112 protein-coding genes and 1 tRNA gene (2 of these 113 cut by a window edge) are annotated in these 109,994 nt (G+C 62.0%); 39 read left to right on the top strand and 74 right to left on the bottom strand.

Annotated features, from left to right (window positions below):
• Nucleotides 1-88: the beginning of a helix-turn-helix domain-containing protein gene (locus ASD07_RS27160; protein WP_055938047.1), read on the bottom strand. The gene continues 410 nt to the left of window position 1, outside the view; the window shows 88 of its 498 coding nt (coding positions 1-88); the start codon lies at nt 86-88; its stop codon lies beyond the left edge, outside the window.
• Between the two features lie 249 nt (nt 89-337).
• Here ASD07_RS27160 and ASD07_RS27155 point away from each other — a divergent pair, with 249 nt between their 5' ends.
• Nucleotides 338-1,105 (top strand): response regulator, encoded by a 768-nt coding sequence (locus ASD07_RS27155; protein ID WP_055938044.1) that lies wholly within the window; start codon nt 338-340, stop codon nt 1,103-1,105.
• Here the strand turns inward: ASD07_RS27155 and ASD07_RS27150 are convergent.
• The gene (locus tag ASD07_RS27150; protein ID WP_055938040.1) at nt 1,089-3,650 is read right to left on the bottom strand and encodes a TonB-dependent siderophore receptor; all 2,562 of its coding nucleotides are present in this window, start codon (nt 3,648-3,650) and stop codon (nt 1,089-1,091) included. The genes ASD07_RS27155 and ASD07_RS27150 overlap by 17 nt on opposite strands.
• A gap of 333 nt (nt 3,651-3,983) precedes the next feature.
• Between ASD07_RS27150 and ASD07_RS27145 the strand changes: the two genes are divergently transcribed.
• Genes ASD07_RS27145 through ASD07_RS27130 form a run of 4 tightly spaced genes read left to right on the top strand, consistent with a single transcriptional unit; the run spans nt 3,984 to nt 6,663 of the window.
• Nucleotides 3,984-4,367, top strand: a complete 384-nt coding sequence (locus ASD07_RS27145; RefSeq protein WP_055938037.1) for a BlaI/MecI/CopY family transcriptional regulator — start codon at nt 3,984-3,986, stop codon at nt 4,365-4,367.
• The gene (locus ASD07_RS27140) at nt 4,360-5,604 is read left to right on the top strand and encodes a M56 family metallopeptidase (RefSeq protein ID WP_055938034.1); all 1,245 of its coding nucleotides are present in this window, start codon (nt 4,360-4,362) and stop codon (nt 5,602-5,604) included. The genes ASD07_RS27145 and ASD07_RS27140 overlap by 8 nt, the downstream gene beginning before the upstream one ends.
• 13 nt (nt 5,605-5,617) lie before the next feature.
• Nucleotides 5,618-5,953: an energy transducer TonB gene (locus ASD07_RS27135; RefSeq protein ID WP_055938032.1), complete on the top strand. Its 336-nt coding sequence runs from the start codon at nt 5,618-5,620 to the stop codon at nt 5,951-5,953.
• On the top strand, nt 5,950-6,663 hold the full coding sequence (locus tag ASD07_RS27130; protein ID WP_055938029.1) for an SIMPL domain-containing protein: 714 nt from the start codon (nt 5,950-5,952) through the stop codon (nt 6,661-6,663). The genes ASD07_RS27135 and ASD07_RS27130 overlap by 4 nt, the downstream gene beginning before the upstream one ends.
• Before the next feature lie 7 nt (nt 6,664-6,670).
• Here the strand turns inward: ASD07_RS27130 and pnuC are convergent, their stop codons facing one another.
• Together pnuC and ASD07_RS27120 are read right to left on the bottom strand one after the other, a co-directional pair.
• Nucleotides 6,671-7,234, bottom strand: coding sequence for a nicotinamide riboside transporter PnuC (pnuC, locus tag ASD07_RS27125; protein WP_055938027.1), 564 nt, complete (start codon nt 7,232-7,234; stop codon nt 6,671-6,673).
• A 69-nt stretch (nt 7,235-7,303) separates the two neighbouring features.
• Entirely contained in the window at nt 7,304-8,797 is a 1,494-nt protein-coding gene (locus ASD07_RS27120) for a tetratricopeptide repeat protein (RefSeq protein ID WP_055938025.1), read from the bottom strand.
• Between the two features lie 204 nt (nt 8,798-9,001).
• Here ASD07_RS27120 and ASD07_RS27115 point away from each other — a divergent pair, with 204 nt between their 5' ends.
• Nucleotides 9,002-9,754 (top strand): ABC transporter substrate-binding protein, encoded by a 753-nt coding sequence (locus ASD07_RS27115; RefSeq protein ID WP_055938553.1) that lies wholly within the window; start codon nt 9,002-9,004, stop codon nt 9,752-9,754.
• Here ASD07_RS27115 and ASD07_RS27110 read toward each other — a convergent pair whose 3' ends face one another.
• Nucleotides 9,755-10,705, bottom strand: a complete 951-nt coding sequence (locus tag ASD07_RS27110; RefSeq protein WP_055938022.1) for an MBL fold metallo-hydrolase — start codon at nt 10,703-10,705, stop codon at nt 9,755-9,757.
• A gap of 101 nt (nt 10,706-10,806) precedes the next feature.
• On the opposite strand from ASD07_RS27110, the gene ASD07_RS27105 reads away from it, so the two are divergent.
• A complete protein-coding gene (locus ASD07_RS27105; protein WP_055938018.1) occupies nt 10,807-11,715 on the top strand; it encodes a LysR family transcriptional regulator in 909 nt (302 codons plus the stop codon).
• Here the strand turns inward: ASD07_RS27105 and ASD07_RS27100 are convergent.
• The 4 genes from ASD07_RS27100 to ASD07_RS27090 form a co-directional block, all read right to left on the bottom strand.
• On the bottom strand, nt 11,657-12,577 hold the full coding sequence (locus ASD07_RS27100) for an alpha/beta hydrolase (RefSeq protein WP_055938016.1): 921 nt from the start codon (nt 12,575-12,577) through the stop codon (nt 11,657-11,659). The two genes, ASD07_RS27105 and ASD07_RS27100, sit on opposite strands and share 59 nt — an antisense overlap.
• A gap of 77 nt (nt 12,578-12,654) precedes the next feature.
• Nucleotides 12,655-12,783: a hypothetical protein gene (locus ASD07_RS32120; protein ID WP_255357045.1), complete on the bottom strand. Its 129-nt coding sequence runs from the start codon at nt 12,781-12,783 to the stop codon at nt 12,655-12,657.
• A complete protein-coding gene (locus ASD07_RS27095; RefSeq protein ID WP_055938013.1) occupies nt 12,780-13,157 on the bottom strand; it encodes a PH domain-containing protein in 378 nt (125 codons plus the stop codon). The genes ASD07_RS32120 and ASD07_RS27095 overlap by 4 nt, the downstream gene beginning before the upstream one ends.
• 42 nt (nt 13,158-13,199) lie before the next feature.
• Nucleotides 13,200-14,180 carry a lipin/Ned1/Smp2 family protein gene (locus ASD07_RS27090; RefSeq protein ID WP_055938010.1) on the bottom strand — a complete coding sequence of 327 codons (981 nt, stop codon included), beginning with the start codon at nt 14,178-14,180 and terminating at the stop codon, nt 13,200-13,202.
• A 159-nt stretch (nt 14,181-14,339) separates the two neighbouring features.
• On the opposite strand from ASD07_RS27090, the gene ASD07_RS27085 reads away from it, so the two are divergent.
• Complete coding sequence (locus ASD07_RS27085) at nt 14,340-16,475, top strand: ricin-type beta-trefoil lectin domain protein (protein ID WP_055938009.1); 2,136 nt, start codon at nt 14,340-14,342, stop codon at nt 16,473-16,475.
• A 20-nt stretch (nt 16,476-16,495) separates the two neighbouring features.
• On the opposite strand, the gene ASD07_RS27080 is transcribed toward ASD07_RS27085, so the two are convergent.
• The 4 genes from ASD07_RS27080 to ASD07_RS27065 all read right to left on the bottom strand — a co-directional run bounded on the left by ASD07_RS27080 (nt 16,496) and on the right by ASD07_RS27065 (nt 22,064).
• Nucleotides 16,496-18,523, bottom strand: a complete 2,028-nt coding sequence (locus ASD07_RS27080; protein WP_057247202.1) for a bifunctional diguanylate cyclase/phosphodiesterase — start codon at nt 18,521-18,523, stop codon at nt 16,496-16,498.
• A gap of 122 nt (nt 18,524-18,645) precedes the next feature.
• The gene (locus tag ASD07_RS27075; RefSeq protein WP_055938001.1) at nt 18,646-20,727 is read right to left on the bottom strand and encodes a bifunctional diguanylate cyclase/phosphodiesterase; all 2,082 of its coding nucleotides are present in this window, start codon (nt 20,725-20,727) and stop codon (nt 18,646-18,648) included.
• Between the two features lie 9 nt (nt 20,728-20,736).
• A complete protein-coding gene (locus ASD07_RS27070; RefSeq protein ID WP_055937997.1) occupies nt 20,737-21,648 on the bottom strand; it encodes a DUF2145 domain-containing protein in 912 nt (303 codons plus the stop codon).
• A complete protein-coding gene (locus ASD07_RS27065) occupies nt 21,615-22,064 on the bottom strand; it encodes a hypothetical protein (RefSeq protein ID WP_055937995.1) in 450 nt (149 codons plus the stop codon). Before ASD07_RS27065 ends, ASD07_RS27070 begins: the two co-directional genes overlap by 34 nt.
• A gap of 115 nt (nt 22,065-22,179) precedes the next feature.
• Between ASD07_RS27065 and ASD07_RS27060 the strand changes: the two genes are divergently transcribed.
• Nucleotides 22,180-23,289 (top strand): hypothetical protein, encoded by a 1,110-nt coding sequence (locus ASD07_RS27060; RefSeq protein ID WP_055937992.1) that lies wholly within the window; start codon nt 22,180-22,182, stop codon nt 23,287-23,289.
• Entirely contained in the window at nt 23,240-23,914 is a 675-nt protein-coding gene (locus ASD07_RS27055) for a hypothetical protein (RefSeq protein WP_156398192.1), read from the top strand. The genes ASD07_RS27060 and ASD07_RS27055 overlap by 50 nt, the downstream gene beginning before the upstream one ends.
• A 33-nt stretch (nt 23,915-23,947) precedes the next feature.
• On the opposite strand, the gene ASD07_RS27050 is transcribed toward ASD07_RS27055, so the two are convergent.
• On the bottom strand, nt 23,948-24,853 hold the full coding sequence (locus ASD07_RS27050) for a LysR family transcriptional regulator (RefSeq protein WP_055937987.1): 906 nt from the start codon (nt 24,851-24,853) through the stop codon (nt 23,948-23,950).
• A gap of 110 nt (nt 24,854-24,963) precedes the next feature.
• Here ASD07_RS27050 and ASD07_RS27045 point away from each other — a divergent pair, with 110 nt between their 5' ends.
• Complete coding sequence (locus ASD07_RS27045) at nt 24,964-25,674, top strand: SDR family oxidoreductase (protein WP_055937984.1); 711 nt, start codon at nt 24,964-24,966, stop codon at nt 25,672-25,674.
• Nucleotides 25,675-25,681: 7 nt separating this feature from the next.
• Nucleotides 25,682-26,464 carry a metallophosphoesterase gene (locus ASD07_RS27040; protein WP_055937982.1) on the top strand — a complete coding sequence of 261 codons (783 nt, stop codon included), beginning with the start codon at nt 25,682-25,684 and terminating at the stop codon, nt 26,462-26,464.
• Nucleotides 26,465-26,473: 9 nt separating this feature from the next.
• Here ASD07_RS27040 and ASD07_RS27035 read toward each other — a convergent pair whose 3' ends face one another.
• The 11 genes from ASD07_RS27035 to ASD07_RS26985 form a co-directional block, all read right to left on the bottom strand.
• On the bottom strand, nt 26,474-27,343 hold the full coding sequence (locus tag ASD07_RS27035; protein ID WP_082507587.1) for a CPBP family intramembrane glutamic endopeptidase: 870 nt from the start codon (nt 27,341-27,343) through the stop codon (nt 26,474-26,476).
• Nucleotides 27,344-27,351: 8 nt separating this feature from the next.
• A complete protein-coding gene (locus tag ASD07_RS27030) occupies nt 27,352-28,128 on the bottom strand; it encodes an enoyl-CoA hydratase (protein ID WP_055937976.1) in 777 nt (258 codons plus the stop codon).
• A 142-nt stretch (nt 28,129-28,270) separates the two neighbouring features.
• Nucleotides 28,271-29,467, bottom strand: coding sequence for an acetyl-CoA C-acyltransferase (locus tag ASD07_RS27025; RefSeq protein ID WP_055937972.1), 1,197 nt, complete (start codon nt 29,465-29,467; stop codon nt 28,271-28,273).
• A 27-nt stretch (nt 29,468-29,494) separates the two neighbouring features.
• Nucleotides 29,495-29,992: a YiiD C-terminal domain-containing protein gene (locus ASD07_RS27020; protein ID WP_229207304.1), complete on the bottom strand. Its 498-nt coding sequence runs from the start codon at nt 29,990-29,992 to the stop codon at nt 29,495-29,497.
• 6 nt (nt 29,993-29,998) lie between these two features.
• Nucleotides 29,999-32,395 (bottom strand): 3-hydroxyacyl-CoA dehydrogenase/enoyl-CoA hydratase family protein, encoded by a 2,397-nt coding sequence (locus tag ASD07_RS27015; protein WP_055937964.1) that lies wholly within the window; start codon nt 32,393-32,395, stop codon nt 29,999-30,001.
• Nucleotides 32,396-32,408: 13 nt separating this feature from the next.
• On the bottom strand, nt 32,409-34,199 hold the full coding sequence (locus ASD07_RS27010; RefSeq protein ID WP_055937961.1) for an acyl-CoA dehydrogenase C-terminal domain-containing protein: 1,791 nt from the start codon (nt 34,197-34,199) through the stop codon (nt 32,409-32,411).
• Nucleotides 34,200-34,255: 56 nt separating this feature from the next.
• Nucleotides 34,256-34,846 (bottom strand): TetR/AcrR family transcriptional regulator, encoded by a 591-nt coding sequence (locus ASD07_RS27005; protein WP_055937958.1) that lies wholly within the window; start codon nt 34,844-34,846, stop codon nt 34,256-34,258.
• Between the two features lie 237 nt (nt 34,847-35,083).
• Nucleotides 35,084-36,064, bottom strand: a complete 981-nt coding sequence (locus ASD07_RS27000; protein WP_156398191.1) for a hypothetical protein — start codon at nt 36,062-36,064, stop codon at nt 35,084-35,086.
• Between the two features lie 93 nt (nt 36,065-36,157).
• Nucleotides 36,158-36,538 (bottom strand): RNA-binding S4 domain-containing protein, encoded by a 381-nt coding sequence (locus ASD07_RS26995; RefSeq protein ID WP_055937954.1) that lies wholly within the window; start codon nt 36,536-36,538, stop codon nt 36,158-36,160.
• Complete coding sequence (gene clsB / locus ASD07_RS26990; RefSeq protein ID WP_055937951.1) at nt 36,535-37,698, bottom strand: cardiolipin synthase ClsB; 1,164 nt, start codon at nt 37,696-37,698, stop codon at nt 36,535-36,537. The genes ASD07_RS26995 and clsB overlap by 4 nt, the downstream gene beginning before the upstream one ends.
• Before the next feature lie 3 nt (nt 37,699-37,701).
• Complete coding sequence (locus ASD07_RS26985; protein WP_055937948.1) at nt 37,702-38,514, bottom strand: endonuclease/exonuclease/phosphatase family protein; 813 nt, start codon at nt 38,512-38,514, stop codon at nt 37,702-37,704.
• A gap of 74 nt (nt 38,515-38,588) precedes the next feature.
• On the opposite strand from ASD07_RS26985, the gene ASD07_RS26980 reads away from it, so the two are divergent.
• Nucleotides 38,589-39,302, top strand: a complete 714-nt coding sequence (locus tag ASD07_RS26980) for a penicillin-insensitive murein endopeptidase (RefSeq protein WP_229207303.1) — start codon at nt 38,589-38,591, stop codon at nt 39,300-39,302.
• Here ASD07_RS26980 and ASD07_RS26975 read toward each other — a convergent pair.
• From ASD07_RS26975 to ubiE, 12 genes are all read right to left on the bottom strand, one after another.
• Complete coding sequence (locus tag ASD07_RS26975) at nt 39,295-40,200, bottom strand: DUF3667 domain-containing protein (protein WP_162246603.1); 906 nt, start codon at nt 40,198-40,200, stop codon at nt 39,295-39,297. The two genes, ASD07_RS26980 and ASD07_RS26975, sit on opposite strands and share 8 nt — an antisense overlap.
• A 33-nt stretch (nt 40,201-40,233) precedes the next feature.
• Nucleotides 40,234-41,922 carry an ATP-binding protein gene (locus tag ASD07_RS26970; protein ID WP_307145424.1) on the bottom strand — a complete coding sequence of 563 codons (1,689 nt, stop codon included), beginning with the start codon at nt 41,920-41,922 and terminating at the stop codon, nt 40,234-40,236.
• The gene (locus ASD07_RS26965; protein ID WP_055937938.1) at nt 41,919-43,208 is read right to left on the bottom strand and encodes an HD domain-containing phosphohydrolase; all 1,290 of its coding nucleotides are present in this window, start codon (nt 43,206-43,208) and stop codon (nt 41,919-41,921) included. The genes ASD07_RS26970 and ASD07_RS26965 overlap by 4 nt, the downstream gene beginning before the upstream one ends.
• A gap of 79 nt (nt 43,209-43,287) precedes the next feature.
• Entirely contained in the window at nt 43,288-43,737 is a 450-nt protein-coding gene (nudB, locus tag ASD07_RS26960) for a dihydroneopterin triphosphate diphosphatase (protein WP_055937934.1), read from the bottom strand.
• A gap of 40 nt (nt 43,738-43,777) precedes the next feature.
• Nucleotides 43,778-45,577 carry an aspartate--tRNA ligase gene (aspS, locus tag ASD07_RS26955; RefSeq protein WP_055938547.1) on the bottom strand — a complete coding sequence of 600 codons (1,800 nt, stop codon included), beginning with the start codon at nt 45,575-45,577 and terminating at the stop codon, nt 43,778-43,780.
• A gap of 32 nt (nt 45,578-45,609) precedes the next feature.
• Complete coding sequence (locus tag ASD07_RS26950; RefSeq protein ID WP_055937932.1) at nt 45,610-46,188, bottom strand: DUF502 domain-containing protein; 579 nt, start codon at nt 46,186-46,188, stop codon at nt 45,610-45,612.
• A gap of 21 nt (nt 46,189-46,209) precedes the next feature.
• The gene (locus ASD07_RS26945; RefSeq protein WP_055937929.1) at nt 46,210-46,491 is read right to left on the bottom strand and encodes an FmdB family zinc ribbon protein; all 282 of its coding nucleotides are present in this window, start codon (nt 46,489-46,491) and stop codon (nt 46,210-46,212) included.
• Nucleotides 46,492-46,524: 33 nt separating this feature from the next.
• Entirely contained in the window at nt 46,525-47,163 is a 639-nt protein-coding gene (locus ASD07_RS26940) for a methyltransferase (RefSeq protein WP_055937926.1), read from the bottom strand.
• Nucleotides 47,147-48,706: a ubiquinone biosynthesis regulatory protein kinase UbiB gene (gene ubiB, locus ASD07_RS26935; protein ID WP_055937923.1), complete on the bottom strand. Its 1,560-nt coding sequence runs from the start codon at nt 48,704-48,706 to the stop codon at nt 47,147-47,149. Before ubiB ends, ASD07_RS26940 begins: the two co-directional genes overlap by 17 nt.
• Nucleotides 48,703-49,311, bottom strand: a complete 609-nt coding sequence (locus ASD07_RS26930; RefSeq protein ID WP_229207302.1) for an SCP2 domain-containing protein — start codon at nt 49,309-49,311, stop codon at nt 48,703-48,705. The genes ubiB and ASD07_RS26930 overlap by 4 nt, the downstream gene beginning before the upstream one ends.
• Before the next feature lie 77 nt (nt 49,312-49,388).
• Nucleotides 49,389-50,330 carry a Tim44 domain-containing protein gene (locus ASD07_RS26925; RefSeq protein WP_055937917.1) on the bottom strand — a complete coding sequence of 314 codons (942 nt, stop codon included), beginning with the start codon at nt 50,328-50,330 and terminating at the stop codon, nt 49,389-49,391.
• An 11-nt stretch (nt 50,331-50,341) separates the two neighbouring features.
• Entirely contained in the window at nt 50,342-51,076 is a 735-nt protein-coding gene (gene ubiE / locus ASD07_RS26920; protein WP_055937912.1) for a bifunctional demethylmenaquinone methyltransferase/2-methoxy-6-polyprenyl-1,4-benzoquinol methylase UbiE, read from the bottom strand.
• Between the two features lie 58 nt (nt 51,077-51,134).
• On the opposite strand from ubiE, the gene ASD07_RS26915 reads away from it, so the two are divergent.
• Nucleotides 51,135-51,458 (top strand): hypothetical protein, encoded by a 324-nt coding sequence (locus ASD07_RS26915; RefSeq protein ID WP_156398190.1) that lies wholly within the window; start codon nt 51,135-51,137, stop codon nt 51,456-51,458.
• 187 nt (nt 51,459-51,645) lie between these two features.
• Here the strand turns inward: ASD07_RS26915 and ASD07_RS26910 are convergent, their stop codons facing one another.
• The 4 genes from ASD07_RS26910 to ASD07_RS26895 all read right to left on the bottom strand — a co-directional run bounded on the left by ASD07_RS26910 (nt 51,646) and on the right by ASD07_RS26895 (nt 57,203).
• Nucleotides 51,646-52,065, bottom strand: coding sequence for a gamma-butyrobetaine hydroxylase-like domain-containing protein (locus tag ASD07_RS26910; protein WP_055937909.1), 420 nt, complete (start codon nt 52,063-52,065; stop codon nt 51,646-51,648).
• A complete protein-coding gene (locus tag ASD07_RS26905; protein ID WP_055937906.1) occupies nt 52,062-52,496 on the bottom strand; it encodes an HIT family protein in 435 nt (144 codons plus the stop codon). Before ASD07_RS26905 ends, ASD07_RS26910 begins: the two co-directional genes overlap by 4 nt.
• Nucleotides 52,493-56,500: an FAD/FMN-binding oxidoreductase gene (locus tag ASD07_RS26900; protein WP_055937903.1), complete on the bottom strand. Its 4,008-nt coding sequence runs from the start codon at nt 56,498-56,500 to the stop codon at nt 52,493-52,495. The genes ASD07_RS26905 and ASD07_RS26900 overlap by 4 nt, the downstream gene beginning before the upstream one ends.
• A 208-nt stretch (nt 56,501-56,708) precedes the next feature.
• The gene (locus tag ASD07_RS26895; RefSeq protein ID WP_055937899.1) at nt 56,709-57,203 is read right to left on the bottom strand and encodes a YqaA family protein; all 495 of its coding nucleotides are present in this window, start codon (nt 57,201-57,203) and stop codon (nt 56,709-56,711) included.
• A gap of 138 nt (nt 57,204-57,341) precedes the next feature.
• Between ASD07_RS26895 and ilvA the strand changes: the two genes are divergently transcribed.
• From ilvA to rapZ, 5 genes are all read left to right on the top strand, one after another.
• Nucleotides 57,342-58,874 carry a threonine ammonia-lyase, biosynthetic gene (ilvA, locus tag ASD07_RS26890; protein WP_055937896.1) on the top strand — a complete coding sequence of 511 codons (1,533 nt, stop codon included), beginning with the start codon at nt 57,342-57,344 and terminating at the stop codon, nt 58,872-58,874.
• A gap of 55 nt (nt 58,875-58,929) precedes the next feature.
• The gene (gene queF, locus ASD07_RS26885; protein ID WP_055937894.1) at nt 58,930-59,763 is read left to right on the top strand and encodes an NADPH-dependent 7-cyano-7-deazaguanine reductase QueF; all 834 of its coding nucleotides are present in this window, start codon (nt 58,930-58,932) and stop codon (nt 59,761-59,763) included.
• A 95-nt stretch (nt 59,764-59,858) separates the two neighbouring features.
• The gene (locus ASD07_RS26880) at nt 59,859-60,341 is read left to right on the top strand and encodes a PTS sugar transporter subunit IIA (protein ID WP_055937891.1); all 483 of its coding nucleotides are present in this window, start codon (nt 59,859-59,861) and stop codon (nt 60,339-60,341) included.
• Between the two features lie 3 nt (nt 60,342-60,344).
• Nucleotides 60,345-61,280, top strand: coding sequence for an HPr(Ser) kinase/phosphatase (hprK, locus tag ASD07_RS26875; protein WP_028101576.1), 936 nt, complete (start codon nt 60,345-60,347; stop codon nt 61,278-61,280).
• Between the two features lie 26 nt (nt 61,281-61,306).
• On the top strand, nt 61,307-62,170 hold the full coding sequence (gene rapZ / locus ASD07_RS26870; RefSeq protein ID WP_055937887.1) for an RNase adapter RapZ: 864 nt from the start codon (nt 61,307-61,309) through the stop codon (nt 62,168-62,170).
• Nucleotides 62,171-62,176: 6 nt separating this feature from the next.
• Here rapZ and ASD07_RS26865 read toward each other — a convergent pair whose 3' ends face one another.
• Nucleotides 62,177-62,620 carry an arsinothricin resistance N-acetyltransferase ArsN1 family B gene (locus tag ASD07_RS26865; protein ID WP_373922105.1) on the bottom strand — a complete coding sequence of 148 codons (444 nt, stop codon included), beginning with the start codon at nt 62,618-62,620 and terminating at the stop codon, nt 62,177-62,179.
• 129 nt (nt 62,621-62,749) lie between these two features.
• Entirely contained in the window at nt 62,750-63,124 is a 375-nt protein-coding gene (locus tag ASD07_RS26860; protein ID WP_055937881.1) for a VOC family protein, read from the bottom strand.
• A 116-nt stretch (nt 63,125-63,240) separates the two neighbouring features.
• On the opposite strand from ASD07_RS26860, the gene ASD07_RS26855 reads away from it, so the two are divergent.
• From ASD07_RS26855 to ASD07_RS26830, 6 genes are all read left to right on the top strand, one after another.
• Nucleotides 63,241-63,567: a hypothetical protein gene (locus ASD07_RS26855; protein WP_055937878.1), complete on the top strand. Its 327-nt coding sequence runs from the start codon at nt 63,241-63,243 to the stop codon at nt 63,565-63,567.
• A 26-nt stretch (nt 63,568-63,593) separates the two neighbouring features.
• Nucleotides 63,594-63,893 (top strand): hypothetical protein, encoded by a 300-nt coding sequence (locus ASD07_RS26850; RefSeq protein ID WP_156398189.1) that lies wholly within the window; start codon nt 63,594-63,596, stop codon nt 63,891-63,893.
• Nucleotides 63,890-64,618 carry a hypothetical protein gene (locus tag ASD07_RS26845; protein WP_055937871.1) on the top strand — a complete coding sequence of 243 codons (729 nt, stop codon included), beginning with the start codon at nt 63,890-63,892 and terminating at the stop codon, nt 64,616-64,618. The genes ASD07_RS26850 and ASD07_RS26845 overlap by 4 nt, the downstream gene beginning before the upstream one ends.
• A 46-nt stretch (nt 64,619-64,664) precedes the next feature.
• Nucleotides 64,665-64,994 carry a hypothetical protein gene (locus ASD07_RS26840; RefSeq protein WP_055937868.1) on the top strand — a complete coding sequence of 110 codons (330 nt, stop codon included), beginning with the start codon at nt 64,665-64,667 and terminating at the stop codon, nt 64,992-64,994.
• Between the two features lie 162 nt (nt 64,995-65,156).
• Nucleotides 65,157-65,717, top strand: coding sequence for a metal-dependent hydrolase (locus ASD07_RS26835; protein WP_055937864.1), 561 nt, complete (start codon nt 65,157-65,159; stop codon nt 65,715-65,717).
• An 83-nt stretch (nt 65,718-65,800) separates the two neighbouring features.
• Nucleotides 65,801-66,511, top strand: a complete 711-nt coding sequence (locus ASD07_RS26830; RefSeq protein ID WP_055937861.1) for a hypothetical protein — start codon at nt 65,801-65,803, stop codon at nt 66,509-66,511.
• Nucleotides 66,512-66,609: 98 nt separating this feature from the next.
• Here the strand turns inward: ASD07_RS26830 and ASD07_RS31195 are convergent, their stop codons facing one another.
• The 10 genes from ASD07_RS31195 to ASD07_RS26785 all read right to left on the bottom strand — a co-directional run bounded on the left by ASD07_RS31195 (nt 66,610) and on the right by ASD07_RS26785 (nt 74,014).
• Nucleotides 66,610-66,852, bottom strand: coding sequence for a hypothetical protein (locus tag ASD07_RS31195; protein ID WP_156398188.1), 243 nt, complete (start codon nt 66,850-66,852; stop codon nt 66,610-66,612).
• A 98-nt stretch (nt 66,853-66,950) separates the two neighbouring features.
• Nucleotides 66,951-67,412 (bottom strand): Lrp/AsnC family transcriptional regulator, encoded by a 462-nt coding sequence (locus ASD07_RS26825; RefSeq protein ID WP_055937858.1) that lies wholly within the window; start codon nt 67,410-67,412, stop codon nt 66,951-66,953.
• Complete coding sequence (locus ASD07_RS26820; RefSeq protein ID WP_055937855.1) at nt 67,409-68,494, bottom strand: enoyl-CoA hydratase/isomerase family protein; 1,086 nt, start codon at nt 68,492-68,494, stop codon at nt 67,409-67,411. Before ASD07_RS26820 ends, ASD07_RS26825 begins: the two co-directional genes overlap by 4 nt.
• 75 nt (nt 68,495-68,569) lie before the next feature.
• Nucleotides 68,570-68,929, bottom strand: a complete 360-nt coding sequence (hpf, locus tag ASD07_RS26815; RefSeq protein ID WP_055937852.1) for a ribosome hibernation-promoting factor, HPF/YfiA family — start codon at nt 68,927-68,929, stop codon at nt 68,570-68,572.
• A gap of 72 nt (nt 68,930-69,001) precedes the next feature.
• Complete coding sequence (locus tag ASD07_RS26810; RefSeq protein WP_055937849.1) at nt 69,002-70,501, bottom strand: RNA polymerase factor sigma-54; 1,500 nt, start codon at nt 70,499-70,501, stop codon at nt 69,002-69,004.
• 8 nt (nt 70,502-70,509) lie between these two features.
• Complete coding sequence (gene lptB / locus ASD07_RS26805) at nt 70,510-71,265, bottom strand: LPS export ABC transporter ATP-binding protein (RefSeq protein WP_055937847.1); 756 nt, start codon at nt 71,263-71,265, stop codon at nt 70,510-70,512.
• A 2-nt stretch (nt 71,266-71,267) separates the two neighbouring features.
• Complete coding sequence (gene lptA / locus ASD07_RS26800) at nt 71,268-71,855, bottom strand: lipopolysaccharide transport periplasmic protein LptA (protein WP_055937844.1); 588 nt, start codon at nt 71,853-71,855, stop codon at nt 71,268-71,270.
• Nucleotides 71,856-71,868: 13 nt separating this feature from the next.
• Complete coding sequence (lptC, locus tag ASD07_RS26795) at nt 71,869-72,468, bottom strand: LPS export ABC transporter periplasmic protein LptC (protein WP_055937841.1); 600 nt, start codon at nt 72,466-72,468, stop codon at nt 71,869-71,871.
• An 11-nt stretch (nt 72,469-72,479) separates the two neighbouring features.
• Nucleotides 72,480-73,016 (bottom strand): HAD family hydrolase, encoded by a 537-nt coding sequence (locus tag ASD07_RS26790; RefSeq protein ID WP_055937838.1) that lies wholly within the window; start codon nt 73,014-73,016, stop codon nt 72,480-72,482.
• Nucleotides 73,016-74,014, bottom strand: a complete 999-nt coding sequence (locus tag ASD07_RS26785; RefSeq protein WP_200953862.1) for an SIS domain-containing protein — start codon at nt 74,012-74,014, stop codon at nt 73,016-73,018. The genes ASD07_RS26790 and ASD07_RS26785 overlap by 1 nt, the downstream gene beginning before the upstream one ends.
• 82 nt (nt 74,015-74,096) lie before the next feature.
• Here ASD07_RS26785 and ASD07_RS26780 point away from each other — a divergent pair, with 82 nt between their 5' ends.
• Nucleotides 74,097-76,076: a cation:proton antiporter gene (locus ASD07_RS26780; RefSeq protein WP_055937832.1), complete on the top strand. Its 1,980-nt coding sequence runs from the start codon at nt 74,097-74,099 to the stop codon at nt 76,074-76,076.
• Between the two features lie 16 nt (nt 76,077-76,092).
• Here ASD07_RS26780 and ASD07_RS26775 read toward each other — a convergent pair whose 3' ends face one another.
• Genes ASD07_RS26775 through ASD07_RS26755 form a run of 5 tightly spaced genes read right to left on the bottom strand, consistent with a single transcriptional unit; the run spans nt 76,093 to nt 83,101 of the window.
• On the bottom strand, nt 76,093-77,232 hold the full coding sequence (locus ASD07_RS26775) for a diguanylate cyclase (RefSeq protein WP_055938544.1): 1,140 nt from the start codon (nt 77,230-77,232) through the stop codon (nt 76,093-76,095).
• A gap of 20 nt (nt 77,233-77,252) precedes the next feature.
• Nucleotides 77,253-78,104, bottom strand: coding sequence for an MOSC domain-containing protein (locus tag ASD07_RS26770; protein WP_055937829.1), 852 nt, complete (start codon nt 78,102-78,104; stop codon nt 77,253-77,255).
• 58 nt (nt 78,105-78,162) lie between these two features.
• Nucleotides 78,163-79,572 carry an NYN domain-containing protein gene (locus tag ASD07_RS26765; protein ID WP_055937826.1) on the bottom strand — a complete coding sequence of 470 codons (1,410 nt, stop codon included), beginning with the start codon at nt 79,570-79,572 and terminating at the stop codon, nt 78,163-78,165.
• A gap of 11 nt (nt 79,573-79,583) precedes the next feature.
• Nucleotides 79,584-81,071 carry a hypothetical protein gene (locus ASD07_RS26760; RefSeq protein WP_055937823.1) on the bottom strand — a complete coding sequence of 496 codons (1,488 nt, stop codon included), beginning with the start codon at nt 81,069-81,071 and terminating at the stop codon, nt 79,584-79,586.
• Nucleotides 81,068-83,101 carry a hypothetical protein gene (locus ASD07_RS26755; protein ID WP_055937820.1) on the bottom strand — a complete coding sequence of 678 codons (2,034 nt, stop codon included), beginning with the start codon at nt 83,099-83,101 and terminating at the stop codon, nt 81,068-81,070. Before ASD07_RS26755 ends, ASD07_RS26760 begins: the two co-directional genes overlap by 4 nt.
• Nucleotides 83,102-83,148: 47 nt before the next feature.
• Between ASD07_RS26755 and ASD07_RS26750 the strand changes: the two genes are divergently transcribed.
• Together ASD07_RS26750 and ASD07_RS26745 are read left to right on the top strand one after the other, a co-directional pair.
• Nucleotides 83,149-83,631 (top strand): nuclear transport factor 2 family protein, encoded by a 483-nt coding sequence (locus ASD07_RS26750; protein ID WP_229207301.1) that lies wholly within the window; start codon nt 83,149-83,151, stop codon nt 83,629-83,631.
• Nucleotides 83,632-83,837: 206 nt separating this feature from the next.
• Nucleotides 83,838-84,392, top strand: coding sequence for a hypothetical protein (locus ASD07_RS26745; RefSeq protein ID WP_055937817.1), 555 nt, complete (start codon nt 83,838-83,840; stop codon nt 84,390-84,392).
• A gap of 45 nt (nt 84,393-84,437) precedes the next feature.
• Here the strand turns inward: ASD07_RS26745 and ychF are convergent, their stop codons facing one another.
• Entirely contained in the window at nt 84,438-85,529 is a 1,092-nt protein-coding gene (gene ychF, locus ASD07_RS26740; protein WP_055937814.1) for a redox-regulated ATPase YchF, read from the bottom strand.
• A gap of 70 nt (nt 85,530-85,599) precedes the next feature.
• Between ychF and ASD07_RS26735 the strand changes: the two genes are divergently transcribed.
• From ASD07_RS26735 to ASD07_RS26725, 3 genes are all read left to right on the top strand, one after another.
• Nucleotides 85,600-86,139 carry a DinB family protein gene (locus ASD07_RS26735; RefSeq protein ID WP_055937811.1) on the top strand — a complete coding sequence of 180 codons (540 nt, stop codon included), beginning with the start codon at nt 85,600-85,602 and terminating at the stop codon, nt 86,137-86,139.
• Between the two features lie 113 nt (nt 86,140-86,252).
• A complete protein-coding gene (locus ASD07_RS26730; RefSeq protein WP_055937808.1) occupies nt 86,253-89,504 on the top strand; it encodes a DUF2339 domain-containing protein in 3,252 nt (1,083 codons plus the stop codon).
• The gene (locus ASD07_RS26725; RefSeq protein WP_055937805.1) at nt 89,501-90,895 is read left to right on the top strand and encodes a DUF3999 family protein; all 1,395 of its coding nucleotides are present in this window, start codon (nt 89,501-89,503) and stop codon (nt 90,893-90,895) included. The genes ASD07_RS26730 and ASD07_RS26725 overlap by 4 nt, the downstream gene beginning before the upstream one ends.
• On the opposite strand, the gene pth is transcribed toward ASD07_RS26725, so the two are convergent.
• The 3 genes from pth to ASD07_RS26710 all read right to left on the bottom strand — a co-directional run bounded on the left by pth (nt 90,892) and on the right by ASD07_RS26710 (nt 92,379).
• A complete protein-coding gene (pth, locus tag ASD07_RS26720) occupies nt 90,892-91,476 on the bottom strand; it encodes an aminoacyl-tRNA hydrolase (RefSeq protein WP_055937802.1) in 585 nt (194 codons plus the stop codon). The two genes, ASD07_RS26725 and pth, sit on opposite strands and share 4 nt — an antisense overlap.
• Nucleotides 91,477-91,521: 45 nt before the next feature.
• On the bottom strand, nt 91,522-91,800 hold the full coding sequence (locus tag ASD07_RS26715) for a hypothetical protein (protein WP_055937799.1): 279 nt from the start codon (nt 91,798-91,800) through the stop codon (nt 91,522-91,524).
• 270 nt (nt 91,801-92,070) lie between these two features.
• Nucleotides 92,071-92,379: a DUF1272 domain-containing protein gene (locus ASD07_RS26710; RefSeq protein ID WP_055937796.1), complete on the bottom strand. Its 309-nt coding sequence runs from the start codon at nt 92,377-92,379 to the stop codon at nt 92,071-92,073.
• Nucleotides 92,380-92,500: 121 nt separating this feature from the next.
• On the opposite strand from ASD07_RS26710, the gene ASD07_RS31190 reads away from it, so the two are divergent.
• From ASD07_RS31190 to ASD07_RS26690, 5 genes are read left to right on the top strand one after another with little or no spacing between them, the layout of a single operon-like run.
• The gene (locus tag ASD07_RS31190; RefSeq protein WP_156398187.1) at nt 92,501-92,653 is read left to right on the top strand and encodes a hypothetical protein; all 153 of its coding nucleotides are present in this window, start codon (nt 92,501-92,503) and stop codon (nt 92,651-92,653) included.
• 5 nt (nt 92,654-92,658) lie between these two features.
• Nucleotides 92,659-92,961 (top strand): winged helix-turn-helix domain-containing protein, encoded by a 303-nt coding sequence (locus ASD07_RS26705; RefSeq protein ID WP_055937793.1) that lies wholly within the window; start codon nt 92,659-92,661, stop codon nt 92,959-92,961.
• Between the two features lie 4 nt (nt 92,962-92,965).
• On the top strand, nt 92,966-93,223 hold the full coding sequence (locus ASD07_RS26700) for a hypothetical protein (RefSeq protein ID WP_055937789.1): 258 nt from the start codon (nt 92,966-92,968) through the stop codon (nt 93,221-93,223).
• Nucleotides 93,223-93,663 carry a hypothetical protein gene (locus ASD07_RS26695; RefSeq protein WP_055937786.1) on the top strand — a complete coding sequence of 147 codons (441 nt, stop codon included), beginning with the start codon at nt 93,223-93,225 and terminating at the stop codon, nt 93,661-93,663. The genes ASD07_RS26700 and ASD07_RS26695 overlap by 1 nt, the downstream gene beginning before the upstream one ends.
• 2 nt (nt 93,664-93,665) lie before the next feature.
• Nucleotides 93,666-94,502: an N-acetylmuramoyl-L-alanine amidase-like domain-containing protein gene (locus tag ASD07_RS26690; RefSeq protein WP_055937784.1), complete on the top strand. Its 837-nt coding sequence runs from the start codon at nt 93,666-93,668 to the stop codon at nt 94,500-94,502.
• A gap of 50 nt (nt 94,503-94,552) precedes the next feature.
• Here the strand turns inward: ASD07_RS26690 and ASD07_RS26685 are convergent, their stop codons facing one another.
• The 6 genes from ASD07_RS26685 to ASD07_RS26660 all read right to left on the bottom strand — a co-directional run bounded on the left by ASD07_RS26685 (nt 94,553) and on the right by ASD07_RS26660 (nt 99,728).
• On the bottom strand, nt 94,553-95,146 hold the full coding sequence (locus ASD07_RS26685) for a 50S ribosomal protein L25/general stress protein Ctc (RefSeq protein WP_055937782.1): 594 nt from the start codon (nt 95,144-95,146) through the stop codon (nt 94,553-94,555).
• Nucleotides 95,147-95,257: 111 nt separating this feature from the next.
• Nucleotides 95,258-96,208 (bottom strand): ribose-phosphate pyrophosphokinase, encoded by a 951-nt coding sequence (locus ASD07_RS26680; RefSeq protein ID WP_055937779.1) that lies wholly within the window; start codon nt 96,206-96,208, stop codon nt 95,258-95,260.
• A 109-nt stretch (nt 96,209-96,317) separates the two neighbouring features.
• Nucleotides 96,318-96,394: transfer RNA gene (locus tag ASD07_RS26675), tRNA-Gln, on the bottom strand.
• A 78-nt stretch (nt 96,395-96,472) separates the two neighbouring features.
• On the bottom strand, nt 96,473-97,351 hold the full coding sequence (ispE, locus tag ASD07_RS26670; protein WP_055937776.1) for a 4-(cytidine 5'-diphospho)-2-C-methyl-D-erythritol kinase: 879 nt from the start codon (nt 97,349-97,351) through the stop codon (nt 96,473-96,475).
• Between the two features lie 2 nt (nt 97,352-97,353).
• Nucleotides 97,354-97,947, bottom strand: coding sequence for an outer membrane lipoprotein LolB (locus ASD07_RS26665; RefSeq protein ID WP_055937773.1), 594 nt, complete (start codon nt 97,945-97,947; stop codon nt 97,354-97,356).
• Nucleotides 97,947-99,728 (bottom strand): tetratricopeptide repeat protein, encoded by a 1,782-nt coding sequence (locus ASD07_RS26660; RefSeq protein WP_055937770.1) that lies wholly within the window; start codon nt 99,726-99,728, stop codon nt 97,947-97,949. The genes ASD07_RS26665 and ASD07_RS26660 overlap by 1 nt, the downstream gene beginning before the upstream one ends.
• Nucleotides 99,729-99,791: 63 nt before the next feature.
• On the opposite strand from ASD07_RS26660, the gene mutM reads away from it, so the two are divergent.
• Genes mutM through mutY form a run of 3 tightly spaced genes read left to right on the top strand, consistent with a single transcriptional unit; the run spans nt 99,792 to nt 103,659 of the window.
• Nucleotides 99,792-100,625 (top strand): bifunctional DNA-formamidopyrimidine glycosylase/DNA-(apurinic or apyrimidinic site) lyase, encoded by an 834-nt coding sequence (mutM, locus tag ASD07_RS26655; protein ID WP_055937766.1) that lies wholly within the window; start codon nt 99,792-99,794, stop codon nt 100,623-100,625.
• A 10-nt stretch (nt 100,626-100,635) separates the two neighbouring features.
• Complete coding sequence (locus ASD07_RS31185; protein ID WP_055937764.1) at nt 100,636-102,564, top strand: dynamin family protein; 1,929 nt, start codon at nt 100,636-100,638, stop codon at nt 102,562-102,564.
• On the top strand, nt 102,565-103,659 hold the full coding sequence (mutY, locus tag ASD07_RS31180) for an A/G-specific adenine glycosylase (RefSeq protein ID WP_055937762.1): 1,095 nt from the start codon (nt 102,565-102,567) through the stop codon (nt 103,657-103,659).
• 6 nt (nt 103,660-103,665) lie between these two features.
• Here the strand turns inward: mutY and ASD07_RS26640 are convergent, their stop codons facing one another.
• From ASD07_RS26640 to ASD07_RS26615, 6 genes are all read right to left on the bottom strand, one after another.
• The gene (locus tag ASD07_RS26640) at nt 103,666-104,295 is read right to left on the bottom strand and encodes a TMEM175 family protein (protein WP_055937757.1); all 630 of its coding nucleotides are present in this window, start codon (nt 104,293-104,295) and stop codon (nt 103,666-103,668) included.
• Between the two features lie 59 nt (nt 104,296-104,354).
• Entirely contained in the window at nt 104,355-105,485 is a 1,131-nt protein-coding gene (locus tag ASD07_RS26635; protein ID WP_055937754.1) for a deoxyguanosinetriphosphate triphosphohydrolase, read from the bottom strand.
• Between the two features lies 1 nt (nt 105,486).
• The gene (gene aroKB, locus ASD07_RS26630) at nt 105,487-107,106 is read right to left on the bottom strand and encodes a bifunctional shikimate kinase/3-dehydroquinate synthase AroKB (protein ID WP_055937752.1); all 1,620 of its coding nucleotides are present in this window, start codon (nt 107,104-107,106) and stop codon (nt 105,487-105,489) included.
• A gap of 92 nt (nt 107,107-107,198) precedes the next feature.
• On the bottom strand, nt 107,199-107,660 hold the full coding sequence (locus ASD07_RS26625; protein ID WP_055937749.1) for an Ig-like domain-containing protein: 462 nt from the start codon (nt 107,658-107,660) through the stop codon (nt 107,199-107,201).
• Between the two features lie 36 nt (nt 107,661-107,696).
• Nucleotides 107,697-109,862: a type IV pilus secretin PilQ gene (gene pilQ, locus ASD07_RS26620; protein ID WP_055937745.1), complete on the bottom strand. Its 2,166-nt coding sequence runs from the start codon at nt 109,860-109,862 to the stop codon at nt 107,697-107,699.
• Nucleotides 109,859-109,994 carry the 3' portion of a pilus assembly protein PilP gene (locus ASD07_RS26615; RefSeq protein ID WP_055937742.1) on the bottom strand. It continues 392 nt past the right edge of the window, so only the last 136 of its 528 coding nucleotides appear in the window; its start codon lies off the right edge, out of view; its stop codon occupies nt 109,859-109,861. Before ASD07_RS26615 ends, pilQ begins: the two co-directional genes overlap by 4 nt.

The raw sequence follows: 109,994 nt of genomic DNA, 5'->3' as shown, positions 1-109,994 counted from the left end.
GCAGAATCAAGATGCTCCACCACTCGCCTACCTTGCCCAGGCTACGTGCGATCGGGCATGGCATTTGGCCAAAGTCGGTATGTTTCATGTTGCCTCCTAGTCAGTTGGTTTAATTTAACCAGTTGAATGCTTCAGACTCAATTGAACCGCGAAAACACCCCTAAAAGACTCACCAAAAATCACTCTTGCAAGGAACGTGGCTATCTTCTTTCCATTCGGCGTTGTTGCGGCGCACTTTACTTTTGCCAGAGGAGAGAACGCCTTTGCACCATGTGAAATGCGCAACATTCTTTTAAACATGGGCATAATAAGCAACACTGCCCGACCCTGGAAAACCATGTACCTGACCAGCGATGCACAAGTGCGCAATATTTTGATCGTGGATGATTCCGCGTTCGAACAGCGCATGCTCGTCGACTTGTTAAGCGAAATGCCCTACCGCGTATCGGTAGCTTTCAATGGCGAACAGGGATATCAGTTGGCGCTGTCCGGCCAGCCTGACCTGATCCTGCTGGACGTGCGGATGCCGAATATGGACGGCTACACCTGTTGCCGGCTATTAAAAGCCAATCCGGCGACGCGTGATATCCCGATTATTTTCCTGAGCGGCACCGAAGCGGTGGAAGACCGCATCATGGGCCTTCAGCTGGGCGGCGTCGACTTTGTCAGCAAGCCATTTACGCCGGGGGAACTGGCGGCACGCATCCACGTGCACCTGAATTTGATGAAGCGGCCCCCGGTGGCGGCCGCCGAAGCCGAACCGATCGACACCGACTCGGTGATCGTCAACGCAGCCAAGCGCCTGATCTACGACAACCTGGCTGCCCTGCCCGGCCTGGCGGAAATTGCCGCCAGCGTGGGCACCTACCGTGAAAAACTGAATCAGTTGTTCCGCACCCACACCGGCATGACCGTGTTTGCCTACATCCGCGAAGCACGCATCCAGCGCGGCATGCATCTGCTGCGCGATACCGACATGGACGTGCAGGATATCGCGCTGCTGCTGGGCTTTGCCAATGCCGGCAATTTCGCAACCGCCTTCCGCGAACGGATGGGCACCACTCCCAGCAGCTACCGCGCCACGATCATCAAAACTTGTGATTGAGTTTGACTGACGCGAAGCGGCCACGCGGGTCGCCTTGCGTATAGTCGAAGAAGTTGAACGAGCTATCCCAGGAAGGCTTGCGGTCAAAGGCATTGGCCAGCAGCAGGCTGACGCTGGTGGCTGCGCTGATCTTGTAGCCGACGTTGAAGTCCACGGTTGCAAATGGTTTCACACGCTCGCCAGGGCGGGTGGTCTGCTCGTAGCCGCCAACATAATTCCATGCGGCGTTGGTGCTCCACTGGCCCAGCTCCCAGCTAGCGCTGGTGGTGCCGCGCCATTTCGGGATGGAACCGAAGTAATTGGTGCCGGCGCCGTTGGTCAGCGCCTCCCCGTTCGACAGCGGTTGCTCGTATTTGAACACGCGGCTCAATTGCGCATTCAGGGTCACGTTGCCGTAGGCATTCTTCGGCAGCTTGTAGCGCAGGTCGACGTCGATGCCGCTCACTACGCGCTCGCCCTGGTTGGAATATTGGCGGTATAGGGTCAGGATCCGGCCCTGGGCATCACGCACCACTTTCTCAGGGTGGGTGCTTTCGTTGGCCAGGATGGTGTCCGTGCTTTCGGTGTCGATCACGCCGTTGGTGCGGATATGGTAGAAGTCCACGCCCACGCTGCTATTGGCCGATGGCGACACCACAAAGCCCAGGTTCACGTTCTTCGAGCGTTCAGGCGAAAGCTCGGTATTGGCGACGGTGATGTTGGTCACGCCGCGCGCCTGGCTTGGCGTGATCGGGTCCAGCTTGTCGATCACCGAACCGTAGCTGACCGAAGTAGAATTGGTGATCTCCGGCAGCGACGGTGCGCGGAAGCCGCGCGACACGGTGCCGCGCAGCAGCAGCCATGGGGCGGCCTGGTAGCGCACACTGGCTTTCGGCGAGAAGGCGGAGCCGAAGTCGCTGTACTTGTCGGCACGGCCGGCCAGGTTGACGGTCAGGTCTTTCAGCACTGGCACGTTGAATTCTGCGAAGGCCGCGGTCACTTCGCGCTTGCCCTTGATGATATTGATCGCGGGACGCAGCTCGGTACCCGACAGCACCGCCGTCGAGGTATTGGAGTTCATTTCTTCCTGGCGCCATTGGCCGCCAAGAGCGAAGCCCAGTGCACCGGCCGGCAGTTCCAGCAGCTCCCTCGATGCGCTGAAATCGGCCACCGTCAGTTTCGATTCAGCCGGACGCAGGGTCGACAGGCGCAGGCGATTGCGCACCGCTTCACTGTTCTTCGACTGGTCGGCGAAGTTGTAGCTGCCGTCTGCCAGCACTTTTTCAAACTCGTAGCGGTTGACGAAGTTGTCGACCGTTTCTTTCAGCTTGCTGCCGGAACGGGCGATGGAGGCGTCATATTCCCAGCCGTTCCTGCTGCCCTTGATGCCGGTCAGCACGCGATAGAAATCCACCTTGTCTTGCTTCAGGCGCGGGCCCAGGTCGAACAGGGTGGCAGTGAATGGCAGCGCGGTCGGGCCTGGATTGTTCGGGTGGCCGGCTGGCAGGGCCACTGGAATGTTATCCAGCGCCTGCCTGCTGTTGTTCCATGCGCGCAGCCCGCTGCCAACGGTCAAAGGCGCGCCAAAAGTCTGCTCCGCCCAGGAATAGCCGTACAGGCCTTCGGCATAGGCTTCGGTGTTTGCATCCAGTTTCAGGGTGCCGCGCAAGGAAGTGTGCACGCGCTCCACGCCCGGGACCAGGGTGCGGAATTCGGCCGGATTGTAGGCCAGCACCTGGCCGGATTTGCCCGGCGTGATGTCGCCGTAATTCTGCACCTGCAGCGGGCCCTGCACGCCGCCCAGTTGTTTGGTCGCATCGGCAGTGCCATAGTAATTGGTCGGAGTCCATGCCAGGGTGCCGTTGGCATAACCGCGGAAGTCGCTGCCGCGCAGGTATGAGACGTCGGTTTGCTGCAGCTTGTCGCGCTTCAGCGCGTCGAGCGAGAACACCACGCTCCAGCCATTTTCATCAAGGCTGCCAAAGCCGGTCTGCAGCGACGCGCTGCGTTCCAGCTGGCCGGTGCCCTCGGTGGAAGAACCCAATTGCGCGCTGACTTCAGTGCCCTTGAATTCCTTGTACAGGATGATGTTGACCACACCCGCCACCGCATCCGAACCGTAGACGGAGGAAGCGCCATCCTTCAGCACTTCGATGCGCTGCACAGCGGCCATCGGCAGCGAGTTAAGGTCGACGAAGACTTCCTGCAGGTCTTGCGCAGTGGCGTAGGAAGACACGCGCTTGCCGTTCACCAGGATCAGGGTGTTCTTCTGGCCAAGGCCGCGCAGCGAAAGGCCCGCAGTGCCGGCTGAGAAGCTGCCGGTGTACTGCTCGTTGTAGCTGTTGCCGCTATTGGCGGAAATCGTACGCAGGATATCGGCCACGGTGGTCTTGCCGGTGGCGGCCAGTTCCTTGGCGGTCAGCACCTGCACGGCGCTCGCGCCTTCTTTCTGGGAGGTGCGGATATTCGAACCTGTCACGACGACTCGCGCCAGTTCTTCCTGTGCATACGACAGTTGCGGGAAAGCGGCAGCAATGGCCAGGGTGATGCTGAGGGGCTTGATCATGTTCTTCCTTTTGGGTATGCGGGGGCCTGCCTGCCTCGTGGGCGGGAATGGCTAAACGGTTTGTTGCGAGGGGTTTGAGTGGGTGCGCTTAGCAGCGGCACATGCACTGCGCCATGCAGAGCAGGTAGACGGTGTGGCGGAGGAGTGAGGCTGGCGTTTTCATGAGGCAACTATAACGGCGGCCTTTCATTTCTGAAACTAATTAAAACTCAGACCTATATGCAATTTAGATCTATAGACATCGTTGTCTACATTACGCCACAGTGAAGACCACAAAGTATACAACTCTGTCTAGAAAGACTATTCTAGTCAAAACCTTACCAGGAAATAAATATGCCCTCCCTTCCTAAACCCACTCCAGCCGAGCTGGAACTGCTGCAGGCGCTCTGGCCATTGGGGCCTGCCACCGCGAAACAGGTACACGAGGCCATGCTGGCCGGGAAGCCCGACCTGGCTTACGGCGCGGTGCTGCGCCTGATGCAGATCATGCATGGCAAAGGCTTGCTGATTCGCGACGAGAGCCAGCGCTCCCACATTTACGCCGCAGCCGTGGCGCGCGAGGCGATGCAGGGCAATATGCTGCAGGACCTGCTGCAGCGCGCCTTCGCCGGTTCCGCCAAGGCACTGGTACTGGCAGCCCTGAATAGCGGCATCTCGAAGAAGGAACGCGACGAGATTGAAGCGCTGCTGAAGCAAGGGGACAAGCCGAATGAATGACATCATCCATGCCGCAGGCTGGGCCCTGATTCACTTTTTGTGGCAGGGCGCGCTGCTCGGCCTGGCCGCGGCCGCCCTGCTTTGGCTGATGCGCGGCGCCCGCCCCGGTGCGCGCTATGCCATGGCCTGCGCAGCAATGCTGGCCTGCCTGCTGTGGCCAGCGTACGAATTCGCCGGCGCCCTGCAAGCCACACCCCGTTCGCTGCAAACCCTGGTGCTGGCGGGCGGAGGCGCGTTCGGGCAAAGCGAACTGCTGGCCAGCATCGACAACCGCCTGCCCCTGCTGGTGGCAGGCTGGCTGGCATGCGTAGGCACGCTGGCGATGCGCAGCGCCTTCGGCCTGGCCTGGATCACGCGCGCCCGCCGCAACGGCAGCCGCAATGAACATTGGCAGCAATGTCTATCGAGCCTCGCAGCCCGCCTCGGCATCCGCCGCGAAGTCGGCCTGCGCATTGTTGAAACGCTGGCCAGCCCGATCACTGCGGGCTGGTGGCGTCCCGTCGTACTTGTACCCGCCGCCCTCGCGGCACGCATGCCGCCGGAACTGCTGGAGGCGCTGCTGGCGCATGAACTGGCCCATGTGCGCCGCCACGACTTCCTGCTCAACCTGCTGCAGAACGTGGTCGAGATCCTGCTGTTCTACCACCCTGCAGTGTGGTGGCTGTCGCGCCGCATCCGTCATGAACGCGAACTGGTAGCCGACGGCATCGCCGCGCAATTGACTGGCGAACCACGCCGCCTGGCACTCGCCCTGTCCGAGCTGGAGAAGATGCAGTTTTCCTCGCAGCGCATGGCATTGGCAGCCGACGGCGGCGACCTGATGCAACGCATCCGCCACTTGCTGCTGCCACCAGAGCAGAGCAGCAACTGGAAGGCAGCGGTGGCCGCACTGGGCCTCAGCGCTGCATGCCTGACCGGCTACGCCAATGCCCGCATCGATGCCGCAAAGGTCCCCGCCGCACGCACGCCAGCCGTCGTCGACTTCAAATCCTGCTCCAAGCCACTGTGGCCTGGCGAGGATCTGCAGGCAGGGCATACCGGCACCGTGACGCTGTCTTTCAACATCGATGAAAGCGGCAAGGTCGCAGGCTCGAAAGTACTCAGGTCCAGCGGCCACCGTGGCCTGGACAAGGCGGCGCAGGCAGGCATCGGCAAATGCCATTTCAAACCCGCCACGGTGCGCGGCAAGCCTGTCGACACCTGGCAGAAAATGCAGTACGTGTGGACCCTCGAATAAGGAGATAAAACAAATGAAGCAACTTTGTACCGCCGCCTTGCTGGCAACCCTCACCGCTTGCGCCTATGCCGGCTCGAACGATGCGACGACGCTCCCTCTTGTCGATTTCAGCTCTTGCGGCAAACCGGCCTGGCCGAAGCAAGACCTGGAAGCCGGGCATACCGGCACCGTCACCCTCAGCTTCACGGTGGACGAACATGGCGCCGTCAAGGATTCGGCCATTGTAAAATCGTCCGGCCACCGGGCCCTGGACGAGGCGGCCCGCAGCGGCATCGCCAAGTGCCGTTTCAAGAACGGCCCGGGCAAGACGGACGTGCAATACGTCTGGATCCAGGAGCAGCACCAATGAAATTGAGCCGCACCATCGCGGCCCTTGCGCTCTGTGCGATGTCGGCCAGCTGCGGCGCACAGGCATCCGGCGGCGCCCTGCCATCGCACCCGTTTGTCAGCAGCAGCGGCAAGGCGCAATTGTGGATGCGTCCCGATATCGGCGAAGTCAAGTTCGAAGCCGGCACGCAGGATGCCAGCGCGGAAACCGCCGCCGGCCAACTGCGGGAGCTGAGCGCCAGCGCAATGCAACTGCTGGCCGAGCACGGCGTGCAGGAAGCCGACATCGAGGCATATGAAATCGAAAAGAAGACCGTCCCAGTGGGCGAACAGCGGCAGCCCGCCTATTCGATGGGACGGCTGTTCCACGCCCGTGTGCGCGACCTGGCGCAATGGCCGGCGCTCATTGCCAAGCTGGTCGAGATGGACCACATCACCAATATCAGCTCCACCTTCGACCGCACGGACGGCGACGACATCAACTCCCAGCTGATGGCAGCCGCCGCGGACGATGCGCGCAACAAGGGCAGCTCACTGGCTAAATCCTTCGGCCGCAAACTTGGCCCGGTAGTTGCCATTGCACGCGGCCCGCTATCCCAGGTCGGCGCGCCTTTCATGGAGTTGCAGGCCGGCCGAGAAACGCGCGGCACTGCCCCCCAAACCGGCAAATACAGCGTACCGGATTCAATCGCCTACTCACAGACCGTGAACGCGATCTTCCAGTTGAAATAGGCGGATGCTAGACGCCTGCGGCGCGTTCGCGGCGCCAGTGCCGCCACGCGACCAGGGCATTAATCCAGTACGCCGCATATAGCGCTGCCGTCAGGTACAGGCCGCGGCTGGCATACAGTGGAATCGAGATGGTGTTCACCAGCAGCCACACCGGCCAGTTCTCGATACGGCGTCCCATCAACAGGACTTGCGCAATGATGGAGAACATCAGCACCGTTGAATCGACGAAGGGTGCAAAGGCATCGGTGTAATGCTTGAGCATCAGCCCGTAGGCCGCGGTGGCCGCCGCTCCCGCAACGACCATCTTCACCAGCGTGGCAGGCCGCGTGGCGCGGATATGCAGCGCATGGCCATAGTCGCCACGCAGCCACTGGCGCCAACCGATGATGCAGGTGACGATGAAGAACAACTGCAGCGCGACGTCGGCATACAGCTGCGAGCCGTAGAACAGCACGGAAAACAAGGTGCAGCCGACAATGCCGGTCCACCAGGAATGAATGTTATTGCGGCCGGCAAGGAAGATGGAGACGGCCATCACCGCATTGGCGGCAATTTCAAGAGGCTCGGCCATGCTCACTTGATTCCGGAAAATTGCAGCTGGTCGTCGAAGCAGCAATGCAGATTAGGTGCATACAAGGTGTCAGTTTCCCGATAATATGACCAGCAGCCCGCGCATGTCCGCGCCGCTTTCCTGGCGCAACGTGCTCGGAATAATCTCGTTAATGGCGAAGCCGTGGCTGCGCGCCAGCGCTTCGACGCCTGCGCGCGAATGCGCATAGCGGCCGGAGGAACGCAGTGCGAATTCTTCGGTGCCATCGTTCTCCTCCACGGAGAACGCGAAACGGCCGCCGCTGCGCAGCGCCAGCCGCGCCACGGCAAATACCGCTTTCAGGTCGCCCAGGTAGACAAACACGTCGGCCGCGACGATGACGTCGACGCTGGCCGGGCGCACGCGCAGGTAGCTCACCATCTCACCGCAGTACAGGCCATCGTACAAGCCGGTATCGCGCGCGCGGTCCAGCATGTGCGGCGACAGGTCGACGCCTTCCAGCAGGCAGGCCAGCGGCCGCAGCAACGGGCCGCACAAACCGGTACCACAGCCGGCATCCAGCACATCCAGCTCGCCGGGCGGCAGGTGGCGGCGCAAGGCTTCCACCAGCAGGGACGGGGTGCGGTAACGCAGCACGTCAACCAGGTGGCGGTCGAAATTGCCGGCGTACTGGTCGAACAGCGCCTTCACATATGCGGCGGGCGAAGCACCGGGCGCCTGCTCGGCACCCATGATGGCCAGCATGTAGCCGACAGTTTCAGCGTCGGCGCCAAAGGAGAGCGCTGCCTGGTAGGCTTCGACCGCTTCTTCGCGGCGCCCCATGGCGCGCAGGGTGTTCGCCAGGCCAAGCTGGGCGCGGGCGTAGCGCGGGCGCACTGCCAACGCATCCTGGAAGCTCGCCAGCGCTTCCCCATGGTCCTGGGCGCGCAGCAGCAAGGCGCCGCGCGAACACCATGCTTCCGCGTATTCCGGCTGCAGGTGCAGCGCCCGCTCAAAACCTTCCAGCGCGTCGGCCGGTTTGCCAAGCGCCAGCAGCGATACGGCAGCGCCGTGTAGCGCTTCCGGATATTCCTGCCGCACAGTCAGCGCCGCGCCGAAGCCGTCCAAAGCAGCTTCGTGGCGCGCCAGCGACTGCAGCACCAGGGCCCTGTTGCACAGCGCGTCGGCATACCTGGGCGACAGGCGCAGCGCCGCATCATAGCTTTCCAGCGCACGATCCAGGTGCCCCAGGTGGCGCAAGGCGTTGCCGCGGTTGCTCAGGGCAATAGCGTAGTCCGGCTGCAAGGCCAGCGCGCGTTCGAAGCTGGCCAGCGCCTCGTCATAGCGGCCCAGATCCTGCAAGGCGACACCGCGGTTGCAGTGGGCGATGGCACGGCGGCTGTCGATGGCCAGCGCGCCATCGATCAGGTCCAGCGCACGTTGCGGCTCGCCCTGCTGGCGCGCCAAGGCACCGCTCAAGTGCAGCGCATCGAAATTCAGCGGTTGCGCGCGCAGCACCTCGTCGTAGATGGCTTGCGCGCGACCGAGTTCGCCCTTCTGGTGCAGGGCGACGGCTTGTTGCAGGAGTGCATGGTGTGTTTTCATGGGCCGTATTACACCAAGCCGTCACACTGGCGTCAAACGGCCGTCACATTCGGCCCGCAGAATACGTTCACTTGGCGCTGCGGCGCCACTACCGGGGCCGGCGGTCGGGAAATATACCGGCACCACACTGACTAGCTTTTCCCTTTACAGCGACGCTGCCATCTGAAACACTGTCCTCGTGGATACTTTCGGATGCCCTCGGCCATGAGGCTGTTGCTCGCTGCGCTCCTGCTACAACTCGCCGGCCCTGCCGGGGCCTGTACCCTGCGCCTGGCACCCGAAGAATGGCCACCATACTTTTATCACAATGACAAGGCGGTACTGGGCGGCGTCGATTTCGAGTTGCTGCAGGCCATAATGAAGCACGCCGGCTGCGCCCTGCAGCTGGAAAAAGAAATGCCGCCGGCGCGGCGCAATGTCCTGTTTCAGCAAGGCAAGCTCGATCTCTTGATGGCAGCTTCCGACACCGAAGAACGGCGCGGCTATGCCCGTTTCAGCCTGCCCTATCGGCAGGAAACCGTGGGCCTGTTCACCGTGCCCGAAAAGCTGGATAAATTCCGCCACGTCGACAGCTTCCAGGACCTTGTCAGCCGCCGTGCCAGCCTGCTGGCGCCGCGCCTGGGCTTTTACGGCGATGACTACGAACGCGCCCTGCCGGTGCTGAACGCGGAAGGACGGCGCAGTACTTTCGGCACCTTTGAACAAGGCATCAAGATGCTGGAGGCCGGGCGCGGCGACCTGATCATGGGCGACGCGAACGCCCTGCGCCACGTCGCGCGTCTGCAAAATGTCCGGATCGTACAGTTGTCCTACCTGCCCTACCGTGCGCCAGTACACCTGATGCTGAATGCCGCCAGCACGACGCAAGCGCAACTGGCGCGCATTAACCAGGCCATTACCCAGCTCGAACAGAACGGCACGCTGGCTGCCATCCGGGCGCGCTACGGTGTCAACTGATCACTTCCTGAACTCCGCATAGGCGGCAGGAATATTGATCCCTTTATGGACCCAGTCGTAAATGGCATAGCCCTTGAATGCGGCCAGGTCGGCGTGCGCCTGCGCCTGCTCCAGCGTCATGCCTTTGGCGTGGGCATCCTGCACGGCGGCCTTCAGCGCCGCCAGGTAGTCCAGGTGCCATTTCATCGCCTCCTTGCCCATCACAGGACCGTGCCCCGGCACGATGCGCGCGTCCGCTGGCAGGAAATTGTAGATCCGGGTCAGCGTGTCCAGCGTATCCTGGACGTGGCCATCCAGCAGCCAAGGCAGCGACGGCTGGCCGGCTATCACCGGATTGCCGGTGAAGGCCACCCTGGCCTGCGGGTCCCACACCACCAGGTCGCCGCCGGTCTGGCCGAAGCCGAAATCAATTATTTCTACTACTTTGCCGCCCAGGTCCAGCTGCACGCGGCTGTCTTTCGCCACCAGCACGTCGCCGGTGCGCGGCTTGATCTTGTCGATGCCGCGGCCCTTGCCGAATGCACCCTCCATGAACTGGACATCCTTGGCGAAATTGGTATCCACATAGGCCTTGGCCGCAGCGTGCTGGATCACGGTGACCGATTTCGGCAAGAAGTAATTGCCATAGGAGTGATCGCCGTGGTAACTGGTATTGACCGCATAGCGCAGCGCACCGTGGCGCTTTGCCTCCGCCATCACCTGCTTGTGCAGGCGCTCGTTGATCATGGTATCCACCACCAGCACGCCCTTGCTGCCGGCCAGGATGCCGGAGGTGGTGGCTATCGGCACGCCATCCGCCGCCCTGGCCGCATCGGCCGGTACCATCGCGTACACGCCGTCGGCCAGCTTCTGCGCCTTCAGTTCTACCTTGTTGGCATCCCAGACCGGTTCGCCGGCCTGCGCAGCTCCGGCGGCCAGCAACAATGCCGCGGCAGTCATCCTGATTTTCATGCTTCTCTCCTGTGAAGGTTTTATACTACCCCCATCATAGGCGCGTGCCGGCCACTTGGGGGACCTCGCACTGAGCACACAGAATCCACCGGAGAAGAACAATGCAGGACCGCTATGAAGATTTGAAGACGTTCGTAGCGGTGGTGGAAGCGGAGGGATTTTCCGGGGCAGCGCTGCGGCTCGGCGTGGTCAAGTCGGCGGTCAGCCGGCGCATCAGCGAGCTGGAAGACCGCCTCGGCACGCAACTGCTGGTGCGCTCTACCCGCAGCATGAGCGTCACCGAGGCAGGTGCCCTGCTTTACGAGCGTGCTTTGCGCCTGCTGGATGATCTTCACGATGCGGAAGCCGAAGTCTCGTCGGGCAGCGCCGCCCTGCGTGGCAAGCTGCGCGTGGCGGGGCCGATGTCCTTCGGCGTCATGTGCCTGGCGCCGCTGGCGGCGGAATTCGCAGCGCAGCATCCCGACCTTGCCGTCGAATTGGACCTGAACGACCGCATCGTCAACGAGGGCTTCGACCTGGCGATCCGCATCTCGCGCCTGAAGGATTCCAGCCTGGTGGCGCGCAGTATCGCCGCGATCGACCATACCGTGTGCGCCAGCCCGGCATACCTGGCGCAGCATGGAGCGCCGCGAACGCCGCACGACCTTGCCTCCCACCGCGGCCTCGCCTACAGCAACCTGGATGACAGCGCCTATTGGTCTTTCCGCGATCCAGCCAATGGAACTCCTTTCAGCGTCGACGTGCGCTCATCGTTCCGCGTCAATAACGGCGCCGCGCTGCGCGAAGCGGCAGTGCAAGGACACGGCATCGCCTGCCTGCCGCATTTCATCGTGGCGCAGGCGATTGCGCGCGGCGAACTGCTGCCTTTGCTGGAAGACTGGCGCAAGGCGCCGGTCGAGGTTTATGCCGTGTACCCGACGCGGCGCAACCTGCCGTTGCGGGTGCGCGCCTTCATCGACTTCCTGCTGGTCCGCTATACAGGAAATCCAGCACTTCTTCATACAGCTTGAAGCGCCCTGTCTCGAGGTGCACCACGTGGGTCCCGCGCGGAATCACTGCGTAGCGTGCCTCCCTGATCGCGGCCGCCATGGCTTTGTAGTCGGCGGCGCTGGGCCAGGCATCCCACTCTCCCCGTACCAGCAGCACCGGCATTTCCAGCCGCGCGGGATCGTAGTAAGTGCGGCCCTGCTGCAGGTCCGCCAGGTCGGCGCCGGGACCGGAGGGGAAACGTACTGCGCCATCGCGCCGATCGTCCGATGCCAGCCATTGCGCGCCCCAACGGCGAAAGATATCGGCGTGCAACAGCGGCGCTTCCTGCAAAGGGCGCAAATCATCCATCGCGGCAATTCGCTGGACGGGCGTCAGCTCCTCATAGGGTTTGGCAGATAGCGCCGGCGCACCGGTGGCGTCTTGCGCCGCGCGCGGCGTGATTGCGGCAAACAGCACCAGCTTCGCCACCTTGCTCGCATGCTCCTGCGCATAGCGTGCCGCCACCGAGCCGCCCCAGGAATGCCCGACCAGCAGGATTTGCTGCCTGCCTGTCTTGCCCAGGATGGCGTCGACCGCACTGTCCACGTCCGGTACCACCTCGCGCGCTCTGCCGGGTGGCGACGGCGCATCGGCGGCGTACCGGTCCGACAGTCCATAACCGGGAAAATCAAGCGCATACACGTCATAGCCACGCGCCGCCATCCAGTCCATCCACGATTGCCCATCCATGCGGAAATCGAAAGACAGTCCCGAGGGGAATGAAGACCCGTGCACGAACAGCACGGGCGGCGCACCATTGGCGCGGTCAGGCGCGGTGTGGCGCACGCGCGCCGCCAGGTATGGCTGGTGGCTGGGGATATCGATGACTTCGTAGGCTGGCATGTCCGGCTCCCATCAAAGCCATCATGCTAGCGACAGCGTCGCCGCAACAATTCGCCCGCCAACGAAAGATGGATGCGTCAGCAGACCTTGAAGACGCGCAGCCATTCACAAGCCCACATGCTGACGCGGTGCAGTAACCCGGCAGGATCGCCCCAGATAAAGAAGGCGGCTGCAGCCAATACCAACACGAAGAAAAATCGCTTCATTTCAGCACGTAGCTTGCCAACACTGCCTGCACTTCATAAATGCTCAGGCGTTTGTTGAATTTTTGCGCGAACGGTTCCGAGGTGCTGGAGATCCAGATCTTCAGCTCCGCGTCGAGGTCCAGCGTACCGCCGGTCTCGATGCTGAAATGCGTCACGCTCCTGTAGGGAATCGAGTGATATTCCTTCTTGCTGCCCGTGACGCCCTGGATATTCACCACCACCAGGCGCTTGTCGGTGAAGACGAAATAGTCGCGTATCAGTTGATAGGCATGCTCCACCCGCTCATTCGGTGCGAGCACTTTAGCAAAGTCTTCCCGTAAGTCCGCAATGTCGATCTTGGACGCGTTGCCCAGCATGCCGTCAAGGATTCCCACTTCAAACCTCCTTCTCATTGTTCAAAGTGGGAATCTACCACGTTACAGCCGGCAGCTAGCTAGCGGGGTGGGTTCCACCACAAAACTGTAATGGGCGGTGTAATCACCCTGGATCGGCTGCGTGCCCGAAGCGCCGGCGTTCGGGCCGATGATATAGGTCTGCGCCTTGGCGATGCCGCCATCGGCGTAGGCCGCGATATCGGTCGTGGCATTGCCATAGGCGCGCACGATGTTCAGGCCGACCGTGTTGCGCAGGTAGCGCACATAGTCGGTCTTGAACTGCTGTGTATCTGGCGGGATCGGGCCGTCGCCGTAGGGGTTGGAGTGGTAATGCCATTGGCCCATATTCTGGATTTTCAGCCATTCCAGGCCATCCTTCGTCACCCAGTAAGGCCGTCCGGTGAGGAAGATGACCTGGTAGCCTTTCTGGCGGTAGGCGTTAACAACCTGCTGCGCATAGGAATATGCCGTTGCGGTCTTGACGCCAACGTAGTCGGCATAGGCCTCGAAATCGTTGATCGTCAGCGTGCCATCGATATCGAACAGCACTGCATCGCGGTTCGGGTCGACCACGCTCAGGTAGCCGTTGGTGCTGCTCAGGTCGCCCTCCACCACGAAACGCACCGCATAATCGCCGACAGGCCGCACGCCCAGCGGCACATTGACCTTGCCATCGCTATTTGTAATAAAGCTGCCGAGGTACTGCCACTGCTGCATGCCGCTGCCGTAAAGATAGGCGTGAACCCGCTCGCCTTCCAGGTCCTTGTGCAGCACCGCGTCGTAGTCGAACTTGCCGGTAATGGTCGCAGGCTGGCCGGCCTTGACGATGACATCGTGCGCCATATGCCAGGGCTTGTACAAGCCGGACAGGATGGTGTTGCCGAAGTTGGCAAAACCCTTGCGGGCGGGCCCTGACAGTGCAGGCGGATTGGCTGCGGTTACGTAGTCAGGGCAAGCTGCCATGGCAGGCAAAGCAGAAAGGGCACACGCGGTCACGACCGCGCAGCGAACGGCTTTCAACATCGGTTCCTCCTTCAAATGGTTTGTGACGGCAAAACTAGCAGGACTCTGCTACAAGTAAATGACCGCACGAGCCAAAATCTTAGAGGTGGGCCTCCATCGTGCGCCTGCCTTTCCTGGGGTAAGTTAGCCGGTTCAGGGCACTAAACTTTCGGAGGCAGAATGAAGCTGGCAGGCGTCATCGTTTCTCTCCTGTTCGGAATGCAGGCATTGCATGCCGCGGACCTGGGCCTGGGCATCCGTACACAGTACGACGTGGCGATGGATACGCCACTCAATCGCGTCCAGGTACTGGGCGCGCACAATGCCTGGAACGACAGCGGCGCCACCTGGGCCAACCAGCGCTGGCCGATGAACCAGCTGCTCAATTCGGGCATCCGCAATGTCGACCTGGACCTGCACATCAACAATGGCGAGGTGCAGCTGTGCCACCAGGACTGCTCGGCGATCTACGGCGCGCCGGACAACTATCCCAATGAACTGTGGAAGATTCGCAACTGGCTTGATGCCAATCCGAAGGCAATCGTCTTCGTCGACCTGGAAGACCGCGCCAACAGCCAGGCCGGCGTGGTGGGACCGTTGACTGCGGTCTTCGGCTCCCTGCTGTACAAGCCCTCCGACAAGCCCGCCAATCGCTGGGAGTCGCCGCGCGAGATGATCGCCCGCGGCAAGCGCGTGCTCGTGAAATCCGCCAACAACACCTACGACGGCGCAGTGGTCTGGCAAGGCCCTCTGTTCGCAACCGGGGCTGCCGGCGGCTGGAACAGCCGGCAGGTCAAATTCATCAACACCGCCAACTGCACGGTGGACGGCGTGCCGATGGACCAGGAAAATATCTATGCCGTCTCCGACTCCAAGCTGGGCAAGGATGTGCTACCCGATTCCTGGGTCGACGAAACCGGCACCATCGACACGTCCAACATTGCGGCGCTGATGCGCTGCGGCGTAGACAATGTCGACGCGGACCGCTGGGACGAAGGAATGATCGCCTCCGCTATCTGGTCCTGGGCCGACGGCGAGCCAAATGACTACAACAACGAGGATTGCGCACAAATGCGCGGCGACGGGCGCTGGAATGATGGAGCTTGCACCGCCGCGCTGCGCTTTGCCTGCCAGAACAAGGCCCAGCCCGACGACTGGCGCGTCACTCCGGCTGCCGGCGTCTGGCAAGGCGGCAAGCAGGCTTGCAGCGCGGCCTTCGGCAGCGGCTTTGCGTTTTCCGTTCCCGCCAACGCTTACATGAACGAGCGCCTGCGCCTGGCCGCTGGCGCCAACCCTGTCTGGCTGAATTACTCTGACCAGGCGGAGGAAGGCAAATGGGAAAAGTATGACGACGCCCCAACACGCTGGGATACCGGCGCGTACGGCAACAATGAAGACCGCGCCCAGACCCTGCGCCTGCCTGGCGCCGGCGCCGTTCGCGTCAACGTAAGCGGCTCGCTTGGCGCTGGCGATGTTCTACGCATTTACGACAGCAACCGTCGCCTGCTGCACAGTTTCAGCGCAGCGTTTGCCCAATCACTGGTAGTTGCGGACAACGCCATCATCGCACAACTGGTCTCCGATGGCGCCGGCACCTCGAGCGGCGCCAGCGTCGGCATCGAAGCACTCGCCACCACCTGGAGCAGCGGCGCCTATGGCAACAACGAGGACCGCTCCCAGTGGCTGACCATTCCAGGCGCGGCTGCGCTGAAGGTCTACCTCACTGGCAGCACCGATGCGAATCGGGATTTTGTCCACGTATATGACCGCAATGGCACGCTGGTGAAATCCCTGTCCGGCGCCATCGCCGCCAGCTTCATGGTCAGCGGCGACAGCGCGCGCATCCGGCTGGTGTCGGACGGTTCAATTACGGGAGCGGGCGCGGGCGTGAGCGCCAGCGTCAAGCCTGGCAGCGCTTATGTGTTCCGCAAGCTGGTCGACGGCCGCGGCAAGTGCATGGACATCGAAGGCAACAATATGGCTAATGGCACGCCCGTCCATCACTGGAGCTGCCAGGGCCAGGTCACGCAACTCTGGTACCAGGACCCGGATGGCCTGCTGCGCAGCAAGAACAACCCTGACAAATGCGTCGACGTGTACGCTTTCGGCACCGGCAACGGCACCAGGCTGGTGATCTGGGACTGCAACGACAAGGCCAACCAGCGCTTCTCCTGGTCCGGCCAGACCCTGCGCCCGGCCCATGCGCCCGGCAAGGCCATCGACGTCAAGGACGCCTGGTGGAGCTCATTCGACGGCCAGGACCTGCACCTGTGGGATTACCAGGAAAGCTGGGGCCAGAACTGGCACTGGGAGTGACTGGATGGTGAAGCCCGGCCTCACGCCACTCTCCTGTCGTTTGCCAGGTAGTCCGTTGCGGCGTAAGCGGCTAGCGGGCGTGCGAAGTAATAGCCTTGCAGAAGGTGGCATCCCAGCTTGCGCAGCTGCGCCGCCTGCAGCGCATCCTCCACACCCTCTGCTACCAGTTCGAGGCCCAGGTTGCGTGCCAGGCCGACCGCGGTGGCGCAGATCTCCAGGTCCTTGGCGGACCTGCCGATATCGCGCACAAAGCTGCGATCCAGCTTGAAGGCATGCACCGGCAGCAGCTTCAGGTAGCCAAGCGAGGAATAGCCGGTACCGAAATCGTCGATCGAAAGACGGACACCCAGACCGCGCAAAGCCTCCAGCCTTTCGATCGAGCGCTGCGGGTCCTGCATCAGCACGGACTCCGTGATTTCCAGTTCGAGGTCGGCACCCTGCAGGCCGGCGCGCTGCAAGGCCGACTGCACCGTGTCGCCCAGGTCGGTCACCAGCAACTGCTGCGCCGACAGGTTGACCGCCACGCGGACACCGGTGAAACCGTTTTCACGCCAGCTTGCCAATTGCTGGCAGGCGGCATCGATCACCCACGAGCCGATGGCGGCGATGGAACCGGTCGCTTCGGCCAGCGGAATGAATTTATCGGGCATCACCAGTCCCAACGTCGGGTGGTGCCAGCGAATCAGCGCTTCCATGCACACCACCCGATCCGACGCCGCGCAAACCTGCGGCTGGTAATGCAGGACGAACTGCCCTTTCTCGAGCGCCTCCTTCAATTCGTATTCGAGCCCGATACGTTCGCTCAGCGACTGCTGCAGCGAAGGATGGAATACGCGCAGGTTGCCCGGCCCGGCATCGCGCGCCTGGTGCAGCGCCAGCGCCGCCGATGCCAGCAAGTCCTCTGCCGACGAAGCGTGGTCGGGATAGACTGCCACGCCCGCGCTGAACGTCATGTTCAACACTGTGCCCGGAATGGCGAACGGCGCTTTGGCTGCCTCCAGTATCGACTCCACTTCGCTCTCGATGCTGGCCCATGTCTTGTGTCCAGCAATGCCAACAACGAAGCGCGCACTGCCCAGGCGCGCCACCAGCATGCGCTTGCCGCAATGCTGCCGCAGACGCTGCGCCACCTCGAGCAGCAGCTGGTTGCCGGCCTCGTAGCCGCGCGTGCCGTTGATGATCGCCAGCCGGTCCAGGTCAAGCAGCAGCACACCCATCCGGGTCAGCTTCGATTCGCTCTCGACGAACATTTTGTGCAGCAAGTCCAGTGCGCCGGCGCGATTGGGCAGCCGCGTCAGCGCATCGTTGGTCAGCGCATGTTCGAAGCGCAGGCTGGCGCGCTTGTGGCTCTCCACTTCGCGCTCCAGCGCGGCGCTGATGCGGATCTTCTCCGTCATGCGCTGGGTGGCTTCGCGCCGCACCAGCAGCAGGTAGGAGGCAGCGAGGAACAGGAAGCCGAACCCGCTCAGGTAGGGCAATTGCAGCCGGCCCGCATCGCTGGCGCCGCCAAGCGCAGTCGTGACGCTGATCAGCACCACCGAGAGCCATACCAGGCGATTGGAAAAGCGCACGCTCTGGCTACGGACCCGAATGCAGTACACCGCGGCATACACCGCCGCGCCAAGCGACAGCAGGCGATTGACCGCATAGGCCGGCGTGGTTTCACCGGCCAGCAGGAAGGCACGCTCGCCCCACCATAATTCGCCTGGCAGGTCGATCGAGAGCTCTGAAAAGCGGTAGCCATAGGGCGCGGCAAAGTTGTCAGCCACCAGCCAGGCAGTCACGCAGCCCACGGCGTAGGCCAGGCGGAACGCCCATTTGCGCTCGTCGAGGGAGGCAAGCAGGTACCAGATTTGCGGCACCAGCAACAGCGAAAAAAGGTTCACCCATTTATGTGCGGCGATGGCAGCCGCCAGGTCGGGCGCCAGCTGCTGCCGCACATTGGAGAACTGGAACAATGCAAACGTCAGGCACAGCACGGCGAAAGTCCAGCAGGCCCGCACATAAGAGCTGCTGCGTGCCAGCAAAGCGGCTTGGAATGCACACATTGCTAGCGCTCCCATGGAGACAAGGTAGAGCGAAGCAATGGGAGTATCCATACGGTCCTCGATTTTCTTTTTGGCAATTCGCGTTATTTTATTACAAACACGAAAAGCGGCCACTGTTTCGGCTATGCGGCGGCCTGCCTTTGATCCATCAGGAAGTTGGTGGCCGCATGCGCCGCCAGCGGACGCGCAAAGTAGTAGCCCTGCAGCAGGTTGCAGCCCAGGTGGCGCAACTGCGTTGCCTGCACCATGTCTTCCACGCCTTCGGCAACGATCTCGAGACCGAGCTTGCGCGCCAGGCCGACCGCAGTGGCGCAGATTTCGAGATCCTTCTCGCTGGTACCGATGTCGCGCACGAAACTGCGATCAAGCTTGAAGGAGTGCACCGGCAGCATTTTCAGGTAGCCGAGGGACGAGTAACCGGTTCCGAAGTCGTCGATCGAAAGCCGCACGCCCAGGCTGCGCAACGTCTCGAGCCGTTCGATCGAGCGTTGCGGATCTTCCATCAGCACCGACTCCGTGATCTCGAGTTCAAGATCAGCGCCCATCAGGCCGGCGCGCCGCAAGGCCGATTGCACATTGTCGTCAAGATCGTCCAGCAACAGCTGATGCGCCGACACGTTGACCGCCATCCGCACTTCACTGAAGCCCAGCGCACGCCAATCCTGCAGCTGGCGGCAGGCACTTTCGATCACCCATGCGCCGATTGCCGCAATAGTGCCGGTCGATTCGGCCAGCGGGATGAATCTATCCGGCATCACCAGGCCCAGCTCGGGGTGCTGCCAGCGAATCAGCGCTTCCATTCCCAGCACGCGTTCCGTGACGGCACAGACCTGCGGCTGGTAATGCAGGAACAGTTCCCCGTTCTCGAGCGCTTCCTTCAGCTCATTCTCCAGACCGATGCGCTCGCTCAGCGACTTCTGCAGCGATGGGTGGAAAGTACGCATGCTGCCCGGTCCCGCGTCGCGCGCCTCGTGCAGCGCCAGGCCCGCCGATGCCAGCAGGTCTTCCGCCGACTCGGCATGGTCAGGATAGATTGCCACGCCGGCGCTGAAAGTCATATTGAGGATGCTGCCCGCCACCGCGAAAGGCGGCTTGATCGCAGCCAGCACGCCCTCCACTTCGCGTTCGATTCCTCCCAGCGTCTTGTGGCCGGCAATACCGACCACAAAACGCGCGCTGCCAAGGCGTGCCACCAGCCGGCGCTTGCCGCAGTGTTCACGCAGGCGCTGCGCCACCTCGATCAGCACCTGGTTGCCGGCCTCGTAGCCGCGCGTGCCGTTGATAATCGCCAGGCGGTCCAGGTCGAGCAGCAGCACCGCCATGCGGGTCATGCTCGACTCACTCCAGGCCGACATGGTGCGCAGCTTCTCCAGCGCGCCTTCGCGGTTCGGCAGGCGGGTCAGTTCATCGTTGGTCAGGGCGCGCTCGATGCGCCTGCTGGACAGCTTGTGGTTTTCCAGTTCGCGCTCCAGCGCGGCGCTGATGCGAATCTTCTCGGTCAGGCGCTGGGTTGCTTCGCGCCTCACCAGCAGCAGGTAAGACGCAGCGAGGAACAGGAAACCGAATCCGCTCAGGTACGGCATGCGCAGCACGCCGGTATCGGTAGCGCCGCCCAGGGCTGTCGTCACCACGACCAGTGCCGCGGAACTCCATACCAGCCGGTTGGAAAAACGTGCCCGCTGCCGCTGCACGCGAACAAAGTAGATGACCGCAAACACCACGGCGCCCAGCGACAGCAGGCGGCTTACCGTATAAGCGGCTGTCGTTTCGCCAAACAGCAGGAAGGCGTGCCCGCCCCATACCAGTTCCGTTGGGGCATCGCTCGCCAATGAGGAAAAACGATAGCCAAAAGGGACCATGAAATTGTCAACCGCCAGCACGGCCGATATGAAGGCAATGCCGTAGGCAAGACGGAATGCGCTTCGGCTTGGGTCCAGGGAGGCGACCAGGTAGCAGAACTGCGGCGCCAGCAAAAGCGAGAAGAAATTCACCCATTTGTGGGCCCTGACCGCCTCCGCCAGCCCGGGCGCCAGCTGTTGCTGCACGTTCGTGTACTGGAAGCAGGCAAATGTCAGGCAGATTACTGCAAAAGCCCAGCAAGCCCGCACATAAGAACTGTTGCGAGCCACCAGCGCAGACTGGAATGCCGACATTGCCAGCGCACCTGCGGAGATCAGGTAAAGCGACGCAATGGGAGTGTCCATATGACCTTGTTAATTTCCGTTTTCAAAGGCGATAACCTCGTCACCAGCCTGCGCTTCGCAACCCGCACCCATCGTTTCCCAGCCGCGCCGGATCACGATATGGTTCGCGTTGTAGCAAAGCTCGATGCGACGCGCTTGTGGCGCTTCGCGGCGAACAAAATTTTCAATCGACGAAGGCAGGCTGACGCGCATTGTTTGCGCACGCAAGTCCTCGTCGGGATGGTCAATCACGTGCACTAACGGCACGAAGTGCGCGGCGATCACCAGCGTGCGGCCAACGTCGACCGCTTGCGCCTGGTAGCCGCGCTCACGCAGCCAGCGCTGCGCCTCTTCGCGCTGCGGCGCGGATGCGCCCCAGGCGCTGGCAATCAGCTCCACCAACCACTGGTTGCAGTTCTGGAAGCGCGTGCCGTAGGCATAAGCGTTGGCACTGTACTCGCCCGCCAGCAGCGACAAAGGGGTTTGCGCATCCAGCGCTGCTGCTTGAAGTTTGCTGGCCGCTCCTTCCGGCAGCAGCACCATCGACAGGTGGCCGTGCGCCGGTTCTTCCGCACCGAGCACGAAACCGGCCATGCCCTGGTCGAAGATGCGCGGGCGCTTCTCGTCGCAAGCATAGTAAAGCTGGCGCACCGACCAGGGACTGTTTGGGTTGGCTTTCAAAGCCAGGCCCGCGTGCGAGTAGCGCAGTGCGAAGCGCGCTAGGTCAAGGCCGGCGCGCGACACCACGGCGGCGCTAGCGCCGGAGCGTTCCAGTTCATCTTTCACCACGGCGGCGAAACGCAGCACGTGGTCCTGCGCCGCCGCCGAAACTTTCGCCGGACGGTCGCAGAACATCATCCCGCCAGCCTGCGCCGCGGCATTCCAGCCGAGCGCCAGGCAGGCAGAGATCAGATGGCGTGCGAGCGCAGTTCGCGTTGCCATGCGTCGTCGAGGGCCAGGAAGAAGGCCTGGCGGGTGTCGGCGTACGCGAATTCGTAGCCGTAAGGACGCTCGCTCACCTGCACCAGCGCGCCCGCCGGCAGTGCGCGGTCAGCCAGGGCTGCTTTCGGCACGGTGAGGAAGAATTCATTGCCTTGGCCTTGCAGCTTCAGGCGGGTTGCGCCTGGCTTGCCTGGCGCCTCGGCCACGTCGATGACGCGGTACTGGCCGGCGGCCACTTTCTTGTCGTCGCCGCTGGAGCTCTTGCTGGAGCCGCCGATGGAATCGGAAATGCTACCGGAGGATGCGGAACCAGCGCTCGAGGCGGACGAAGCAAAGCTGTCGGCCTGGGCCGGGATGGCGATAGCGGCGGCCAGCACAGACAGTGCGGCGGCGCGGCGCAGGAATTGCATGGACATTGATGGATTCTCCCGTTGAAAACGTCGCGTGGATTATACGCGCACTCTTGAGCGGCAAGACCGCGCACTTGCTGCCATAATGGCTGCTTTGCATTTTTGGCAACTAGAGAGCGCCATGAAAAAACCTGTCTCGCCCATCGCCATCGAACTGCTCACCAGGGAGCTTGCCTACCAGGCCAAAGAGCAGCGCGAAAGCATCGTCCTGCGCCTGCACAGTGCTTTCCTGCACCTGACGGAAGCACTGCAGCCTTTGCGCGAAATGTGGCAAGGCAGCGGCGCAGCCGCCTACCAGGCCGCCGCGGAATGCGGCTGGAATCCGCTGCAGGCCAAATGGCTGCGCGCCAAGCGCAGCGTGTTCAATGCTGAACTCTGGGGCAGCGTAGCGGACACGATGCGGCAAGGCGCCCAGCCCGGCGACGAGACGCAATCCGCCGAGGCCGACGAATGGGTGTGGTGGAAAGGGCGCCTAGGCGGCCTGCCAGCCATAACAGGGATCAAACTGCTGCCAGGAACATTGCCCGACGCGCCGCACGACTTCAGCCATGGCGCATTCGGCGGTGGCGTCACTTTCGCCGCAAGGCTGCAGGAACACCGTGCCGCGATCTTCGGGCTGCCCGCTCTTATCGCCAACGGCGACCGGCAGGGCATCGACGATTTCCTCGAGCGGGTACTACCTGCGATGCGGCCGAAACTGGCGCGTGAAGTGCTGGCTTCCCATAACCGCCGGATGATCGACCAACTGCTGGCGGAGCAGGACAGCATGCTGACCTGGCTGGCGTACATGGAGATGGTTTTCGAGTCGGTTCCCCCGTCCCTGTACGCCCACCTGGCAGGTCCGGGCGGTGCCACCCTGATGCTCGAACTGCGCCTGATGCTGCCGCTCGCCTTGCTCTGCAGCGGACCGGTAATAGGACACGCGATCCATGAAGTTGCCAACCACCTGGAATGCTTCGTCGAAGACGAGGAAGATCCTTCACCGCTCGACGCCGCCGTAGCGGAATTCGCGCATTTGCTCGTTGACTTCGTGCGTGCGGCAAATGAAGTGCACGAGCTTGAGGAATTGCTGTCCGAAGCACGGATCGAGGAGCTGGACTTTCCTTTCGTACCGCGCTCCGACCTCCGCACGCGCAAGGCCGCTATCCGGCGGGACAAATCGTGCCGCGCCTGCGGCAGCCTTGAACATCGCGGACATGGAGTTCGCATGGGTACAGTTGCGTACGAATGAAAGCCAGACGATGACCGCGTTTGAAAAAGAGTACTACTTCCTCCGGCGAGGCAGAAATGCGTCGCTCCCCTATCCCACCGCCTTCCATGAAACGCACGAGCGCGAATACTGGAGGGGCAAGGTAGCGCCCGACTCGGCGCCGCTAGCTTTCTACAACGGCGAAAAACGCGGTCACCGCAAGGAAGGTATCAAGCCAATGCTCGTGCCACCCGATGTGATGTATGACGCTGGCAACCTTATCGTGCGCAATCACGTGCGCGAGGCTCTGCTGGAACGCAAAGTTACCGGTCTTTCCATGCACCCCGCGTGGTGGGTGCATGACGATAAGTCCCTTTATGAGGACTATTGCTACGTGGGCTTTCAAAAAAAGTTCGATTGCTGGGACCGGGAACTTTCCGAGCATTCCGGCCAGGAAGAAGATGCCGATCCCACTGACCCTGAGCCGATCGTTTCATCTTTCTGCCTGAATACACAGCTATTGGAACGGACGCCCTTGCACGAGCGCCTGTTGTTCGTGATGGGCGGCTGCTTCGCCGGCGATCTGGTGTGCCACGAGAGCATTCTCCAGCTGCTTCAAGGAGGTGAACACAGCGGCATCCGCGCCACCCTCATCGCGGATGACTGAAATGTTCCCGAGGCCCAGGCATCGATAAGGCCTTTACACCTTTTCCATACCGGGCCATGCGGGAATCGTCGCTTGCAGGAATTCAATCAAGGCACGCGTACGCACTGGCACAAAGCGGCGAGAAGGATAAAGAATATGAACTTCATGCGGCGCAGCTTCCCACGCCGGCAGGATGCGTACCAATTGCCCGCTTTGCAGCAAGTCTCCGACCAGCCAGAGTGGCGCCATCCCGAGCGCAAATCCCGACGCCAGGCATTCGCGTACCGCATGGGAACTGTTGATACGAAAACGTCCGCGTACCGCGACTTCCGACGCTTGCCCTTCACGATGGAAGGTAATCCGGTCGCCGCCTTGCAGCCACGCGTACCGCACGAAATTGTGATCGGCCAGTTCCTCCAGCGCTGCCGGCGCACCGAAGCGATCCAGGTATTGCGGCGACGCGAGCAGCACGCGCGGCGACGAAGCGATTTTTCTCGCGATCAGGTTGCCGGGAAGCTCGCCGCCAAGGCGCACCGCAAGGTCGACGCCCTCCTCGACCAGGTCGATCATGCGATCGTTCAGAATCAACTCGACCTGTATCTTCGGATGCGTTTCCAGGAAGTGCTGGATTGCCGCGCTCAAATGCGCCTGGCCGATGCCGACCGGCGCGCTCACCCGGATCGCCCCTGAGGGCTGCTCCCGCGCTCCATGCACGTCCGCCAGCGCTTCCTCATAAGCGTCAAGCACGCGTTTGGCCTGTTCATAAAATCGTTTTCCGGCATCCGTCACCGTCAGGCCGGTGAAGCTGCGCTCCAGCAGCCGGGCGCCAACCGTTCGCTCAAGATTCGAGATTGTCTTGCTGACGGTTGGCTGCGTGATACCGGCATCGCGCGCGGCCGCCGACAGGCTGCCCGTTTCCACGACGCGCACAAAAGACTGCATTCCCTTGAGTTGATCCATTGCCCTCAGCATTCCATTTTGGAATGGCACCCATTCGATTTGACAGCGTACCCAACGCTTTTTGAAGAGCATACACTGCGTCGCAACTCAACTTCAACTGGAAGAACGATATGCTCGACAGTCAACACGTAGTCATCTTCGGCGGCAGCAGCGGGATCGGCCTGGCCGCCGCCGTCCAAGCCAGGAGCCTGGGCGCCGAACTGACTTTGGTCGGCCGCAACCGCGCAAAACTGAACCAGGCGGCAGACTCGCTGGGAGGCGCGCGTGTCGTCGTGGCGGACATTACGGACCGTGCGGAAGTCGAGGCAGTATTCGCCGGCTTGGAACGCGTGGATCACCTGGTGGTCACCGCCGGCACCTTTAATGCCGGCCGCGTTGCCGACTGCGATCCGGATGTCTTGCTGCACGCACTGGACGAACGTATCGCCGGGCCCCTGTATGCGATCAAGGCAGCACTGCCCTTGTTTTCCAATCGAGGTTCCATCATCCTGACGGGTGGCCAGTTGTCGGATCGCCCGACCGGCAACGGCGTTGCGGTGATTTCGGCTGCGGTTCGAGGCGTCGAAGCGCTTGCAGGCGCACTCGCGCAAGAGCTGAAACCCATTCGCGTCAACGTGGTTGCACCAGGCTTCACCGACACGCCACTGTTCGATGTACTGGGTGAAACCAGCAAAGCATTCCTTCAGCAGGTTGCCGAAAGCCTTCCCGTCGGACGCGTGGGACAGGCGGAAGAAATTGGCGCCGCCATCCTGTTCATGATGACCAATACCTACATCAACGGAGAGGTGCTGCATATCGATGGCGGGGGCCGCCTGATATGATCAGGACATGCGCTTACTGATTCTCTCCGACCTCCATCGCGAATTCTGGAATAAGCACCAGGTTTCGTTTGACATCGCCGCTTCGTCGCCGGACGTCGTTGTCCTGGCTGGGGATATCGATACCAGCGGCGTGCGGTCCGTGCAGTGGGCCGAAGCTGCCTTTGCAGGTATCCCGGTCATCTACGTGCACGGCAACCATGAAGGTTACGGCCACAACCTGGATAGCGAGATCGAAAAGATACGTGCCGCCAGTGCCGCGACGCAGAATGTGAAGTTCCTGAATTGCGATGAGCATGTCATAGGAGGCGTGCGCTTCCTGGGTGCTGCGTTATGGACCGACTTCAAGCTGTTTGGAGATGACCGGCGATACTTCGCCATGACCAGGGCGGAAGAGGTCATGTCTGACTACCGCCGCATACGGCTCGCCAGCAAGAACTACGGCAGGCTGCGCACCAAGGATACTGCCTTGTTCCATGAGCAGCACAAGTCCTGGATCAGCACTAAGCTGGCTGATCCCCACGGCGGTAAAACCGTCGTCGTAACCCACATGGCGCCTTCCATGCGCTCGGTTCCGAGCCAGTATGCGAACGACCTGACTTCATCCGCCTATGCCTCGAACCTGGACGAGGTAGCGGCCAAGGCGGATCTTTGGGTGCATGGCCACATGCACGAATCATTTGACTACGAAATCGGGCCTTGCCGAGTTGTGTGCAACCCGTTTGGATATATGTCAAAGAGCGGAAGTGGTGAGAACGAAAGCTTCAATCCGAACTGCATCGTCGAGATTTGAAGCCCGCATTCAGCCGCCACGCGGATAGGTAAACGCGATGAAATGTGCCAGGTTAAGCAGGAAGTGGGCGGCGATCGGAATCTCGATGCGCCGCGTCCTGGCATACAACAGCCCGTATCCCACGCCGGCCAGGCTGGCGAGCACGCCAATCTGCCAACCACCGCCCAGGTGCGCGGCACCGAACAACAAGCCCGAAACCGCTACGGCTAAAGTGTTGCCGTAGCGCGCAAGCTGCCCCTGGATGACGCCACGGAAGAAGGCCTCCTCCGCCACGCAGACAAACAGCAGGTTGACGACGGCGAACAGCGGCAGGAATGGCGAAAGTTTGAAGTCGGGATGCACGAATCCAATTGCCCAGCTCGCGCCCAGCACCGCCACCAGGAGCGCTGCCAGCACAATACCCTGCGATCTCAATGCGGCGCCAAAATCCCGCAAGGAACTGGCACGGTGGCAGAAGAACACCAGCAGCACTACCCCGACCACCCCCTTATCGAAGTTCGCATACATGGTGTACGGCGCCGAAGCAGCTGACAGCTGCACATCCTTCAACAACAAGGGATTGTCGAAGCCAGGAACCGCATGCACTGCGAGCGCAAGGGCCAGCAGCAGCGTCAATAGCGTGAACAGCACCCGCACAGCGGGCTTGCCGTGGCGGCTCGCCAACCATGCGAAAGCCAGTAAGGCGCAGATACTGGCCAGCACGACGGGGTGCAGCACCCCTGCCGCCAGGCCGGCGCCAGTCGCCAGTCCGAGCAGGACGAGCCAGAGGTGCCGCAGGAAGGCTGGCCGTTCATCGTTCGCCGCTGCCAGGCCCGTGCCAGCAATCGAAAGGCCCAGCAAACAAAACGGCAGCCAGGCCAGAGCAGGAATCGCTTGCATGCTTCGCGTCAGGCGAACTTGGAGAAGTCCGGCTTACGCTTTTCGAAGAAGGCGGTGAAGGCTTCCTTCGCTTCGGCGCCGGTCAGCATCGAGCCGAATTGCGCGCTTTCCAAGTCGATGTGGGCTTTCAGCGCTTCGCGGCCGGCCTTCATCAGGCGTTTGGTCTGGCGGATCGACTCCGCCGGCAGGGCGACCAGCTTGGCTGCTTGCGCCTGGGCGTGGGCCAGAACCTGGTCGGCCGGCAGCAGCTTGGAGATCAGGCCCATGTCGTAGGCTTCCTGCGCGCTGAACGGTTCGCCCAGCATCAGCTTTTCCGCCGCGCGGGCATGGCCGCCATTGGCCGGCAGCAGCATGCTGGAGCCGAATTCAGGACACAGGCCCAGTGCCGCGAAAGGCACCGAGAACTTCGCGTTGTCGGCGGCGTACACCAGGTCGCAGTGCATCAGCATGGTGGTGCCGATGCCGATGGCGGCGCCGTTCACGGCTGCCACGACTGGCTTGGTGCTGTTGAACAGGGCCTTCATGAACTGGATTACCGGCCGGTCGGAGAATGCCACGCCGTCGTTGGCGGTGGTGGTCATGGCGAAGTCGACCAGGTCGTTACCGGCGGTGAAAATCTCCGGCTTGCCGGTGAACAGGATGGCGCGCACTTCAGCGTCGGTTTCGGCGGCGTTGATGGTGTCGGCCATGGTCTGGTACATGGCGGAGGTGATCGCGTTCTTGCGGTCCAGGCGGTCGAATTCGATGGTCAGGATGCCGTTGGCTTTGCTGGTCTGGATTGCCATTTTCGTTTGTCTCCGTTCTTTGAACCGGTAAACCGGTGTCAGACCCGCAGGGTCAGACACCTGCTGCTCACAGGACTGTGGATATGAAAAAGGCGGGCCATCCGACCCGCCTTGCTAATGCGTTATCGCGTCGTCGCGCGGATTATACGCGCTCGATGATGCCTGCTGCGCCCATCCCGGCGCCCACGCACATCGTGACCATGCCGTATTTCAGCTGGTTGCGGCGCAGTGCATGCACCACGGTCGCGGCGCGGATAGCACCGGTGGCGCCCAGTGGGTGGCCCAGGGCGATTGCGCCACCCATCGGGTTCACTTTGCTGGTGTCCAGGTTCAGGTCGCGGATCACGGCCAGGGCCTGTGCTGCGAAAGCCTCGTTCAGTTCGATCCAGTCCAGCTGGTCCTGGGTGATGCCGGCAGCGGCGCAAGCGGCTGGGATGGCAACCTTAGGACCGATACCCATGATTTCCGGTGGTACGCCGCGCACGGCGAACGAGGAGAACTTGGCCAGCGGGGTCAGGTTGTGTTCTTTCAGGATCTTCTCGGAGACCACGATCAACGCGCCGGCGCCGTCGGACATCTGCGAGGAGGTCGCGGCGGTCACGGTGCCCTTGGCGGCGAACACTGGCTTCAGCTTGGCCATGCCTTCCATGGAGGCGTCGGCGCGTGCGCCTTCGTCGGTATCCACGGTGCGCTTGCCAACCTTGATCTCGCCGGTGCGCAGGTCAGGGGTGCGGGTGATGATCTCGACCGGGGTGGTCTCGTCCTTGAAGAAGCCGGCTTGCTGGGCGGCGATCGCCTTGCGGTGCGATTCCAGGCCGAAGGCGTCCTGGTCTTCGCGGGAGATCTTCCACTGCTGCGCCACTTTCTCGGCGGTCAGGCCCATGCCGTAGGCCAGGCCCACGTTCTCGTCCTTGAAGGTGTCCATGTTGATCGACGGATGGTGGCCCATCATCGGCACCATCGACATCGATTCCACGCCGCCGGCGATCATCACGTCGGCTTCGCCAACGCGGATGCGGTCGGCAGCCATGGCCAGGGCGGTGATGCCCGAGGCGCAGTAACGGTTGATGGTCACGCCGCCCACGGTGTTCGGCAGGCCTGCCAGCACCACGGAGTTACGGGCGATATTGAAGCCCTGTTCCGCTTCCGGGAAGGAGCAGCCGATGATCGCGTCGACGATCAGGGCCGGGTCCAGGCCAGGCACGGCGGCCATGGCGCCCTTGATGGCGGCGACCAGCAGGTCGTCCGGGCGGGTCTTACTGAACATACCGCGCGGTGCTTTACCGATCGGGGTGCGGGTAGCGGCGACGATGTATGCGTCTTGGAGTTGTTTGCTCATTTTTAAGCTTTCCAGTATCTGTATTCGTTAGCGTTTGGCGGAGAGGTACCAGTCCACCTGTACTTGTGCTGACAGCGTGCCGTGTTCGTCGAAGATGTCGACGTTGACCGGGAACGCTACTTTTCCTTCATCCTTCAGCTGTGCGCGGATCGCGGCGAGGTCGCCCGGTACCTTGCCGGAGGCGCGCGTCGCGCCCTTGGCCACTTTCTGGTACTGGATGCGCGACTCCTTGGCGACCGGGCGCATGTCCATGATCAGGTCGGCAAAGCCGCCTGCCATGGCTGCGCCGGAGGCCGTTTCGGCCAGCGTGAAGATCGCACCTGCATGCGGCGTGCCGAGGTGGTTATGCAGCTTGCCGTCGTCCGGCATCGACACTTCGGCCATTCCCGGGCCGATGCTGTCGATGCGGATGCCGAGCAGGCGCACAAACGGCAGCGACTCCGTCATGTGCTTCTTGATTTGCTCATAGACCATGCCAGGTTTCACTCGAAGTAAAAGTTTAAAGGCCAGCGACAGGATGGACATTTGCTCTTAGTTGCGTACCGGCTTACCGGTCTGCAGCATGCCCATGATGCGCTCTTGCGACTTAGGATGGTTCAGCAATTCCAGGAAGGCCTTGCGTTCCATATCCAGCAGCCACTGCTCGCTCACTACGCTGCCCTGGTCGATGTCGCCGCCGGACACGATCTCGGCGATCATGTCGCCCAGCTTGTAGTCGTGGGCGGAGATGAAGCCGCCATCGCGCATGTTGACCAGCTGGCCGCGGATGGTGCCCCAGCCGTAACGGCCGGTCACTGGCACCGGACGCTGGATCGGCGCGCGGTAGCCGGAATCGGCCATCGCACGTGCCGTGGTTTTCGCCACGTGCAGCAGTTCATACGCGTTGAACACGATCACGTCGTCTTCCTTCAGGTAGCCCATGGCCTTCGCTTCCAGCGCGGACTTGGAGACGTTCGCGGTAGCAGCGTTGGTGAAGCCGGTCTTCAGGAATTGCAGGATGTCGTTGCCCTTGGATTCCTTGGCAGCACGGACAGCCGCTTCTTTCAGGCCGCCACCGCCAGGGATCAGGCCAACGCCCACTTCCACCAGGCCGATGTAGGATTCCAGTGCCGCTACGCGCTTCGATGCGTGCAGCATCATCTCGCAGCCGCCGCCCAGGGCGATACCGGCAACAGCCGCCACCACTGGCACGTTGGAATATTTCATCGACATGAAGGTGTCTTGCAGTTCCTTGATGATCGGGTCGACCGCTTTCGCGCCGCCGGCCATGAAGGCTGGCAGGGCTTCCTGCAGGTCGGCGCCGGCCGAGAAGGCGCCGCCTTCGGCTGCGTCGGTGTTCCAGATCACCATGCCCTTGAAGTTCTTTTCAGCTTCGGCCAGGCCCAGCTTGATTCCGTTGATCACGCCTTTGCCGATCACGTGCATCTTGGTCTTCAGCGACAGGATCAGGACGTCGTCGCCGGTGTGCCACAGGCGCACGGACTCGTCTTCGTGCACGGTCACGCCGGCAGTCTTAGGATCGGCGCCGCCGCCGCCCACTACCGGAGCGCGGAATTCCTGGCGCTTGTACACGGCCAGTTCGGAACGTGGCGTGTAGGACTTGGTCGCTGGCGAGAACGAGCCTTCAGCGGTATGCACGCCCTGCTCGCCAACTTTGCCCTCGAACACCCAAGCTGGCAGCGGTGCATTGCACAGCGCCTTGCCGGCTTCGATGTCTTCCTTGACCCACTGTGCAACCTGGCCCCAGCCTGCCGCTTGCCAGGTTTCGAACGGGCCGACGTTCCAGCCGAAGCCCCAGCGCATGGCGAAGTCGATGTCGCGCGCGTTGTCGGCGATCGATTCCAGGTGGATCGCGATGTAATGGAAAGCGTCACGGAAGATCGCCCACAGGAACTGGCCTTGCGGGTTGGTCGATTCGCGCAGCGCCTTCATCTTCTTGACCGGATCCTTTTCTTTCAGGATGCGGGCGATGATGTCGTCTGCTTTCTTGCCGCCGGCGACGTATTCACCGGTGGCTGCGTCCAGGCGCATGATGTCCTTGCCGACCTTCTTGTAGAAGCCGGCGCCGGACTTCTGGCCCAGGGCGCCCTTGGCGACCAGGCCGGACAGCACGGCAGGAGTCTTGTACAGCGCTGCGAACGGATCGTTCGGCAGGTTGTCTTCCATGGTCTTGATCACGTGGCCCATGGTGTCCAGGCCAACCACGTCGGCGGTACGGAAGGTACCGGACTTGGCGCGGCCCAGCTTGGCGCCGGTCAGGTCGTCGACCACGTCGACGGACAGGCCGAACTGCTCGGCTTCGTGGATGATGGCCAGGATGCCGAACACGCCAACGCGGTTGGCGATGAAGTTCGGGGTGTCCTTGGCACGGACCACGCCCTTGCCCAGCACGGAAGTCATGAAGGTTTCCAGCTGGTCCAGGATTTCCGGCTTGGTGTCGGTGGTCGGGATCAGTTCCACCAGGTGCATGTAGCGTGGTGGGTTGAAGAAGTGCACGCCGCAGAAGCGCGCCTTCAGGTCTGCGTCGAAGCCTTCGGCCAGCTTGTTGATCGACAGGCCGGAGGTGTTCGAGGCGAAGATCGCGTTCTGGGCGATGTGCGGAGCGACCTTCTTGTACAGGTCATGCTTCCAGTCCATGCGCTCGGCGATCGCTTCGATGATCAGGTCGCAGCCGGCCAGCAGGTCCAGGTTGTCTTCGTAGTTGGCGATCTGCACCAGTTCCGCGTCGGCCTTGTCGCCGAAAGGAGCCGGGGACAGCTTTTTCAGGCCTTCGATGGCCTTGATGCCGATACCGTTCTTGTTGCCTTCTTTGGCTGGCAGGTCAAACAGGACCACCGGTACTTTAGCGTTGACGCAGTGGGCAGCGATCTGCGCACCCATCACGCCGGCACCCAGTACCGCTACTTTTTTCACGTTGAAGTTGCTCATGTTTTTCCTTTAATTAGAACAGGTCAGCATCCAGGGCCATCAGGTTGGCGGCGCCGGAACGAGCCTGGCGGATCAGGGTTGCGGTTTCTGGGTACAGGCGGCCGAAGTAGAAGCGGATGGTTGCCAGTTTCGAGGTGTAGAACTTGTCGCCCGACGCTTCTTTTTCCAGGGCGATCTTCGCCATCTGTGCGAAGAAGTAGGAGTACACCAGGTGACCGGCGACGCGCAGGTAAGGCACGGCGGCGGCGCCCACTTCGTCCTGGTTCTGGAAGGCCTTCATGCCGATTTCCATGGTCAGCTTGGTCAGCTTCTCGCCCAGGTCGCCCAGCGGGGTGACGAATTCGGACATCGCTTCGTCGGTGCCGTTTTCTTCCACGAAGGCGCGCACTTTCTCGCCGAACTTGCGCAGCTTGGCGCCGTTGTCCATCAGGATCTTACGGCCCAGCAGGTCCAGCGACTGCACGGTGTTGGTGCCTTCGTAAATCAGGTTGATACGCGCGTCGCGCACGTACTGCTCCATGCCCCATTCGGAGATGTAGCCGTGGCCGCCGTACACCTGCATCGCGTCGGAGGTGGCGATCCATGCGTTGTCGGTAATGAAGGCCTTGATGATTGGGGTCAGCAGGGCTACTTCGTCGCCGGCTTCCTTGCGCACATCGGCGTCAGGGTGGTGCAGTTCGCGGTCGATCTGCAGTGCCACGTAGGAAGCGAAAGCACGCGCGCCTTCAGCGTAGGCTTTGCCGGTCAGCAGCATGCGGCGCACGTCAGGGTGCACGATGATCGGGTCGGCAGGACCTTCCGGGTTCTTCACGCCGGACAGGGAGCGCATCTGCAGGCGGTCTTTTGCGTACACCAGCGCGTTCTGGTAAGCCACTTCGGTCAGGCCCAGGGACTGCACGCCTACGCCCAGGCGGGCAGCGTTCATGAACACGAACATCGCGTTCAGGCCCTTGTTCGGCTGGCCGATGATCCAGCCTTTTGCGCCGTCCAGGTTCATCTGGCAGGTCGAGTTGCCGTGGATGCCCATCTTCTCTTCGATCGCGCCGCAGAAGATCGGGTTGCGCTCGCCGATCGAACCGTCCGCGTTAGGGATGAACTTAGGCACCAGGAACAGGGAGATGCCCTTCGAGCCTTCCGGTGCGTCCGGTACGCGAGCCAGCACCAGGTGCAGGATGTTTTCAGCCATATCGTGTTCGCCGGCCGAGATGAAGATCTTGGCGCCGGTGATGTCCCACGAGCCGTCGGCGTTAGGGATGGCTTTCGAGCGCAGCATCCCCAGGTCGGTGCCGCAGTGTGGCTCGGTCAGGCACATGGTGCCGGTCCACTCGCCGGAAACCAGCTTAGGCAGGTAGGTCTTCTTCTGTTCGTCGGTGCCGTGTTCTTTCAGGCACTCGTAGGCGCCGTGCGACAGGCCTGGATACATGGTCCATGCCTGGTTGGCCGAGTTCAGCATCTCGTAGAACGAGTTGTTCAGGACGATAGGCAGGCCCTGGCCGCCGAAGTCAGGATCGCAAGCCAGCGCAGCCCAGCCGCCTTCAACGTACTGAGCGTAAGCTTCCTTGAAGCCCTTTGGAGTGGTCACAGTCTTGGCCGCTGCATCGTGGTGGCAGCCTTCGCGGTCGCCCGAGTGGTTCAGCGGGAACAGCACTTCGGAGGTGAACTTGGCGCCTTCTTCCAGCACCTGGTTGATGATGTCCGCGTCGGTTTCGGCGTGAGGAGGCAGCTCTTTCAGCTTCTCTTCCACCTTCAGCAGTTCATGCAGTACGAACTGCATATCACGGATTGGCGCGACGTATTGACCCATTTTATTCTCCAGATAGCTAAAAGGTTATGTTTGCTCGGCTGCTGCGAAACGCAGCCTTAGGATGGTTGATAGTTCTCGATCAGTCGGTTGAAGCCCACGCCTGCCCGGTCCACGCTGCCAGGAGTGCGCATGAAGCGCGCCTCGTGGTGCAGGGCCAATATCAGGCCATACATCTCGTACACAAGCTGGGAAGCATCGGTATCGGGCCGCAGGTCGCCGTTGTCGATAGCCTGGCGCACGCAACGCAGCAATGCTGCCTGCCACGCGCCGACCATTGCCAGCAGCTCTTCGCGGATCGGGCCAGGGCGGTCGTCATATTCAACGGCGCCACTGATATAGATGCAGCCCGAGGCGATTTCCACGCTCACACGTTTGATCCAGTTGGCAAACATGGCGCGCAGGCGAGGCAGGCCACGGGCCTCCTTCATCGCCGGGTAAAACACTTCCTGCTCGAAGCGATGGTGATACAGCTTCAGGACTTCAATCTGCAAATCTTCTCGCGAACCAAAGTGCGCGAACACACCGGACTTACTCATGTTCATCTTGTCGGCGAGCAAACCAATGGTGAGGCCTTCAAGGCCGTCACGGCTTGCCAGGTCGAGGGCCACATCGAGGATGGCCGCACGGGTCATTTCGCCTTTGCGCATGAATTTAGTTGGTGTATTTACAAGAGTGCCACTCACTTTTGGACCCATCCAGAAAGAAGGAAAAACCTTATTCTCGCTCTAACAGATCGGCCGCTGGTGAAAAGTTTTGCGAACGTTCGTACTATTATCCAGCGTGTGGCGAAAGTCAAACGGCACTACTAGAAGTGCACCTCTATTGTTGCGCCGCAGCAAATGTCCACCATGGGGTCAGGAACGGAAGTGGACATTTCCTGCTGGTCATCCAGCTGCGCGCAGCTGGTCCCAGCTTGTCCCGAACGGCCACTTGATGCTCTGGATGCCCTGCTCCAGCGCGCCATTCAATCGTTCAATCTGAGCGTCCTCCAGATTGGCGCCAAGAAGCCGGGGATCCAGGATCGCGAATGGGCCACCAGCCTTGGCCGGCCGGTAAGGGAAGGCAATTTTCAGCTTCATCGGCGAAGGCCCGTAGGTATACAGGAGGACCATAATCGCATCGCTTGGTCCGGATTTGAGGTCCGCCACGCCGTCATAACTGAATACCTGCCAAGCCGTGCCTTCGGGATTTTCCTCAAGAATACGGCCACCTGATTCCAGGACTTCGCCGACATCGCGCCCGGAGAAAGCCGATGAAATCCAGGAATTCGGGGCTTTGGAAGTCAGGCGCACCGGCCAGACCATCCCGCCATCGGCCGCCATCATCATCTGCCAGGACGCCATTCGGCCTAGCGCATGCATGCCGGTCCACCACACAACCGGCCCATTACGCTCCACCTGCGCCACCAGACTATTGACATAATCATCGGCGCTGAGCTGCGGGCCGTCGCCCAGCAGCCTTGCCTCGAGCCAGCCGAGCGGCAGGAACGCCGCGCCCTGGTCCGGCGCCATCGAAACCAGGCGCGCGAAGCCATCGTCCGGCAGTTGGCTTCCTATCGGCAACGCATCCAGCGCTGAGGCGCGATCGTGCCAATCAAACGAAGCGCCGGTGCGACGGCTCACGAGTTCGATCAGGTAATAGGCGATGAGCGAGCAGAAATTGCGCCCTTCCAGCGTATCCTGTACTTTCTCGCGCGACGGTTTCGCACGCTCCTGAATCTGGGTCAGCAATTGATCCAGGCGCCAAAGACTCTTGTCGGAATAATCGAGTTGAGCCTGTTGCAGTGCTTTGCCAAACAACCATCCCCCCTCAACCTCACGATTGCTGGCATAGGTTTCCAAAAAATGCAGGGCTATTTGATTCATGGAATATCCTCGTGAAAGTCGGGGTCAGGTCTGGCTTCTCGAGGAGCTTTGCGCTTCGCGCAATGTCCGATTGCCAGACCTGACCCCGACTTTTCATTCACCAGTTGCTCGTTCCCAGGCGCGGCGGTCGCGCTTGGTCGGACGGCCTTTGTTGTCGGCAAAGGGTTCGGGGAACATCTTCCTGCGCTCGATCAGGGCGGCGCGGCGGGCCAGCGATTCTTCGCTCTCTTCATAGAGCAGGCGGGCAATTGGCGCTCCTTCGCGCTTGCCGGAAATCCCGACCACCAGCACGTCCCACTCATCCGCGCCATTGTCGATATGCAGGCGCTCGCCCAGCTTCGCATTGCGCGAAGGCTTGATGCGTTCGCCATTTGATAACCTCACCTTGCCTTTGTCGATGGCGTCGATGGCCAGCTGGCGCGTCTTGAAGAAGCGCGCCGCCCACAGCCATTTGTCCACTCTTACGTCACTCATGTGTACTTCCCTACCGCAAAAATGCGCATCAGCGTGCGGTAGAAGAAGTACGCCACTTCGTAACCTACCCGCCGGAAGCGCCCGACATGTTCGAAATCCTGCTGGTGGATCACCACCCCATCGGCAATCGCCTGCTCGATCTTGGCCCGCAGCGAACGCGCAAATGCGGCGTCCTTGATGACCACATTCGCTTCCTGGTTGAGGAACAGGCTCAGCCCGTCCACATTGGAGGAGCCAACGGTCGCCCAGTCATCGTCGATCACGGCCACCTTGGCGTGCAGCTGCGTCTTGCGGTATTCCACCACCTTGACGCCCGCCTCCAGCAGCTTGGGATAGAAGGAATGCGCCACCGCATCCTGCAGCCAGAATTCGCCGACGCCGATCAACAGCACCACATCCACCCCGCGCTGCGCAGTCGCCGCCAGGGCGCGGCGGAATTTACGTCCCGGCGCAAAATAAGGATTGGCCAGCAGTACGCTCTTCTTCGCCCTGCCCAGCGCCTGCAGGTACGCGCGCTGGATGGTGCGCCTGTTACGCAGGTTGTCGCGCACGACGAACCCGGCCTGCATCGTGCTCTGGCGCGCGATCTTGTTCAGTTTGCGCACCTCGTTGAACAGGGTCAGGCGCTTGACGAAGTTCATATGGCCCAGGCGGGTCCACTGCGTTTCCGCCTCGCTATGGATGGACTCGACCAGCGGCCCGCGCACTGCGACCGCAAAGTCCCAGCGCGGCGCCTCCAGCGCCTTGTTGTGGTCGTAGTCGGTAAACATATCGTCGTTGATATTGATGCCGCCGACAAAGGCCACCTGGGCGTCCACCACGCAGATCTTGCGGTGGGTGCGCGTGACGCCGCGCCGGAACCAGGGATTGAAGATGCGATGCTCGACGCCAGCCGCCGTGACCTCGGCATGCAGGCGGTAGGCGGGCTTGTGGCCGGTGCCGAACCAGTCGGTAATCATGCGCACGACGACGCCGCGCTGCGCAGCCGCCTTGAGCGCGGCCATCACGCGCTTGCCGGTCTCGTCCTCGGCAAAGATATAGGTCTCGAAATAGATTTCAAACTGGGCAGCTTCGATAGCCGCGACCAGTGCCGGAAAATAATCGGTACCGCAGTGCAGGAGTTTGACTTCGTTATCGGCCAGAAAATCAACGTGACGCATGTGTCAGGAAACCAGTTTCAGGTTCGCCACGATGGGCGCATGATCCGACAGCCTGGCCCACAGCGGGCCATGCAGGACTTCCGCGGATTCTACCTTGAAGCCCCGCACATAGATGCGGTCCAACCTGAAAAATGGCAAGGCTGCCGGGAAGGTGCGGGCCGGGCGCTGGGAGGCTTTGCGCCGCGCCAAAGTGCGCACCAGGTCGCCTACCGGATGGCCGTGATTGATCTCGTCGAATACTTCGCGCACGCCGAGTGCGCTTTGCAGCTTGTCCGTCAGGGTATTGCGCCAGTCGTTGAAGTCGCCGGCGATGATGACCGGCTCGCCATCCGGCGCCGAACTGCGCACCGCCTCAATCAGGATCTCCGCCTGGCGCACCCGGCTGCGCTCGAACAGGCCAAGGTGGATCACGTAACAGTGCACCCGCTTGCCATCCGTCTCCACCACCGAATGCAGGATGCCGCGCGATTCATAGGCGTGGTCGGAAATATCAGTATTGGTCCAGCGTGCAATCGGGTATTTGCTGAGCAGGGCATTGCCGTGGTGGCCATGGTCGTATTGCGCATTCATGCCGTAAACGGACTGGTGCGATTCACCCGCAAAGAATTCATGCTGGGCTTTTTTCGGCCAGTGCCGGTGGCCCTGGCTTTCCTCGCCATAACGGGCCTCGATCCGGTCGTGCTGGCCCTGCACTTCCTGCAGGAACACCAGGTCGGCATGGAAGGCTTCAATCGCATGGCGCAAGGCGTGCACCCGTGGATGGCTACGGTACGAGACGCCTTTGTGGATATTGTATGTGGCAACGCGAATCATCATGGGAACATTCTAACCCCAACTGCCCGGCTTGCTCCCTGTCAAAAGTGCTGGGAATTGCTTTATAGTCATGCCCCATGACCGAACGACACACTACCTTCCCTTCTGCATCGAAAGCTTTTCTGCTGGCGATGTGCGCCTGGGGCATGGCAGCCATTGCACCAGGCGCCACGGCCGCCAGCAATTGCCACGGCACAGTTAATCGCGGCAGCATTGAAGGCAGCGTCCAGTTGCCGCCTGAGGGTGCCAACTTCACGGCCTACAGCCCGGTCGCGGTCGCCATGCGGCGCAACCATGTGCACAGCGAAGTGTCGGCGATTATCCTCGAAGCCTATGCGAAGCTCGAGCTTGCGGCGCCAAAAGCACAATATGTCTACGGTGAAACAGGCAACGAGTATGGCGGCCGCTTCCGCCCCCACCGCACGCACCAGAATGGCCTGTCGGTCGACTTCTTCGTGCCGGTGCACGGCAGGGACGGCCTTCCTGCACGCCTGCCAACGCCGGCTACCCAGCACTTCGGCTACGACATCGAATTCGACCGCACGGCGCGCTATGGCGAATACAGCATCGACTTTACCGCGATGGCCGAGCACTTGTACCAGCTCGACCAGGCCGCCCGGGCGCGTGGCCGCGGCATCGCGCAGGTCATCTTCGACACCGCCTACCTGCCGCGCCTGTTCGCCACGCCGCGCGGTGCGGCGCTAAAGAAGCTGAACTTCATGAAGGGCAAGCCGTGGGTGCGGCATGACGAGCATTACCACGTCGATTTCGCCGTCCCCTGCCTCAAGTGACAGGCGACATTGCCAGGCCTCCGTAAAAGACCATCCACATCAAGACCTTGAAGGAATACGCCGTCAGGCAGGCTGCCGCTCCCCAGCGCAGCAGCAACACCAGGCCGCCGCCATACACCCTGCGCATCGCCCAAAGTAAATACAATGGAATGGCGACAAGCGCGGCCATCCATGCGGCATCAGCGAGCGGGGCAAGCGCGATCCCCAATGTCAGCCCGGCCAGTGAGAATGCGAGCAGGTGCATGGCGAACACCAGGTGCTCGCCGTAGCGCCACCCATTGCCAAGGTGGACAAGCTTCAGCCAAACCGCTATCAATGGGATCAGCAGCAGCGCCACGGTCGGCCCCTTTGCAAGCCACAGTTTGAAGAAAGCCTCATTTCGCTGGTGGCTTGAGAGCGCCTGGTAATGCTCGAAGTTCGTGGCAAATGACGCACTTCCCCACCTGAAGGCCTTGACCACCAGCAGCTGCAAAGGCGGCATGGCCTCATGGGGCACGGCATTTTGCGCCTGCGCCGCCTCAGGCACCGCCTTCTTGCCGGGCGCCGGGTCAATGGCGGGAATCACTTTCAGGCAAAGGAAAGCGACCAGCGAGATCGTCAGCAACAGCCGCAGGGGATCGATATAGCGGCCGCGTCTTCCCTGGATGAATTCAAGCGTCAACTGCCCCGGCCGGAAAAACAGCAAGCCCAGCGTGGCCCACAACTTGCCCTCGGCGGCGACGTAATGTCCGATGAAGTGATGAATGAATTCGTGCGCGCTGGCGACATGCACGTGGCCGGGCTGGCCACACTGGCCGCAGAATTTTTCGGGCACCGGGGCATGGCAGTTGTGGCACTCGCCAGACTGCGGCGGACGGACGGTGTTGGCGTGTAGCCCCGGATGGAACAGTCTCTTCATGCGCGGCATCTTAGCCAGATGCGCGCCAATTAGTCAATTTACAACATCATTTTCCTCGGCGGCGGGCGACATCTGTCGCGGCAGGATCACACGGAAGGTGGTACCGCTCCCGATCTCGCTATCGACCTCGATGCGGCCGCCGTGCTTTTGCACGATGCTGTAAGACAGCGACAAGCCCAGCCCCGTCCCTTTCCCGACCGGCTTGGTGGTGAAGAAGGGTTCGAAGATGCGTCCCAGGTTCTCGGCCGCGATGCCGCCGCCGGTATCGCTCACCGACACGGTCACCATCTCGTTTTCATAACTGGTGCGCACCGTAATGCGGCCGCGGTTCTCGATGGCGTGCGCGGCGTTGACCAGCAGGTTCATGAACACCTGGTTCAGCTGCGACGGGATGCATTCGATTTCCGGCACGCCGCCGTATTCCTTCACGACTTCCGCCTTGTATTTGATTTCATTCCAGACCACGTTCAGCGTACTGTCCAGGCCCGTTTCAAGGTTGGCCACCAGCACGTCGCCGCCGCCTGCATGAGAGAAGTCTTTCATGTCCTGCACGATGCGTTTGATGCGGTCCAGGCCATCCATCGATTCCGACAGCAGGCTGCCCAGGTCTTCGCGCAGGTAGTCCGCATCGATCTCCTTGCGCAGGGCATTCAGTTCGCCGCGGTCGTTTTCCGGCAGGTGCTCTTCGCGCGCCTCATAAGCGTCGAGCAGGCGCATCAAGGACTGCATATAGCGCTGCAGGCTGCTCAGGTTGGAATTGACGAAGCCGACCGGATTGTTGATCTCGTGCGCCACGCCGGCCGCCAGCACGCCGATGGAAGCCATCTTCTCCGATTGCAGGAGCTGGTTCTGCGCCTCGCCCAGCTTGCGGATCAAGTCGGCCTGGCGCGTCTTCTCGCCCTCCAGCGTGATGTTGGCCATCTGCAGTGCCAGCGTGCGTTCGTGTACGCGGCTCTCCAGCTGGTCGCGCGATTCGCGCAGAGCCTGTTCGGCATGCTCGCGCTCCGTGGTGTCCAGGAAGCCGAACACGCGGCCGATTATGCGCTCACCGAGGAATTGTGGGCGTGAGCGGCATTCAAATACGCGGCCATCCTGCAGATGCAGCTGGTCCAGCGTCTCGTGCGGGTCGCTGACTTGCTGCAGCCGTTCGCGGCACACTTCCTGCTCCACCACGTTCGCCGTCAGGAATTCAAGGATGGCGGCATCGTTGCCGTTCTTGAGGAAGGCATCCGGGATGTGCCACATCTCGCTGAACTGACGGTTCATGCTGGCGATCTTGTTGTGCCAGTCGATCACCAGGATGCCATTACCGGTCGCTTCCAGCGTGGTGCGCAGCTGCGACAGGGTTTGTTCAAGCACGTCCTCAACCTTGCGTTCCTGCCGGGCATCGCGGGCCAGGATCAGGATCAGCCAGCGCTCTTCGTGGCGCAGCACGCGCAGCGACTTCATGACCATGATCTGGGTGCCATCGGCGCGCTGGTATTCGCCTTCCTGCGCGTCGATATCCTGGAAGTGGCCGCCGCGCACATCTTCCCAGTAAAACACGTCCTGAAGCGAGCTCTCGATATCGGTAATCTGCATTTCAACCAGCTGCGCTCCCGAGTAGCCAAGCACATGCTCTGCCACCTGGTTGGCGACGATGATGCGCAGGTCGCTGGGATCGACCAGCAGCATCATATGCGGGCTGTGGTCGAGCATCAGCTGGCGTAGTTCGGAGATCACCCGGCAGCTCCCTGGCCCGGCTTGGTGGCGTCGAAGTAGTAGCTGACCCGTTTGCGCGGACTAAGGTAAGCGTAGATTTCCTTCGGCACTTGCGCAGGCTTGATGGCGCGTACGATATTCAGGTCGCTCTCCAGGGCCATGTCGACCATGATGGCATCCTCGCGCGGCACGCCCGCTTCATACACGACGAGTTCCGGCTTGTTCGGTTTCTCGGTGTTGACGGTGGCCACCATGCCGGTGGCGCCGTTCGATAGCTGTACGATGGTGCCCGGCGGGTACACGCCCAGGCAGCGGATGAACACCTGCAGCAGCTTGGGATCGAACTTGCCGCGGTTCTTGGCGAACATCAGCGACAGCGCTTCGTGCGGGGTCAAGCCGGGCGTGCCGTTAACCGGATTGCACAGGCGGTCGTAGTAGTTGGCGATTCCTACAATGCGCGCCAATACGCCGATTTCCTCGCCCTTCAGATGGCGCGGGTAGCCGCTGCCATCGAACATCTCGTGGTGGTCGCGCACGATGGCCACGGCGGCGGCGGGAAACTTGAGCTGCTGCCCCATTTCGGTCCCGACCGCGCAATGGGTCTCGTACATGTTCTGCTCGGAATGCGTCCACGCTTCCGCCTTGGTCAGCACCTTGTCGGGGATATTGCGTACGCCAAGGTCATGGAACATGGAGCCGACACCCATCGCCCCCGCCACTTCGCGCGGCAGCTTGATGTCGCGCGCGATCATCATCGACAGCATGGTGACGTTGAGCGAGTGCAGGTAGATTTCTTCGCCCCCGGTGCGGTCGCCCATGACGTGGATCGCCAACTCCGGCGCGCTCAGGATGGAGTCGGCAATCTTGCCGATCATCTCGCTCGCCTTTTGCAGGTTCTCGGCCGGGCGCGCGAAGATGTTCTTCTCCATGTCCTTCATGGCGCGCGCAGTATCGACGAAGGCGTGCTCGATGCGGGCCGCGTTCTCGCGCTGCTGGCGCATGCGTTCCATCATGGCGCGCTTGGCGGCAAGCTCAGGGGATTCGGGAGCCGGCGCTTGCGGTTTGCCGGCCGACTCCATGGCAGCGGCTGCCGACGCCTCGACCGGCATCGCGGCAGGCTGGACATCGCTCAGGGCGGGGTCGATGCGGATCTTGTGCAAGCCCAGGCTGCGCAGCTGGTGGATCTGCTCCTGCGACTTGATCTTGAAATGGCTGAATGCAAAAGGATGCTCGAACCACTTCAAGTCGAGGTGGACGTATAAGCCGACCTGCAACTGTTCCAGAAGGATATCCTGAGTCTCCGGCATGGCGTGCGCCCCCAGCGTGACAGTCGATGTCCGATTATAGCCACAACGAGCCGGGTGCAATTAACAAGCAAATTGCAAGTTATAAGTGCTGCGGCAGTTGCAGGATTGCTTCGGCGTTGGAGGGGGAGAAGCAGCGGTCGGCAGCTTCGAGGTAGGGCAGCCAGACGTGGGCGGTATGTTCTCGCGGGCTCAGCATGATGGGCACGTTGCGCGGCACCTGCACGCTGAAAATATGTTCCAGGTTGTGCGTCACGCCGGGTTCGTAGCGGTGGCGCCAGACCGGGTAGATTTCGTAGATGTTCTGCAGCCCCCAGTCGCGCAGCACGATGCCCCTGCCGTCGGCAACAATGCCGGTTTCTTCGAACAGTTCGCGGGTGGCGGTGGTGAGCAGGGGCTCGTCGACGGCGTCCTTCGAGCCGGTGACGGATTGCCAGTAGCCGGGATTGCCGGCGCGCTCGATCAGGAGCACTTCCATGTCGGCGGTATGGATCACCACCAGGACGGATTCCGGGATTTTGTAGGGCTTCATGTAAAAAAGGCGGGCTTTGCGGCCCGCCCTTTGCAGCTGATTAGCCGGCTACTTTCGGCTCGGCCGAACGCAGGCGGATATGCAGTTCACGCAGTTGCTTCTCGTCGACCGGCGAAGGAGCCTGGGTCAGCAGGCACTGTGCGCGCTGGGTTTTCGGGAAGGCGATCACGTCGCGGATCGAATCGGACTTGGTCATCAGGGTCACGATACGATCCAGGCCGAATGCCAGGCCGCCGTGCGGAGGCGCGCCGTACTGCAGTGCGTCCAGCAGGAAACCGAACTTCTCGCGCGCTTCCTCGGCACCGATCTTCAGTGCGCGGAACACTTTCGACTGCACTTCTTCGCGGTGGATACGGATCGAGCCGCCGCCCAGTTCCCAGCCGTTCAGCACCATGTCGTAGGCCTTGGCGATACATGCGCCTGGATTGGTTTCCAGCATGTCTTCGTGGCCGTCTTTTGGCGAAGTGAATGGGTGGTGGGTTGCGGTCCAGCGGTCGTCTTCTTCGTCGTATTCGAACATCGGGAAGTCGATCACCCACAGCGGCGCCCACACGTCGTTGAACAGGCCGTTGGCCTTGCCGAACTCGGAATGGCCGACCTTCACGCGCAGCGCGCCGATCGCATCGTTCACAACCTTTGCCTTGTCGGCGCCGAAGAAGATCAGGTCGCCGTCCTGTGCGCCGGTGCGCTCCAGGATGGTAGCCAGCGTTGCGTCGTCCAGCGACTTGACGATTGGCGACTGCAGGCCATCACGGCCTTTGGCCTTTTCGTTGACCTTGATGTAAGCCAGGCCTTTCGCGCCGTAGATGGCAACGAACTGGGTGTATGCATCGATCTCGGAGCGCGACATGGAGCCGCCTTTCGGCACGCGCATGCCGACCACGCGGCCGTTGCTCAGGTTGGCGGCGCTGGAGAAGATCTTGGACTCGACGTTGGTCATGATGTCGGTCAGTTCGGTGAATTCCAGCTGGACGCGCATGTCCGGCTTGTCCGAACCGTACTTGCCCATGGCTTCGGCGAAGTCCATCACCGGGAACGGGTTTGGCAGGTCCACGTCCATGGTGTTCTTGAACACGTTGCGGATCATGGTCTCGAACAGGTCGCGGATCTCCTGTTCGGTCAGGAACGAGGTTTCGCAGTCGATCTGGGTGAATTCAGGCTGGCGATCGGCACGCAGGTCTTCGTCGCGGAAGCACTTGGTGATCTGGTAGTAACGGTCGAAGTTGGCGACCATCAGCAGCTGCTTGAACAGCTGTGGCGACTGCGGCAGCGCGAAGAATTCGTGCGCGTTCACACGCGATGGCACCAGGTAGTCGCGTGCGCCTTCCGGAGTGGACTTGGTCAGCACCGGGGTTTCGATATCGATGAAGCCCAGGTTGTCCAGGTACTTGCGCACTTCCATCGAGACCTTGTAGCGCAGGCGCAGGTTGTTCTGCATCTGCGGGCGGCGCAGGTCCAGCACGCGGTGGGTCAGGCGGGTGGTTTCGGACAGGTTGTCGTCGTCCAGCTGGAAGGGAACAGGCACGGAGGCGTTCAGCACTTCCACCTTGGCGGCAACGACTTCGATCTTGCCCGACTTCAGGTTGTTGTTGACGGTGCCGGCCAGGCGGTCTTTCACGGTGCCGGTGATGCGCAGGCAGTACTCGTTACGCACGGATTCGGCGACGGAGAACACTTCCGCCTGTTCCGGGTTGCAGACCACCTGCACCAGGCCTTCGCGGTCGCGCAGGTCGATGAAGATCACGCCGCCGTGGTCGCGGCGACGGTGCACCCAGCCGCACAGGCTGACGGTTTGGCCGATGAGGGCTTCGGTTACGAGGCCGCAGTATTCAGTACGCATGGACATATTGATTCTCAGTTTCAGGTTAAGTTTTATTCAGGGACGACAACGCCCATCGAAACGATGTACTTCAGTGCGGCATCGACGCTCATGTCGAGCTCGATTACATCTTTTTTCGGCAACATCAAAAAGAAGCCGGAAGTCGGGTTCGGCGTGGTTGGCACGTAGACGCTGATGTATTCACCGTCCAGGTGCTTCTGCACTTCGGTCGCCGGCGCGCCGGTCAGGAAACCGATCGTGCGCGAGCCGGCATGCGGATATTGCACCAGCACCGCCTTGCGGAAAGCATTGCCGGATTCGGAGAACAAGGTGTCCGAAACCTGCTTCACGCTGCCGTACAGTGAGCTGACCACAGGAATGCGATGCAGCAGCTTTTCCCATTGGCGGATCATGAAATTGCCGACCAGGTTATTGGTCAGCAGGCCGGTCAGGAATACGATCGCCACGGTCAGGATAGTGCCAAGGCCCGATGGGCGACGGTCATCCGGCAGCCATTTCTCCGGGATCAGCAACAGCGACTGGTCCATGGTGGAGATCACCAGGTGCAGCACCCAGGCCGTGATCGACAACGGTACCAGGACCAGCAAGCCGGTAATGAAATATTTACGCATCGTGTTCCTTGTGCGGGGGAATTACGCCTCGCTGGTGGACTTTGCCGGCGCAGGCGCCGGGGCGGCGGCTGCCGGGGCTTCGGATTTGGCCGTGCTGGCAACGCCGGTTGCCGGGGCGGTGCCGCCACGGAAATCGGTTACGTACCAGCCGGTGCCCTTGAGTTGGAAGCCGGCCGCGGTCAGTTGCTTCTTAAAGGTGGACTTGCCGCAGGAAGGGCAATCCGTGAGCTGCGGATCGGAGATCTTTTGCAGCACATCCTTGGCAAAGCCACATTCCTCGCAGCGGTAAGCGTAGATAGGCATCGATTACTCCGCAAAAAACATCAAAACCCTGAATTATAAAGCTTTTTTCCGGCGCCAGGCCATCCAGCGCTCCTTGCCCTGGAATACCGGGATGGAATCGCTTACCGGCGCGTCCTGCTCGAGATCAAAGTGAGCACTCATTAACTGCGCCAGCTGCTCGCGCTCGGCGCCGAAGGGCGGGCCTTTTGGATTGCCATCGAAGAAAAAGTAGCCCAGCAGCAGGCCCCCTTCCGGCAACAATTGCGCCCAGCGCTGCACCACGCGCGGCCACATGTCGCGCGGCATGGCGCACAGGAAGGCGCGCTCGTAGACCAGGTCCAGCGGCTGCTGCGGCGCGTAAGCGAAAAAATCTGCCTCGAGCACGTGCTCGCGCCAGGGGCCCAGCGCTTGTTGCGCCGCAACAACGGCGGAGGGGGAAAAGTCGATGGCGGTGGCGTTCCAGCCGGCCTGGCAGAAGGCTTGCAGCTCGTAGCCGCTGCCGCAGCCGGGGATCAACACCGAAAACCGGTGGCCCGGTGTCTGACCCTGTGGGCCAGACACCGGGCCACCGGTTTGCAGCCAGGCGGAGAGCTGCTCCGGCACCCCGCCCCGATCCCAGGGAGTAAACGCCGCCTCAAACCGCTGGTCCCAAAACTCCGCCGTGCGCGGATCGCGGTTAGTGAAGTCGGGCATACGCCACAAACGCCACCGCACCCACCACAAACGACCCGACAAAGAACGCAAAGAACGACAGCAAGCGGTTGGTATGGCGCTGCTCCGCCACCAGGTGCGCCAGCAAAGCTTTGGTTTCCACATCCCGCTCCGCCGCGACGGTGAGCGCCTGGTGCGCCAGGCGCGGCAATTGCGGGAAGATATGCGAATAGCGCGGTGCTTCCGCCTTCAAGCGATCCACCAGCCCGCGCCAGCCCACCTGCTCCGCCATCCAGCGCTCCAGGTAAGGTTTGGCCGTCTTCCACAAATCCAGGTCAGGATCGAGCTGGCGGCCCAGGCCTTCAATATTCAGCAGCGTCTTTTGCAGCAGCACCAGTTGCGGCTGCACTTCCACATTGAAGCGGCGCGAGGTCTGGAACAGGCGCAGCAGCACCTGGCCGAACGAGATATCCTTCAGCGGACGGTCGAAGATCGGCTCGCAGCAAGCGCGCACCGCGGCTTCCAGTTCATCGACACGGGTTTCTTTCGGCGCCCAGCCGGATTCGATATGCGCCTCCGCCACGCGCTTGTAGTCGCGGCGGAAGAAGGCCAGGAAGTTCTGCGACAGGTAATCCTTGTCGTAATCGTTCAACGTGCCGACGATGCCGAAGTCCAGCGCGATGTAGCGGCCAAACGATTCAGGCTCGATCGACACCAGGATATTCCCCGGATGCATATCGGCGTGGAAGAAGCCATCGCGGAACACCTGCGTGAAGAAGATCTCCACGCCATCCGAGGACAGCTTTTTCAGGTCCACGCCGGCCTCGGCCAGGCGTCCGATCTGCGACACCGGAATGCCGTACATGCGCTCCATCACGATCACGTTGCTGGAGCAATAGTCCCAATACATCTCCGGCACCAGCAGCAGCTTGGATTCGGCGAAATTGCGGCGCAGCTGGCTGGCATTGGCCGCCTCGCGCATCAGGTCCAGTTCATCATGCAGGTACTTGTCGAATTCCTGCACCACTTCCTGGATCTTCAGGCGCTTGGAATCGGCCCACAGCCGGTTGATGAAGTTGGCCGCGATATGCATCAGCGCGACGTCTTCGTCGATCAGTTTCTTCATGCCCGGACGCAGCACTTTCACCGCCACCTGCGTGCCATCCTTCAGCGCAGCGAAGTGCACCTGGGCGATGGAGGCTGAAGCTACCGGCACGCGCTCGAAGCGCGCGAACAATTCGTCAGGATGGGCGCCCAGCGACGCTTCGATCATCGCAATCGCCAGGTCGGAATCGAACGGCGGCACACGGTCCTGCAGCTTGGACAGCTCGGACACGATATCGAGCGGGAACAGGTCGCTGCGGGTCGACAGCACCTGGCCGAACTTGACGAAGATCGGGCCCAGCTCCTCCAGTGCGCGGCGCAGGCGCACGGCGCGCGGCGTCGACAGGTCGCGCCAGAAGAAAACGATGTCGAGGAATTTGCTGATGCGCGGCTTGTCGAAGCCGGAAATGGCGATTTCGTCCAGCCCGTAACGGACGGAGACACGGACGATCTTGAACAGCCTGAGGAATTTGCGGATCATTTAGCCAGTTTTTGTTCGAGTTTTTCCAGCCGTTTGCTGGCGCGCTCCACGTCGTCGCGGAAGCGGGTCACGTCGGCCGCAAAGCTTTCCGCCACCAACGGGCGGATCAACAGCGGGTTTTCGTCGAGGAAGTACTCCGCGACATTCTCGGCCACTTTGCGCTGGCCGTTGCGCGCGCCCTCCACCAATGCCTTGGCGCCCTGGACCAGGCGCACGGCAGCAACCGGGCCCACCAGTTTCTCCAGGTCATGCTCGGCTTCCCAACGCAGCGATTGCGACAGGTGCGAAATGGCGTTGGCAAATTCGGCGTCGCCTTCGATCTGTACGTACGAAAAAGCGCGCTCGCGGTTTTGCGCGATCAGCGGCAGGTCGCCCAGCTTCAGGCGAATCGTCACCGCAGCTCCCGTCTCGCTGCCTGCCGCCTCCACCATGCCGTCCGGCGTGACGCGCAAGCGCAGTACAGCAGGACTGGCGTCGATCACGGCGACCTTGCCGGCGTGCAGCTTGAGTTCGGTGCGCGCCCAAGGCTCTTGCGCCAGCAAGTGGTTGACGGTGGCGGCTGCCGGCATGCTGAGGCCGGGCAGCCTGGTAGGAAATGGAAACATAATCAGGTCGGTCCAAATAAAACAAAACCGCCCCGGAAAACCAGGGCGGTCTCGATCTTACCAGTTACTGCGCCAGGTCACGCAAGCTGCTGGATACCTGCCAGCATCCAGCCCGTTTTGCCGTTATGCGGTTTGGTCAGGTTCCATACTTCCTGGAATGGTTCCGGCAGCGCATCGGCTGCAGGCTTCATCTTGCCCCAGAACTTCACGCTGGCCAGGGAATCGTTGCCGTCGTTCTCGATGCCCAGCAGCTCAGCCTCGATTGCCACCACATCGGTGTACTCGGCTTGCGCGCCGCGCTCCTGGATCTGCATGCGCAGCTCGGCAAACACTTCAGGCGTGGTGAAGGTGCGGATATCTTCCACGTCTGCCTTGTCCCATGCCGCTTGCAGGCGGATGTAGTTGGACTTGGCCCCACGCAGGAAGCCAGCGGTATCAAAATCGGCCGGCACACCCCAAGGCGCATGCGCTGCCGCTTCCGCCGCGGCAGGCGCCGCCAGCGCTGCACCGGCCGCAGGCGCCACCGGTTCGAACGCCGCTGGCTGCATCTGGTGCACGTTGCCGCCGTTGTAGCCGCCGCTGAATGCCGGCTGGGCCGCCGGCTGCGATTTACGGCGCAGCATACGGACGATGAAGAAGATCACGCCGCCGATCAGGGCGATCATCAGGATCGAGCTGATGGCCGACGCCATGGCGCCGCCCAGGCCGAAGTGCGACAGCAGCGCGCCCAGGCCGAGGCCCAGCAGTGCGCCGCCGAGGATGCCCTTCCACATGCTTGGCTTAGGGGCCGGTGCGGGCGCTGCAGGAGTCGGTGCGGCAGCAGGACGGTTGGCGGTCGGCGCGGCGCTCGGGGCGCTTGGTGCCGGCGCCGGAGCTGCCTGGCGCGGCATGCTGCTCACGCCCGACGACTGGCGGCCGAAGGACTTGCCGCCGCCCATCGGGCGTGCGGACAACTCGCTCATCATGCTCACTGCGGACAGCGCGATCATCGCGCCGGCCAGGAATTTTTTCATTTTCATCTTTTGGCGTCTCACATTTTGATGCCGGTGTGTAAAGCGGCCACACCGGCCGTCAGGTTGTAGTACTGCACGCGCTCAAGACCCGCAGCCTGCATCATGGTCTTCAGCGTTTCCTGGTCCGGGTGCATGCGGATCGACTCGGCCAGGTAGCGATAGCTCTCCGAATCGTTGGCCACTTTCTGGCCCATCCACGGCAACACCGTGAAGGAATAAAAGTCATATGGTTTTTGCAAGACCGGATCCACTTTCGAGAATTCCAGCACCAGCAATTTGCCGCCCGGCTTCAGCACACGGCGCATTTCAGAAAGAGCAACATCCTTGTGCGTCATATTGCGCAGGCCGAACGCCACGCTGACACGGTCGAAGTAGTTATCCGGGAATGGCAGCTTCTCCGCGTCGCAAATCAAGGTGGGGGTCACCAGGCCCTTATTCAAGAGGCGATCGCGGCCGACGCGCAGCATCGATTCATTGATATCGGTCAGCCAGACCTCGCCGGTCGTTCCGGCCGCCTTGGCGAATGCCTTGGCCAGGTCGCCGGTACCACCCGCGATATCCAGCACCTTCATGCCCGGCCGCACGGCAGCGTTAGCAATAGTGAAAGCCTTCCAGATGCGGTGCAGGCCGCCGGACAGAAGGTCGTTCATGATGTCGTACTTGGCCGCGACGGAATGGAAGACCTTGGCGACTTCCTTGACTTTCTCGTCTTCGTTGACGGTTTTATAACCGAAATGGGTGGTATTGGTCATTTTGAGGGTGCCTTGTAATTGCCGCATTATACATTTGTGGGGTGGCGCACAGATTTTGATGACGCTTGTCAACCAGAATGCTCAACGAGTCGTTTTATGGCTCAGACGATTTGTCTTACTAGGAGATTTTCAGATGGAGCTTCAGCAAAAATTGCCCGCGGACATTTTTTTCCCGGATATCGACGAAGCCACCAAGCAGTTCATCGATGCCACCCGCGCCCAATCGCGTGCACTGGCATCCGCTGAGCCGCACCCGATGACCTTCAATGTTGAGGCCATCCGTCGCCTGACTCCGGAAGCCCGCGCCGCATTCCGCTACATCTGGGAACGCGAGCAGCAACGCTATGAAGAGTTCCAGCGCCGCAAAATGATGGTCAACTAAGCATTCTTTCAATGGCGGCAACATGCCGCCATTTCTTGACGTATCCGAAAGCAGGCATTCGGGCCAAGCGCAAGCTGGCCCAATGCCCAGCAAGATCTACCTCGACACCGCCATCCTCTGCGCCAGGCCGATCCGGCGGCCCGCGGCGCCTGCGCGCGCGCATCACCGGATCTGGATCCGGACTGGCTCAGTGGTGGTGGCCGCAGCCGTGGGCCTTGGTGGCGGCGCCGGGCAGCACGGTGCCGGCTTCGCGGCCGGAGTCGCCAGGGAAGCCGGCGGCTTCCAGGCGTTTCAGGTAGTCCGCCCAGTGGTGCTCCATGCGGGCGCCCAGGTCGTACAGGTAATCCCAGGTGTACAGGCCCGAATTGTGGCCGTCGTCAAAGGTCGGCTTGACGGCGTAATTGCCGACCGGCTCGAGGTTGGTCATGGCGACATCGCGCTTGCCGACTTGCAGTACTTCCTGGCCCGGCCCGTGCCCCTTCACTTCCGCCGACGGCGAATACACGCGCAGCAGCTCGAACGGGATGTTGAAGCTCGCGTCATCGTCGAAAGAGATTTCCAGGTAGCGCGATTTGCTGTGGACTGTCAGGCCGGTTGGGTTCTTCATTTCAGATTCTCGATGATAGCCGCACGCAGGGCCGGCAGCAGGGCTGCACGCGCCGCAGTGGCGGCCGCGTCAGGCTCGCGCTGCCTTGCGCCCCAGGTCGGGTTCGGGAAGTGCGCGTCGTCAGTGTAGCGCGGGATGACGTGCCAATGCACGTGCGGCGTCATATTGCCGAAGCTGGCCACGTTGACCTTGTGCGGCGCCATGGTGGCGCGCTGCGCCTGCTCAACCGCCCAGACGGCCTGCATGAGGTGGTCGCGGTCCGCCGGCGGCAGGTCGGTCATTTCGCGCACGTGGTCGTGCCACACTACACGCGTGAAGCCCGGGTAGCCCGGCTCGTCGACCAGGATCACTGCCAGGCGGTCGTCATGCCAGATCACCACGTCCACAGGCGGATTGGCGAGCAGCTTGCACAGGTCGCAGTTGATCGTCATACCAGCACCCTTTCGATGCCGCCGTCATTGGCGCGCGCCACGTAATCCACCAGCCAGTTGTCGCCCAGCTTGTGCTTGGCCATTTCGACCACGATGTAGTCGGCAGTGGTACCGGAATCGTCGTTATAGCGGGTCAGGCCTTGCAGGCATGCCGGACAGCTGGTCAGGATCTTCACGTCGCCATCGAAATCCTGGCGCAGCTTGTCGGCGCCGGCCACCATCTCCTGTTCCTTGCGGAAGCGCACCTGCGTCGAAATATCCGGACGGGCGGCAGCCAGCGTGCCGGACTCGCCGCAGCAGCGATCGTTCTTTTCGATCTTCACATTGTCGACCGTGGACACCAGCGCGTTCACCGTCTTCAGCGGATCCTGCATCTTCATCGGCGAGTGGCACGGATCGTGATACATGTAGCGGGTGCCGGTCACGCCTTCCAGCTTGACGTTCTTCTCCAGCAGGTACTCGTGGATGTCCATGATGCGGCAGCCAGGGAAGATTTTTTCGAACTCGTAGCCAGCCAACTGGTCGTAGCAGGTACCGCAAGACACCACCACAGTCTTGATATCCAGGTAGTTCAGCGTATTTGCCATGCGGTGGAACAGGACACGATTGTCCGTCACCATTTTCTCCGCCTTGTCGTAATCGCCTGCACCGCGCTGTGGATAGCCGCAGCACAGGTAGCCCGGCGGCAGCACGGTCTGTACCCCCACATCCCACAGCATGGCTTGCGTGGCCAGGCCGACCTGGGAGAACAGCCGCTCCGACCCGCAGCCCGGGAAGTAGAACACGGCCTCGCTATTGGCATTGGTCTTCTTCGGATCGCGAATGATCGGGATCATCTTGTTGTCTTCGATGTCCAGCAGCGCCCGCGCCGTCTTCTTCGGCAGGTTGCCCGGCATTTTCTTGTTCACGAAGTGAATCACCTGCTCGCGCACGGCCGGTTTGCCGACCGTAGGCGGCGGTGCCTTGGCCTGCTTGCGCGCGACGGTCTTGAACACTTCATGCCCCAGGCGCTGCGCCTTGTAGCCCCAGCCCATCATCACCTCGCGCGTGGCGCGGATCGTGGACGGGTCGGTCGCATTCAGGAAGAACATGGCCGCACGCTTGCCCGGATTGAAGGAGCGCTTGTCCATCTTGCGCAGCAGGTTGCGCATATTCATCGACACATCGCCGAAGTCGATATTGACCGGGCATGGCGATTCGCACTTGTGGCATACGGTGCAGTGGTCGGCAACGTCTTCGAATTCTTCCCAGTGCCGGATCGAAATGCCGCGGCGGGTCTGCTCTTCGTACAGGAAGGCTTCGATCAGCGACGACGTCGCAAGGATCTTGTCGCGCGGCGAGTACAGCAGGTTGGCGCGCGGCACGTGGGTCGAGCACACCGGCTTGCACTTGCCGCAGCGCAGGCAGTCCTTCACGCTGTTGGCGATGTCGCCGATATCGCTTTGCTGCATGATCAGCGATTCGTGGCCCATCAGGCCGAACGAAGGCGTATAGGCATTCAGCAGGGTCGCTTCCATGCCCGGCAAGTTAAGCAGCTTGCCTTTGTTGAAGCGGCCTTCCGGGTCGACGCGTTTCTTGTATTCGCGGAATTCGCCGATCTCGTCTTCAGTCAGGAATTCCAGCTTGGTGATGCCGATGCCGTGCTCACCCGAGATCACGCCGTTCAGCGAGCGGGCCAGCTTCATGATGCGTGCCACTGCCTTGTGCGCATCCTGCAGCATTTCGTAGTGGTCCGAGTTGACCGGCAGGTTGGTGTGCACGTTGCCATCGCCGGCGTGCATGTGCAGCGCCACGAAGACGCGGCCGTGCAGTACGCGCTTGTGGATCGCCTGCGCTTCATCGAGGATCTGCTTGTAAGCGCCGCCGTTGAAGACCTGGCGCAGTTGCGCGCGGATTTCCTGCTTCCAGCTGATACGCACGGTGCGGTCTTGCGCCACGTCGAACAGGGTCGCTTGCGGCTGGTGCTGCAGGCGGTCGTCCAGCGCGCCAGCCAGGTGCTGCAGGCCCAGCGCCAGCAAGTCGGCGCGCACTTCCGCCAGCGGCTTGTCCAGGTTGGCCAGGGTGAAAGTCCAGCGTGCATGCACCTGGTCCAGCAGCGCCAGCGCCTGGGATTGGCGGTCGCCCAGCATTTCGTCGTAGCCGACCTTGTCGTCGGTGGCGTCGTCGCTCTTGCCGATCGGGAGCTTGTCGGCGGCCAGGAATGCGCGCAGTTCCTGGGCCAGCTGCAGCTTGTTCTTGAGAGACAGCTCGATGTTGATGCGCTCGATGCCGTCGGTGTACTCGCCCATGCGGTTCAGCGGGATCACCACGTCTTCATTGATCTTGAAGGCGTTGGTGTGCTTCGCGATTGCCGCGGTACGGGCGCGGTCCAGCCAGAATTTCTTGCGCGCTTCCGGGCTCACGGCCACGAAGCCTTCACCGACGCGCGTATTCGCCAGGCGCACCACTTCGGATGCGGCCAGCGCCACGGCGCTTTCATCGTCACCGACGATGTCGCCGAACAGCGCCATCTTAGGCAGCACGCCGCGCTTGGATTTGGTGGCGTAGCCGACGGCGCGCAGGTAGCGCTCGTCGAGGTGCTCCAGGCCAGCCAGGCGGATGGTCGTGAATTGCTCGCCCTGTGCCGGCAGGCCATCCAGGTAGTCTTTGATCTCAACGATCGACGGGATCGCATCGCGCGCCTGACCGAAGAACTCCAGGCAGACGGTGCGCGTGAACTTCGGCATCTTGTGCAGGATCCAGCGCGCGGACGTGATCAGGCCATCGGTGCCCTCTTTCTGCACGCCGGGCAGACCGGCCAGGAATTTGTCGGTGACGTCCTTGCCCAGGCCTTCCTTGCGGAACTTGCGGCCTTCGATTTCCAGGATCTCGGTCTTGAACGGCTCGCCTTTCGATTCGCCGCGTCCGTTCGGATGCGTCCACTCCAGTTTGAAGCGCGCCAGCGGCGTGTCGTGGATCTTGGACAAGTTGTGGTCCAGGCGCGTGACTTCCAGCCAGTCGCCGTTCGGGTCGACCATGCGCCACGAGGCCAGGTTGTCCAGCGCGGTGCCCCACAGCACAGCCTTCTTGCCGCCCGCGTTCATGGCGATATTGCCGCCGATGCAGGAGGCGTGGGCCGAAGTCGGGTCGACCGCAAACACGAAGCCAGCTTTTTCCGCCGCTTCGCTGACCTTGTTGGTAATGACGCCTGCTTCCGAGTGCACGGTCGCGTATTCGCGGTCCAGGCCTGGCAGCACCTTCATTTCAACGGCGCCCAGCTTGAGCAGCTTTTCGGTGTTGATGACAGCCGACAATGGCGTCAGCGGAATCGCGCCGCCGGTGTAGCCGGTGCCGCCGCCGCGCGGGATAATGGTCAGGCCAAGTTCGATACAGCCTTTCACCAGGCCTGCCATTTCATCTTCGCTGTCCGGCGTCAGCACCACGAACGGGTACTCGACGCGCCAGTCGGTGGCGTCGGTCACGTGGGTGATACGCTTCATGCCGTCGAAGCAGATATTGTGCTTCTCGGTGTATTTGCCCAGCACCTTCTGCGTGCGCTTGCGCAGGTCGTACATCTGGCGGAATTCTTCGCCGAAGTCGGCCACTGCCTTGCTTGCGGCGCGCAGCAGCTTCTCCACATTGCCGCTGCGCTTTTCCGAATCGGTATCGGCTGCAGCGTCGACAGTGTTGCGGCGCTTGTCAACTTCCGCCAGACGGTGATGCAGTGCATCGATCAGGGATTGGCGGCGCTTCGGATTGTCCAGCAGGTCATCCTGCAGGTAGGGGTTGCGGCGCACGACCCAGATATCGCCCAGCACTTCGTACAGCATGCGCGCGGATCGGCCGGTCTGGCGCGAGGCCCTCAGTTCGTCCAACAACGCCCAGGACTCTTCGCCCAGCAGGCGGATCACGATTTCGCGATCAGAGAAGGAAGTGTAGTTGTACGGAATCTCCCGCAAGCGGGTATGGGCGTGACCATCTGGCGATTCGGCGAGCAGTGCCTGGATTTGTGCTGGTGCGTTCATATTGCGTGGACGGGGGGCTGACGCTGGGACAGAACATTCTATCTTATTGCGGCGCACAAGATGGAAACAGCCTTAGAGGCCAACGGGGTTCCGTTAACGTCAATTCAAAGAACTAAATTTCGCTAAAGGCAAATAATTCAACATTTAGTTTGTAAGTTTCCACGTCAAACTACCCGAAATTCTGCAACCCCGCTGCCATGCGGAATGTTCACCCGCCCAGCGAGTGGGCCAACGAGCGCCAGAAGCCATCCGGCACGTACAGCAGCAGGGAGGTCATGGTCAGGTAGCGCGCCAGCTTGCCGATCGCCATATACATGACGGACGGCCAGAAAGGCAGCTTCAGCCAGCCGCCCAGCGTGCACAGCGGGTCGCCGATACCAGGCACCCAGGACAGCAGCATGGTCTTGGCCCCATGGTGCGCCAGCCAGCCGAACCAGCGGCTCGAACGTTCCTTGGTGAAGGCTTTCTTGGCGTAATAACCGATCCAGTAATCAACCATCCCGCCCAGCGTGTTGCCCACCGTGGCGACCGCAATGGCCGGCCAGAACAGTTCAGGGTTGGCTTTGCAGACGGCAAAGACCGCGGGCTCCGAGCCCAGGGGTACCAGTGTGGCTGAGACGAAACTGATGATAAACACCGACGTCAGCCCCACTTCTGGCGCCGCAATAAGGTCCAGCAGCCAGCGAATAGCGTTTTCAATCATGGGTCAATTATAATCATCCGTACCAAGCTCAAAGCACGTTAGACATCCTGCCACCCGCATACCCGCATGGCAGGCGTGCACCTCCTCCGGTTACCCGCCGTTGTCAGTCTTTGCACCACACCTTTACTTTTGCAAATCATGACTATCGACTACCTGAAGAAAATCCTGACTTCCCGCGTCTACGACGTGGCCCATGAAACTCCGCTCGAACTGGCACCGATTCTCTCGCAACGAATTGGCAACCAGATTTACTTCAAGCGAGAGGACGTGCAGGACGTCTTTAGCTTCAAGGTACGCGGCGCTTACAACAAGATGGCGAATCTGAGCGACGCGCAATTGAAGCGCGGCGTCATTTGCGCCTCTGCCGGCAACCACGCGCAGGGCGTTGCCCTGTCCGCAGCAAAACTCGGCTGCCGCGCCCTCATCGTCATGCCTGCCACCACCCCGCAGCTGAAAATCGAATCAGTGCGTCGCCGCGGCGGCGCCAGCGTGGAAGTGGTGCTGCATGGCGAGTCCTACACAGACGCCTACAACCACGCCCTGCAGCTTGAAAAAGAGCAGAAGCTGACCTTCGTGCATCCGTTCGACGATCCGGAAGTGATCGCCGGCCAGGGCACGATCGCCATGGAAATCCTGCGCCAGCACTCCGGCCCGATCCATGCGATCTTCGTGCCGATCGGCGGCGGCGGCCTGATTGCCGGTGTCGCAGCCTATGTGAAGCAGCTGCGCCCCGATATCAAGATCATCGGCGTGCAAACCATGGATTCGGATGCGATGGGCCGCTCCATCAAGGCTGGCGAACGCGTGACCTTGTCCGATGTCGGCCTGTTCGCCGACGGCACTGCCGTGCGCCTGGTGGGCGAAGAGACCTTCCGCCTGGCGCAGCAGTTTGTCGATGAAGTGATCGTGGTCGATACCGATGCGATCTGCGCGGCGATCAAGGACGTGTTCACCGATACGCGCTCGATCCTGGAGCCTTCCGGCGCACTGGCCGTCGCCGGCGCCAAGGCCTATGTCGAGCGGGCCGAGATGGGCAAGTATCCGGTACAGGGCGAAACCCTGGTCACCATCTGCAGCGGCGCCAACATGAACTTCGACCGCCTGCGCTTTGTGGCGGAACGCGCCGAGCTGGGTGAATCGCGCGAGGCAGTGTTCGCGGTGACCATGCCGGAACAGCGCGGCTCGTTCAAACGCTTCTGCAGCCTGGTGGGACCACGCAATGTCACCGAGTTCAACTACCGTATCAGCGACCAGGAACAGGCGCACGTGTTTGTCGGTGTGCAGATAGCCGATCGCAGCGAGTCTTCGACGATTGCGCGGCGCTTTGAAGAGAACAACTTCAAGACGCTGGACTTGACGCATGATGAATTGGCCAAGTCGCACTTGCGCCACCTGGTTGGCGGCAAGAGCGTGCTGGCGAAGGATGAATTGCTGTATCGCTTCGAGTTCCCCGAGCGTCCGGGTGCGCTGATGCGTTTCCTGGATTCGATGGCGCCGGAGTGGAATATCTCCCTGTGCCATTACCGCTCGCAGGGCGGCGATGTGGGGAGGATCCTGATCGGCTTGCAGGTGCCGGCACAGGATGCGGACAAGTTTGCGCAGTTCCTGGCTACCCTTGGGTATCGCTATTGGGATGAGTCGCAGAATCCGGTTTACAAGTTGTTCCTCTAAAACCGGTAACCGGGTTTCAGGTAAACTGGCGGACTGTCCCAAAACGAAGTCCGCCATGTCCAACCACCCAGAGCAATCCCCCCTCGGCAAAACCTCCGCCTACCGCACCGACTACGCGCCGGAACTGCTGTTCCCGATCCCGCGCCAGGCCAAGCGTGACGAATTGGGACTGAAAGGCACCCTGCCCTTCTTCGGCGTGGATATCTGGAACGGGTACGAGCTGTCCTGGCTCAACATGCGCGGCAAGCCGCAAGTCGCCGTGGCGCGCTTCACCATCCCGGCCGACTCGCCAAACTTGATCGAATCGAAATCTTTCAAGCTTTACCTCAATTCCTTCAACCAGACCAGGCTGGCCGGCCCCGACGCACTGAAAATCCTGCTGCAGCAAGACCTGTCCGCAGCCGCCGGCGCCAGCGTACACGTCACCCTGACCATGCAGGAAGACTTCGAAAAGCTGGGAATGGGCGAACTGGAAGGCCAGTTGCTGGACCGCCTGGATATCGATGTCGACAACTATTCCCCGCAGCCGGAAACCCTGAAAGCCAACTTCGACGAATTGCCAGTAGAGGAAACCCTCGTCTCGCATTTGCTGAAGTCGAATTGCCTGGTGACCGGCCAGCCCGACTGGGGCAGCGTGCAGATCAGCTACTACGGCCCGCAGATCGACCAGGAAAGCTTGCTCAAATACCTGATCGGTTTCCGCGAACACAATGAATTCCACGAGCAATGCGTCGAGCGTATCTTTACGGACATCCTGCGCCAGTGCAAGCCTCAACATTTAACGGTGTACGCGCGCTATACCCGCCGGGGCGGCCTTGATATCAACCCATGGCGCACCAACTTTAGTAGTGCACAGCGGCCGGCCAATTTGCGCAACGCCCGCCAGTAAGTGCATTTTCCACGCGGAAACATTGCGTGAATTTCGAGTTACACGGCTGAGAAACAAGCCTATAATGCGCTCGCAAAGCACCTAAATGTCGCGTCATGAATAACCTGAGCAAAATCCTTTCGCTAGAGAACGTCCAGCTCGACCTGGAAGTCTCCAGCAAAAAGCGCGCTTTCGAGCAAGCCGGCCTGATCTTTGAGAACAATTGCGGCATCGCTCGCTCTACCGTATCGGACAACCTGTTCGCGCGTGAACGGCTGGGTTCCACCGGCCTGGGTCACGGCGTGGCTGTACCGCACGGGCGTATCAAGGGATCCAAGAGCCTGAAGGCGCCGTTGGCCGCCTTCGTTCGCCTGGCCGAACCGATTCCTTTCGAATCGCCGGACGGCAAGCCAGTGAACCTGCTGTTCTTCCTGCTCATTCCTGATCACGTGACGCAGCAGCACCTCGAAATCCTGTCCGAGATCGCAGAAATGTTCTCGGACGACGCCTTCCGCCAGGCCCTGACGGAAGACCCGGACCCGAAATCGGTTTACAGCCGCATCGTCAACTGGCAGCCCAGCCTGCAGGCGGCGAGTTAAGCCATGCTGCAAACGCCGCTGACGATCCAGAGACTGTACGACGACAATCGCGAAACCCTGCAGCTTGGATGGTTCGCCGGCTTTCCAGGCGGCGAACGCCTGATCTCCGGCGACGTCGCTTCGGCGGCCGACCAGGTTGGCCACTTGAATACGATTCACCCTGGACGTATCCAGGTGTTCGGCCACCAGGAAATCAATTACTACCAGCGCCTCAAGTCCTTGACGCGCGCCCACGTGATCGGTGAACTGATCGCGGGCGGACCGCCGGCGCTGATCATCGCGCAGGGCCTTGAGACGCCGCCGGACATCCTGGCGATCTGCGACGAAAAGAATATCCCGCTGTTCTCCACCCCGCTGCCGGCGGCGCAGGTGATCGACTTCCTGCGCGTCTACCTGTCGAAGAAGCTGGCGCAGCGCATCATCATGCACGGCGTGTTCATGGACGTGCTGGGCGTGGGCGTGCTGATTACCGGCGACTCCGGCCTCGGCAAATCCGAGCTGGGACTTGAATTGATTTCACGCTCGCACGGCCTGGTGGCCGACGATGCGGTGGAGTTCGCACGCATCGCGCCGAACATGATCGAAGGCCGCTGCCCGCCGCTGCTGCAAAACCTGCTCGAAGTGCGCGGCCTGGGCCTGCTCGACATCAAGGCGATCTTCGGCGAGACCGCCGTGCGCCGCAAGATGCGCCTGAAGCTGATCGTGCACCTGGTGCGCCGCTCCGCGCTGGAGGAAGAAGTGGAGCGCCTGCCGTTCCAGTTCCCGACCGAAGACGTGCTGGGACTTCCGATCCGCAAGGTCGTGATTCCCGTTGCTGCCGGCCGCAACATCGCTGTGCTGCTGGAAGCTGCGGTGCGCAACACCATCCTGCAACTGCGCGGCATCGACACGCTGCAGGAATTCATGGAGCGGCAACGCCAAGCCATGTCCGGCGACTGATACGGACTAATGGTACTATCAGTCGCATGCGAATCGTACTACTCACCGGCATCTCCGGCTCCGGCAAATCAGTTGCGCTGAACGTTCTTGAAGACATCGGCTACTACTGCGTCGACAACCTGCCTCCGGCACTGCTGCCAGACCTGATCAACCGCCTCGCAATTGAGGGAACGGATGCATTGGCCGTTGCGGTCGATGCGCGCAGCGCTTCCAGCCTTGCCAGCCTGCCCGGCGAATACCGCAAGCTGAAAGAAGACGGCCACGATGTAAAGGTGATCTTCCTCACCGCGAACACCCATTCGCTGGTGGCGCGCTTCTCTGAAACCCGCCGCAGCCACCCGTTGTCGCACGAACTGGCGCCCGGCCAGAATCCTGCGGCACGCCGCACCCTGATCGAATGCATCGCCGAGGAACGCGAACGCCTGTCGGCCATCCAGCAGCTTGGCCACGTGATCGATACATCGGAGATGAACGCCAACAAGCTGCGCGCCTGGGTCAAGGACCTGGTGCACAGCGAGAACGCACCACTGACGCTGTTCTTCGAATCTTTCGCTTTCAAAGTCGGTGTACCGCTCGATGCCGACTTCGTGTTCGACGTGCGCGCGATTCCGAATCCATATTACGACCTCACCCTGCGTCCATTGAACGGCCGCGATGCGCCGGTGATCGCCTTCCTCGATGCGCAGGAAAGCGCGGAAGAGATGTTCCAGGATATCAAAGGCTTCGTCGCCAAATGGCTGCCGCATTTCAGGCGCGACAACCGCTCCTACCTGACGGTAGCAGTCGGCTGCACCGGCGGCCAGCACCGCTCAGTCTATATGGCCGAACGCCTGGCACGCCACTTCGCGCCGACTGAGACGGTGGTGCTGCGCCACCGTGAGCAGACGTAATTTCAATTACTCCAGCCGCAGCTGCCAGTAGCTGACGTCGATCCAGCGGCCGAACTTGCGGCCGACTTCCTTGAACGCGCCGACGGGCTGGAAGCCCATCTTCTCGTGCAGGCCAACGCTGGCGTCATTGGGCAGCGCCACGCCTCCGATCACCAGGTGCACGCCGCTCTGGCGCAGCAGGTCGAATAAATGCTGGTACAGCTTGCGCGCGAAACCTTTGCCGCGCACTTCCTGGTGCAGGTAGATCGAGCTCTCGACCGAAAGGCGATAAGCAGAACGTTCTTTCCATTTGCTGGCGTAGGCGTAGCCGAGGATCTTCCCGTCCTGCTCCAGCACCAGCCAGGGCAGCTTGGATGAAATGACTTTCGTGATGCGGTTGGCCATGTCGTCGATGCCTACTTCGGCCTCTTCGAACGTGATGGTGGTGGTCGAAACGTAGTGGTTGTAGATTGCAGCGATGGCAGCGGCATCGGCCGGGTGGGGCTGAGCGGATGGTGGTCATTAGCGCTTGGATAAAGTGGATGACCCAAGCGGTACTGCAAGATACGGGCCAGCCGTTGGCCGGCCCCGTGCACCAAATTAATCCAGCCAGTGCACCACTTCGATCGTATGCTGGTCCGGATCAGTGATCATCGTCCCAAAATAGCGCTCATTGACATCGGGGCGCAGGCCGGGCGTGCGCAAGGATGCACCACCCTGCGCCATGGCATTGGCGTGGAAGGCGTGGGTCGCGAGCTGCGATGGCGACTTGATGGCAATGTGGCCGCGCTGGCCAATCAGCGGCGCATCGCCTTGCGCTGGATAGATGGCGAAGGCCCAGTGGCCGTCCGCGCCGAAGATGGCCTGCTTGTCATCCTGGTGCTGCACGCTGTAGCCAAGCGGCTCCAGGCAGGCTGTATAAAATTCCACCGCACGCGGCAGGTCGCGGGTGGCAATGGATACGTGGTCAATCATGATGCTCTCCTTTCAAACAACGAGCGATCATCTTAGGCAGTCCGCACGAAACGATTTCCCGATTACGCACATGCCAGTGAGAAATTTTTTCACTTGCCGACATGCTAACATTCTCCATGATGCAGAAACTTATTCCCATCCTTTGCCTTGCGCTCGCAGCCTGTTCCGAAAAATTGGCGGAAGTTGCGGTCGCACCCGAGCTCCCGCAAGGCGTCCGCCCCGACTTCATGGAGCGCATCGACAGCACGACACTGAAAGAGGCGATCGACCGCGCCAGTCAAAATGTCCAGGTTGAAGCTGGCGAGCACGCGCTGGATATTCCGTGCAATGGTGTCAGCGAGAACGAGTTCGCCAAAGTCACATTCAAGGTCGACCCGCAGGTACTGACGGTGCTTACCTTCAAGTCCTGCGGCGTAAGCTTCCAAACCATTTTCCCAGAATGAAAATACGCCGGCTATCTCTGGTTGCAATGCTGGCCCTGACTCCTGCAGTGCAGGCTGCCGGACAGCATCGCCAATACAATCTGGATTGGCCACGCGCAGGCGAAGTCCTGACCTATCAGTCCTGCGGCTGTGCCGATTCCTGCTGGACCGCGGAACTCCGGAAGGGCAAGAAACTCAAGGCTCGCCTGCGATGCGACTGCGAAAAGCTCTACTTCGCCAAAGAGCCAGGGCGAGAGGAACAGGTCGCCGACAACTGCGATGCATTCAACGCTGTCGACAAGATGGACCAGATCACGCAACGCATGAAAGAGTTGGAGGGTAAATGAACTTATTCGTCTTGCTGGCAGCAGCCGCAGTTGGCGCCGCACCCGTGGATCCGGATCCGGCCTGGCGCTGCACTGCGCAGCATTATGGTGCCTTCGTCTCCCCATCCGGCACCGCGGCCAAATGGCCCGTGCTGAAGGCCTTGCCCGGACATTTGCGGAACAAGCGGTCCATGCTGCTCAACACTTCCGGCGCCTACGCTGGAGGCAAGTCGCACGTCATGTACGTTGATACCAAAGCCGGCAAGGCCTACATCGAGCAGTCCGCCGGCACGCTGGACTCAATAGTGATCTTCGGCCCATTGGCAAAGGTCGCCTGTGCGGATCCTGCGGCAACCGACATCCTCGATCTCGCGCACTTCTTCATGGATACCTACGCGGACGATGTCGCCGCAGGCGACCGCAAGGCGCTGGCCAACAGGTACTCCCGGCGCGGCACGATTTTCATTGGCGGAGAATGGAAAGAAGAGCTTACGTTCGACAAGCTGTCCAGCGAATACGCGAAAAGCTGGAAGCCACCCGCTACGTTCCGCTGGCAAGGCCTGGCATACGAGAAGCTCGGCGACCAATCGGTCATGGTCACCGGCGGTGTAGCGCGAAGCGACCAGGCAGGTGCCGAGACTACATCCCATTCGTATGCGGTCCTGCTGGTCAAGGAAGATGGAGAACTGCGCATCCGGATGGAAAGCGGTGCGCCTCCGGCCAGGCCGCAGCTCAGCCGACGGTAACAATTTAAAGTAATCCTATAGCTGATTTTTGATCTATCATCTGCACATGGCGATCTCATTACTGCTTGCAGCAGCGCTGGGCGCTGCACCTCCCGAGCCGGAACCAATCTGGCGTTGCACGGCTGCGCATTACGCCAGCTTCGTGTCGCCATCCGGCACCCGCGAAAAATGGCCCACCGTGCCGCAGTTGCCGGAGAAGCTGCGCGACACGCGACACATGACGCTGAATTCACCTGGCATGCTGCCGGGCGGCCGCGCGCATATGATGTACGTCGACAGCGCGGCTAAAGTCGTCTACATCCTGCAGACTTCGGGCCCAGCCGATACCGAGGTCGTGTTCGGCCCCTTGCCGCCAGTCGACTGCCCTAAAGAGTGATGCAGGCGAAGTCGTCGTTTTACCCGGCGGCCCGCGAGCACCTCTTCCTAGCCCAGAAGACCGAACGCAACTTCCTTAACTGGGGAGCGCCGCAGTCCGCAAGAGCTTCATGCGATTTGCGTAAGCACCATCGCGAGCCCTCCATTTAATTTCCTTAGCATCATGCCCACCATCCTTACCCACCCAGCGATTCCGCTGGCACTCGGCGTCGTACTTGGCCCAACCCGCATTTCACGTCGGCTGCTGATGGCCGGCATGGTGGCGGCAATCGTACCTGATATGGACGTCATCGCCTTCAAGCTTGGGATCGAATATGCAAACCAGCTTGGCCATCGCGGAGCCTCGCACTCAATTGTGTTTGCGCTGGCATTAGGATTGCTGGCGGCGCTTGCCGCGCCATGGCTGCAAGCGAAACGCTGGGTGACAATGGCATTCGTGTCGTTCGCCTGCGTCTCGCACCCCTTGCTCGATATGCTGACGACAGGCGGCCTTGGTGCCGCGATCTGGTGGCCATTCTCCGATCAGCGGCATTTCTTCCCGGTCCAGTTCATCCGCGTATCGCCATTAACCATGGGACGCTTCCTGGGCCCCGCCGGCTTAACCGTCATCAAATCTGAACTCCTATGGGTTTGGCTGCCGTGCCTCTCCTTGATCGTGGCCGCATTGGCGATACGCAAAAGTGCCCACTCCAAATCAAATGCCAGCTGTATCGCTTGCGATTAACTGGCAAGAAGACCGATTCATGGCACCGATTCGTGCGGCTTTTGATACGAACTACTAAAGGTAAAAGCCTCTAAGCTTGATCGATGTACGAAAAAACCCTCTCCCTCATCATCGAACTTGAGGCTTTCCTGCTGGAAGGCCGCTTGAGCAGTTCCACCCTGCTACGACTTCTTCAACGGCTTCTCTGGCTACCATTGAAGTTCTTGAAGATGGGGGTGAAGGAAAAAACCAATGGAATATTTTTGTGGGCGTATATCGCCTTTGCAGCTGCCTTCATAGGGGTCGGACTAATCGAAAGCATCGGCCTCGCAAAGACGGAAGCCGCGAACATCATGAACCTGACACTGATGTTAGCCCCAGCACTGCTGGTCTTGTTTTCGCTGCCCAGCTTCTACGCGCATAGCGGTGTGACACCGGACGCCGTTAATTTCGTGGTCGATTTTCTCGGCAAGAATGGGTTCCAGTCCGAGAAAGAAGTCGAGCTCCTTAAAAAGTCAATCAAGCCTATTGAAGAACGCTCACGCAATCGCGTCACAGCACTTAAATGGATTGTTGGTCTCATTTGGGCAAGCTTCATTTATACGTTTTCAAAGGTCCTGGAACCCTCCCAGTCCACAATGGCGGGAATAGCGTCGAGCCTTTGGACCCTTGCAATAATGGCATTGACGCTGATCGCTGCCTATCTATTGGTCTGGGGATATGAAGCGGCGCTCGACAAGCTCTTTAAAGCCGTTGAATTTGGCTGCAATGATTTTTGTTATTCGCTTGAGGTAGCCAAACGCAATCCGGCCTAGCGTCAGAGCGGCAGGTTGGTCTCGAACTTCGCTAGCCAGTGCCACAAGCCAGTGCCAGGTCTGTCATTTGGACATCAGCACCGAACCTTTGACTAATCTCAATGCAAGAAATTGGCGAAATTCGTGTCTTGATATTTCTCAAGTGAGAGCGCTAGCTGTCCAAATGACAGACCTGGTACAGACTTTGATAAATAGCGAAGCCGCGACATTCTGCTCAGTACTTCATGCGGTGAATCCGGCCAAGTGCCAATCACAAGCTCTTCAACATTGATCATGCCGGAAATCGGCGTCAGGCTGCGATACCTGCAATGCCAAATCCGCGCAGTGCGAATTGCCGACATGTCCCCTACTGCTGGAAACGTGCTCGCCCTATCCCTCATTAACTCAAGATGGTTTCCCATTTGAACTTCCATGACTTAAGCCGGCCCTGCCCCAAAAATCAAAGCGTCAGCTTGGTCTCGAACTTCGAGCAGTTCATGGCGAACAGGCTCTTCACGTTGATGACATTGTGGTGGGAGGTGAAGACGCGGCGCGTGAAGGCGCTGTATTCCTCCATCGATTCCACCGTGACGATCAGGTGGAAGTCGAATTCGCCCGCCACCTCGTAGCAGGACATCACCTCGGGCTCGGAGCGCATGCGATGCTCGAACTGCTTGAGGATGTCGGTATTCTGCTTCTCCAGTTCGACCGACACGAACACCGTCAGCGGCCGCCCGGCCAATGCGCGGTCGACCAGCGCGACGGCCTTCACCAGCACGCCGTCGCTACGCAGCCTTTCGATGCGGCGCTGGCAGGTTGCGACCGATGAATGCACGCGCTCGGCGATCTCTCGCAGCGGCGTACTGGCATCCTCTTGCAGGATATTGAGGATGCTGCGGTCGATCCGGTCCAACTCCCTCATGCGAGATGCCGCAGGGGGTGCGCCCAGGCCGGCCAGCATGGCTCGAAAAAGCGCTCCACCATTGCGGGCGTAACTTCGGCCAGGGTCGCGGGATTCCACTTCGGCTGGTTGTCCTTGTCGATCACCAGCGCCCGCACGCCTTCGAAAATTTCGCCATGCTCGAAGTTGCGGCGCACCAGATTGCGTTCCATGCGCAAGCAGTCTGGCACCCCTAGCGCTGCACCGCGCTTCAGCAGTTCGTGGGTCACGCTCATCATCAGCGGCGAGCGCAGCTCCATTGCCTTCAGCGATTTCTGCGCGAATGGCGTACTGTCGCCGCGCAGCGATTGCATGATGGTCGGCACCGAGCCTGCCGAGAAATGCTTGTCGATCAAAGCGCGCTGCGCTTCCAGCTCGCTGTCGCCGGCGAAGGCGTTATGCGGGCCGGCATAAACGGCAATCGCGTCGCGCAGCGATTTGCCGGGCGTGGATTCGAGCAGCGCGGCCAGACCGGCCAGTTCCGTCTCCGGCACGAAGTAATCAGCCAGGTCGAGGTACAGCGCATCGGCAGCGCCGACCGTCAGGCCGGTGAGGCCCAGCCACATGCCAAGCTGCCCCGGCGCATGCGACAGGAAATGGCTGCCGCCTACATCCGGGAACAGGCCGATATTCACTTCCGGCATCGCCATCTTGGTGCGGCCGGTGACGATGCGCACGCCGCAGTCAGGCCCGCCCTGTGCGATGCCCATGCCGCCGCCCATCACCACACCGTCCATCAGCGCCACATATGGCTTGGGATAGAAATGGATTAAATGGTTTAGCGCATATTCTTCGGTGAAGAAGTCTTCCAGCAGTGCGCTGTCGCCTTGCGTGTTGGCGCGGCCGACGTCGTGGAAGAAGCGGACGTCGCCGCCCGCGCACAGCGCGCGCTCGCTGCTGCTGCGCAACACGACTGCCGCCACGGACGCATCGTCGCGCCACGCAAGCAGCGCCTGCGTCATCGCGCGCACCATGTCGAGGGACAGTGAATTGAGGGCCTTCGGGCGGTCCAGCGTGATAAAGCCGGTACCGTTGGAGAGATGGGTGTGGACGTGTTCGCTCATGCAAATATTTTAACGCACACTGGCCGCAAAAAAGGGCGCCAATTGCGCCCTTTGGTGTGCTACACGGCCGCTCCTTTACACGGCGGTGGGTGGTGCTTCGTACGTATCCGGGAAATGCTTGATGGCCGCATGATTGTGGTTCTGCACGCGGTCTTTGTATTTCATGACCTGGCGATCCAGTTTATCAATCAGGGTGTCGATGGCGGCGTAGAGGTCTTGCGACAGGCTTTCGACGTACACGGTTTTGCCAGACATGCGCAGGTTGATTTCCGCTTTCTGGCGCTTCTCTTTCTCGGTGAGGTTATCTACAGTCAGGATGACAGCAATATCAATTACTTGATCGAAATGGCGCTTGACGCGTTCCAGCTTGTTCTGCACGTACTCGCGGATGGCTGGGGTCACTTCGACATGATGTCCACTGATGGTGAGATTCATACACACTCCTAAAGATGATGTCGCTCTCGAGTTCGTGCACGCCGAAACGCACAGAGGAACCCATGCACTGCACTACAAAGATTTGCGGAGGCTTACCGGAGGGATTTTCAACGCTTCTCGATATTTGGCAACAGTCCGTCGCGCAATCACCATGCCTTGTTCTCCCAGCATGTCCGCAATCTTACTGTCGGATAAAGGATTTTTCGGGTCTTCTGCTCCTGTCAATTGCACGATCAGTGCCCGTATCGCTGTCGAAGAAGCTTCACCCCCAGCTTCGGTCGCGACGTGGCTACCAAAGAAATATTTCAACTCAAACATGCCATGTGGGGTGAGCATATATTTTTGAGTTGTTACGCGAGAAATAGTGCTCTCGTGTAGTCCCAGTGTATCAGCAATTTCACGCAACACAAGGGGTCTCATGGCCACTGCGCCATGACTGAAAAAGTTCTTTTGTCTTTCTACTATCGCTTCCGCAACGCGCAGGATCGTGTCGAAACGCTGGCGCATATTCTTGATCAGCCACTTGGCTTCCTGCAGCTGGCCATTCATCTGCGATTCGCTCTTGCCTTGCTTGAGCAGGTTGGCGTACAGCGCGTTCACGCGCAGGCGCGGCACCACGTCGTTATTCAGTGTGACCAGCCAGCCGCTGCGGCCCTTCTTCACGATCACGTCCGGCACCACGTAGTCGGACTCGCCAGACGCGAATTCGGCACCCGGATGCGGGTTGCACTGGCGGATCACGCACTGTGCTTCACGCAAGTCTTCGTCGTCGCAGTCGAGGGCTTTCTTCAGCTTGGTGAACTCGCGCTGGGCGAACCAGGTCAGGTGCTTCTCGACGATGGTCAGCGCCATGCGGCGCGTCACCAGCGGCACGCCGGGCATGCGCTTGATCTGCAGCGCCAGGCATTCGGAGGCATTGCGTGCCGCGACGCCGGCGGGGTCGAAACTTTGCAGCAGCACCAGGCTGCAGCGCAGGTCGTCCAGCTCGATTTCCAGTTCGGGCGGCAGGCGCTCGTGGATTTCTTCCAGCGCTTCTTCCAGGTAGCCGTTGTCGTCCAGCGCGTCGATGATCAGTTCCATCAGCGCGCGGTCGCGCGGCTCCTGCACGGTGACGCGCATCTGCTCCAGCAGGTGTTCACGCAGGGTGCAGCCGGAAGCTTCCAGCTGCGGGCGGCTGTCTTCGTCGTCGGCGGATTTGCTGCCGGAGCTGGAGCTCCAGTCGCCGTCGTCGCTGCCGTTGCCGGCATTTTCGCTGTCGCCGCCTTCATAACCTTCGCCGTCGGCAGCGGCAGCCGGGGCGTCGCCGCCCTCGCCTTGCCCGCCTTCAGGGGCGGGCGCGGCGGGCGCTTCGGTGCCATTGCCGTTGCCCTGGCTGATGGCGCCATCGGCCAGCAGGCGTACCGAGTGGTCGAGCGGATCGTCGAGGCGCTCCAGCATGGGATTGTCGCCAAGCAGCTGTTCCAACTCCTGGTGCAGCTCCAGCGTGGACAGCTGCAGCAGGCGGATGGATTGTTGCAGCTGCGGCGTCAGCGCCAGGTGTTGCGAGGTTCGCAGTTGCAGTGTTTGTTTCATGGCCTCGCTTACATGCGGAAGTGTTCGCCGAGGTAGACACGGCGTACGGATTCGTTGGCAATGATGTCGTCCGGGCGGCCCGAAGCCAGCACGGCGCCTTGGTTGATGATGTAGGCGCGGTCGCAAATGCCGAGGGTCTCCCGCACATTATGGTCTGTGATCAGGACGCCGATATTGCGCTCCTTCAGGAAACGCACAATACGTTGGATTTCGATCACGGCGATCGGGTCGACGCCGGCAAACGGCTCGTCCAGCAGCACGAAGCGCGGGTTGGTCGCCAGGGCGCGGGCAATTTCCACGCGGCGGCGCTCGCCACCGGACAGGGACAAGGCCGGGTTTTCGCGCAGCTTCTCGATCTGCAAGTCAGCCAGCAGCGCTTCCAGGCGCTGGTTGATCTCGGCCTTGGGCAGCGGCTTGCCGTCGACCTTCTGGATTTCCAGTACGGCACGGATATTTTCCTCCACCGTCATCTTGCGGAAAACCGAAGCTTCCTGCGGCAGGTAGGACAGGCCCAGCGTGGCGCGTTTGTGGATCGGCAGGCTCGATACGTCGGTGCCGCCGATATCGATGGTGCCGGCATCGGAGGCCACCAGGCCCACGATCATGTAGAACGACGTGGTCTTGCCGGCGCCATTAGGGCCGAGCAGCCCCACCACTTCGCCGCAATCGACTTGCAGCGAAACGTCGTGCACCACCTGGCGCTTGCCATAGGTTTTCTGGAGGCCGCGCACGACCAGCGTGCTGGCGCAGGTATTTGCTTGCATGCTTACTTCTTCTCCGCTGGCGGGGTGGTTGGCTGAGCCGCTGGCGGCGTTGCCGGCGGTTCGGTGCGGGTCGGCTGGATCACCATGGTGCCGCGGCCGCCGCCCGGCTTGCTCTCGCCGCTCGCGGTATTGCGCACGCTGAAGAACTCCTTGCGGCTGTCGTAGGAGATGAACTCGCCCTGCACTTCATCGTTCTGCTTGCCGCCTTCCAGGCGGCGGATGGTGGCCTTGTTGAACATCTTCACCAGCTCAACCTGTTCTTCGTATTCGATACGGTCGGCATCGCCTTCCACCCACTGGTCGCCGGCACCGTCGCGCTTCTGGCGGAAGGTGGCTTTCTTGCCGTCGCCGAACAGGGTCACCTGCTGGTAGCCTTCCGGCGTCTGCTTGACGTAGGCGCGCTCCGCCGTCATGGTCAGCGTGCCGCGCGTCAGCTTGACGCCGCCCAGCAGGATGGTGACCTGCTTGACGTCGTCGATATCCATCGAGCCATAGCTGATATTGGTCGGCTTGTAAGAGTCGGCTTTCTCGGCCAGCGCCGGAGCCGCGACTCCCAGCAGCAATGCTGCCGACAAGAGTAGTCGTTTCATAGTCATTCCTCAGTTATTGGTCTGCAGCCCTGGGGGGAAGCTGCAGCGTGCCATTGCCGGCCAGATGCATTTCGCGCGTCGCATTGTTGGCGCGCATGCTGTTGGCCGAGGCGGTGGTATTCCCCAGGCGCAGCTTCACCGGCTGGTCGGTTTCCATGCGGTCTTCGTCCGGGAAGATCACCAGCTTGTCCGATTCCAGGTGCAGCAGTTGCGCGTCCGGCGCGGCGGCGCGGTCGATGGTGACGTTGCCGTTCAGGGTGACGCGGCTGTTGGCGTCTTCCACGCGCGCCGTTTTTGCCACGATCTCCATTGGCGGCTTCCCGCCGGCCAGGCTGCGCACACGCGGGTTGTCGACCTCGGACGAATCGTCGATCGGGCGATGCGTCAGCTTGTCGCCGGCGATGATATAGCTCGGCTTGCCATCTTTCGACATGCGCACGAAAGAGAAGTTATGGATGATGTAGTCCGGCTCGTTCAAACGTTTATCGGCCTGCATCTGTTCGTCCGCACGGTTCAGCAACTCGAGCAGGTAGAAGCTGCCGAGCGCCGCCAGCAGCACGAAAATCATGCCGAGCGAAAGGCGGAAGCGGTGGGCGATCCTCTGGTTACGCATTGCCGGCTCCCTTACACCAGGAACTGCGCCATCACGCGGTCATAGCTGCCCGTTGCACGCAGCACGAATTCGCAGGCCTCGCGCACCGCGCCGCGGCCACCCGCAGCTTCGGTGATGTAGTGGGACCGCTGCTGCGCTTCCTGGCGGCCATTCGGCACGCTGACTGCGAAGCCTACGCGGCTCAACAGCGGCAAGTCGACCACGTCGTCGCCGATGAAGGCGACCTGTTCTTCGGCCAGGGCCAGTTCGGCCAACAGGGCCTTGAACGGTGTCAGTTTGTCGTGGCCGCCCTGGTGCACGTAATCGATGCCCAGGTCCTTGGCGCGCGCCAGCACGATCGGCGTGCGCCGCGCGCTGATGATTGCGGTCTTGATGCCGGCTTCCTGCAGCAGCTTGATGCCCAGGCCGTCGTGCACGTTGAAGGTTTTGACCATTTCACCGTCGGCGCCGTAGGTCAGGCTGCCATCGGTCAGCACGCCGTCCACGTCGAAGATGAAGAGGCGCACCTTGGCTGCGCGGGCCACGAGGTCTTCGCGTTTGAACGCCATCAGATCACCTTGGCGCGGGTCAGGTCGTGGATATGCAGCGCGCCAACCAGCGTGCCGTCGTGATCCACCACCAGCATCTGGTTGATGCGGAATTCTTCCATCACCGCCACCGCATCCACTGCCAGCTGGTCGGGGCCGATGCTGCGCGGGTTCAGGTGCATCACGTCCTTGATCACGACCTTGGTGAAGTCCTGCACCTTCTCGATCATGCGGCGCAGGTCGCCGTCGGTGAATACGCCGACCGGCTTGTTGCCGGCATCGACGATGGCGGTCATGCCCATGCCCTTCTGGGTGATTTCCAGCAGCGCGTCCGGCAGGCGCGTCTCCATGCCCACGGCCGGGATGGCGCCGTCCTTGCGCATCACGTCGCGCACATGCGTCAGCAGGCGGCGTCCCAATGCGCCACCAGGGTGGGAGCGGGCGAAATCTTCTTCCTTGAAGCCGCGCAGGTCGAGCAGGGCCACGGCAATCGCATCGCCCAGCGCCAGCGTGACGGTGGTGGAGGCGGTCGGCGCCAGGTTCATCGGGCAGGCTTCCTTGGCCACTGACACGTCCAGGTGCACGTCGGCCAGCTTGGCCAGGCTCGACTGGGGCTTGCCGGTCATGGCAATCACGTGGCCGCCCATGCGCTTGACCACGGGCAGGATGGCCATCAGCTCAGCCGCTTCGCCGGAATAGGAAATGGCAATTACCACGTCTTCCGGCGTCACCATGCCCAGGTCGCCGTGCGCGGCTTCGGCCGGATGCACGAACAGGGCCGGGGTGCCGGTGGACGCCAGCGTTGCTGCAATCTTGCGGCCGATATGGCCGGACTTGCCGATGCCCGACACCACGACGCGGCCCTTGCATTGCAGCAACAAGGACACAGCCTGGCCCACGGTCTCGTCGGTAGCCAGGCGCGCATTCAGCGCTGCCAGGGCGTCCGTTTCGATCTGCAGGGCCTCGCGCGCCAGTTCCAGCGCGCGTGTTGCGGTCTTGGCATCAAAAGATTTCAGCATTGTTTTTTCATGGGTTAAACTCATGCCCGAAGTATAGCCGAATTAGATAAGCAAAAAACTTGCCAGACAAAACAAACAACGGATGTTCTCCCCCCTTGAACTGACCCTCCTCCTCCTCGGCAGCGCCGTCCTCGGCGTCGTTGCCTTCCGCATGATGCACCTGCCGCCAATGCTGGGTTACCTGGCTGTCGGCATCCTGCTGGGCCCCCATGCCATGGGGCTGGCCGAGCAAAGCCATGCCACTGAATTGCTGGGTGAATTCGGGGTGGTGTTCCTGATGTTTTCGATCGGGCTGGAATTCTCCCTGCCCAAGCTGATGGCCATGCGCTCGATCGTATTCGGTCTCGGCATGGCTCAGGTGGGACTCACCATAGCCGCCACCATGCTGTTCGGCTGGCTCATCCATTTCCTGCTGCCGCCCTCGATCCAGCTCGGCTGGCAGGCTTCCTTTGCCTTGGGCGGCGCGCTGGCCATGTCCTCCACTGCCATCGTCGTCAAATTGCTCACGGAGCGGCTCGAGCTGGAGAGTGAGCACGGGCGCAAGATCATCGGCATCCTGCTGTTCCAGGACCTGGCGGTGGTGCCGCTGCTGATCCTGATCCCGGCCCTGGCGCAAAATCCGGCCGACTTGCCGAAGACGCTGGGCCTGGCCGGCCTGAAGGCGGCGGTGGTGCTGCTCCTGCTGCTGTTCGTTGGCCAGAAGGTGATGCGCAAGTGGTTCACCATCGTCGTGCTGCGCCGCTCGCAGGAGCTGTTCATGCTCAACCTGCTGTTGGTGACGCTGGGCGCGGCCTGGATCACCGAGCAGGCCGGCCTGTCGATGGCGCTGGGCGCATTCGTGGCCGGCATGCTGATTTCCGAGACCGAATACAAGCACCAGGTGGAAGAGGACATCAAGCCTTTCCGCGACGTGCTGCTTGGCCTGTTCTTCATCACCGTCGGCATGCTGCTCAATGCGCGCGTGGTGCTGGAAAACTGGTGGCTGGTGCTGGTACTGCTCACCGGGCCCGTACTGCTCAAGTTCGCCCTGATCGCCGGGCTGGCGCGCCTGTTCGGCGCCTCCACCTCGACTGCCATGCGCACCGGCCTGGCGCTGGCGCAGGCGGGCGAATTCGGCTTCGTGCTGCTGAATGTGGTGGGCGGCATGAAACTGGTCGATCCCTTCGTCGTGCAGGTGGTGCTGGCCTCGATGGTGCTGTCGATGCTGCTGGCGCCGTTCCTGATCGCGCAGTCGGACAGGATCGTCATGAAGTTCTCCGCCAACGAGTGGATGATGCAGTCGCTGAACCTGACCAATATTGCGGCGCGCACGATGTCGGCGCAAAAGCATGTGATCGTGGCGGGCTTTGGCCGTTCGGGCCAGTCGCTGGCTACGCTGCTGACCGAAGAAAAGATTCCTTACCAGGCGCTGGACCTGGACCCGATCCGGGTGCAGGAGGCACAGGCGGCCGGCGCCAATGTGTCGTACGGCGATGCGGCGCGGCGCGAGTCGCTGGTGGCAGCCGGCATCAAGCGCGCTTCGGCGGTAGTGATCACTTACGCCTCCACCCCTTCCGCGCTGCGGGTACTGCACCTGGTGCATGAACTGGCGCCGGAATTGCCGGTGATCGTACGCTCGCACGACGATACGGACCTGGACCGGTTGAAGGAAGCCGGCGCCGCCGAAGTGGTGCCGGAACTGATGGAAGGCTCGCTGATGCTGGCCTCCCATGCGCTGGTGATGCTGGGCGTGCCGTTGCGCCGGGTTGTGCACCGCGTGCAGCGGGCTCGCGAAGAGCGTTATGCCTCGCTGCGCGGCTACTTCCACGGCGCCAGCGACAGCGGCGAAGAGTTGGAAATGGTGCGCCTGCATTCGGTGTCGCTGGGCGAGCAGGCGTCGTGCATCGGCAAGTGCGTGAAGGACCTGGGGCTGGATGAAACCGGGGCCGAAATCTCCGCCATCCGCCGCGGCAAGGTGCGGCTGGAAGCGGACGCGGGCACCACGCTGGAGGCGGGTGACGTGGTGGTATTGCGCGGCACGGCAGAAGAGGTAGCGCGCGCCGAAAGCGATTTGCTGGCCTAGAACCGGTCACCCGCCGTCATGCAGCGTACCGGATCACCCGATTGCGCCCACCTTCCTTGGCCTGGTACAGCGCTTCGTCGGCCTGCTCAATCAATTGCGTCGCCTGCTCTTCCGGCGTAGAGCCGTCCGGCACCTGCGCCAGGCTGGACACGCCCACCGAGGCCGTGATCGACACCTTCACCCCGTGCGACAGCTCAATCATGCTGGCCGCAATACCGGCCCGGATCCGCTCGCCCACGTAGGTCGCACTCTCCAGGTCGGCATCGATCAGCAGCACCACAAACTCCTCGCCGCCAAAGCGCGCCAGCGCATCCGACAGCCGCAGCTCCGCCTTGATGCGGTTGGCCACCTCGCGCAGCACTTCATCGCCGCCGCCGTGGCCGACCGTGTCGTTGACGCGCTTGAAATGGTCGATGTCGATATACATGAACGACACCGGATACGACTGCCGGCGCGCACGCGCAATTTCTTCCAGCAGCCTGCGATCGACGTAGCGGCGGTTGAACACCCCGGTCAGTGCATCGGTCAGGCCCATGTACTTCAGCATTTCATTGGAGATCACGTTCTCCAGGCAGATGGCGATGATGGACGCCATGTGCTCGACGAAATCGGTGCCCAGGCTGGGCGAGAAGCGCGTCGGATCCAGGCTGCCCAGGTTCAGCGAGCCGATCAGCCGCTTGTTGCGCAGCAGCGGCACTATGCCCACGCTTTGCAGGCGCATGCCCGGCAGCGCGAACTGGCGGCCGTGCTTTTGGGCGTCGAACATGCCAAGGTAGGGCTTGGGCGCCAGGCCGGGATCGAGGTCGAAGGCCAGGCTTTCAACGTCCGGCACGAACAGCAGGTCGGGAAAATCGGCGAAATCGACACCCAGTTTTTCCATCACCGTGCGGATATCGTCACCCACGTCAACCAGGGCCAGGGTCACCGCATCCAGGTCGGAAATCACCGGCAGGGTGCGGAAAATGGTGCCAATCAGCTCGGGGAAGCTGGCCGCGCCAACAATCTCCAGGTCGAACGCCTGGTGGCGCGTCATGATCGAATGATTGCGTTCGGCCTGCTCGATCAGGTACGCAAGGCGGGCGCGCAGGGACTGGTTTTCCGCTGCCAGTTCCGCCTGGGTGGGCTGCTTGCCCGTGATTTTCTGCGTGATCTCCATCGCCCTGCCGATATTCACTACTAAAACGACAGTGTAACCTCGATTGGGTCGCCAACCGATAGTTTTATACCATCACCTGTTATTACGATTGCATTCATCCCGAAGCAGATGCCGCCGTCGACTTCCGGCTTGGCGCGGTAGCCTTGCAGGATATCCAGCGGATCGGGTCCGAATTCGCCGCTGGACTGGTCGACCGACGGCATCGGGCAACGGGCGCAGGGTTTGACCGGTTTCAGGGCAGCCCCGCCGATGCGGAATTCTTCCGTGTAGTCCTCTTCAAAGGCATCCAGGTCGCCCACCACCAGGTTGGGGCGGAAGCGGTTCATTGGCAAGGGCTGGCGGCCCTGCTGCTGCAGCTTGTCGTTGAGGTCTTGCAGCGAGCCGCTGCCGATGACCAGGAGCGGGTAGCCGTCCGAGAACAGGGTCGGGTGCTGCTCGCCATTGGTCCACTTGCCGCTGGTCAGGCGCCTGGCGTTGGCATGGAAGCGCGCCAGGCGGCATTCGATGCCGAGGAACTTGCTGAACCAGGTGGCGGTGGTTTCATCGCAATCATAGGCCAGCACATTGTCTTCCCAGACCTGCACCTGCAAGGCCGGCGCGGTCTCAGGATCGGGCAAGCCAAGCGGAATTTCCAGCTGCAGCATGCCGGGGGCGCGCAGCTCCATGGTTTCCGCCTTCAGGCGCGGCACGATCAGCGCCATGCGCGGATGCTCGCGCTGGGTCAGCGCCACACCGTTGGCGTCGACCAGCATCCACTCGCGGTCGTAGACTTGCTCGGTCATCAGGCCGGCGCGGGTCAGGGTCGCGTGCTTCAGCGACAAGCCGGCGCAGGACTTGATCGGGTAAAGGGAGAGTTCAGAGATGAAGGGCATAGTGCCCGTGAGTATGGCAGAAAAAGAAACGCCGCGCGGCGCGCGGCGTTGTATGGCGTTAAGCTTCCGTTTTCGGCTTCTTCGGCAGCTTGCTGCGCGCGGGCTGCTTGTGCATGCCCGGCTTCCTGGCCCGCTTTGGCGCTGCAGCCTTGGCTTCGTCCGGCGCATCCACTGCCGCCGCTTCAGCCACTACCGCAGTTTCCGCAGCCGCCGCCAGCACGGCTTCCGCCTGCTGCACCGCTTCCGCCGCTTCGGCCGCGACCTGCGCTACCTTGCTGCCGCGCGAGCTGGTTTTCCTGGCAGCCGGCTTTTTGGCTGCAGCACGGGTACGCTTGGCCGGTGCCGCTTCGGCAGGTGTTTCGGCTGGCGCTTCCACGATTGGCACAGCTTCTTCCACCACCGCCACGGCAGCGACTTCTGCATCTGCCGCCACGTCAACTGCAGCGGCAGGAGCGGCATCGCCCTCGCCACGGCGGCCACGGCCACCACGGTTGCCGCGGTTGCGGCGGCTATCGCGGCCTTCGCGTTCGCGGCGTGCTTCGCCGGCCTCGCCAGGAGCGGTGGATTCCTCGGCACCTTCCTGCGCCTCGGCATCCATAACGACACCGGAGTCCTGTTCGACCGGCGCATCCACAACAGGCAGCACAACCGGCTGGCTGCTACGGTACACGTACGCGCCCGACTTTTCGTCGCGGCCGAATTCCAGCAGGCCGCGCGCCTTCATTTCTTCCAGCAGGTTGCCGAAAGTACGGAAACCATAGTACGACTCGCTGAAGTCCGGCTTGCGGCGCTTGATCGCCTCCTTCAGCACGGAAGCCCAGATCTTGCCTTCCCCGCGTTCGGCTGCCAGCGCATCGAAGGTGGTGTAAGCGATTTCCACGCACTGGTTGCGGCGCTTTTCCATCTCTTCGCGGCGGCGCTTCTCTTCTTCTGCAGAGCGCTTTGGCTGCTGCTCGCGGTCATTGCGCGTTGCCTGGCGCTGGCGGCGCGATTCGCGCACCAGGTCGTCGTAGAAGATGAATTCGTCGCAGTTGGCCACCAGCAGGTCGGAAGTGGAATCCTTGACGCCGACGCCGATCACGCGCTTGGCGTTCTCGCGCAGCTTGGATACCAGCGGCGAGAAATCGGAGTCGCCCGAAATGATGACGAAGGTATTGACGTGGGCCTTGGTATAGCACAGGTCCAGCGCATCGACCACCATGCGGATGTCGGCCGAGTTCTTGCCGGACAGGCGCACGTGCGGAATTTCGATCAGCTCGAAATTGGCCTCATGCATCGGGCCCTTGAAAGCCTTGTAGCGGTCCCAGTCGCAATAAGCCTTCTTGACCACGATGCTGCCCTTCAGCAGCAGGCGCTCCAGGATAGGCTTGATGTCGAATTTCTCGTAATTGGCGTCGCGGACGCCCAGTGCGACGTTTTCGAAGTCGCAGAACAGTGCCATGCTGGCGTTATCGTTAGGTGAAGCCATAGTGTTGGTTGTTATTGGTTGCCTTGTTCAATCCGGCGATTATACAGGGCGGTAGCACGGCATATGCGCCAAGGATCCTGCCGAGCCACGTGAGGCTGTGCACAGGCCTGGACCAAGGCTGCCAGCACTGCATCGCGCCCCGCCCCTTGGCGCTGCAGGAAAGGCCGCAACCGTGCGATTTCGCGCAACGCCGCCGGATTGCCCTCTGCAGCCTCCTGGTACCGGCGCGCGACCGGCACGCTGCTGGCCAGGATCCGGCATTCGTCTTGCCCCATCTGCAGCCTGGCCAATGCAAAACCCAGCCAATACTGCCACGGCAGTTCACTGACCTGCAACTCGGCCAGCCTGCAGCCTGGCGCCGCAGCCGCCTGCGCTCCCAGCGCCTCCAGAGCCTGAGCCAGCCGCTCCGGCAGCACGCCACCCGGAGCAATTCGCGCCCACGGGTTGCGCTCCTGGAGTCGGTCAAGCTCCAGGCCGTCCTGACGGGCGTTGACCCACGCCCCCTGGCGCTGGAACACGGTCAGTTCCACCAGAATGGCCAGTTCACGTTCGAGTTCCCCGTCCGGCCAGGCGTCCGGCTGCTGCACCGTATTGGGCAGCTTGACCGACAAATAGATCGCCCGCAGCATGGCGCGCTCGCGCAGTGCACGCAGTTGGGACAATTCGTCCGGCGTGGCGTTGCCCGGGCGCTCTGCCAGCGCGGCGGGCAGGGCGAAGCGCTCGCCGGGTCCCGCCAGGCGCTGCAGGATACCGGGCAGTTGCGGCGCTTGCCGGTTCAGCGAGTGCAGCGCGTGCAGCAGGGACAAGCACGCATCCGGCCCGCCCACGGTGCATTGCCCCGACATCAGGAAGGCACTGAGCTTCTGTTCGAGGATGGCTGCGGACTGCTTGCCGCGCGCTGTAGCGGGCCGGCCCGGATAGCTCACGCTCACGTCGTCCACCTGCTGCAGCACGCATTGCCCGAAATCGAAGACGTTCGGTTCCTCCCACCCCGCGCCCTGCTCGACCGCCCAGAGCATCGGATCTTTGTGACGCACGTGCCAGGCCGGTGTAGCCAGGCAATGCTGCAAAGCGATCGCAGCGCCGGACTCGGGACTGTACTGCGGTTCGGAATGGAAGGAGCCGGCGCGATTAAGGTTGGCACGTTGGTCCCCGACCACCTTGTCGAACCCGCGATCCGGATACCAGGCAGCCCACCTGGCCTGGACATCCGACGGCTTGTCGAAGCGCATCAAGTCCCATTCGCCCGCCAGGTCGACCAGCAATGCCTTGGGCTCATGCTCCATGCCGACAAACTCGGGCATGCGCATCAGGCGCACCAGCTTGTCGCGGTCCAGCGATTGCCAGGCGCCGCCAGGGGCGTCTTCTTCACGCTTCTTGCGCCAGGCTTCCCGCTTGATCTCCGCCACTTCGCGCGCCGCCAGCGGCTGCGCATACGCTGTGCATCGCCCACCCAACAGCATGAGGCAGGCCAGTCCTGCAAACAATTCCCGGATCATCGCGGTAGCTCCACCAGTGCGTAGCGGTTCCAATCCCGTGCCACGGCGCGGCGGCCGCCGGCAGGAACCAGTGCCGTTGGCGCGAATTCCGTAGCGATGCGCCAGGTGCGCCAGCCACGCTGCCTGCTCCAGACCAAAGCCAGTTGCGACCGGTTGTTCGGCAGCAGGACAACGTCCCGTCCTACAGCCACCAGCTGCAACAGCGAAAAGGACTGCAGCGGCGGCGGCGGCAGGAGCTTCCAACGCGCCAGCGCTGCCCCTGCCACCTCGGCGCGCACGCGAGCGTCGGCCAGCGTCACCTTGAAAATGCTGCCGTCGGCCATGCGCACGGCGCGTCCGCCCGCCACATGTGGCTTCGGTCCCCGCTGCCAGCGGCCGCTGCGAGGGCTGAACAGATCACTCACCGGGTTCGGGGCGCCGGTCCCGGTCGTACCGCCCACGACCAGCAGGCGGCCATCCGTCGTTTCCAGCAGCGTCGCAGCAGTATGCGGCCGTGGCAGCGGTATGCGCCGCGCTACCGCGCCGGGACGCCAGCGCAGCAGATCAGCGCCGTCCAGCACTGCCAGCGTGCCGTGCCGGTCGAGCAGGAAATCGCCGCGCGGCCATTCCGATATCAGGGCGCCACCCTCCGTGCTTTCCAACTGGCCCGCGGCATAGCCCACTTCCAGTCCCGGCGCCGGCTCCCAACGGTCTTGCCTTGCGTCGTAACGGAAGGCTGGCGCCGGCATCGCCTCGCGGTACGTGCGCCGGCCGCCGAACGCCAGCAGGCTGCCGTCGGGCAGCGCGACGGCCGACAAGCTGCCAAGGGGCAGCGGCAGCGGCGCAATGGCTTGCGGCGTACCATCCGCTTCGCCCCCGACCGCTTCCGGACGATTGATCGGTTGCCCCGGATCCCCCCCATCCAGCAGATACAGCCTGCCACCTGGCGCCAGGACATCGGCGCCCGCGCCATGCGAGTACAGGAATTCGCCCGCTTTCGCACGGTGTAGCTGCTGCAGCAACACCACGCGGCCATGCTCGCGCAGGAAAGCCAGCACACGCCCTTTGCCGAGAGGTGCGAGGGCGGGATCCGGGCTATCTATAGCCGCTACGTCCTGGGAGCGGGTCCAGCGCAGGGTGGCGGGGTCCAGGAAATCGGCATATTTGTTGCTGGAGCCTCCAAGCGCCACCACCTCGTCGTCCGCGGCGAAACCGCTGACCAGCCGTGCACTGACGGGGGGCTTGCTGGTAAAGGCCTCCCATTGCTCGCGCTGTGGATCCCAGATATACGGGGTGTCGATCGCCGGTTCGCCCGCAGCGATGACAATACGGCCATCCGGCAAGTACTGGGGTTTGACCGCTTGCTTGCCATTGGCCAGCCCCTGCGGTGGATTGCGCATCTGCCAGCCGCAAAAGGCAATCTCAAAGCGTACCGGCGCGCTGCCGGCATCTGACTGGCCGATGCCATCGACGGGTCCCGTGACGCCTTTCGCTGCCAGCAGTTGGCGCAGCGCCGGTGCAGGTTCGTTAATGATGGTGGGAATACCCTGCCGCAGCGACACCAGCACCGCCCGCGTGCCGTGCGACGGGCTGCCCATGCAAGCCAAAACCGTGTCGCCGTCCAGCGGCACCAGCGCCGACGGGTAGCTCGCCGACGGCAGTACTAGCGGCGGCGAAAACGTTGCGGCCTTCTTGTTCCACCAGACCAGGCTCCTGACCGGATTGCCGTCATCGTCGTGCGCGCGGCCCTCCACCAGGACTCCGTCGCCCAGCGGGGTCCAGTCGCCGCCGATAGCCGTGTGCAGGGGCCAACCCGCCGGCTCGCCAAAACTGTTCATTTCGGCGTCCCAAACGAGTTTTCCGCTGCGCGTCGAAACCAGGAAGCGCCCTGCTCCAAGGGGGACAAAATGCGGGTTCAGCTTGTTTGGCCAGTCGATAGTGGCATAGGCGTTCCCGGGCGGGGACGCATGGGCCGCAGCGGCAAGGAGCCACAGGAAGACAAGATAGTTGCGCATGGCGAACATGGTGCCACGCAGGCATGTCCAGATCAATCACCCACATGATGTAAGCTGCCGGTTTTCCTTTCCTGGAGCGCCTTGTGAAAAAACTCGCATTCGCCATAGCGGCCCTGCTCATCATGCTTGGCGCAAGCGCTGCCCCAGCCGATGCCGAATTCCGCCAGCAGGTCAACGCCTTCGTCGACAGCTGGCACGACGACGCTGCCAACACCCGCCCTGACTACTGGGACAAGTTCACGCCGGACGCCGTGTTCATCGGCACCGACAAAAGCGAAGTATGGAGCTACAAGGAATTCAAAGCCTGGGCCAAGCGCTTCTGGGACCGCAAGAAGGCGTGGACCTTCACCGCGCAAAAGCGCAATGTCTACTTCTCGCCCGATAAGAAATATGTGTGGTTCGACGAACAGCTCAACACGCAGATGGGCACATGCCAGGCCAGCGGAGTGCTGGTCAACACCGGGAAGGGATTCAAGATCGAGCACTACCAGCTGTCGCTGGCAGTGCCCAATCCGCTCATGGACAGCTTCACCAAGGCAATCCGCGAGCATGAATCCCGGCAATAGCAGCGCCATAAGGGCTTACCCTTATTCCCCAGAACAAATACGCGTTGTGTTTCAGTTATACTCCGCTGCTTTTATTACAACTAGACACACGGGGGAAGGTAATGCTTTTGATCTGGGGAAAACGCCCATACGGCGCGACGCAGAAAGTGGGGACAGTAAGCAAGCAGACGATATTCGGGCACCTATGGTATTTGCCGCTTTTCCCGATGACCAGCTATTTCATCAACAGCAAGGACAAGCGCGCATTCGAACTGAACCGTCTGAGCAAGCGCTCCATACTGTACGGCTACGCGCGTGTCTGGCTCGGCGTATTCTGCGCAGCCAACCTGGCCGCGCTGGCTGCGGTGGAAGACAAGCCGGCCGCAATTGCAGTTGCCATGTTGCCGGCCATTCTGCTTGCCAGCCTGATCGGCCTTACCTACTGGGTCGACAGCAAACAGTTCAAACCGCAACAACGCCTGCTGCGCGAGATGATGGGGCGCCACCTGGGCGTCGCGCTCGATCCGTTCGATTGCCTGGAGAACTTCAGTCCCGAGATCACTTCGGTAGCGCAGCGCTACAGCAGTACCACGCTGGAAGAATACTGGTACAAGCCAGTGCTGCGCGATTCCTTCGCCAGCCAGCCGCTGCGCGAATTGGCAATGCTGCGCGCGCGCTGCGACCAGCACGACAAGGTCCTGCAGCAGGAAGTATTCATGGCACTGGAAAAGCCGGCGCCGCACAGCGCACAGTCCGCCTCGTTCAATGGAACTAAGGCCTAGGCATTGCCGCCCCTGACGGGGCAGCAATCTTGAGGGGATGGTGGATCAGACGTTGAACAGGAAGTTCAGCACGTCGCCATCCTTGACCACGTATTCCTTGCCCTCAGCGCGCATCTTGCCCGCTTCCTTGGCGCCGGCTTCACCCTTGTAGGTGATGTAGTCGTCATAGGCGATGGTCTGGGCGCGGATGAAGCCGCGCTCGAAGTCGGTGTGGATCACGCCCGCAGCCTGCGGCGCGGTGTCGCCCACGTGGATGGTCCAGGCGCGCACTTCCTTCACGCCGGCGGTGAAGTAGGTTTGCAGGCCGAGCAGCTTGAAGCCGGCGCGGATCAGGCGGTCCAGGCCGGGTTCGGCCATGCCCATGTCGGCCAGGAAGGCTTCCTTGTCGGCGTCGTCCAGTTCGGCAATTTCCGCTTCGATGGCGGCACAGATAGCGACGATCGGCGCGTTCTGCGCTTCGGCATACTTGGTCAGCTGGTCCAGCAGCGGATTGTTGGTGAAACCGCTTTCGGAGACGTTGGCCACGTACATGGCCGGCTTGGCGGTAATCAGGCACAGCGGCTTGATCAGTTCCATTTTTTCGGCGTCCAGGCCCAGTGCGCGCACTGGCTTGGCTTCGTTCAGGTGCGGTACCAGTACCTCCAGCAGGGCCACCAGCTTGGCGGCATCCTTGTCGCCGGAGCGGGCTTTCTTCTGTTCGCGGTGGATGGCTTTTTCTACGGTGCCGAGGTCAGCCAGCGCCAGTTCGGTCTGGATCACTTCGATGTCGTCCAGCGGCGATACACGGCCCGATACGTGGATCACGTTGTCGTCTTCGAAGCAGCGCACCACGTTCACGATCGCGTCGGTTTCGCGGATGTGGGACAGGAACTGGTTGCCCAGGCCTTCGCCTTTGGAGGCACCCGCCACCAGGCCGGCGATGTCGACGAACTCAACGATCGCAGGCAGGATACGCTCCGGCTTGACGATTTCAGCCAGCTGTTTCAAGCGCGGATCAGGCACTTCCACCACGCCGACGTTCGGTTCGATGGTGCAGAACGGATAGTTCTCGGCCGCGATGCCAGCCTTGGTCAGTGCATTGAAGAGGGTGGACTTGCCAACGTTAGGCAGGCCGACGATGCCGCATTTGAGACTCATGGAAAACCTTTAAATGATATTGTTCTGCTACGGAATTTTCCGCAAATAGACCGAGATTGTACCCCAGATCATGTCGAGAACCGCCCATATCACCCTGCTGGCCCGCTACAACGATTGGATGAACAACAAGCTGTATGAGGCGGCGGCGACCCTGCCGGCGGAAGAGCTGGCGGCGGATCGCGGGGCGTTCTTTGGTTCGTTGCTGGCGACCCTCAACCATATCGCCGTAGCCGACACCATCTGGCTGAAGCGCATTGCCAGCCACCCGCGCTTTGCCGCCGCGCTGGCGCCGGTTGCAGCCCTGCCGGCGCCGGCTGCGCTGGACCAGCCGCTTTTCGATGCCCTCGGCGCCCTGCGCGAGCGCCGCATCTGGCTCGACCGCCTGATCCTGGATTGGAGCGCCGGCCTGGACGAGGCCGACCTGGATGCCGTCATCACCTACCGCCGCTTCAATGGCGAGGCCAATCACCGGCAGCTCGGGCTGCTGCTGCTGCATTTCTTCAACCATCAAACCCACCATCGCGGCCAGGCTACTACTTTGCTGTCCCAAGCGGGCGTGGATGTCGGCGTGACGGACTTGCTGGCGCTGGTCCCGGAAGCGGCGATGTAGGCAGGATCAGATCCTGATACGCCTGCGAACAAACGGCGATACGGGTATCACCGGCGCTTGCAATATTGTTACCGCTGGAAAATAATGCCATTAGAACAATGTAGGGAGCAATCATGGATTTGCTTTGGTTTATCGTACTGGCGCTCGTAGCGCGCTGGGCTTGGCTGGCCCGCCGCGATGCGCGCCAGGCACGCGAGCACGCCCTCCAGTTGCAGCGCGACTTTGCTGCACTGGAGATCACATTCGACAGCGTAATGCGCACTGCCGCCAGCAGGCAGGCTGCCGCCGCAACGGAGTCGCAAGGCGCGCCAGCACCTGCCGCTGCACCGGCTGCGCCGGCTGCACGCGCTGTGCCGGAGGCACCGGCCAAGCCCGCCGAGCGCGAGCCGCTGGTGGCGCGCGCCGTCGTGCCGCCGCAGACGGTGCCGCCAGCGCCGGCAGCGGCCGAAAAGCCCGTTCCGGCACTGGCGCCGGCAAGCACCGCAGCGACGCCCCAGCAAGCCGCTGCAAAGACCGCAGACGCTGCCGACCAGGCCTGGGCCACGGCGAAGGAAGCCGCGCCGGAAAGCGCCGCTCCCGCCCGCCCTGCGGCACGGCCAAGCCTGCCGCCAAAGGAACCGCCAGCCTGGTTCACCGCTGCCCGCAACTGGCTGTTTGAGGGCAACCTAGTCGCCAAAATCGGCCTGCTGATCCTCTTCATCGGCGTCAGCTTCCTGCTGAAATACGCCGCCGCCCGCGTCACGGTTCCCATCGAACTGCGCCTGGCCGGCATCGTGCTCGCCGATTTGGCCGCTCTGGCCTGGGCCTGGCGCATCCGCAACAGCAACCAGGGCGTCAGCCTGCCGCTGCAGGGCACCTGCATGGCCGTACTGATGCTGGTGGTGTTTGGCGCCTTCCGCATCTACCACCTGATCCCCGGCGGCCTGGCCTTCGCCATGCTGTTCCTGCTGACGTTTGGCACCTGCCTGCTGGCCGTGCTGCAGAATGCCCAATGGCTCGCCATTTTCGGCATTACCGGCGGTTTTGCGGCACCGATCCTGGCCTCCACCGGCCAAGGCAGCCATATCGGCTTKTTCAGCTATTACGCCCTGCTCAACGCCGGCGTCCTGGCCATCGCCCTCAAACGCTCCTGGCGCGCACTGAACCTGCTTGGCTTCGCGTTCACCTTCGCCATCGGCACCGCCTGGGGGGTGCTGCGCTATGAACCGCAGTTCTACCAGTCGGTGCAGGGCTTCCTTGCACTGTTCTTCCTGTACTACGTCGGCATCGCCGTCGCCTACGCCCACCTCGAGGCGCCCAAGCTGAAAAGCTATGTCGACGGCACGCTGGTATTCGGCACGCCGATGCTGGCGGCCAGCCTGCAATTCGGCCTGGTCAAAAGCTTTGCATTCGGCATGGCCTATTCCGCCCTCGCGCTCGGCCTGTTCTACGGCGTGCTGGCGATCACGCTGGCCCGCCGCCGCGCCACCTACGGCCTGCTGGTCGATGCTTTCACCGCGCTGGCCGTGGTCTTCGGCACGCTCGCCATCCCGATGGCGCTCGACGGCCGCTGGACTTCCGCTGCCTGGGCCCTGGAAGGCGCCGGCATCGTCTGGATCGGCCTGCGCCAGCGCCAGCCGCTGGCATGGGGCTTCGGCCTGCTGGTGCAGTTGGGCGCCTGGGTCAGCTTCATCGGCGCGGTTTCCGGCCTGGACCAGGAAGCGGCAATGCATTCCAACCTGTGGCTCGGCTTCCTGCTGCTGGCAATCAGCGCCTGCATCATGGCCATGCGCTTCCGCAATCATGCCAGCGATGAAGGCAGGCGCGGCCTGCAGCTGCTGGGCGCCTTGTTCCTCGCCGGTTCCGCCGTCTGGCTGGTGGGCGGGGCCTGGACCGAGGTCATCCTGCGCACCAGCGGCAAGCTGCAAGCGAACTTGCTGGTTGCCAGCGCACTTGGCGCCGCCGTCGTGATGGCCCTGATCGGGCGCCGCCTGGCCTGGCCGATGGCACGCGGACTGGCACTGGCAGCACAGCTGCTGGCCGGCCTGGTGCTGGCCGGCCTGCTGGCTTTGAACTGGCAAGTCGCACCGGTTTCGCCGGACCTGTTTGCCACGCCTTTCCTCGGCAGCGTCATGCTGCTGGCTGGCGCCGTGTTCAGTGCCTGGACCTTGAAGCGCTACGGCACGGAGTATCCGCCGTCCTGGTCGAATGCGGTGCTGGCGTATTCCGGCTTCTGGTGGCTGCTCGTGATCGTGCCAACCATCGCCAACTGGCTGCTGGCGCATTACCAGATCGCCACCAGCGGCAACTTTGATCCGCACAGTCCACTGCGTGCCAGCGCTTACAGCCTGGTGATCGTCCTCACCACGCCATTGTTCATCAAGCTGGCGCAACGCCTGTCCTGGCCGGCCCTGCGCGCCGCAGTACTGCCGGCGTGGCTGCTGTTCGGCATTACCACGCTCGGCATGCTGGGGGGCCTGTATAGCAGCATCAACGTGCCCGCCGGCGAAATATGGTTTGCCTACGCGGCATTGTGGTTGCTGTCCGAATGGCTGATGCGCGGCTCCGGGCTTGGCCAAGCGCCGCTGGCCTTGCTGCACACGCTGCGCAGCACCGGCCCCTGGCTGATGATCTGGCCGGTCGGCGCCTACTGGATTTCGCGCGCCCTGGAAGGCACCGGCGCCGATCCGGCCTGGGCCAACTTCCTGCCGGCCTGGCTGATGATGGGCGGCCTGGCCTGGGTCATGCGCCGTGTGCGCGCCAACGGCTGGCCGGTAAAACCGGTGGCAGGCTGGTACCGCGACGTGCTGCTGCCCCTGGGCTGCGGCTGGTCCCTGCTGCTGGTGGCGGTGTGGAACCTGACGCAAGACGGTGCGATGGCGCCGCTGCCCTACGTGCCGCTGGCCAACCCGCTTGACCTGACCAGCATCTTCGCCCTGCTGCTCGCCATTGCGGCTTACCGCCTGCTGCGGGACAGGCTCGCGCCATACCGCCCGCAGCTGCTGGCCGGCAGCGCGCTGGTCGCCTATGCCTGGTTCAATCTTGCGCTGCTGCGCACCGTCTCGCATTACGTCGGCGTGCCCTACCAGTTTGAGGACCTGTTTGCGTCGCAGTTCGTGCAGGCCATGCTGTCGCTGGTGTGGAGCGTGACCGCGCTGCTGCTGATGCGCTTCGCGACCCGCAAGCAGCAACGCAAGCTGTGGATTGCCGGTGCGGTGCTGCTCGGCGTCGTGGTGGCCAAGTTGTTCGTGGTCGACTTGTCCAATGTTGGTGGCGTTGAGCGTATCGTGTCCTTCCTTGGCGTCGGCGCGCTGATGGTCGGTATTGGCTACCTCGCCCCTTACCCGTCCGCCCGTGGCGGAGAAACTGAAAAGGAAGCTGCATGAACGCGCTGCTCCTGGCGGCTGCTGCCGCCACCACCGCGGCCAGCGATTTGCCGCAGGATTACACCCATGTGATGCCGCTGTCGATCAACGGCAAGCCAAGCGTGGTCCAGCTGCAGTTGCCGCGCGATGCTTACCTGAATGCGCGCTCGGCATCGCTCAACGACCTGCGCGTGTTCGATGCCCGTGGCACGCCGCAGCCGTTTACGCTGCGCCAGCCGGATGCGGTTCCCGGCACCAGCCACCGCGCCCTGCCGGTACGCACCTTTCCGCTGATGGCAGAACGCGCCGATGCTCCGCTGGCGGGGCTGGAGGTCAGCACAGCGACCGATGGCCGCGTACTCTCGGTGCGCCTGCCAGGGCACCAGGGCACGGCATCGGGCACCGGCCGCGCGCAGGAGCGCCTGGCCGGCTTGGTGCTTGACCTTCGGCAAGAGGGCAAGCAAGAGCCGCCAACAATCGATGCCCTGCATTTCACGCTGCCGCCCGGCCGCAACACATACACCGGCCAGGTATTGCTGGAAGCCAGCGACGACCTGAAACACTGGGATACCATTGGCGTCGCGGAATTGAGCTGGCTGGCCAATGCCAGCGCCGAAACCCTGGCCAACGACAAACTGGAATTCCCGGCCCGTCCGATGCGCTATGCGCGCCTGGGCTGGCGCAGCGGCGAGCCGCTTTCATTTGCCAGCATCAGCGCCCAGTCCCCGGTACACACGCCGGCGGCAGCGCCGGTCGAATCGCTGCTGCTGCAGGCGCAGCCGGGCCGTGACCCGCGCGACCTGCAATACAAGATGCCAGCCGGCGTCGCACCGCGACGCGTCGGGCTGCAGATCGACAGCGGCAATATGGTGCTGCCCGCGATGCTGGGCAATTACGTGGAGGTGCGCCGTACCGGCCAGTTCCGCTTCGAGCCTGCGATGAGCACCACGTTCTACCGCCTCGAAAAGGATGGCAAAGCGCGCTTGTCGGACGATATCACGGCTCCTGCCGGGATGGGCGAGCGCTGGGTGCTGCGCTTCGACCAGCCGCCACCGGTCAAGCCGGCGCTGCGTATCAGCTGGGTGCCGGCCACATTGGTGTTCGTTGCCGGCGGTACGCCGCCTTATACGCTTGCCGTCGGGCGCGATAAAGCACCGTGGGCGGCGCGCGATATCTCCGAGGTGGCGCCCGGCTTCACGCCGGCAGAATTACGCACTTTGGATCGCGCTACGGCAGGTGCGGCGCAAGAGCAGCTTGAAGCGCTGTCCAACGCAGCCAAACAGGCGAGCGCCGACAACAGCGCAGCCCAGAGCCGCCTCATGATCCTGTGGGGCGTGCTGGTGCTGGGCGTGGCGGTTGTGGCGGGAATGGTGTGGCGCCTGTTGCGGCAGGCGGGCGCCAGCAGCACTTAATTGGTGTGCAGCTCCATCGTCGCCTTGGTGAAGTCACCGGCGACGGCGGTGGGGATGATGCGCAGCGCTTTCTCGATCGCTTCTTCGATCAGCAGTTGCTCTTCGCGGCGCGGACGGTGCAGCACAAAGTCGGCCACCGGCTGGTTCAGGTTCAGGGTGCGCGGATGGCCGATGCCGATGCGCAGGCGCCAGTAGTCCTGGGTGCCGAGCGCGGCAGTGATGTCCTTCAAGCCATTGTGGCCGCCCGACGAACCGCCCTTCTTCAACTTTGCCGCGCCAGGCGGCAGGTCCAGTTCATCATGCACCACCAGTACTTCGTCCGGCTGGATCTTGTAGAAGCGCGCGATTGCGCCCACCGACTGGCCGGAGCGGTTCATATAGGTTTGCGGCTCGAGCAGCCAGAGCTGGTTGCCGCCGATGTTGGTCTTGGCCACCATGGCGTTATAGCCCGACTCGCGCTGCAGGCGCGCATTCGGCAGCGAATTGGCGAGATTGTCCACCAGCCAGAAGCCGGCATTGTGGCGGGTTTGTTCGTATTCGGCGCCGGGGTTGCCGAGGCCGACGATCAGGCGAATGGGCATGGTCTTGCGGTTGCGAGTGCAAAACCGCAGATTATACCCTTGCCCTTAGCCCAGGATCCCACGCGCAAGCAAGGCCACCTCGCCGAGCAGGATCATGGCCATCATGCCAAATCCCCAGCGGCTGATCCGGTCCACGTGGTTGCGCAAAGAGTCGATCTGGGCCTGTAGCGGCGCGATCGCTTTAGCGATCTCATCCCGCGTATAGATCTGCATCTCAAGACGCAGTTTGACGAAACCGTCATCGACGTATTGGCGCATGCGGGCGAATTGCGCGTCGGTGGATGCCTGCATGTTGGCGAGCTGTGCGTCAAAAGACGCCTGCATCCCGGCGAAACCGCGTCCATATGCTGTCTCAGCAAAGCTAAATCACAATGGACGGCATCCAAGGCGTTCTCCTGTACGGCGATCCGGTCATCCGGGGTCAACTGCTCCATGATGCGCTCCCGCTGTCGGCAGACCATCATTGTTTGTCATTTTCGCGCGCCGCACTTTGAGGCGGCGCACCGGAAGCCGGGGAACTATTCAGCCGCTGCGTGGTCAGGATTCCAGGTAGCGCGCCAGTAAAGCCACATCCCATCCCCGCCTGCAGGCGATTCAACGCTGGTTTGGCGCCCGCCCTTCCTGCGCAGCCACCAGCTTGGCGTGCTCCGCCAAGTCCACCGGCCGGTATTTGATCGTGCTGCTGGCCGGGTCGGCGCCCAGGAAGTTATTGCCTTTCCAGTTTCTGCGCGGGCGGATTGGCCGCGGCACAAAGCCCCCGCCGCAGTTCGGACAGACATTGGCCAGCAGCGCGTCGACGCAGTCGGCACAGAAGGTGCACTCATAGGTGCAGATGCGGGCGTCCAGCGCTTCCGGCGGCAGGGCCTTGTTGCAATGTTCGCAGCTTGGGCGCAATTCCAGCATGTCCGTATCCTCGTCAAGTTACAAAAAAATAATGCTACACGAATTTCTTTCTTGACACAGACTGCCACCTGTAAGATATTTATTACACGTGTCTTTAAATTTTAAACAGAAAGGACGTGCCATGAAATCCCAGAACACCCTGCTGGCCGAACAATGCGAGCGCCCGAAAAGCAAAGAGGAAGCTTTCGCCCAATGCATGCAAGCCGCACGCGGCGAAAAAGGCGCGATGGCGACCGAATCGGTCGCCTCCAACTGCCGCCTGCTGCTGAAGTGAGTGGAATGCAAAAACTGCTGCCAGTGCTCGAAGCGCTTGCCAATCCGCACCGCCTGCGCATCATCGCTGCATTGAAAACGGACGGCCGCAACTACGTCAGCCAGCTGGCACGCGACGTAGGTATCAGCCGCCCGTTACTGCACCTGCACCTTGCCAAGCTGGAGGCGGCCGGCCTGGTCACCAGTCAGCACGAATTATCGAGCGACGGCAAGGCGCTGAACTACTTCGAAGTGGCGGATTTCTGCCTGACGCTCGATCCCGCTGCGATCGTGGCAGCCGCCAAACATCTCAACCTGGAAGAGGAATAACCGTATGTCCGAGCATATCTACCTGCTGACCCTGGGCCTGCCGCTGGCCACCGTGCTGGTCGTCTTTGGGATGAAATACTGGTCCGCTGCACACAAGGCCGGCGCCGAAGCCGCCAGCGCCGAGGCATACCGCGCGCTGGCCGCCAAATCGGCTGCGGTCCTGGCCGAAAATGCCGGCGCGCTGGCTGCCATGCAAGCGACGCTGGCAAACATGGACGGCCGCCTGGCCGAAGTCGAAACCATGCTGAAAGAGGTGGGCTGATGCTGGCCCGCCTGTGGCAGCGCGATGCGCGGCATGAAGGCGTCATGCGCGTCAACATCTACTTGCTGCGCCTGCTCTACGCACTGATGTTCTTCATGCTGGGCCAGACGACCTGGACCGAAATCCTGACCCACCAGGGCCAGTGGGAACCAAACAAGGCGGTGGCCTGGACAGTGTGGACTGCGTTTGCCACCCTGGCCGGCCTGGGCCTGCTGCGGCCGGTGAAGATGCTGCCGATCATCCTGCTGGAAATTTTCTACAAGGTGATGTGGCTGGCGATCGTCGCCTACCCGCTCTGGTCGCGCGGAGAACTGGTCGGCTCGCCGGCGGAAAGCACGACCTATGCCTTCCTGGGCGTGCTGCTGGCCATCATTGCCGTGCCCTGGGGTTACATCGCCACGTCCTACTTCACCTGGCCATCCACAGCCAAGCCTGCCTGAACATGCCCTTCCTTGCCAGCGTAATACTCGCCGCCGCGCTCACCGCGGCGGCTGAACCGAAACAGATTTACCAGATGTCGCCGCAGGAAGCGGGCGCCTTCATCGCCGAGGTGCGGCAGGCCGAACCGGACCTGCGCAAGCGCATCGCCGCCATCGGCCGCCGTAATATCGGCCAGCCCTACAAGCTGAACCTGCTTGGCGAATTCCCTTACGAGCTGCACGACACGCTGCCCATGTATAGCCTGTCCGCCAGCGACTGCCTGGTGTTCGCCGAGCACACTTACGCCATGGCGCTCAGCTCTTCGTGGGAGGAGTTCTTCTGGACCCTGCAACGCATCCGCTACAAGGACGGCGTGATCGGCGTCGCCAGCCGCAACCACTATATGGAAGTGGACTGGAACATCAACAACCGCTGGCTTCTCACCGACGCCAGCAGCGGCGCAAGCTACGCCATGCGCATTGACCGCGCGCAATTCCTGCTGTCCCAGCACCATGTGCAGCGCGACATCCCGCTGCAGGACACGGTGGAAGCCTTCCTGCCGGTCGAGCGCGCGCGGCAGGAATTCAGCACGCTGGCCGAAGGCGATCTGGTGGAAGTGGTGTCGGCGCGCAAGGGCCAGCACATGGTGACCCACGTCGGCCTGGTCGTGCTCGATGCGCAGGGCGCACGCCGCTTCCTGCATTCCTCGGCGCCGCAAGTGCGTGAGGAAACGTTTGAAGCCTTCATCGACCGCACCCAGGCCCGCGCCAATAATGGCCTGGCCGGCTTCAAGTTCATGCGGCTGAACGAGGCAATCGTGGTCCCGCCCTCGGCACCCCAGCCGCGCCCCGGCGCTTAGAAAACAAAAAACCCCGCCGAGGCGGGGTTCTTCATTGCAGCAAAAGAGGATTACTCTTTAGCAGCAGCGGCTTCAGCAGCAACAGCGCCGGCTGGCACGGATGCGGTAGCGATGGTTGCATCGGAACCGTGGGTCACGATGGTCACGCCTTTTGGCAGCTTCAGTTCGGAAGCGTGGATCGACTGGCCGACGTCCATCTTCGACAGGTCAACAGCCAGGAATTCTGGCAGGTCGGCTGGCAGGCAGGAGATTTCGATCTCGTTGGCCACGTGGCTGATGGTTGCAGCGTGCAGTTTCACAGCTGGGGACACGTCAGCGTTTTCGAAGTGCAGGGCAACTTTCACGTGCAGTGGCTTGTTGGCGTCAACGCGCTGGAAGTCAGCGTGCAGGACCAGTTGCTTGAACGCGTGCATCTGGAAGTCACGCAGCAGCACTTTCTGTACGGCGCCGTCGATTTCCATGTCCAGGATGGACGAGTGGAAAGCTTCTTTTTTCAGCGCGTGGAACAGTGCGTTGTGGTCCAGGGCGATGGTCACAGGGGCTTCGGTGCCGCCGTAGATGATGCCAGGGGTCTGGCCGGAATTACGCAGGCGGCGGCTCGCACCCGTACCTTGCAGATCACGTTTGAATGCAACAACTTTCATGGAATACTCCAAAAAATAAAACAAGGCTCGCGCCTTGTCGGTCAACGAAGTGCCCCGCGACCAGGGCACTTCAACAAATCGGCCGCGGCTTGCGCCGCGGCCGGAAAAACTTTAGTCGACGAACAGTGAAATCACCGAGTCGCCCTTGATGATGCGCTTGAAGGTCTCAGCCAGCAGCGGTGCGCAGGTCAGTTGGCGGATCTTGCCGCAGGCCTTGGCAGCTTCGGACAGCGGGATGGTGTCGGTCACCACCAGCTCGTCCAGCGAAGAACCGGAGATGCGTTCGATTGCCGGGCCGGACAGCACTGGGTGCGTGCAGTAAGCGGTTACTTTCTTGGCGCCGCGCTCTTTCAGCACTTCGGCAGCCTTGACCAGGGTACCTGCGGTGTCGACCATGTCGTCCATGATCACGCAGTTGCGGCCTTCGACGTCGCCGATGATGTTCATCACTTCGGATACGTTGGCTTTTGGACGGCGCTTGTCGATGATGGCCAGGTCGCAACCGAGGCGCTTGGCCAGTGCACGGGCACGCACCACGCCGCCGACGTCAGGCGACACCACCAGCAGGTCTTGCTCGGCCTTCTTCTGCAGGTCGCCCAGCAGGATTGGCGAAGCGTAAATATTGTCAACCGGGATATCGAAGAAGCCCTGGATCTGGTCAGCGTGCAAGTCCATGATCAGGACGCGCTCGACGCCGGCTTCTTCCAGCATATTGGCAACTACTTTTGCCGAAATGGCCACGCGGGCGGAACGCGGGCGGCGATCCTGGCGGGCATAGCCAAAGTAAGGAATTGCTGCAGTGATACGGCCAGCGGACGCACGTTTCAGGGCATCGACCATCAGGATCAGTTCCATCAGGCTGTCATTGGTCGGCGCGCAGGTCGATTGCAGCACGAACACGTCTTTACCTCGGACGTTTTCGTTGATTTCGACCATGACTTCGCCGTCCGAGAACTTGGAAACGACTGCTTTGCCGAGTGGGATGCCGAGATTTTTTGCGACCCCTTCTGCTAAGGCTGGATTAGCGTTGCCGGTAAAAACCATCAGGTTTTCGTAAGCCATTGGGAGTCCCGAGAGGTAGTGTTGAATTCTTGCGGCACTCCTGCGATACAGGAGCTTTTGTCTTAACCCTGGCTGGAGACTGCTGCCTCGACAGACCCAGGGAAAACGGTGGCAGGGGAACAAGGATTCGAACCTTGGTATGCCGGAATCAAAATCCGGTGCCTTAACCAGCTTGGCGATTCCCCTACTCTTGACTGACTGTCTTTCGTCAGTAGGCCGACATTATATAGCCTATTTCACGAAAAACCAAATCTTTTTTACGAATCACAACTTTGCGATGAGCGGATGCTGTTTCAGTGCCTTCGCTTTCCATCCGGTCCAGGCGGCTGGCACTTTCGCAAGTACCGCATCGGCCTGTTCTTCGCTTTGGATTGCGACGAACACACAAGCTCCGGAGCCAGTCATCCTGGCGTCACCGTAAGCGCCCAGCCATTCTACCGCTTCTGCTACCTGCGGGAATAAGCGGCACGCCACTTGTTGCAAATCGTTCTTCCCAAACTGCCGCAGATCTTGTCGATTCGCGTGGTAGCTGGAAAAGTCCGACATCTTAACGGGCGCAGTATCCCTTGTCAAATGCTCGGAGGTAAAAATCTGCGCCGTCGGGCAAGCCACGCCAGGCTCGATAACAACATACCAACAGTCCGGCGCATCGACCGGCTGCAACTCTTCGCCGACGCCTTCGGCAAAGCCGGTCTGGCCGAAGATAAAGAACGGCACGTCGGCGCCCAGCGGCAAGGCCAGGGCCATCAGCTCATTGCGCGTCAACCCGCCCCGCCACAGCTTGTTCAGCGCCATGAAGGTGGTCGCCGCGTCCGAAGAGCCACCGCCCAGGCCGCCACCCATGGGCAGGCGCTTGTCGATGGTGATATTCGCGCCGGGCGGCAACGCGCCAGTGCGGCGCTGCACTTCCGCCTGCAGGATGCGGGCGGCGCGGATCACCAGGTCCTGCTCGGCAGGCACGCCTTCGATATCGTTGGTGCGGTGCAGTTCGGAATCCGCGCGCAGCGAGAAATGCAGGGTATCGCTGCGGTCGATGATCTGGAACACCGACTGCAGCAAATGATAGCCGTCGGCGCGGCGGCCATTCACGTGCAGGAACAGGTTCAGCTTGGCCGGGGCCGGGCAGTTCAACAGGCTTTTCATGCTTACTCGGCGATCACGATGCGCAAGGCCATCTGCTGCACATCGCCCCCACCCGGATGTTCGGCATCGATCAGTTTCGGGCGCGGCGGCGAGCTGCCGGGCTGCCAGTCGGTATATCGCAGGTGCCAGCCTTCGCGCGTGGTCACCTCGCTGTCGGCAGGGCTGGCCGACCATGGCTTGCCGTCGGCGGCAGTGGCATGGCCTTGCAGCCAGCCGCGCAGTCCGGCCACCGGCAGCGCCCAGCCCAGTGCACGGGCGCTCAGGGCATCGACGCTAGGCGCTGTCAGCGGCGGCTTGTTGCCGCCAGTGTTCAGCGTCGCCCCCTGCGGGTTCACGCTGATCGTTGCGACCTTGCTGCCAAAAGGATTGAACAGTGCAACGTCAGTACTCTGCGCGTCCTGCTTCCAGTCGAAATTGACGGTGCTCGATTCCTGCTTACCGTCCTTGAGATAGCGCACATTCAGGCGGCCCGACAAGGCGGCGCTATCGGCATAAGGCGCCACGACGGCGCTCGATGGCGGCACCGAAGGCGTGCTGGCGCAGCCACACAGGATGGCGGCCGCGCCGGCGATGGCGGCGAGTGTCTTGAAGCTCATTAAATACCTGCGTTGAGGCGCGCCAGCGTGCTGCGCAGCGCGTCGTTTTTCGGATCCTTGTCGCGCGCTTCGCGCCACAGCCTGGAGGCGCCGGCCTTGTCGCCCTGTTTCCACAGCACTTCGCCCAGGTGCACGGCGATTTCCGCATCGCTGCGCAGCGCGTAGGCCTGGCGCAGCGATTGCTCCGCTTCTTTCAGTTTGCCCATGCGGAACAAGACCCAGCCCATGCTGTCCATGATGTAGGGATCGCCCGGCGCCATTTTCAGCGCCTTGTCGATCAGCTCATAGGCTTCGTCCAGGCGCACATTGCGTTCGGCCAGCGAGTAGCCCAGGGCATTGTAGGCGTGGTGGTTGTCGGGCACCGATTCGATCACCTTGCGCAGCGCCGTTTCCATCGCCTCCACCTTGCCCAGCTTCTCCGCTGCCAGTGCGTAGTCGTACATCAGGTCCGGGCTGTTGGGGAAGCGCAGCACGCCATCCTGCAGGGTCTTGAAAGCTTCCACCGCGCGGCCTGAGTCGCGCAGGAGCTGGCCTTCCGTCTGCAGGATCTGTACTTGTTCGGCCTGGTCAGCCGGCGTGATGTCCTTCAACTGGGCACGCGCGCCTTCGACGTCGCCCTTGCGTGCCGTCAGGTGGGCACGCTTCAGGCGCGCCGCCAGGACAGTGCGGGCATCTTCGCCATCGATCTTGTCCAGCCATGCCAGCGCGCCATCGAGGTCGCCCCGTTCTTCGGCGATCTGGGCCAGCAGCATCAGCGCCTTGTTCGGGTCGCGTTCAGGATCGGGCTGGGCTTCCAGCACTTCCAAGTAGCGCTTGAAATAGCCTTCCGCAGCCTTGCTGTCCTGGCCCTGCAGCGCCATGATGCCGAGCGCGTACAGGGTGCCCGGATTGTCAGGCTGCTCTTTCAGCAGCAGCAGGAATTGTTCGCGCGCCTGGTCGTACTGTTTTTGCTCCACCAGCAGCCGGGCATACGCCGAACGCACTTCGCGCGCGGCAGGATATTTCTGCAGGAAGTCGGCGAACAGCGTTTGCGCGCCATCCAGCTCGCCCAGCATCTGTCCCATGGTCAGCGTAGCCAGTTCGGAATCGGGCTTGATCGCCACCGCTTTTTTCGCTTCCTCGCGCGCGCGCGCGGCATCGGTCGCAGCGTGGGCGCCTTGCGCCAGCACCAGGTGGGCCTCCTGCGTGTTCAGGTAAGGCTTCAGCACGCGCTCCATCAGCGCGAACGCGGCGGCCTTGTCTTTCGCCCGCAGCAGGAATTGCTGCATCTGGAACATCAGCAGCGGGCGGCCGGTTGGCGCGGCGGCTTGCAGGCGCTGCGCGAACAGGGTTTCCGCTTCGCCCAGGTCATCGCCCAGCACGGCAAAGCCGAGGAAGTACTGCGCCGCTTCTTCGGATTCAGGCGCCAGTTCGCGCCACAGCCGGATCGCCGCCAGCGCTTCATTACCCTGCTTGGACGACAGTGCCATCTCGGAAGCGCGGCGCGCCAGGCGCGGATCGCGCGTCTGCTGCGCCAGCACCATCATCGTCACATAAGCGCTTTGCCACTGGCCGCGCTTGAAATCGAGTTCGGCCTTGGTCAGCTTGTAGAATAAATCGCTGGTCAGTTCAACGTTGGGCAGCTTTTCGTCGGCTGGAGCGGCCTTGGCAACGGCGTCGGCAGAAGGTGCGGCCGGCGCGACAGTTGGCGTTGCGGGTTCGGCTGCAGCCTGTTCCGGTGGCACGACTGCGCAGGCGGACACGAGGGCCGACAGGGTTACAATGGCGAATGCGTTTTTCAAAGGAAGATCCTGCAAATCGGGCTCAAGACTTGATTCTACGCCAACCCGCAAGAAACCACCCTCATGCCTGAATTACCAGAAGTAGAAGTGACCCGGCGCGGTGTCGCACCCCATATCGAAGGCCGTATCGTGCGCGACGTGGTGCTGCGCCGCGACGGCTTGCGCTGGCCGTTCCCGGACGACTTGCCGGCCCTGCTGGCCGGGCGCCGCGTCGGGTCGACCGATCGCCGCGGCAAGTACCTGCTGCTGCAGTTCGAACATGGCACGCTGATCATCCACTTGGGCATGAGCGGCCACCTGCGCGTGCTGCCGACTGGCATCCCGCCGGAAAAACATGATCATTTCGACATGATGGTGGAAGGCACCGACGGCAAGCATGTGCTGCGCCTGACCGATCCGCGCCGCTTCGGCGCCGTGCTGTGGCATTCCATGCAAGATGGCGAACTGGAACAGCATATGCTGCTGCGCGGCCTGGGCGTGGAGCCTTTGGGCCCGGCCTTTACCGGCAAGCTGCTGTTTGAGCAAACGCGCAGCCGCAGCGCGGCTGTCAAGCAGGTCCTGATGGCGGGCGATATCGTGGTCGGAGTGGGCAATATCTACTGCTCTGAAAGCCTGTTTCGCGCCGGGATCAACCCGAAAACGGCTGCCAACCGCATCAGCGCAGCCCGCTACGACCGGCTGGCGCAGGCCATCCGCGACGTGCTGGCTGAGGCAATTGTGCAAGGAGGCAGCACTTTGCGCGACTTTATCGGGGTAAATGGGCAATCAGGGTATTTCCAACAGACATATTTCGTCTATGATCGTGCTGGTGTGCCTTGCCGTTGTTGCGGCGCGCCTGTGCGCCAGATCAAGCAGGGCCAAAGATCAACATTTTATTGTGTAAATTGCCAGAAATAACGAGAAGCTAATGGTACGGGACCTGGAACAATATAGCCAATGGCGCCAAGGCGTCATGGGCGCTGTCGCAAACTATCGGGACTGGATCGTGCAGGCCGATCTGTCCGACGCCGCGACTGAGCAGCGCCTGGCGCAAACGCTGTCCAAACTGGCCGACGACAAGTTGTCGGTGGCCTTTGTGGCGGAATTTTCGCGCGGCAAATCTGAACTGATCAATTCGATCTTCTTCGCCGATTTCGGCCAGCGCATCCTGCCATCGGCAGCCGGCCGCACCACCATGTGCCCGACCGAGCTGATGTACGACGCGGCCTACCCCGCCTGCATCCGCCTGCTGCCGATCGAAACCCGCGCCGAAAACCTGTCGACCAGCGATTACCGCGACGATCCGCACGCCTGGACCATGCTGCCGCTGCAGCTCGATTCAGCGGAACATATGCAGGAAGTGTTCAAGCAAGTCAGCCTGACCCGCCACGTGCCGGTGGAAGAAGCCAAGCGCTACGGCCTGTACGACGAGAACGATCCCGACATGGGAGCCACGCTGGACAACAACGGCCTGGTCGAGATTTCGCAGTGGCGCCACGCCATCATCAACTTCCCGCACCCGCTGCTGAAGCAGGGCCTGGTGATCCTTGATACGCCAGGGCTGAACGCCATCGGTACCGAGCCGGAACTGACGCTGAACATGATCCCGCATGCGCACGCAGTACTGTTCATCCTGGCCGCCGATACCGGTGTCACCAAGAGCGATATCGAAGTGTGGCGCACCCATATCGGCAACGGCGCCGGCCGCATGGTCGTGCTGAACAAGATCGACTCCATGTGGGATCCGCTGCGCACCGAAGAAGAAATTGAAGCGGCCATCGCGCGCCAGCGCGAGCACGCAGCCCATATGCTGGGCCTCGACGCGCGCCAGGTGTTCCCGGTCTCGGCGCAAAAGGCGCTGCTGGGCAAGATCACCGGCGACCATGAACTGGTGCACAAGAGCCGCATGAAGCAGCTCGAAAGCGCGCTGTTCAACGAGCTGATCCCTGCGCGCAAGGACATCATCCGCCGCCGCCTCGGTGGCGAGCTGGCAGCGCTGAGCGGCGCCCAGTATGCGGCGCTGTCGGCCAAGACGCGCGGCATCGTCGAGCAGTTGCTGGAACTGAAAGGATTGCGCGGCAAGAACCAGTCGGTGATTGCGCACATGGCGCGCCGCGTCGAAGCCGAGAAGAAGGAATTCGACGAAAGCCTGTTCAAGCTGCAGGCGACGCGCGCGGTGTTCACCCGCCTGTCCACCGAGCTGTATTCCAGCCTGGGCATGGGCATCCTGCGCGACAACCTGGTCAAGGCCCGTTCGGAAATGCAGAACAGCCGCTTCACCACCGGCCTGCGCGATGCGATCAAGATTTACTTCGACAGCATCCACGCCAACCTGGATGAATCGGAGCGCAAGATCGAAGAGATCCGCAGCATGATGGAAACCATGTACAAGAAGTTCTCGGCGGAGCACGGCCTGACCTTGCCGATGCCGATGACCTTCTCGCTGGCCAAATACCGCGACGAGATCAACGAAGCCCACGGCATCTACGAAAAGCAGTTCGGTACCGCCGTCATGCTGACCACTTCGCGCGTGGTGCTGATGGAGCGCTTCTTCGATTCCGTGGCGTCGGCTGTCAAGCGCTGCTTCAAGGCCGCCAATGCCGACACCGATGCCTGGCTGAAGGTGATCATGGCGCCGCTGGAAGCGCAGATCCGCCAGCACAAGGAGCAGCTCAAGCATCGCCAGCAATCGATCGCGCGCATCCACGATGCAACCGATACGCTGGAGCAGAAGATCGAAGCCTTCGAAACCACCCAGGCCGAACTGGAAGCGCAGAAGGCCAAGCTGGCTGCACTGGCCGCCGCCATCAGCGACGCCATCTCAGCCGAGAATGTAGTGCTGGAGGCAGCGGCGTAATTGCAGTACCAAGACCCGAGCTTTGCTGCCGCGCTGGTCGCGTGGCAGAAAGAACATGGCCGCCACGACCTGCCGTGGCAGAACACCCGCGATGCCTACCGTGTGTGGCTGTCCGAAATCATGCTGCAACAGACGCAGGTATCGGCGGTGCTGGGTTATTACGCACGTTTCCTGCAGCGCTTCCCTACCCTCGCTTCGCTGGCCGCCGCTCCCGTTGAAGACGTGATGGCGCAGTGGGCTGGACTGGGCTACTACACCCGCGCCCGCAACCTGCACAAGTGTGCGCAGCGCGTAGTGGCGGAGTATGGCGGCGAGTTCCCCTCCGATCCGGCCTTGCTGGCTGAACTGCCTGGCATCGGGCGTTCGACGGCAGCCGCCATTGCGGCGTTTTCCGCCGGCCGCCGCGCCGCCATCATGGACGGTAACGTGAAACGCGTGTTCGCACGCGTGTTCGGCATCGACACCTATCCCGGTGAACGCAAGACGGAGCAGGCCATGTGGGCGCGTGCGGAAGCGCTGGCGCCGGCCGAGGGCATCGAGGCTTACACGCAAGGTTTGATGGACATGGGGGCAACGCTGTGCACGCGCAGCAGCCCTTCCTGCGAGCGCTGCCCGATGCAGGCACGCTGTGTCGCCTTCGCCACCGGCCGCACCGCCGAACTGCCGGTGCGCAAGCCGAAGAAAGCGACGCCGGAAAAGTCGGCGCACATGCTGCTGCTGGTGGATCGCGGCCAGGTGCTGCTGGAACAGCGCCCTGCGAACGGCATCTGGGGCGGCCTGCTGTCCCTGCCCGAGCTGGCTGGCCACGCCATGCATGCCGAAGCACCCGGAGATGCCGCCGTGGCCGCTGCCGTGCAGCCTTTCGGTACGATGGAATCGCTGGAGCGCCTGCTGCCGGTGGTGCACATCTTCACCCACTACAAGCTGCACATCCACCCGCTGATGGTCACGCTAGCCAGCCGCGCGGCAATGGCCGGCGAAGAGCGCTATGTGTGGCTCGGCGCCGCCGCCATCCCCGCCGCCGCCCTGCCCGCCCCGGTCAAGAAACTCCTGCTCGACCTGCTGGGTGAACGCGGCCAGGCGCGCATGTTCTGACCGCCGTTAACGCAGCCGGCGCGTCAACAGCTTGCTCAAAGGGCGGACCAGGAACAGCAGCAGGAAGGCGGTATTGGCGATCCCTGGCGCCTGGCCAGCCAGCACCACGGTCAGTGCCGCGACGGCGATCAGGATGCCCTGGCGGATGCAGACGCCGGCATAGGTCGCCTTGTCCATCGGGTGCGAACACAGTTCCGGATGGCGGTAGATGCGCGCGGCGACCAGCAGCGAACCGACGGCCATCAGCGTCATCACGACCGCATACACCGCCTGCGCCAGCTGCGACAGGAAGCGCCCGTTCACCGCGGATGCAAACGGCAGCAGGCTGGCCCCGGCCAGCATCAGGATGGTGTACCACGTCAGTGGCCCGTCGAGGTGGCGCACATGGCTGTAGAGGCGGTGGTTGCCGACCCAGAAAATGGCCAGCACCAGGAAGCTGATGATCCAGGAGCCAAAGGTCGGCGCCAGTTCGCCCAGCACATGCAGCAGTTCCGCGCTGCTGCTGGCCTGTACGTGTTCAGGCAGTTTCAGCTCGATCACCAGCAGCGTCATGGCGACGGCGAAGATGCCGTCGACCAGGGCTTCGATGCGATGTTTGCTGAGTTGCGGGCCGTGGGCAAGCGTGGTGTCGGTCATGATTCTTCTGGCAATGTTGGATTGCCAGAAGATTAACCCGGCGCGGGCCGCCATGCAAGCTAGAGATTGTCCAGCGAATAGATGCGGCGGTGTTCGGCAATCGCGTAGCGGTCGGTCATGCCGGCAATGTAGTCGGCCACGCGGCGCGCCTGGCCGCTGGCGTCGCCGCGTTCAGTGCGGTAATCAGGCGGCAGCAGCGAAGGGTCGCAGGCAAACGCTTCATACAGCTCGCGCACCATGCGGCTGGCCTTGACGCGCATGCGGTTCACCTTGAAATGGCGGTACAGGTTTTCGTGCAGGAAGCGCTTGAGCTCGCTGGCATCCTTGCGCATCCGGTCGGAGAAGCGGATCAGCGGCGGTGCCGCGCGTACCTGCTCGATGCTTTGCGGGCCGTGCGCGGCAATGCGGTCTTGCGAGGTGGCGATCAGATCGTCCGCCAGCGCGGTGATCAGGCGGCGCAGGGTTTCGTAGATGGCGCGGCGGCCGGCCAGTCCCGGATGGGCGGCCTGCACCTCGCGCCACAGGCGGCCGAAGAAATCCACCTGTTCCAGCTGCGCGATGGAGATCAGGCCGGAGCGCAAGCCGTCGTCGATGTCATGGCTGTTGTAGGCGATTTCGTCGGCCAGGTTGGTCAACTGGGCTTCCAGCGAAGGCTGGGTCTTGTCGAGGAAGCGCTGCGCCACATCGCCCAGCAGGCGGGCATTATTCACCGAGCAGTGCTTCAGGATGCCTTCGCGCGTTTCGAACATCAGGTTCAAGCCGTCGAAAGCGCCATACTGCTCTTCCAACAAGTCGACCACGCGCAGGCTTTGCAGGTTGTGCTCGAAGCCGCCGTGCTCCTTCATGCATTCGTGCAGCACATCCTGGCCCACATGGCCGAACGGCGTGTGGCCCAGGTCGTGTGCCAGCGCGATGGCTTCCACCAGGTCTTCGTTCAGGCGCAGGTTGCGCGCCAGCGAGCGACCGATCTGGGCCACCTCCAGGCTGTGCGTCAGGCGGGTGCGGAACAGGTCTCCTTCGTGGTTGAGGAAGACCTGGGTCTTGTATTCGAGCCGGCGGAAGGCGGTGGAATGGATGATGCGGTCGCGGTCGCGCTGGAACTGCGAACGCGAAGCGTGCGGCGTTTCCGGGAAGCGGCGGCCGCGCCCCAGGTCAGAATGTGCTGCGTAGGGGGCGAGCGTCTCTTCCATATTACTCGGTGCAGGCGGCCAGGGTTTGCAGCAGCAGGTCTTGCGGCGCGCTCGTGATGCGGGCTTTGCCCAGCGGTTCGAGCAGGATGAACTTGATTGCCCCGCCCTCGTTTTTCTTGTCCACTTCCATCAGCTCAAGCCAGCGCTCGCTGCCCAGGTCCGGCGCCACGATCGGCAGGCCGGCTGCAGCCACCAGGTCGCGGATGCGTTCCACCGTAGCGTTGTCGATGAAGCCCAGGCGCTGCGACAAGTCGGCCGCCATCACCATGCCGCAGCCGACTGCCTCGCCGTGCAGCCAGGCGCCGTAGCCCATGCCCGCCTCGATGGCGTGGCCGAAGGTGTGGCCAAAATTCAGGATCGCGCGCAGGCCGCCTTCGCGTTCGTCCTGGTGCACCACGTCGGCCTTGATTTCACAGGAACGGGCGATGGCATACGCCAGCGCGCCCTTGTCGCGTGCCATCAGCAGCCCCATGTTCGCTTCGATCCATTCGAAGAACGGCACGTCGATGATGCAGCCGTACTTGATCACTTCCGCCAGGCCGGCCGACAGTTCGCGCACCGGCAGGGTTTCCAGCGTGGCGGTATCGGCAATCACCGCCTTCGGCTGGTAGAAGGCGCCGATCATGTTCTTGCCCAGCGGGTGGTTGATGCCGGTCTTGCCGCCCACCGAGGAATCGACCTGCGACAGCAAGGTGGTCGGCACCTGCACGAAGTCCACCCCGCGCATATAAGAGGCGGCGGCGTAGCCGGTCATGTCGCCGATCACGCCGCCGCCCAGCGCCACCAGGGTGGTCTTGCGGTCGGCCTTGCCGGCCAGCAGGGCATCGAACACCTTCATCAGCGATTCCCAGTGCTTGTGCTCTTCACCGTCCGGCAGCACCACTTCGATCACTTCCTTGCCGGCCGCCGCCAGCGGCGCGCGCACGCGTTCCATGTACAGCGGCGCCACCGTATCGTTGGAGATGATGGCGACCTTCTTGCCGCCCACGTATTTGGCCAGCAGGCTGGCGTCTTCCAGCAGCGCAGGGCCGATGACGATCGGGTAGCTGCGCTCGGCCAGGTCGACGTTGAGCAGGATATTGGTTTGTTCGTTCATGGCGGCTTGTGCCTTGGTCACGCAATTGGGCGCGGCCTGGCAGGCCAGCGCGTCGAGCTGGTTGATGATGTTCTGGACCATCGATTGTACGTTAGGGCGGCCGGTGTCGATGACCAGGTCGGCCATGTCCATGTACAGCGGTTCGCGCTGCGCCAGCAGTTCTTCGAGTTTTTTGCGGGGATCGGACGTTTGAAGCAGGGGCCGGTTCTTGTCGTGCGCGGTGCGCGCCAGGATCGAGTTGATCGACGCGCGCAGGTAGATGACGGTGCCGCGTTCCTGCAGCAGGGCACGGCTGGCTTCATTGAGGATGGCGCCGCCGCCGGTGGCCAGCACCAGGCCCTGCTGGCTGGTCAGTTCGCGGATGACTTCCGCTTCGCGCCGGCGAAAGGCGGGTTCACCTTCGATCTCGAAAATCCAGGGGATGGAGGCCCCGGTACGGCTTTCGATTTCATGATCGGAATCGACAAACCGCAAGCCCAGCTTGCGGGCGAGCTGGCGACCTATGGTCGTCTTGCCCGCCCCCATCAATCCAACTAAGTAAACATTTTGCATTCACGCATGATAGCGCAAATTACATGGCAGCAGCCTGCCGCGGGCAGGCGCTGCACTGGCCCAGCTTATTGCGTGGTGACGGTAATGGTGTTGGTGCTGACGTTGTCGACACCCTGCACGCCGGCGGAAATCTTGATCGCCAGGCCGGACGGCTGGCTGACGCCGTTCACGGTAACGCCTTTCACGCTCAGTTTCTCGGTGACGCTGCCACTGCTGTCAGTTTTCGCGCCGCTGTTGCTGATGGTGCCGGCCGTGGAATGGAACTGCACGATGGCACCAGGCACGGCCTGGTTGCCGCCATCCTTGACGATCGCGGTGATCGATACTTCGGTGCCGTCGATGCCGGAAGCGGCAATGGTGTTGGAGCTGGAGCTCACCGCCACGCTGGCTGCCTTCGGCGTCAGCGGATCGGGATTGGTCGGGCTGACGCCCGGGCTGCCGCCGCCGCCGCCGCAAGCGGCCAGCAGGCTGGCGCAGACCAGCGCGCCTGCCAGGCCGGACAATTTTCGGAATACTACGTTTGCCATTTTCTTTCCTTTATTCTGATAACACTATTTTTCGTCTCAACGCGCAGAGAGGCGGTCGGTAACGATCTTTGGCGTAATGAAGACCAGCAGTTCGGTCTTGTCATTGGTACGCGAATTCGTCTTGAACAGGTTACCCAGGATCGGCACGTCGCCCAGCACCGGCACCTTGGAGGTGACGTTACGCTCGGTCTGCTGGTAGATACCGCCCAGCACCACGGTGCCGCCGTTCTCCACCATCACCTGGGTCTTGACGTGTTTGGTGTCGATCGCGAAACCGGCGCGGGTTTCCTGGCCCACGGAGTCTTTGTTGACATCGACTTCCAGCACCACGTTGCCGTCCGGCGTAATTTGCGGGATGACGTCCAGTTTCAGGTTGGCCTTGCGGAACACGATCGAGGTCGCGCCGGAAGAAGTGGCCACCTGGTAAGGCAGTTCCACACCCTGTTCGATGGTGGCAGGCGCCTTGTCGGCAGTTACCACGCGCGGGCTGGAAATGATCTTGCCGGCGCCGTCAGCTTCCAGGGCCGACAGTTCCAGGTTCAGGAAGCGGTTGGCCGCCGAGTTGAACAGGCTGACCGCCAGGCTGCCAGCCTGGGCGCCATTGATCGATTGCGCAGGCAGGTTGATGAACTGGGTGTTGTTGTAGGAACCCTGGCCATCGTCCACTTTCACGATGCCCTGCTGCTGGCCCATGCCTGTGATGTTACCGGTCAGGCCGACACGGTTGTTGCCGTTGCCGACACCCCAGCCGGCGTCGCCGCCACGGATGCCGCGCATGTCGGCAAAGCCCAGCTTGGCGCCCAGGTTACGGGTAAAGGTATCGGACGCTTCCACGATACGCGCTTCGATCAGCACCTGCCTGGTAGCGACGTCGGTCTTCTGGATCAGCTTGCGCACTTCTTCCAGCTTGGCCGCAATGTCGGTGACGAACAGCTGGTTGGTGCGGGTTTCGATGATGGCGCTGCCGCGTTTGGACAGGATGCGGTTCTTGGTGTCGCCGCCGCCTTCAATGCCGAACACGGTCTTGAATGCTTCCGCCTTCTGGTAGTTCAGCTGGAAGATTTCGGACTTCAGCGGCTCCAGGTCGGCGATCTGGGCTTTCTGCTCCAGTTCCAGCTTTTCCTTGGTCAGCAGTTCTTCTTTTGGCGCGATCCACAGCACGTTGCCGTTCTTGCGCATGTCCAGGCCCTTGGCTTGCAGCACCACGTCCAGCGCATGGTCCCATGGCACTTCCTTCAGGCGCAGGGTCAGGTTGCCCTGCACGCTGTCGCTGGTGATGATGTTCAGGCCCGAGATGTCGGCAATCGCTTGCAGCGCTGCGCGCACTTCCACGTTCTGGAAATTGAACGACAGTTTTTCACCGCGGTAGCCCTGGCTGCCCTGTACCAGCTTGTTCGGGTCTTCCTTGATCGGCTTGACGTCGACGATCAGCTGGGTGTCACTCTGGTAGACGCTCTGTTCCCACAGGCCGTGCGCCTCCACGGTCATGCGCACGTTGTCGCCGTGCGGCACGGTGGTGATGCGGTTCACCGGCGTACCGAAGTCGGTCACGTCCAGGCGGCGGCGCAGGGTTTCCGGCACCGTGGTCTTGAGGAAGTCCACCACCACGCCGGTCGGGGTCTGGCGCACGTCGACGGCGACCTGGTTGTTCGGCAGGTCGATCACGACGCGGCCTTCGCCGCCGTTACCGCGACGGAAATCGATGTCGCGCAGCGCCTGCTTGCCGGCAGGCGCCGGCACCGCTGGCTTGGCGGCTACCACCGGCAGGCCGCGCGCATCGACTGCCTGCGCCACGCCGCCGGAAGCGTCGATGGTCAGGATCACGTTCTTGCCGTCCAGCGCCGTAGCGTAGTTCAGCGTGCGCTTCAGGTTGAACACCAGGCGCGAACGGTCACCGGCTTGCACCACGTTGACGCTGGCCAGTTCGCCCATGTTCAGGTCCTGGCTGGTCTTGCCGGTAGCATTGGTGGTCTGGCCGAAATCGAGCGCGATACGGGACGGATTGGTGATGGCAAAGCCGATCGGCAGCTTTTGCGGCGTTTCCTTCATTGCGATCTTCACGATCACATTGCTGCCTTGCTGGTTGGCCGTGATCGATTCGATCGCGTTGCCTTGGGCCTGCGCAACAGCTGCGCTGCCGGCCAGTGCCAGCATTACGCTAGCCTGGCGGCACAAGCGCTTCAGGGTTCTGATGGCGATCATTTGGAGCTCTCCTTACTTTCCTGCAGTTCCAGCTTCGACATGCGCTCGACCCAGTCGCCGGCCGCATCCTGAACAATTTCACGCACCGTGATCGCGTCATCCGTGACCGCGGTGATCAAACCATAATTCTGT

The organism is Duganella sp. Root336D2 (genome assembly GCF_001425005.1).
Classification (GTDB): Bacteria; Pseudomonadota; Gammaproteobacteria; order Burkholderiales; family Burkholderiaceae_D; genus Rugamonas.
This window is presented reverse-complemented; position numbering and strand designations above follow the sequence as displayed.

What these genes read in the sequence shown, in the direction of transcription:
- ASD07_RS27155 (WP_055938044.1), top strand. Translation starts at nt 338, where the DNA reads ATGTACCTGACCAGCGATGCACAAGTGCGCAATATTTTGATCGTGGAT.
- ASD07_RS27150 (WP_055938040.1), bottom strand. Translation starts at nt 3,650, where the DNA reads ATGATCAAGCCCCTCAGCATCACCCTGGCCATTGCTGCCGCTTTCCCG.
- ASD07_RS27145 (WP_055938037.1), top strand. Translation starts at nt 3,984, where the DNA reads ATGCCCTCCCTTCCTAAACCCACTCCAGCCGAGCTGGAACTGCTGCAG.
- ASD07_RS27140 (WP_055938034.1), top strand. Translation starts at nt 4,360, where the DNA reads ATGAATGACATCATCCATGCCGCAGGCTGGGCCCTGATTCACTTTTTG.
- ASD07_RS27135 (WP_055938032.1), top strand. Translation starts at nt 5,618, where the DNA reads ATGAAGCAACTTTGTACCGCCGCCTTGCTGGCAACCCTCACCGCTTGC.
- ASD07_RS27130 (WP_055938029.1), top strand. Translation starts at nt 5,950, where the DNA reads ATGAAATTGAGCCGCACCATCGCGGCCCTTGCGCTCTGTGCGATGTCG.
- pnuC (WP_055938027.1), bottom strand. Translation starts at nt 7,234, where the DNA reads ATGGCCGAGCCTCTTGAAATTGCCGCCAATGCGGTGATGGCCGTCTCC.
- ASD07_RS27120 (WP_055938025.1), bottom strand. Translation starts at nt 8,797, where the DNA reads ATGAAAACACACCATGCACTCCTGCAACAAGCCGTCGCCCTGCACCAG.
- ASD07_RS27115 (WP_055938553.1), top strand. Translation starts at nt 9,002, where the DNA reads ATGAGGCTGTTGCTCGCTGCGCTCCTGCTACAACTCGCCGGCCCTGCC.
- ASD07_RS27110 (WP_055938022.1), bottom strand. Translation starts at nt 10,705, where the DNA reads ATGAAAATCAGGATGACTGCCGCGGCATTGTTGCTGGCCGCCGGAGCT.
- ASD07_RS27105 (WP_055938018.1), top strand. Translation starts at nt 10,807, where the DNA reads ATGCAGGACCGCTATGAAGATTTGAAGACGTTCGTAGCGGTGGTGGAA.
- ASD07_RS27100 (WP_055938016.1), bottom strand. Translation starts at nt 12,577, where the DNA reads ATGCCAGCCTACGAAGTCATCGATATCCCCAGCCACCAGCCATACCTG.
- ASD07_RS32120 (WP_255357045.1), bottom strand. Translation starts at nt 12,783, where the DNA reads ATGAAGCGATTTTTCTTCGTGTTGGTATTGGCTGCAGCCGCCTTCTTT.
- ASD07_RS27090 (WP_055938010.1), bottom strand. Translation starts at nt 14,180, where the DNA reads ATGTTGAAAGCCGTTCGCTGCGCGGTCGTGACCGCGTGTGCCCTTTCT.
- ASD07_RS27085 (WP_055938009.1), top strand. Translation starts at nt 14,340, where the DNA reads ATGAAGCTGGCAGGCGTCATCGTTTCTCTCCTGTTCGGAATGCAGGCA.
- ASD07_RS27080 (WP_057247202.1), bottom strand. Translation starts at nt 18,523, where the DNA reads ATGTGTGCATTCCAAGCCGCTTTGCTGGCACGCAGCAGCTCTTATGTG.
- ASD07_RS27075 (WP_055938001.1), bottom strand. Translation starts at nt 20,727, where the DNA reads ATGGACACTCCCATTGCGTCGCTTTACCTGATCTCCGCAGGTGCGCTG.
- ASD07_RS27070 (WP_055937997.1), bottom strand. Translation starts at nt 21,648, where the DNA reads ATGGCAACGCGAACTGCGCTCGCACGCCATCTGATCTCTGCCTGCCTG.
- ASD07_RS27065 (WP_055937995.1), bottom strand. Translation starts at nt 22,064, where the DNA reads ATGTCCATGCAATTCCTGCGCCGCGCCGCCGCACTGTCTGTGCTGGCC.
- ASD07_RS27060 (WP_055937992.1), top strand. Translation starts at nt 22,180, where the DNA reads ATGAAAAAACCTGTCTCGCCCATCGCCATCGAACTGCTCACCAGGGAG.
- ASD07_RS27050 (WP_055937987.1), bottom strand. Translation starts at nt 24,853, where the DNA reads ATGGATCAACTCAAGGGAATGCAGTCTTTTGTGCGCGTCGTGGAAACG.
- ASD07_RS27045 (WP_055937984.1), top strand. Translation starts at nt 24,964, where the DNA reads ATGCTCGACAGTCAACACGTAGTCATCTTCGGCGGCAGCAGCGGGATC.
- ASD07_RS27040 (WP_055937982.1), top strand. Translation starts at nt 25,682, where the DNA reads ATGCGCTTACTGATTCTCTCCGACCTCCATCGCGAATTCTGGAATAAG.
- ASD07_RS27035 (WP_082507587.1), bottom strand. Translation starts at nt 27,343, where the DNA reads ATGCAAGCGATTCCTGCTCTGGCCTGGCTGCCGTTTTGTTTGCTGGGC.
- ASD07_RS27030 (WP_055937976.1), bottom strand. Translation starts at nt 28,128, where the DNA reads ATGGCAATCCAGACCAGCAAAGCCAACGGCATCCTGACCATCGAATTC.
- ASD07_RS27025 (WP_055937972.1), bottom strand. Translation starts at nt 29,467, where the DNA reads ATGAGCAAACAACTCCAAGACGCATACATCGTCGCCGCTACCCGCACC.
- ASD07_RS27020 (WP_229207304.1), bottom strand. Translation starts at nt 29,992, where the DNA reads ATGTCCATCCTGTCGCTGGCCTTTAAACTTTTACTTCGAGTGAAACCT.
- ASD07_RS27015 (WP_055937964.1), bottom strand. Translation starts at nt 32,395, where the DNA reads ATGAGCAACTTCAACGTGAAAAAAGTAGCGGTACTGGGTGCCGGCGTG.
- ASD07_RS27010 (WP_055937961.1), bottom strand. Translation starts at nt 34,199, where the DNA reads ATGGGTCAATACGTCGCGCCAATCCGTGATATGCAGTTCGTACTGCAT.
- ASD07_RS27005 (WP_055937958.1), bottom strand. Translation starts at nt 34,846, where the DNA reads ATGCGCAAAGGCGAAATGACCCGTGCGGCCATCCTCGATGTGGCCCTC.
- ASD07_RS27000 (WP_156398191.1), bottom strand. Translation starts at nt 36,064, where the DNA reads ATGAATCAAATAGCCCTGCATTTTTTGGAAACCTATGCCAGCAATCGT.
- ASD07_RS26995 (WP_055937954.1), bottom strand. Translation starts at nt 36,538, where the DNA reads ATGAGTGACGTAAGAGTGGACAAATGGCTGTGGGCGGCGCGCTTCTTC.
- clsB (WP_055937951.1), bottom strand. Translation starts at nt 37,698, where the DNA reads ATGCGTCACGTTGATTTTCTGGCCGATAACGAAGTCAAACTCCTGCAC.
- ASD07_RS26985 (WP_055937948.1), bottom strand. Translation starts at nt 38,514, where the DNA reads ATGATGATTCGCGTTGCCACATACAATATCCACAAAGGCGTCTCGTAC.
- ASD07_RS26980 (WP_229207303.1), top strand. Translation starts at nt 38,589, where the DNA reads ATGACCGAACGACACACTACCTTCCCTTCTGCATCGAAAGCTTTTCTG.
- ASD07_RS26975 (WP_162246603.1), bottom strand. Translation starts at nt 40,200, where the DNA reads ATGAAGAGACTGTTCCATCCGGGGCTACACGCCAACACCGTCCGTCCG.
- ASD07_RS26965 (WP_055937938.1), bottom strand. Translation starts at nt 43,208, where the DNA reads ATGCCGGAGACTCAGGATATCCTTCTGGAACAGTTGCAGGTCGGCTTA.
- nudB (WP_055937934.1), bottom strand. Translation starts at nt 43,737, where the DNA reads ATGAAGCCCTACAAAATCCCGGAATCCGTCCTGGTGGTGATCCATACC.
- aspS (WP_055938547.1), bottom strand. Translation starts at nt 45,577, where the DNA reads ATGCGTACTGAATACTGCGGCCTCGTAACCGAAGCCCTCATCGGCCAA.
- ASD07_RS26950 (WP_055937932.1), bottom strand. Translation starts at nt 46,188, where the DNA reads ATGCGTAAATATTTCATTACCGGCTTGCTGGTCCTGGTACCGTTGTCG.
- ASD07_RS26945 (WP_055937929.1), bottom strand. Translation starts at nt 46,491, where the DNA reads ATGCCTATCTACGCTTACCGCTGCGAGGAATGTGGCTTTGCCAAGGAT.
- ASD07_RS26940 (WP_055937926.1), bottom strand. Translation starts at nt 47,163, where the DNA reads ATGCCCGACTTCACTAACCGCGATCCGCGCACGGCGGAGTTTTGGGAC.
- ubiB (WP_055937923.1), bottom strand. Translation starts at nt 48,706, where the DNA reads ATGATCCGCAAATTCCTCAGGCTGTTCAAGATCGTCCGTGTCTCCGTC.
- ASD07_RS26930 (WP_229207302.1), bottom strand. Translation starts at nt 49,311, where the DNA reads ATGTTTCCATTTCCTACCAGGCTGCCCGGCCTCAGCATGCCGGCAGCC.
- ASD07_RS26925 (WP_055937917.1), bottom strand. Translation starts at nt 50,330, where the DNA reads ATGAAAATGAAAAAATTCCTGGCCGGCGCGATGATCGCGCTGTCCGCA.
- ubiE (WP_055937912.1), bottom strand. Translation starts at nt 51,076, where the DNA reads ATGACCAATACCACCCATTTCGGTTATAAAACCGTCAACGAAGACGAG.
- ASD07_RS26915 (WP_156398190.1), top strand. Translation starts at nt 51,135, where the DNA reads ATGACGCTTGTCAACCAGAATGCTCAACGAGTCGTTTTATGGCTCAGA.
- ASD07_RS26910 (WP_055937909.1), bottom strand. Translation starts at nt 52,065, where the DNA reads ATGAAGAACCCAACCGGCCTGACAGTCCACAGCAAATCGCGCTACCTG.
- ASD07_RS26905 (WP_055937906.1), bottom strand. Translation starts at nt 52,496, where the DNA reads ATGACGATCAACTGCGACCTGTGCAAGCTGCTCGCCAATCCGCCTGTG.
- ASD07_RS26900 (WP_055937903.1), bottom strand. Translation starts at nt 56,500, where the DNA reads ATGAACGCACCAGCACAAATCCAGGCACTGCTCGCCGAATCGCCAGAT.
- ASD07_RS26895 (WP_055937899.1), bottom strand. Translation starts at nt 57,203, where the DNA reads ATGATTGAAAACGCTATTCGCTGGCTGCTGGACCTTATTGCGGCGCCA.
- ilvA (WP_055937896.1), top strand. Translation starts at nt 57,342, where the DNA reads ATGACTATCGACTACCTGAAGAAAATCCTGACTTCCCGCGTCTACGAC.
- queF (WP_055937894.1), top strand. Translation starts at nt 58,930, where the DNA reads ATGTCCAACCACCCAGAGCAATCCCCCCTCGGCAAAACCTCCGCCTAC.
- ASD07_RS26880 (WP_055937891.1), top strand. Translation starts at nt 59,859, where the DNA reads ATGAATAACCTGAGCAAAATCCTTTCGCTAGAGAACGTCCAGCTCGAC.
- hprK (WP_028101576.1), top strand. Translation starts at nt 60,345, where the DNA reads ATGCTGCAAACGCCGCTGACGATCCAGAGACTGTACGACGACAATCGC.
- rapZ (WP_055937887.1), top strand. Translation starts at nt 61,307, where the DNA reads ATGCGAATCGTACTACTCACCGGCATCTCCGGCTCCGGCAAATCAGTT.
- ASD07_RS26860 (WP_055937881.1), bottom strand. Translation starts at nt 63,124, where the DNA reads ATGATTGACCACGTATCCATTGCCACCCGCGACCTGCCGCGTGCGGTG.
- ASD07_RS26855 (WP_055937878.1), top strand. Translation starts at nt 63,241, where the DNA reads ATGATGCAGAAACTTATTCCCATCCTTTGCCTTGCGCTCGCAGCCTGT.
- ASD07_RS26850 (WP_156398189.1), top strand. Translation starts at nt 63,594, where the DNA reads ATGCTGGCCCTGACTCCTGCAGTGCAGGCTGCCGGACAGCATCGCCAA.
- ASD07_RS26845 (WP_055937871.1), top strand. Translation starts at nt 63,890, where the DNA reads ATGAACTTATTCGTCTTGCTGGCAGCAGCCGCAGTTGGCGCCGCACCC.
- ASD07_RS26840 (WP_055937868.1), top strand. Translation starts at nt 64,665, where the DNA reads ATGGCGATCTCATTACTGCTTGCAGCAGCGCTGGGCGCTGCACCTCCC.
- ASD07_RS26835 (WP_055937864.1), top strand. Translation starts at nt 65,157, where the DNA reads ATGCCCACCATCCTTACCCACCCAGCGATTCCGCTGGCACTCGGCGTC.
- ASD07_RS26830 (WP_055937861.1), top strand. Translation starts at nt 65,801, where the DNA reads ATGTACGAAAAAACCCTCTCCCTCATCATCGAACTTGAGGCTTTCCTG.
- ASD07_RS31195 (WP_156398188.1), bottom strand. Translation starts at nt 66,852, where the DNA reads ATGTCGGCAATTCGCACTGCGCGGATTTGGCATTGCAGGTATCGCAGC.
- ASD07_RS26825 (WP_055937858.1), bottom strand. Translation starts at nt 67,412, where the DNA reads ATGAGGGAGTTGGACCGGATCGACCGCAGCATCCTCAATATCCTGCAA.
- ASD07_RS26820 (WP_055937855.1), bottom strand. Translation starts at nt 68,494, where the DNA reads ATGAGCGAACACGTCCACACCCATCTCTCCAACGGTACCGGCTTTATC.
- hpf (WP_055937852.1), bottom strand. Translation starts at nt 68,929, where the DNA reads ATGAATCTCACCATCAGTGGACATCATGTCGAAGTGACCCCAGCCATC.
- ASD07_RS26810 (WP_055937849.1), bottom strand. Translation starts at nt 70,501, where the DNA reads ATGAAACAAACACTGCAACTGCGAACCTCGCAACACCTGGCGCTGACG.
- lptB (WP_055937847.1), bottom strand. Translation starts at nt 71,265, where the DNA reads ATGCAAGCAAATACCTGCGCCAGCACGCTGGTCGTGCGCGGCCTCCAG.
- lptA (WP_055937844.1), bottom strand. Translation starts at nt 71,855, where the DNA reads ATGAAACGACTACTCTTGTCGGCAGCATTGCTGCTGGGAGTCGCGGCT.
- lptC (WP_055937841.1), bottom strand. Translation starts at nt 72,468, where the DNA reads ATGCGTAACCAGAGGATCGCCCACCGCTTCCGCCTTTCGCTCGGCATG.
- ASD07_RS26790 (WP_055937838.1), bottom strand. Translation starts at nt 73,016, where the DNA reads ATGGCGTTCAAACGCGAAGACCTCGTGGCCCGCGCAGCCAAGGTGCGC.
- ASD07_RS26785 (WP_200953862.1), bottom strand. Translation starts at nt 74,014, where the DNA reads ATGCTGAAATCTTTTGATGCCAAGACCGCAACACGCGCGCTGGAACTG.
- ASD07_RS26780 (WP_055937832.1), top strand. Translation starts at nt 74,097, where the DNA reads ATGTTCTCCCCCCTTGAACTGACCCTCCTCCTCCTCGGCAGCGCCGTC.
- ASD07_RS26775 (WP_055938544.1), bottom strand. Translation starts at nt 77,232, where the DNA reads ATGGAGATCACGCAGAAAATCACGGGCAAGCAGCCCACCCAGGCGGAA.
- ASD07_RS26770 (WP_055937829.1), bottom strand. Translation starts at nt 78,104, where the DNA reads ATGCCCTTCATCTCTGAACTCTCCCTTTACCCGATCAAGTCCTGCGCC.
- ASD07_RS26765 (WP_055937826.1), bottom strand. Translation starts at nt 79,572, where the DNA reads ATGGCTTCACCTAACGATAACGCCAGCATGGCACTGTTCTGCGACTTC.
- ASD07_RS26760 (WP_055937823.1), bottom strand. Translation starts at nt 81,071, where the DNA reads ATGATCCGGGAATTGTTTGCAGGACTGGCCTGCCTCATGCTGTTGGGT.
- ASD07_RS26745 (WP_055937817.1), top strand. Translation starts at nt 83,838, where the DNA reads ATGACCAGCTATTTCATCAACAGCAAGGACAAGCGCGCATTCGAACTG.
- ychF (WP_055937814.1), bottom strand. Translation starts at nt 85,529, where the DNA reads ATGAGTCTCAAATGCGGCATCGTCGGCCTGCCTAACGTTGGCAAGTCC.
- ASD07_RS26735 (WP_055937811.1), top strand. Translation starts at nt 85,600, where the DNA reads ATGTCGAGAACCGCCCATATCACCCTGCTGGCCCGCTACAACGATTGG.
- ASD07_RS26725 (WP_055937805.1), top strand. Translation starts at nt 89,501, where the DNA reads ATGAACGCGCTGCTCCTGGCGGCTGCTGCCGCCACCACCGCGGCCAGC.
- pth (WP_055937802.1), bottom strand. Translation starts at nt 91,476, where the DNA reads ATGCCCATTCGCCTGATCGTCGGCCTCGGCAACCCCGGCGCCGAATAC.
- ASD07_RS26715 (WP_055937799.1), bottom strand. Translation starts at nt 91,800, where the DNA reads ATGCAGGCGTCTTTTGACGCACAGCTCGCCAACATGCAGGCATCCACC.
- ASD07_RS26710 (WP_055937796.1), bottom strand. Translation starts at nt 92,379, where the DNA reads ATGCTGGAATTGCGCCCAAGCTGCGAACATTGCAACAAGGCCCTGCCG.
- ASD07_RS31190 (WP_156398187.1), top strand. Translation starts at nt 92,501, where the DNA reads ATGAAATCCCAGAACACCCTGCTGGCCGAACAATGCGAGCGCCCGAAA.
- ASD07_RS26705 (WP_055937793.1), top strand. Translation starts at nt 92,659, where the DNA reads ATGCAAAAACTGCTGCCAGTGCTCGAAGCGCTTGCCAATCCGCACCGC.
- ASD07_RS26700 (WP_055937789.1), top strand. Translation starts at nt 92,966, where the DNA reads ATGTCCGAGCATATCTACCTGCTGACCCTGGGCCTGCCGCTGGCCACC.
- ASD07_RS26695 (WP_055937786.1), top strand. Translation starts at nt 93,223, where the DNA reads ATGCTGGCCCGCCTGTGGCAGCGCGATGCGCGGCATGAAGGCGTCATG.
- ASD07_RS26690 (WP_055937784.1), top strand. Translation starts at nt 93,666, where the DNA reads ATGCCCTTCCTTGCCAGCGTAATACTCGCCGCCGCGCTCACCGCGGCG.
- ASD07_RS26685 (WP_055937782.1), bottom strand. Translation starts at nt 95,146, where the DNA reads ATGAAAGTTGTTGCATTCAAACGTGATCTGCAAGGTACGGGTGCGAGC.
- ASD07_RS26680 (WP_055937779.1), bottom strand. Translation starts at nt 96,208, where the DNA reads ATGGCTTACGAAAACCTGATGGTTTTTACCGGCAACGCTAATCCAGCC.
- ispE (WP_055937776.1), bottom strand. Translation starts at nt 97,351, where the DNA reads ATGAAAAGCCTGTTGAACTGCCCGGCCCCGGCCAAGCTGAACCTGTTC.
- ASD07_RS26665 (WP_055937773.1), bottom strand. Translation starts at nt 97,947, where the DNA reads ATGAGCTTCAAGACACTCGCCGCCATCGCCGGCGCGGCCGCCATCCTG.
- mutM (WP_055937766.1), top strand. Translation starts at nt 99,792, where the DNA reads ATGCCTGAATTACCAGAAGTAGAAGTGACCCGGCGCGGTGTCGCACCC.
- ASD07_RS31185 (WP_055937764.1), top strand. Translation starts at nt 100,636, where the DNA reads ATGGTACGGGACCTGGAACAATATAGCCAATGGCGCCAAGGCGTCATG.
- ASD07_RS26640 (WP_055937757.1), bottom strand. Translation starts at nt 104,295, where the DNA reads ATGACCGACACCACGCTTGCCCACGGCCCGCAACTCAGCAAACATCGC.
- ASD07_RS26635 (WP_055937754.1), bottom strand. Translation starts at nt 105,485, where the DNA reads ATGGAAGAGACGCTCGCCCCCTACGCAGCACATTCTGACCTGGGGCGC.
- aroKB (WP_055937752.1), bottom strand. Translation starts at nt 107,106, where the DNA reads ATGGGGGCGGGCAAGACGACCATAGGTCGCCAGCTCGCCCGCAAGCTG.
- ASD07_RS26625 (WP_055937749.1), bottom strand. Translation starts at nt 107,660, where the DNA reads ATGGCAAACGTAGTATTCCGAAAATTGTCCGGCCTGGCAGGCGCGCTG.
- pilQ (WP_055937745.1), bottom strand. Translation starts at nt 109,862, where the DNA reads ATGATCGCCATCAGAACCCTGAAGCGCTTGTGCCGCCAGGCTAGCGTA.